The sequence below is a fragment of the Mesorhizobium newzealandense genome, from assembly GCF_042682145.1.
Taxonomy (GTDB): Bacteria; Pseudomonadota; Alphaproteobacteria; order Rhizobiales; family Rhizobiaceae; genus Mesorhizobium; species Mesorhizobium newzealandense.
Genome location: NZ_JBHUGZ010000017.1, coordinates 517929 through 628821 on the forward strand (window position 1 = coordinate 517929; position 110893 = coordinate 628821).

Consider the following 110893-nt stretch of genomic DNA (forward strand, 5'->3'; position numbering starts at 1 on the left):
GCCACCATGTCGGGCTGGTGCTGGCCTTCGAGGAGAACGAGAACTCGATCCTCGGCTATCACGACGACCCCCGCTATTTGAAAGGGCCGTTCCTCAACATCGATGCCATCCGCAACGATGCCAAGGACAAGATCGGCAAATACGATATCCGCCCCGCCGACTGCCGGCTGAAGACCGCCAATTTCTCCGGCGGCAACCAGCAGAAGATCGTGCTGGCGCGGGAAATGGAACAAGACCCGGGTGTTCTCATCGTCGGCCAGCCGACGCGCGGCGTCGATGTCGGCGCCATCGAGTTCATCCACAAGCGCCTGATCGCCATGCGCGACCAGGGCAAGGCAGTGCTGGTGGTTTCCGTCGAGCTGGACGAGATCCGTTCGCTCTCCGACCGCATCCTGGTGATGTTTGCCGGCCGCATCGTCGGCGAGCGCGGCCCGGAAGCGACCGAGGGCGAACTCGGCCTGCTGATGGCCGGCGTCGAGCATCAGGAGGCCGCACAATGAGCACGCCTTACGCCAAACTGCCGGCCTGGGCAGACTACGGCCTCATCCCGGTGATCAACCTCTTCGTTGCTTTCGTCGTCGCCGGCTTCGTCGTGCTTCTGGTCGGCGAGAACCCGTTCCGCGCCGCCGTCATCCTGGTCGAAGGCGCCTTCGGCAAGGGGACAGGCATTGCCTTCACCCTGTTCTATGCAACGACTTTCATCTTCACCGGCCTGTCCGTGGCGGTGGCAGCGCATTGCGGCCTGTTCAACATCGGCACCGAGGGGCAGGCCTACATCGCCGGCCTCGGTATCGCGGTCGTCTGTCTTTCCTTCGACAGCGTGCTGCCGTGGTGGCTGACATTTCCACTGGCCATCGTCGCTTCGGCGGTCGTTGGCGCGTTGTGGGGGCTTATCCCCGCCTATCTACAGGCCAAGCGCGGCTCGCACATCGTCATCACCACCATCATGTTCAACTTCATCGCCGCCTCGATCATGGTTTACCTGCTGGTCGGCCCCTTGAAGCCCGCAGCCTCGCAAGCGCCGCAGACGCGCAACTTCCTCGCCGGCGCGGAATTGCCGAAGCTCAACTGGATCATCGAGCTGTTCGGCGCCAAGATCCGTTCGGCACCGCTTAACATTTCCTTCCTGCTGGCGCTGATCATGGCCTTCCTGGTCTGGCTGCTGATCTGGCGCACCAAGCTCGGCTACGAGATGCGCACCTACGGACACAGCCCGAAGGCGGCGCGCTATGCCGGCATTTCGGAAACCCGCATCATCATCACCGCGATGATGATCTCGGGCGCGCTGGCCGGCATGATGGCGCTCAATCCGGTGATGGGCGACCAGCACAATGTCGCGATCGACTTCGTTTCCGGCGCCGGTTTCGTCGGCATCGCGGTGGCGCTGATGGGGCGCCTGCATCCTGTCGGCATCGTGCTGGCGGCGATCCTGTTCGGCATGCTCTACCAGGGTGGTGCCGAGCTCGCCTTCGAGATGCCGGCGATCAGCCGCGACATGATCGTCATCATCCAGGGTCTGGTGATTCTGTTCGCCGGCGCGCTCGAGCACATGTTCCGGCCCTACATCCAGGCGTTGTTCGCCTCTTTCAGTCCGCGATCGGTCGGCATGGAAGCGGTCAAGGGGAAGGGTGCCTGAAATGGATGTGTTCAACGCCATCGTCCAGACACTGGACTCGACCATCCGCCTCTCGGTGCCGCTGCTGCTCGCATGCCTCGCCGGCCTCTATTCGGAACGCGCCGGCATCTTCGACATTGGTCTCGAAGGCAAGATGCTGGTCGGCGCCTTCGCCGGTGCGGCGGCCGCTTCCGTGTTCCATTCGGCCTTTCTCGGCCTCGGCATGGCCATCCTGATCTCGGTCGCGTTTGCCCTTGTCCACGGCTTTGCCTCGATCACCCATCGCGGCAACCAGATCGTCTCCGGCGTGGCGATCAATTTCATCGCCGCCGGATCGACCATCATCCTCGGCCAGGCTTGGTTCGAGCAAGGTGGCCGCACGCCGGCACTACAGCCGGGCGAACGCTTCGAGGCCATCACTTGGCCCGGCGCCGATGCCATCCACGATGTGCCGATCATCGGACCGATCTATGCCGAGCTCCTGTCGGGCCACTCGATCCTGGTCTATCTCGCCTTCCTGATGGTGCCGTTCACCTGGTGGGTGCTGTTTCGCACCCGCTTCGGCCTGCGCCTGCGCGCCGTCGGCGAGAACCCGGCCGCCGTCGACACCGCCGGCATTTCCGTCGCCTGGCTGCGCTACCGGGCGCTGATCTGCACCGGCGTGCTGACCGGCATCGCCGGCGCCTATCTGTCGATGGTGCAGAATGGTGGCTTCGTGAAGGACATGACCGCCGGCAAGGGCTACATCGCGCTGGCTGCACTGATCTTTGCCAAGTGGAAGCCGGTCAACGCCATGTTCGCTTGCCTCTTGTTCGGCTTCCTCGACGCGCTGTCGATCCGCCTGCAAGGCTCGCCGCTGCCCATCATCGGCAAGGTGCCGGTGCAGTTCATGCAGGCGCTGCCTTACATCCTCACCGTCATCCTGCTCGCCGGCTTCATCGGCAAGGCGATCCCGCCGCGCGCCGGCGGTGTGCCTTACGTCAAGGAACGCTGAGCCCGGCTCAGGCCAAGGCATGTCGCTCAAAAGTGGTCCCGGTTTTGAGACAACGACATGCATAGAAAAAAGACTTAAAGCGCGTCGCATGAATCCATTTCGACGCGACGCGCTTTAAGCGGGAGTGCCGGGTTTTGGACACGATCATCGGAGAGAACAACTGAATGTCGCATGATCTGTTCGAGGCCGCCAAGGCTGCCATGGCCAAGGCCTACGCGCCCTATTCGAAGTTTCCGGTGGGCGCCGCCTTGCGCACCGAGGACGGGCGTGTCTTTGCCGGCGCCAACATCGAGATCGCATCCTATCCGGAAGGATGGTGCGCCGAGACCACAGCGCTTGGCCACTACATCATGGGCGGCGGCGGCAAGATCGTGGAGATTGCCGTCCTTGCCGAACGCATGGCGAAATGCTCGCCCTGTGGCGGCTGCCGGCAGCGGCTGGCCGAATTCTGCCGGCCGGAAACAAAACTCTATCTTTGCGACAATACCGGTGTTGCAGAGACCGTGACCATGGGCGAGATGCTGCCCTACGGCTTCCGCGGCGACATTTTGAAATGAAGACCTGGTTGAAATGAAGAACTGGCTGCAATGAAGAGTTGGCTGTGATGACGGAAAAGGCGCTCGACCATCTCGTCGAAAGGCTGGACGGCCTGGCGCCGTCGACCGCACTGGTGCTGGGTTCGGGCCTGGGCGGGCTGGTCGACCAGATCGAGGATCCGATCCGCATTTCCTATGCCGCCCTGCCCGGTTTTCCCAGAAGCGGCGTCACCGGCCATGCCGGCGAAGTGGTGGCGGGGTTGTTTGCCGGCGTGCCGGTGCTGATGCTGTCCGGCCGCGCCCACTATTACGAGCACGGCAACGCGGCTGCGATGCGGCCGGTGCTGGAAGTGCTTGCCGGTATCGGCATCACGAAACTGATCCTCACCAATGCTGCCGGCTCGGTCGATCCGGACATGCCGCCGGGCTCGGTGATGCTGATATCAGACCATATCAATTTTTCCGGCACCAATCCGCTGATCGGCGAGCCCAGCGACCGCCGCTTCGTCGGCCTGACCGAGGCCTATGATGCAGGCATCCGCAAGGCGCTCGAGCGGGCCGCGAAGGCGACCGGCACCGCGCTTCACAAGGGCGTCTACATGTGGTTCTCCGGCCCCTGCTTCGAAACGCCCGCCGAAATCCGCATGGCGCGCATCATAGGCGCCAACGCGGTCGGCATGTCGACCGTGCCGGAGGTCATTCTTGCCCGCTTCCTCGGACTTCGGGTCGCCGCCTGCTCGGTCATCACCAATTTGGCCGCCGGTATGACCGGGGCCGAGCTTTCGCACCAGGAGACCAAGGACATGGCGCCGGTCGGCGGCGCGCGGCTGGCAACGATCCTGCAGCGTGTGTTCCGCGACGGGCTGCTGGAGAGCTGATGCTTCCCCAGGAACTCATCCGACGCAAGCGCGATGGCCTGAAACTGTCGGCGCAGGAGATCGCCGGCTTCGTCGAGGGCGTGACTGACGGGGCCGTTTCGGACGGCCAGGTCGGCGCCTTCGCCATGGCGGTGTTCTTCAACGGCATGAGCCGCGAAGAGGCGGTTGCGCTGACACTGGCGATGCGCGATTCCGGTGACGTGCTCGACTGGTCGGACCTGCCCGGCCCGGTCACCGACAAGCATTCGACAGGCGGCGTCGGCGACAATGTCTCGCTGATGCTGGCGCCGATCGTCGCTGCTTGCGGCGCCTATGTGCCGATGATTTCCGGCCGTGGCCTGGGCCATACCGGTGGCACTCTGGACAAGATGGATGCGATCCCCGGCTATGCCAGCCAGCCCGATATCGCGCTGTTTCGCAAGGCGGTGCTCGAAACCGGTTGCGCCATCATCGGCCAGACCGCCGACCTCGCGCCCGCCGATCGCCGGCTCTACGCGATCCGCGATGTCACCGGCACGGTCGAATCGGTGCCACTGATCACCGCTTCGATCCTGTCGAAGAAGCTGGCGGCCGGGCTGCAATCGCTGGTGCTCGACGTCAAGGTCGGCAACGGCGCCTTCATGGAAAAATCCCGCGATGCGACCGCACTCGCCAACAGCCTGGTCGAGATCGCCAATGGTGCCGGGTTGAAGGCCTCGGCGTTGATCACAGGCATGAACGAGCCGCTGGCGTCGGCCGCCGGCAACGCGGTCGAGGTGCGCAACGCCGTCGATTTCCTCACCGGGCGTCTTCGTGATCGTCGGCTGGAAGACGTGACGCTGGCGCTCGCCGCCGAAATGCTGCAATCGGCGGGACTGGTGTCGTCCAACCAGGATGGCATGCGGCGCGCCACCGAGACGCTTGCCAGCGGCCGCGCCGCCGCCACTTTCGCGCGCATGGTCGCCGCACTCGGCGGCCCCGTCGATTTCATCGAAAAGCCGGAAAAATACCTGCCGAAAGCGGCGATCGAATTTGCCGTCAAGGCGACCGCAAACGGCTTCGTCACCGGCATGGCGACCCGCGATATCGGGCTCGCCATGGTTGGCCTGGGAGGCGGGCGCACGCGGCCGGATGACAAGGTCGATCCCGCGGTCGGCATCACCAGGCTGTTGCCGGTCGGTGCGGAAGTGAGGATCGGCGAGCCGCTGGCGCTGGTCCATGCCCGTTCATTGGCCGACGCCGAGGTGGCCGCTGAAGCCGTGCTTTCGGCCTATGCGATTGGGGCTTCAAAGCCGGCCGCCGACAAGTCGGTCATCCGGCGAATTCTTCCGCGCGGCTAAGGGCGGGTGATCGTTTCACGGCAACGCAGAACCGCGCTATCTCTTTGTTTTGATGCAATTCCGGACGAAGAACCGTCTCACACTTCCGGCAATTGCTCTGATTACTGGACGAGCAGCAGCGTGCCATTCTCGGCCTGGAATTTGCCAAGCCGATTGAGGAAGCTCATGCCGATCAGATTGGTGTGCAACGCCCTGTCGTCGAGCACGATGGTCTGGACGTCATTGACCGTGATGCTGCCGATCTGCAGGCGGTCGATCATTGCCACGGCAGCCTTGATCGAGCCATTGGCGGTGCTGACCTCGTGACTGAAGTCGGAAGGGTTCAGCGACAGGCCGATCCTGCGTGCCGTCGAGGTGTTGATGGCGACCAGCGTGGCGCCGGTGTCGATCATGCCGTCGACCTGACGTCCGTTGAACTTGAAGGCCGACGAGAAGTGTCCGCGCTCGTCTGCCGTAACGACGACCTTTCGGCCAAGCGGCAGCGGCGCCGCCGGCCTGTCGGGCACCGATGCCAGATTGACGTCCGGCTGGGCTTCGACCGCGGCCTTGCCCGTCATCGGCGATCTCAGCAGGTTTTCGATGATTTGCGGATTCGACTGATACACAATCGGTATCGATGCCGAAGTACCGACGAAAACGCCAAGGATGAGAAGTTTGCGCAGCATGGATCGGCCTTCGTGAAAGGCGATCCTTAGGCCCGGATGGTGTTTGCCGCTTTAACGCACGCCAAAACCACGCCTTTGCGTAAACACTTGGTAAATTATTTGGTCCCGTACATGCGGTCGCCGGCGTCGCCGAGGCCGGGCATGATGTAGCCCTTCTCATTGAGCTGGCGGTCGATCGAAGCGGTGAAGACGGGAACGTCCGGGTGCGCCTTGGTGAAGCGCTCGATGCCTTCGGGCGCCGCCAGCAGGCAGAGGAAGCGGATGTTGGTGGCGCCGCGCTCTTTCAGCTTGTCGATCGCCGCGATCGCCGAATTGGCGGTGGCCAGCATCGGATCGACGACGATCACCAGCCGGTCGGCGAGGTCGCTCGGCGCCTTGAAGAAATACTCGACCGCTTCCAGCGTTTCGTGATCGCGGTAGAGGCCGACATGGGCGACGCGGGCTGCCGGCACCAGGTCGAGCAGGCCTTCGAGCAGGCCGTTGCCGGCGCGCAGCACCGAGGCGAAGACCAGCTTCTTGCCCTCCAGCGTCGGCGCTTCCATGGTCTCCATCGGCGTCTCGATCGTTGTCGTCGTCAGTTCGAGGTTGCGGGTGACCTCGTAGCCGAGCAGCAGCGAGATCTCGCGCAGCAGCCGCCGGAAGCCGGCCGTCGAGGTCTCCTTCTTGCGCATGATGGTCAGCTTGTGCTGGACAAGCGGATGGTCGACGACGGTGACGCCCTGCATGATGTTCTCCTGATGCCTGCGCCCGAAAGTGCGCGCATGGTCCTTTCGGACGCGCCGCGCTTCAAGCTGCTTGAGCGAACCCTAGCGACAATGCGCCGGCCAAGGAACCGCTTGGCCAGCACCGACCACAGTTTTGTCGGAAGAAATCAGCGAGAGGCGCCGTTGAGGCGGGCAAGAAGCGCCGTCTTGGTCTTTCTGTCGACGAAAGCGGCCTCGATGGCCGTTCTGGTGACGGCAGTCAGCGCCTTTTCGTTCATCGAGAAATGCTCGGCGGCAATGTCGTATTCGCGCTTCAGCGAAGTCCAGAAATAGGGCGGATCGTCGGAATTGAGCGTCACCTTGCAGCCGGCCGCCTGCAAGGCCGGAAAGGGGTGGCCGGCAAAACTGTCGAACACCTTGAGCGCGATGTTGGAGCCCGGGCAGCATTCCAGCACGACGCCCTCGTCGGCGATGCGCCGGACAAGGTCCGGATTCTCGATGGCGCGCACGCCATGGCCGATGCGGGAGGGACGGATGTGATCGAGCGCCGCCTTGACGGTCTCCCAGCCTGTCAGTTCGCCGGCATGGATGGTGATGCCGAGCCCGGCCTCGCGGGCGATCTCGAAGGCCCTGACATAGTCCTCCATGTCACCTATGCGTTCGTCGCCGGCGACGCCGAAGCCGGTGACCAGCGGATGCCCGCAGCGCGCCGCGAAGCGCGCCGCCTTTTCAATCGACTCGACGCCGACATGGCGCACGCCGGTGACGATCATGCGGCCCTCGATGCCGGTCTTGGCCTTGGCCCGGGCCATGCCTTCGCCAAGCGCGTCGGTATAGGCCTTGGGCGACAGCCCGGCCTTCGTGGCATGGTCGGGCGACGTGAACACCTCCGAATAGATGGCGCCGTCGCGAGCGAGGCTGGTCAGATAATGGTCGGCCAGCCGCGCATAATCCTCTTCGGTCCGGAACAGATCGGAGGAGAAATCGTAGGCCGCGAGGAAAGAGGTGAAATCGTGCCAGACGAAGGAACCGTTCTGGATATAGGGCGAGGTATCCTTGCCGTATTTCTGCGCCTGGCGAATGACGAGTTCGGGCGCCGCTGCCCCTTCGATGTGGCAGTGCAGTTCCGCTTTCAAAAGCATTCACTCATCCCGTCGGTCAGTCCAGGTCTTGAAACCACCACCTGGAAGCGCGGCTGAACACCGCGCCTTAAACAATAGCGCCCGCACCATCGATCGGCTATGGTCCCGCCGGTTTTATGACGGATCAAAAAAATGTCAGTTGAGAGAACCACGGCCGCGGGCGGCATGGAAACCTCCTATGGTTTCAAGCGTGTAGGGGCTGGCGACAAGCAGTCCCTGGTCAACGATGTTTTCCACAAGGTCGCCAACCGCTACGACCTGATGAATGATCTGATGTCGGCCGGCCTGCACCGGCTGTGGAAGGATGCCATGATCACCTGGCTCAATCCTCCAAAAAGGATGGGCTGGCGGGTGCTCGACGTTGCCGGCGGCACCGGCGACATCGCCTTCCGCATCGTCGATGCCAGCCAAGGCAATGCCCATGCCACCGTGCTCGACATCAATGGCTCGATGCTCGCCGTCGGCCGCGATAGGGCACAGAAGAAAGGCCTGTCCGGCAACACCGACTTCGTCGAGGCCAATGCCGAGGAACTCCCCTTTGCCGACGCCACGTTCGACGCCTACACCATCGCTTTCGGCATTCGCAACGTGCCGCGCATCGATGTTGCGCTCGGTGAAGCGTTCCGCGTGCTGAAGCCGGGCGGGCGCTTCCTGTGCCTCGAATTTTCCGAAGTCGAGATGCCGCTGCTCGACAAGGCCTACGAAGCCTGGTCGTTCAACGCCATTCCAACGATCGGCAAGATGGTCACCGGCGACGGCGAACCCTATTCCTATCTGGTCGAATCGATCGCCAGGTTCCCCAACCAGCAGAATTTCGCGACGATGATTTCCCGCGCCGGCTTCGATCGCGTTTCCTTCCGCAACTATTCCGGCGGCATCGCGGCTCTTCATTCGGGCTGGAAGCTTTGAGGCTGGACCGCATTTCTCACAGTCGATATGCGCTATGCCGGTTCGACGAGCCGGCAGGACGGCCGCACCCATGAGCACGGTCAGCGCAGGATTTCGGCTCGTACGGGCCGGCTGGGTGCTGGTGCGCGAGGGCGTCGTCGCCGCCTTGCCGGGCGAGGAACTGTCCGGATTGCCGAAGTTCGGCTGGCGGCTTGCGCGGCTGTTCACCCGCCGCCGCGCGCTGGCCTATGAGCGCAGCGACCGGCTGGCCAAGGCCGTCGTCCGGCTCGGGCCTTCCTATGTCAAGCTCGGCCAGTTCCTGGCGACACGGCCCGACGTCGTCGGCAACGACATGGCGCTCGATCTCGCCATGTTGCAGGACAAGATGCACACCTTCCCCAGGGCCGAGGCGATCGCGGCTATCGAGGCTTCGCTCGGGCGCAAGGTCGACGATCTCTACGCGCAATTTGGCGATCCGGTCGCCGCTGCCTCAATAGCCCAGGTCCATGACGCCGACACCGTCCATGACGGCATAGCCACCAAGGTGGCGGTGAAGGTGATCCGGCCGGGCGTGCGCCGCCGCTTCTTCCATGATCTCGAAAGCTATTTCCTCGCCGCCCGCCTGCAGGAGAAATACATACCGTCGTCGCGCCGGCTGCGGCCGGTCGAGGTGACCGAGACGCTGGCGCAGACCACCAAGATCGAGATGGATCTTCGCCTCGAGGCTGCCGCCCTTTCGGAGCTTGGCGAGAACACCAAGGACGATCCGGGCTTTCGCGTGCCATCCGTCGACTGGGAGCGCACCGGCCGCGACGTGCTGACCATGGAATGGGTCGACGGCGTCAAGATGAACGACATTGCCGGCCTTGCCGCTGCCGGCCATGACCTGAAAACCATCGCGGCCAACCTGATCCAGTCATTCCTGCGCCACACGCTCCGCGACGGCTTCTTCCACGCCGACATGCATCCGGGCAACCTGTTCGTCGAAGCTAACGGCACCATCGTTGCCGTCGATCTCGGCATTGCCGGCAGGCTCGGCAAGAAGGAGCGCCGCTTCCTCGCCGAAATCCTCTACGGCTTCATCACCCGCGACTATCTGCGTGTCGCCGAAGTGCATTTCGAGGCCGGCTACGTGCCGCGCCAGCACAATGTCGCGGCCTTCGCGCAAGCGATCCGGGCGATCGGCGAGCCGATCCACGGCCAGCCGGCCGAGACCATTTCGATGGCCAAGCTGTTGACGCTGCTATTCGAAGTGACCGAACTCTTCGACATGGCGACGCGGCCGGAACTGATCCTGCTGCAGAAGACCATGGTGGTGGTCGAGGGCGTGGCACGCACGCTCGACCCGGCCTTCAACATGTGGAAGACGGCCGAACCGGTTGTCGGCGGCTGGATCGCCGGCAATCTTGGACCGCGTGGCATGATGATCGATGCGCGCGATGGCGCCAAGGCGCTGTTGACGCTGGCCCGCCAGGCGCCCGAGCTTTTAGCGCGTACCGATCGGCTGTCACGCGAGATCGACCTGATGGCCGAGCACGGCCTGCGCTTCGACGAGACCACCGCCCGCGCCATCGGCAAGGCCGAAGCGCGCTACAGCCGCTCCGGCCGCCTGGCGCTGTGGGTGATCGCGCTGACGCTGGTCTATATCGCCTGGAAGCTCATGTAGCGTCGAGCCACATCAGGATTCGGTTTCCGCAACTTGCAGCGGGTTGATTGCATTGCTATCATTGCAATCGGCAAACTGCGGCAGAGTGCAATCATATGGCCAGCATCACCATCCGCAACCTTGACGATGAGGTCAAGGAGTTGCTGCGCCGGTTGGCGGCGGAAAACGACCGCTCCATGGAAGAGCAGGCGCGGGTGATGATCCGGGCCGCTGTTGATGGGCAGATCGGCCCTGTGGGTCGCATCGACCAGATCGAGAAAACCCTCCGCGACCTGACCACCTCGCACACCGCAGCCGTCACCGTCGCAGCTCCGGCAGGCAAGGTCTTGCCGCGCGGCAGCCTCTCCGGCAAGCGCATCCTGCTCATCATCGGCGGCGGCATTGCCGCTTACAAGGCGCTGGATCTGATCCGCCGGCTGCGCGAGCGCGGTGCCTCGGTGCGGGTGGTCATGACATCAGCCGCACAGGAATTCGTCACCACGCTGTCGGTGGGCGCGCTCTCCGCCGACCATGTCTTCACCGAACTGTTCGACCGCCAGGACGAGCACGATGTCGGCCACATCAGGCTGTCGCGCGAGGCCGACCTTCTGGTGGTGGCGCCCGCCACCGCCGACCTGATGGCCAAGCTTGCCAACGGCCACGCCAACGATCTTGCCTCCACCGTGCTTCTCGCCACCGACAAGCCAGTTCTGATGGCGCCGGCCATGAACCCAAGAATGTGGGCGCATCCGGCCACCCGCCGCAACCGCGCGACACTGCAGAAGGATGGCACCGCCTTCGTCGGCCCGGCCAAGGGCGAGATGGCCGAAAGCAATGAGGCGGGCGAAGGCCGCATGGCCGAGCCGCTGGAGATCGCCGCGGCCATCGAAGCGTTGCTCGATGTCAGCCCAAGGCCGCTGTCGGGGCGCAAGATCATCGTCACCTCCGGCCCGACGCATGAGCCGATCGACCCGGTGCGCTACATCGCCAACCGTTCGTCCGGCAAGCAGGGACACGCCATCGCGGCAGCACTGGCCAGGCTCGGCGCCGATGTGCGCCTCGTCTCCGGCCCCGTCGGCATCGCCGATCCCGCCGGCGTGAAGACCATCCATGTCGAACGGGCTGAAGAAATGCGCGATGCGGTGGAACAGCTTCTGCCTGCCGACGCGGCGGTGTTCGTCGCAGCCGTTGCCGACTGGCGCAGCGAGAATTCGGCCGGTGAGAAGATCAAGAAGGTCGCGGGCGGAGGACCGCCGGTGCTGCGCATGGTCGAGAATCCCGACATTCTCGCCGGCGTTGGCCATCACAGACAGCGACCCGGCCTTGTCATCGGCTTCGCCGCCGAGACACAGGATCTCCTGCGCAACGCCGAGGCCAAGCTCAGGAAGAAGGGCGCCGATCTCATCGTTGCCAACGACGTGTCGCACGAAAGCGGCATCGGTCCTGCGGGCGTGATGGGCGGCGATCGCAATCGGGTGCGCATCGTGTCGAAGGCCGGCGTCGACGAATGGCCCGAGATGAGCAAGGACGAGGTGGCGGCGCGGCTCGCCGCTCTGATCGCCGAACGGTTGAAATCGATCGTCGTTTGAGCGGTGGCGCCGGAACGAAATCTGCCGCCCACATCCTGCTGCCTGCTACATGCCTGCCGCTAAAACGGCATTCAGGCGGCGCACCCCTCCGGCCCTACACGACCTGCGCGGTCAGTTGGCCAAAAGCTCCGCGGTTCGGGCAAGCGCGCCGGCGAAGCCGTTGAGCGGAATGGAAAAGCTCACCGCTTGTCCGGTGTCGGCGGCGAAGGCGTCGATCTTCAGGCTGGTGCCTGACTTCAGCAGCGGCGTGACGGTCGCATCGAACGCCACCGGCACCAGGCAGCCAACGACCTGGCAGGTGTTGAATGGCAGGCTGCCATCAAGCTTCTGGTCGTCGATGGTCAGGCTGACGCCCTTGGCCAGCGCCAGGCCGAACGGCAGAGCCAGCGTACCCGTGGCATCCTCACCGGTCTTGCTCGACAGCTCGATCGCCAGCAGGCGCTGGTTGTTCTGCTTGTTGAATTGCTGATGCGACAGGCTGCAGGCCTTGGTCGCGCCTGATATCTGGCAATTGACCGTCCAGTCGCCATGGGTTTCGGACAGCGCCGAGGCGCCGCCAGGCAGTTGCGGCGCATCGGCGGCGGGCGGCGCTGCCGCCTTGTCGGTCTTGGTTTGCGCAGCCACGGCCGGCACACCGACGGCGCAAGCAACACCCAGCATCGCCACGAAATACGCGTACTTCCTCATCAAGACCCCTCCCTCCCGGCTCCGCCTTAGGCCAGCTGGTAGCTGGCCTTGAGAGACGCGCCGATCGCGTTCTGTTTTACCGTTTTGCCGAAGGCACCGTCATCCCTGACAGACATGCCGGCACCGTAGACGCCATTCCGCTCAAGGCCGGCGCCGGCCCGATAGAGCGGCGAATCGACGGCTTCCGTCAAGTGCAATGCGGGGTTGCGAATCAGATTCTCTGCCACCGCAAAGCAACCTTCAGTGATCGATGACCCCGATTTCGCTTCGATCTGCACCGAGATATGGCACGACCGGACAGACGCCCTATATTAGGGTCAGGATTTCTTTCATGCGGGAATGAGCGGATGTCGGCGCTTCGACCATCTACGGTTTTCACATCGGCAATGCTGGCGACGGCAATGCTGGTCGGCGCTTGCTTGCCCGCTTCGGCGCAAGCGCTCAATTCCGCCGCCGGCAACAACGCACTGATCCGGCAGAACGACCTGCAAATCCTGCAGAACAGGGTGCAGCGGCAGCAATACCAGCAGCAACAGCAGCAGTATCGCGCCCAGGACCGCCAGATTGTCCAGCAGCAGCGGCCGGTGGTGCCGCAGCTCAAGCCAAGCTGCTCGACGCAGATAATCGGCGCCACCGCCGTGAGCAATTGCCGCTGACAAGCCGGCGTTTTTCGTTTATTTAGCCGACTTATGTATTCGGGGTGCTTTCGGCACACGCGAAAGTTTTGGTTTTGCAACGATGCCTTGTCGCGCTATGCGGCATTGCATCGACTGGATTCACGAATGGCAGCCACCAAGAAAAAGGCCGTACGCAAGGCAAAGAAGGGCGAGAGCATCCGTCAGGTGGCGGCGATTCCGGTTCGGCTGAACGCGCGCGGCGATATCGAGGTGATGCTGGTCACGTCGCGAACCACAAGACGCTTCATCGTCCCCAAGGGTTGGCCGATGAAGGGCAAGAGCGGACGCAAGGCGGCCACCATCGAGGCACAGGAGGAGGCCGGCGTGCTCGGCAAGACGCTGAAGGAACCGGCGGGCACCTATTCCTACTGGAAGCGGCTGGCCAACCGCTTCGTCCGCGTCGACGTCATCGTCTATCTGATGGAGGTGACCGAGGAACTGGCCGACTGGCAGGAAGCAAAACGGCGACAGCGGGCATGGCTGCCGCCGGCCGATGCGGCCTTGCTCATCGATGAGCCTGACCTCTCGACGCTGGTGAAGACCTTGACGATTGCCCGGCCCCCACCGGTCGACCCCACCTGAGATCAGGCCTCACTCGCTCGTGTCGTCCCCTTCGGGAAAGGGGCGCACAGGGGTGCCGGTATAGGCCCACAACCATTCGCGCGGCAGCGGCCCCTTGTTTCGCTCGGCTTGCTGCGACTGTTCCCAGGCGTGCGCCAGGATGCCGACCGAGCGGGACAACACGAAAAGCCCGCGCGTCAGCGGTGGCGGAAAGCCGAGTTCGCCATAGATGACGGCGGTGGCGCCGTCGATGTTGAGCGGTATCTTTTTCCCCTTGCGCCGCGCGACTTCCGCCTCGATCGCTTCGGCGATATCGGCGAAGCGTCCATTGACGACACCCCGCGCGGCAAACTCGCGGGTCAGTTCCAGCAGGCGTGGCGCGCGCGGATCGACGGGATGGAAGCGATGTCCGAGCCCCGGCACATAGCCCTTCTCCTCGGCAAAGAACCGGTCGAGCCGTGCCGAGACGGCTGCATTCAGCGTCATGCCACCATCGAGCGCCACGGCGATGTCACCGTAGAAGGACAGCGCCTGTTCGCCGGCGCCGCCATGGACGTCGCCGAGCACATTGATGGCCGAGGCCATGGCGCTGTTGATGCCGACGCCGCAGGTTGCAGCCATCCGCGCGATGGCGATCGACGGCGCCTGCGGCCCATGGTCGACGGCGGCACCCAGCGCAATGCCGAGCAGCGCCGCCTGGTGCTCGCTCGGCAATTCGCCACGCAGCATCAGCCAGATCATCGCCGGAAAGCTGACGCGGCCGATCAGATCCTGGATCTCATAGCCGCGCAGTCGGATGATACCGGGCCGCATCTCAATGATGTCGGTCTGCCACCATTCCTCGCCGCGCTCACGGCCGGTCTTCTTCTCCGTGCCGCTCATGCCCGTGCCTTCGTCTTGGCGCGCGGCGGCAGATCGGCGAAAACCTCGTCCATATGCTCGCCGAGCGCCGGCGGCGGCTTCGTCGGCAGCGGCGCCGTGCCATCGACCATGAACCCGCCGCGCAGAACCGTCAGTGGCCTGTCCATACCCGGCACGTCCGCAAAACTCGCGGTCACCTGGCGCTCGAGCACTTGCGGCTCGGCCAACACTTGCGGGATCGTCAGCACCCTGCCCGCCGGCACGCCGGCACGATTGAGCGTCTCTTCCCAGACCGCCGCCGGCGCCTCCGCCAGGGCGTCCTCGATCTCAATTTTAAGCGCTGCCCGGTTGCGCTTGCGCGTCTCCCGCTCGGCAAAGCGCGGATCCACTGCCAGCTCCGGCCGCCCGATCAGCCGGCACAGCGTTACGAACTGCTCCTGCTTGTTGGCGGCGATGTTGAGCAGTCCGTCGCCGGTGCGAAAGGCGCCGGACGGCGCCGCGGTCATGTTCTCATTGCCCATCGGCTGCGGATCGACCGCTGCCGTCAGGTAGTTGGAGACCGGCCAGCCGAGCGCCGAGAGCGTGCATTCGAGCATCGAAACGTCGAGAAAAGCGCCCTCGCCGCTCGTCTTCTGCCGCACCAGCGCCGCGGCAATGGCGAACGCCCCGACCAGTCCGCCAAGCGTGTCGGCAACGGGGTAGCCGACACGCAGCGGCGCCGTTTCCGGCGTGCCGGTGATGCTCATGATCCCGGAAAGCCCCTGGATGATCTGGTCGTAGGCCGGGTTGTCGCGCATCGGCCCGGTCTGGCCAAAACCGGATATCGCGCAATAGACAAGGCCGGGACGGACCGCCTTCAGCGCCTCGTAGCCAAGGCCGAGCCGATCCATCACGCCCGGGCGGAAATTCTCCACCAGCGCATCGGCGCTGGCGACCAGATCGAGGAAGCGCTCGCGATCGGCCGGCGTCTTGAGGTCGAGCACCACCGATCGTTTGCCGGCGTTCTGCGCCAGGAACGAGGCGCCCATGCCGTCGCTGTTGAGCTTTGGCGAGCCGCCCAGCTGGCGTGCCAGGTCGCCGCCTTGCGGGACCTCGACCTTGATCACGTCGGCCCCGAGCAGCGCCAGCTGATAGGCACAATAGGGGCCGGCCAGGACGTTGGTCAGGTCGAGGACGCGGATACCGGAAAGCAGTTCTGTCATGGCATCAGGGATCGATCAGGCATCGCCGGGCACATGCTCCGGTCCGCGCCGCCGGCGGTGCTCGACATAGGCCCAGATATGCGGCCCGACCAGGCCGATAAAGGCGAGCGTCAGCAGCGTCAGCGACAGCGGATGCTTGTAGAACACCGACCAGTCGCCATTCGAGATGGTCATCGCCCGGCGGAACTGGGTCTCGGCGAGCGGCCCCAGGATCATGCCGATGATGACCGGCGCGGTCGGGAAATCGAAACGCCGCATCAGGAAGCCGGCCCCTCCCAGGAGATAGAGGATGACGAGGTCAACAGGCGATTGCGAGATGCCATAGGTGCCAACGGTGGCGAACACCAGGATGCCGGCATAGAGCTGCGGCGCCGGGATTTTCAGCAGCCGCACCCACAGACCGATCAGCGGCAGGTTGAGGATGACGAGGATGACGTTGGCGATGAACAGGCTGGCGATCAGCCCCCAGACGAGGTCGCCCTGCGTCGTCAAAAGCAGCGGCCCGGGATTGATGCCGTAGCTTTGGAACGCCGACAGCATGATCGCCGCCGTCGCCGAGGTCGGCAGGCCGAGCGTCAGCATCGGCACCAGCACGCCGGCGGCGGACGCATTGTTGGCGGCTTCGGGGCCAGCAACGCCCTCGATGGCGCCGACCGTGCCGAACTCCTCCTTGTGCTTCGACAGCTTCTTTTCGATGGCGTAGGACAGGAAGGTCGGGATTTCGGCGCCGCCGGCCGGCATGGCGCCGATCGGAAAGCCGATCGCCGCACCGCGCAGCCAGGGTTTCCACGAGCGTCCCCACTCGGCAGCGGTCATGTAGAGCGAGCCCTTGAGCGGCACGATCTCATCCTTGCCGGCGTAGCGGCGCGAAGCCATGTAGAGCGTCTCGCCGACGGCGAACAGGCCAACGGCGGCGATGATGACGTCGACGCCGTCGAGCAGTTCGGTCATGCCGAAGGTGAAGCGCGGCTGGCCGGTCTGCAGGTCGACGCCGATCATGCCTATGACGAAGCCGGCGAACAGGCTGGTCAGGCCGCGCACCGAGGACGAGCCGAGCACCGCCGAAACCGTGATGAAGGCCAGCACCATCAGCGAGAAATATTCGGCCGGACCGAAGGCAAGCGCGAATTTGACCACCACCGGCGCCAGGAAGGCGACGCCCAGCGTGCCGATGGTGCCGGCGACGAAGGAGCCGATCGCCGAGGTGGCAAGCGCCGCACCGCCACGGCCGGACCGGGCCATCTTGTTGCCTTCCAGCGCGGTGACGATGGTGGCGCTTTCGCCGGGCGTGTTGAGCAGGATCGACGTCGTCGAGCCGCCATACATGGCGCCGTAGTAAATGCCGGCGAACAGGATGAAGGAGGCCTCCGGCGCCACCTGATAGGTGATCGGCAAAAGCAAGGCGATGGTCAGCGCCGGTCCGAGCCCGGGCAGCACGCCGATGGCGGTGCCGAGCGTGGTGCCGAGCAGGCACCACAGAAGGTTGACCGGGGTGAAGGCAACCGAGAAGCCGTGTGCGAGATGGCCGAGCGTTTCCATGGCGTCAGGCTCCAAACGTGCCGATGATCGCATCGATCACCGTGTTCAGCTGGTTCTCGATGAAGCCGGCGCCGATGTTGACGCCGAGCGCCCTGGCGAAGCCGAAATAGGCGGCCAGCGCCAGGATCAGGCCGAGCCCTGCGTCGCGCAGCGTACGCTTGCTCCCGAAGCCGTAGCAGACGAGAACGAACATGATGACGGATGCCGCCGTGAAGCCCAGCGGCTGGATGAGCAGCAGATTGGCGAGCAGGCCGATGACGACGAAACCCATCGCCTTCCAGTCGGTCGGCGTTTCCCTTTCCTCATCAGGCTGCCAGCCGCCGCGCAGCGCCGCGATGATGAGCAACAGGGACAGCACCACCAGACCAACCATGGTGAGATAGGGAAAGACGGTCGGGCCGACCTTGGAGTAGAGCGGCGACACCGGGATCGCCAGTGTCTGCCAGGCCACGGCGCCGGCGCAGGCCAGAAGCCCGACGCCGATCAACAATTCCGGCACGGCAAGGCGCGACGGCGCCGCCTGCTGGTCGCTGCTGCTCATGATTGTCCTCCCCAGGATAGCTGGCCAAGATGCCCGGCGCCGCACGGCCGGGTCCTCACCGCAGTTTCATGCCGGCTTTGCATTCCATGCGAGAAGGGGCGGCATGCGCCGCCCCTTCAGGGAAGATCAGGCAAGCCCGAGATCCTTGAGGATCGCCTCGATGCGGGCCGTATCCTCGGTGACGAATTTTGCATAATCGTCGCCGGTGAGCAGAATCGGCGTCCAGTTGCGGTTCTTGCATTCAGCCGCCCAGGCGTCGCTCTTGGCCATGCTCTCGACCATCGTGATCATCGCCGCCTTGTCGGCATCAGAAACGCCGGGAGGTGCGAAGACCCCACGCCAGTTGAACAGCTCGACATCGATCCCGGCTTCCTTCAGCGTCGGCGCGTCGATGCCGTCCTGGCGCTTGTCGGCCGAGATGGCAAGCAGCCGCAGTGCGCCCGCCTTGACCTGTTCGGAAAACTCGCCAAAGCCGGAGATGCCGGCCGCGACCTGGTTGCCGAGCAGCGCCGACAGGGCCTCGCCACCACCGGCGAACGGGACGTAGGACAGGTTTGTCGCCGGCACGCCGACGGTCTTGGCGATCAGCCCGAACAGGATGTGGTCCGAACCGCCGGCCGAGCCGCCAGCGACAGGAACCTTTGTCGGATCGGCCTTGAGTGCGGCGACGAAATCGGCGGCCGTCTTGAACGGCGACTCCGCCGGCACGACCAAGGCCTCGAACTCGCCGGTGAGGCGGGCGATCGGGGTGACTTGCGTCAAATTGTTGGCAGCCTTGTTGGCGATGATGGCGCCAACCATGACCATGCCGGCAACCATCAGCGAATTGCCCTTGCCATTCCATTGGTTGATGAACTGCGGCAGTCCGACCGTGCCGCCGGCGCCGCCGACATTGGTGATCTGCGAGCCGGAGATGAGCTTCTCACTGCGCAGCACCTGGTCCATCGTGCGCCCAGTCTGATCCCAGCCGCCGCCAGGTGCTGCCGGCACGAAAATCTGGATCTGCGGTGCGCCTTCGGCGAAAGCGGGTGAAAGGTGAAGTCCTGCAAGGCCGGCAGCGCCAGCCGCCGCCGTGCTCATCAAAAATCTGCGTCTGTTCAGCATGGGGATTCCTCCAGATCACGACACCTCCTCCGGTGCCTGCCAAAACGCGCCTGAATCCAGACCCGTAATCGAGTTCAAGCAGATGTTACCAAGTTCTGTCAACGGGAACGATATTCTACTAGACAGAACGCGTCGGCGGCGCGACACATTGGCTCCGCTAAGCAGGTTCCGCAAAAGTGTTCGACGCGTTGGCGAAGCCAGCGGAGTCTGCTTAGGGCCTTCTCCGAATTGGAAACCGCAATGGACTCACCAGGCAAACCGGCTGATCCAGACATCCGGCAAGCGGCCGCCGAAGGGGTTGCCGCGCTTGATCGGGCGATCACCATCCTCGATGCCTTCACCACGTCGGACAGGTCGCTCAGCCTGGCCGAAATCGCGGCGCGTACCGGCCTCTACAAGAGCACCATCCTGCGGCTTGCGAATTCCCTTCTGCGCGGGCAGTTGCTCGAGCGTCTGGGCGATGGCCGTTACCGCGTCGGACCCGCGACCTTCCGGCTCGGCGCGCTCTATCAGCGTTCGGTGGTGGCGGTCGACATCCTGTTGCCGATCATGCGCGACCTTTCCGAGCGAAGCTGGGAGAGCGTTGCCTTCTATGTTCGTTCGGGCGACGTCCGCACCTGTCTCTACCGCGTCGAATCCAAGCACCCGATACGCTACACGATACGCGAAGGCGACGTGCTGCCGCTGCTGGTCGGCTCGGGCGGCCGCGTGCTTGCGGCGTTTTCCGGCCAGCAGGGCGAACCCTACGAGACCATCCGCAAGACCTGCAACTGTCTCGCCGTCGGCGACCGCGACCCCGAGACGGCCGGCGTGTCGGCGCCGGTGTTCGGGCCAGGCCGCGCCCTGCTCGGCGCCTTGACGCTGGCCGGTCCCAGCACGCGCGTCGACGCGGCGTTTCTGCAGCGTATGAAACGCCCGCTGCTCGAGGCGGCTGCGCGCGCCACCCGCGCCTTCGGCGAGGACGCCTCCATGCTCGAGCAGGCGAGCCTCGCGGCGGACGCTGCGTCGTAGCGTTGATCGGCCCGTCGGCCGAAGCAAAGCGCGATGCGCGTCCACGCAACCCTGCCCCGCGTTCCAATCCCGGAAAGAGATTCCGGGAGCTTCGAATACAATCTGATTCAACTTGAAGCAGTTACATCACGCAGCGTAATATTCGGCCACCCGCGGCAAGAATCGACCATATAAATAGTTGAAGTATTTATTCGCTGTTAAGCCCCCTCGTGATAACCGGACTGATGTCGCCAGATGAGCGACACGAGGGAAGAACGTCGTCTCCACCGACGGATGAAACAGTCGGACAGACGGCCTGACAAGGATCATGGCAAGTCCATGGAAATTCGATGAAGCTGTCATCGATGGACCCGAAACCCCGTCTTCTCGGGCTCGTCTGGCCTTTCATCGCCGTCGTTCTTGTTCAGGCACTGGTTGCCAGCCTCAGCCTCCACACGCTGTCGGCGGTTCGCGCCTATGTCGGCGGCGAGAGCCAGTGGTCCAAGGGGCAGAAGCACGCCATCTATTTTCTCAGCCTCTATGCCGACACCGGTAAAGAGGAGTTCTTCCGCGAATACAGCGGGGCAATCGCCGTTCCGCTGGCTGATCGTTCGGCCCGCCTCGCACTTGAGAAGCCTGAGCCCGACACCAATGCGGCACATACCGGCTTCCTGCAGGGCAGGAATCACGCCGACGACGTAGCCGGGATGATCTGGCTGTTCCAGAATTTCCGCGGCTTCAGCTATCTCGATGCCGCCATCCGGCACTGGACGGCCGCCGACACGATGATCCTCGCCATCCAGCGGCTCGGTGACGCCATGCACGAGAGGCTGGGCAAGGGGCCGGCATCGGCGGCTGAGATCAGCGCCTGGAAAGCGGAAATCCATCAGCTCGATCATCAGATCAGCCCGCTATCCAAGGCCTTCTCGGACAGCCTCGGCGAGGGATCGCGCTTCATCAAGATATTGCTCACATCAGCCAATGTGGTCACCGCCGCCTTGCTGATCCTGCTTGCCGTATGGCGCACGCGCAAACTCCTGGCGCAGCGTCAGGCATTCCAGATGGCGCTCAATGCCGAGCGTGAGCGCGCCCAGATCACCCTGGCTTCGATCGGACAGGCCGTGATCAGCACCGGGGCCGACGGGCGGCTGGATTACATGAATGCCGTCGCCGAAAGATTGCTTGCATGTCCGCTCAGTGCCGCCAGGGGCAAGCCGATCGCGTCGCTGTTTCGCCTTGTGGACAAGGACAGCAGCGCCGAAGACACCGGCCTGGTCGAGCGCCTGCTGGCCGGTGAGCCGCACCTTTCCAGCGCGCGTCCGCAATTGCTGCAGCGGCCGGACGGCTCCGTTGTACCCGTCGCGCTGACCGGAGCCCCGCTGCTCGTTTCCGGCCACGTCGCCGGCGCGGTGCTGGCGTTCCACGACATGACGCGCGAAGAGGACTATATCGAGCGGCTGTCATGGCAGGCATCGCATGATGCGTTGACCGGACTGGCCAACCGACGCGACTTCGAGAGCCGACTGGAAAGAACGATCGCGGACCTGCAGGACCGGCCGCGCCAGCTCGCACTCATGTATCTCGACCTCGATCAGTTCAAGCTGGTCAACGATACCTGCGGCCATGCCGCGGGCGACCAGCTGCTGCGCCGGATTTCAGCGCTGCTGACCCACGAATTGCGGCCGGGCGATGTGCTGGCCCGGCTGGGCGGCGACGAGTTCGGCGTGCTGCTCGTCGATTGCGATAGCGACAGCGCGGCCGACATCGCCGAACGGCTGCGCGCGGCGGTGCAGGATCTGCATTTCGCCTGGGATGGCAGGCCTTTCAACTCCAGTGTCAGCATCGGCATGGTGCAGATCGCCAATGCCGAAGTGACGATCGAGGAAACGCTCAGGGCCGCCGACGTCGCCTGTTACTTGGCCAAGGAAAAAGGCCGCAACCGCGTCCAGATCCACAGCGATGGCGATGTGTTCATGCGGGAGCGCTTCGGCGAGATGGCCTGGGTGCAGCGCCTGCACGTCGCCCTCGAAGAAAACCGCTTCAGGCTTCATGCCCAGGAAATCTGGCCGCTCAACGACGACGTCGCCGAGGCGGGCGCACATATCGAGATCCTGTTGCGGCTGACCGACGAAGACGGCAGCTTCGTCACCCCGCAGAGCTTCATTCCCGCGGCCGAGCGCTACGGCCTGATGCCATCGATCGATCGCTGGGTAGTCCGCAACACCTTCGCCATTCTGGCGGCGCGGCAAGCCGATCCGCGCACGGCTCCGATTACCACATGCGCCATCAATCTTTCCGGAGCGAGTTTCGGCGACGAAACATTCCTCGACTTCCTTCGCGAGCAATTCCTCGTCCATGGCATTTCGCCCGCCATGATCTGCCTGGAGATTACCGAAACCAGCGCCATCGCCAATCTGACCAGTGCCATGCGCTTCATTGCCGACCTGCGCGGGCTGGGCTGCCGCTTCGCGCTCGACGATTTCGGCTCCGGCATGTCGTCCTTCGCCTATCTGAAGCACCTGCCGGTCGACTACCTCAAGATCGACGGCAGCTTCGTCAAGGACATGCTGGAAGATCGCATCGACCACGCCATGGTCGAGATGATCCATCACATCGGCAAGGTCATGGGCAAGCGCACCATCGCCGAGTTCGTCGAAAGCGACGGCATCATCGCCGCCTTGAAAAAGATCGGCGTCGACTATGCACAGGGTTATGCGATCGCCAAGCCGCAGCCTCTCGATGTTTCGACGGTGCTGCTCAGCCGGAACGTCGCACCGGCCGCCAAAAACACCGCCGATCCATGGGTCGATCTGGCGCGGAAGCTCAGCCGCAAGGCCGGCTAAAACCGTTTCAGGCGAGCCGTTCCAGCAGGATGGTCGGAGCATCGTGGTAGGTGGTCCGCACCACTTCCCGGTAACCGCACTTCTTCGCAACGTTCAGAGAAGCGACGTTTTCCGGATCGATGATGCAGACGGTCTTCGCGGGCCCGAACGTCTCTTCGCCCCATGCCAGGATGCGGCCAACCACCTCGGTGGCGAAGCCTGCGCCATGAACGGCCGGAGCGAGCGCCCACCCGGCCTCGGGAATGCCTTCGATCGACGGCTCCATATCGCGCTTCAGATCGTGAAAACCGGCCTCGCCGATGAAACGGCCCGTCGCCTTCTCCTCGATCGCCCAAAAACCGTAGCCGAGCAGCGACCACAGGCCGGCATGACGCAGGAAGCGCATCCAGCTTTCTTCGCGCGTGCGCGGCTTGCCACCGATGAAGCGGGTGACGACGGGATCGGTCCACATCGTCGCATAAGCGTCGAAGTCTCCCAGCCGGTGTGCCCGCAGGATGGTTCGCTGCGTCTCGATGACAGGGGCGCTGGTTGCCTTTGGACCGCTCATGGAATCTGCCTCGCTGATGTTGCCCGCGCTTAGCAAATCGCCGGTGCGGTGCAAGGGCCAGGGCGACATGGGCCATCATCCAGGAACCATGGCTCACTGCGGAGGCCCCGCCCGCCGGATAGCGGCAGGACTTCAGCCGCGCCAGGCCATGTTCCTGTAGACGCCGCCGCGCTGCAGCTCGTCCAGCATCTGGTCGAGCTGCTTCCGCCAGGTGTCCGGCCGTTTGGCGCGGCCGATCCAGCCGAGATAGTCGTTCTTCTGGTCGTCCGGCCGCGCCTCGTAGACCGTCATCAAACCGCGCTCTGTCAGGGCAGCGCGGACATCGTCTGGCATCGGGTTCAGGGCGCGTTTCAATCCGGTCATCCGAGGAACTTTTTAGGTTGTCAGGAACGGGCGTCAATGACGCTCATGGCCAGGTCGAAAGTGGGCTCGCGCGTGGGAATTTTGCGGAACGATGCTACCCTTCGCAAGGTGACTGGTTCAGCGTGGCCGGTCTCAGTGCCTGCCAACAAGGGAAAAAGCATGGACACCACCGATCTCGTGCTTGCCATCGTCCACCATCTGCTGGTGTTTTCCCTGGCAGGGATCATCGGCGCCGAATTCGTGCTGATCCGCGGCGATCTGGCCGCCGCCACGCTCAAGCGGCTCGCCGGCATCGACCGTCACTATGGCATCATCGCAACGCTGATCATCATCGTCGGCATCGGCCGCGTCTTCTATGGCCTCAAAGGTTGGGAATTCTACGTCTACAACTGGGTGTTCTGGGCCAAGATGGTGGCGTTCGGCGTGGTCGGCCTGCTGTCGATCATCCCGACCATCCGCTTCATTTCCTGGAACCGGCAGGCAGGCGCCAACCCGTCGTTCCTGGTGCCGGCGGCCGAGCTTGCTTCGGTGAAGACCTATATCCGCGCCGAGGCGTTCATCTTCCTGCTGATCCCGGTGTTTGCGGCGGCGATGGCACGGGGCTACGGCTACTAGAATAGAGCGGACGAACGGCAGAGAATCGCAGTTTGCCATTTGAGGCCGATTGCAATCTGCTAGTTTGCGCTAGTTGTTGCTCTATCCGCAGCCGGTGTTGGGAGAACTCCGCGCGCGGTTGGAGATTTATGTCCTGGGAGGAGATCACGATGAGAAAATTAGTCGCCGCTCTGGTTGCCGCTGCGGCCATCACGCTTTATCCGTTCGCAGCGGGCGCACAGACCTATCCTGAACGAACCATCACCGTTGTGGTACCGTTTGCCGCCGGCGGCCCGACCGACACCGTCACGCGCCTTGTCGCGGAAGCCATGTCGAAGGATCTCGGCCAGCAGGTCATCGTCGAGAATGTCGGCGGCGCCGGCGGCACGCTTGGGGCGGGCCGCGTCGCCAACGCCGAGCCGGACGGCTACACGCTGCTCCTCCACCACATCGGCATGGCGACAAGCGCAACGCTATACAGAAAGCTCGCCTACGACACGCTGAACGCCTTCGACTATGTCGGCCTCGTCACCGAGGTGCCGATGACCATCGTCGGCCGCAAGGACCTCGAGCCGACCGATTTGAAGGGGCTGGTCGACTATGCCAAGGCCAACAAGGATAGCCTCACCGTCGCCAATGCCGGGATAGGTGCGGCCTCGCATCTGTGCGGCATGCTGTTCATGAGCGCCATCGGCACACCGCTGGTCACCGTGCCCTACAAGGGCACCGGCCCGGCCATGACCGATCTTCTTGGCGGTCAGGTCGACATCATGTGCGACCAGACGACCAACACCACCAAGCAGATCCAGGGCGGCACGATCAAGGCCTATGCCGTCACTTCGCCGGAACGCCTCGATGTCCTGAAGGACGTCCCGACGGCGACGGAAGCGGGCCTTCCTCAGGTGCAGGTCGGCATCTGGCACGGCCTCTACGCACCCAAGGGCACACCGACCGAGATCACCGAACGCCTGTCGAAATCGCTTCAGGTCGCGCTGAAGGACCAGAACGTCGTGGCCCGCTTCGCCGAACTTGGCACCAAGCCGTCGCCCGAAGCCGACGCGACGCCAGCCGCGCTGAAGTCCAAGCTGGAAGGTGAGATCACGCGTTGGAAGCCGATCATCGAAGCCGCCGGTCAGTACGCCGATTGAGGGCTCCAAACGGGGCGCTGCCAGCGCTGCGTTTTTGCTTCTGCCCCCGTTTTCGCATGCAACGGCGCGCCCGCGGCGCGGGCCTGGGAGGATGTCATGAAACCTTTCGCAATCGACAGGACCAACGCCATTTGCGCCGCACTGTTCATCGGCTTCGGCGCGTGTTTCGCGCTGCAGTCGCTCGGCCTCGAAATCGGCACCGCCTTCCGCATGGGACCAGGCTATTTTCCACTGGTCCTGGCGGTCGTGCTGATCCTGCTGGGCGCCATCATCCTCATCCAGGCAGTTCGCTTCGATAGCAGCGAGCCAATTGGGCACATTGCGTGGCGCGGCATGCTGCTCATCCTCCCTGCTCCGATCTTCTTCGGCCTGACGGTGCGCGGCCTCGGCTTTATCCCGTCGATCTTCCTGACGGCGCTGATCGCGTCGTTTGCCAGCGGTCGCATGAAGCCGCTGACCGCGCTCGCACTGTCGGCCGGCCTGACGTTGTTTGCGTTCCTGGTCTTCAGCTACGCGCTCGGCCTGCCGTTCCGGCGCTTCGGCCCATGGTTGCCATTATGAGGCGATGAACATGGAACTCCTCGACAACCTCGCGCTCGGCTTTTCGACGGCCACATCGTTGGCAAACCTCGGTTTCTGCCTGATCGGCGTCCTTCTCGGCACGCTGATCGGCGTCTTGCCCGGCATCGGCGCCACCGCAACCATCGCCATGCTGTTGCCGATCACCTTCCAGATCGGCGACCCGGTTTCCTCCCTCATCATGCTCGCGGGCATCTATTACGGCGCGCAATATGGCGGCTCGACCACCGCCATTCTCATCAACATGCCCGGCGAATCCTCGTCGGCCGTCACCGCAATCGATGGCTACCAGATGGCTAAGAACGGCCGCGCCGGGGCGGCACTCGCGATCGCGGCCATCGGCTCGTTCTTTGCCGGCACGGTGGCTACCTTCCTCGTCGCCATCTTTGCCCCGCCACTGACGGCGATAGCGCTGAAATTCGGTGCGGCCGAATATTTTTCGCTGATGATCGTCGGCCTCGTCTCGTCCGTCGCGCTCGCCCACGGCTCGATTGTCAAGGCGCTGGCGATGGTCGTGCTCGGCCTGCTGCTCGGCATTGTCGGCACCGACATCTACACCGGCACGCCGCGCTTCACGCTCGGCATCCGCGAGTATGCCGACGGGCTGAATTTCGTTGCGGTGGCGGTCGGCGTCTTTGGCGTGGCCGAGATACTGCGCAATCTCGAAAACGAGGACGAGCGCTCGGTGCTGATCCGAAAGGTCACCGGCCTTATGCCGACCCGCGAGGACTTTCGGCGCATGGCAGCGCCCATCGTGCGCGGAACGATCATCGGTTCGGCGCTCGGCATCCTGCCGGGAGGCGGTGCGATCCTTGCAGCCTTTGCCTCCTACACAGTCGAAAAGCGCATCTCGAAAAATCCGGGGGAGTTCGGCAAGGGCGCCATCGAAGGCGTCGCCGGACCGGAATCGGCCAACAATGCTGGCGCGCAGACCTCCTTCATCCCGATGCTGACGCTCGGCATTCCGGCCAACCCGGTGATGGCGCTGATGATCGGCGCGATGATCATCCAGGGCATCGTGCCCGGCCCCAATGTCGCGACCGAACAGCCGGCGCTGTTTTGGGGCATTATCGCCTCGATGTGGATCGGCAACCTGATGCTGATCATCCTGAACCTGCCGCTGATCGGGCTTTGGGTGAAGCTGCTGACGATCCCCTATTACGTGCTCTTCCCGATCATCATGGCGTTCTGCTCGATCGGCGTCTACAGCGTCAACAGCAACGTCTACGACCTCTACGCCGTCGCCTTCTTCGGCTTCCTCGGCTATCTCCTGACCAAGTTGCGCTGCGAACCGGCCCCGCTGCTGCTCGGCTTCGTGCTCGGCCCGCTGCTCGAGGAAAACCTGCGCCGCGCCATGATACTCGCGCGCGGCGACCCGAGCACCTTCGTGACGAGACCGATCAGCGCCAGCCTGCTGCTCATCGCGCTCGCCGTGCTCGTCATCGTCTTCCTGCCCGCGGTCAAGAAGAAGCGCGAGGAGGTGTTTGTGGAGGAGAGTTAAGGTGTTGAATCGAGCGGCGCGAGCTCGACCAGCGGTGCCGGCACATCGGTCGTCTTCTCCCCGGCCTTGCAGATATCGGCGATGACGCAGGCCGGGCAATCCGGCTTGCGCGCCTTGCAGACATAGCGGCCGTGCAGGATCAACCAATGATGCGCGTGGCGCATGTATTCGTCCGGGATGATCTTCAACAACCCTTGCTCGACCTGCTCCGGCGTCTTGCCGGGCGCCAGCCCGAGCCGGTTGCCGATGCGGAAAATGTGGGTATCGACCGCCATCGTGTGCTGGCCGAAGGCCATGTTGAGCACGACATTGGCGGTCTTGCGCCCGACCCCCGGCAGCTTGACCAGCTGGTCGCGGTCGTCAGGCACGTCGCCGCCGTGGTCGCGGATCAGCGCCTCCGACAGCGCAATGACGTTCTTGGCCTTGTTGCGCCAGAGCCCGATGGTTCTGATATAGTCGCCGACCTTGGCTTCACCCAGCGCCAGCATCTTTTGCGGCGTGTCGGCCACCTCGAACAGCGCCCGCGTCGCCTTGTTGACGCCGGCATCGGTCGCCTGCGCCGACAGCACCACCGCCACCAGCAGGGTGAAGGCGTTGACATGTTCGAGCTCGCCCTTCGGTTCGGGCCGCTGGACGGAAAAGCGCCGGAATATCTCGTGCACTTCTGCCGCACTGTAGCGCGAACCGGACCTCACCGGCCGCGGGCGCGGCTTGGCGTTCGAGCCGTCGCGCCGGCCGGGCAAAAGTTCATTTTTGGGTGCGCTGGATTTTTTTGACTTGGGGCTCGCCATTCCCTTCCTATAGTATCCCGCCATGAGCGACACAAACGCCTCATTTCAGGCCGACGAGCCATTTTTTCACGCACTGCTGACCCCGCACCGGTCGCTGGGCAGGACAGGCTTCTTCATCCTGATGGGCGCGCTGCTGTTCGGCTGGTTGGTGACGGGCGCGTTTTTCCTGTCGCGCGGCGCCTGGCCGGTGTTCGGCTTCTTCGGCCTCGACGTGATCGCCGTCTACATAGCCTTCCTCGCCAACTACCGTGCCGCCCGCGCCCGCGAGGAAGTGTCGGTTTCGCGCACCAGCCTCGACATTCGCAAGACAGCACCCTCGGGAAAATCGGAAGCGCATCGCTTCAACCCGTTCTGGGCACGGTTTTCGGTCGCCCGTCATGCCGAGATCGGCATCACCAGGATGACGGTGGAAGGACAAGGCCAGAACGTGCCGATCGGCGGCTTCCTCAATCCCGACGACCGCGAGAGTTTTGCTACAGCCTTTTCGCGCGCTTTGGCGACCGCCAAGGCGCGCTGAACCAGCGCTTCAGAAGCGGTAGCGCAACAGCCTGCCGACCTTGCGCAGCGCCGGAATGTGTATCCACAGGCGGATGAAAAGTTTTGCGAACCAGCCCATGCGGGCGGCGTGTTCAGGCTTGTAGGCCGAGATGTCCTCGATGAACCGCAACTTCGGAACAGCCAGTTCCAGGTCGTGCGGATCCTCGATGTTCCAGTAGACCTTGGCGCCCGTCGCCTTGAAGGACGGGTTGAAGCGCAACAGCTTCAGGCCGAAACGGCTGTAGGCGTCAAACATCAGCTCGCCGCTGGCAAGATGCGCGACAAGCCGCGCAAACAGGCGTGGCCCCTCGTTGGCGGGGAGATAGGGCGTCAGTCCTTCCGCCACCACCATGGCCGGGCGATTGCGGGGCACTTCAGCCAGCCAATCCGGTTGGATCACCGACGAAGCGACCAGATGGTAATAGTCGCGGGACGGGTAAAGCTTGCGCCTGAGTTCGATGACTTCCGGGTAGTCGACATCGAACCAGTCAACGCCTTGTGGCGGGTCGACACGGAAGATACGCGTATCGAGCCCGCAACCCAGATGCAGCACGATGGCGTCGGGATTTCTGGCGAGAAAGTCCTGAACGCGGACGTCCAGCGTCTTTGCCCGGATCGCCAGGCCGACGCCGAGATTGTCGTCGACCTTGAGCCTGGAGAAATCATAGTCGATGTTGCGAACCGCCTCGGCGGCGAAGTGATCCCTGAGCAGCGAATCCGGCAACCGGCTCTCCAGCGCCTTGCCGTAGAGCGTCAACAGCAAGGTCTCCTTCTCGCCGGTCAGATGCACTTTCTCGCCAGCCATGCGCGACACCTTGCTCAAACACCGAGATCGAGCCCCATCCCGATCACGTCGGGAGGGGACACGCCCTCGAGAACCGAGTCTATCTGGGTATGCGCCGCAAGAAGGCAAGTTTCGGGTGGCGATCGACGCCCCAAGGGGCGATATTCCAGCTCAAGGAGACAGTTCCATGAGCACACAGACAGCAGTCCTCAAAAAGGACATCACGCCCGAAGGCAGTGACTACGAGATCGTGCGCCGCGCCATCGAGAAGATCAGCCTCGACTATCGCGACCAGCCGTCGCTGGAAGAACTGGCCGAGGAGGTCGGCGAGACGCCGACCGGTCTGCAGAAGCTTTTCACCCGCTGGGCCGGCCTGTCGCCAAAAGCCTTCCTGCAGGCCGTGACACTGGACCATGCCCGCAGACTGCTCGATTCCGGCATGCCGTTGCTCGAAACGTCGTTCGAGCTGGGCATGTCCGGCCCCGGCCGGCTGCATGATCTCTTCGTCACCCATGAGGCGATGTCGCCGGGCGACTATAAGACGCGCGGAGCAGGGCTGACCATCCGCTACGGCTACCACCCCTCGCCGTTCGGCACCGCGCTGATCATGGTCACCGACCGCGGGCTTGCCGGCCTCGCCTTCAATGACCCGGGCGAGGAACGCGCCGCCTTCGCCGACATGTCCAGCCGCTGGCCGAACGCCATCTATGTCGAGGACATGGCCGCGACCGGGCCCTATGCCGCGCGCATCTTCGACCCGACGCTGTGGCGCCCCGACCAGCCGCTGCATGTCGTCATGATCGGCACCGACTTCCAGGTTCGCGTCTGGGAAGCACTGCTCAAGATTCCGATGGGCAAGGCCAGCACCTATTCCTCGATCGCCGCCAGCATCGGCGCGCCGAGCGCCAGCCGCGCCGTTGGTGCCGCCAACGGCGCCAACCCGCTCTCTTTCGTGGTTCCCTGCCACCGCGCCATCGGCAAGTCGGGCGACCTCACCGGCTACCACTGGGGCCTGACCCGCAAGCGGGCCATCCTGGGCTGGGAGGCGGGGCAAGTGTCGTCGTGAATGTCGATTTTTCTAATTGTCGCTGGAAGAATATACAAATATCAGACTTACTAAGTATAAGTACGATTATTGTATCGGATTTTCTTGATTGCAACCAAAGGCAACCTCCGGTTTATCCGATTGTTATTTTCACAGGTTATTTAACTTAACTCTAAATTAACCACGATAAAGTGATGATGACCCATATTAATTCGGGCGATCCGACTTGATAGGAGGTCTCGATGACGTTGTTCCGCGCCGGCTTTGGCGCAGCTCTGCTGGTCACCTGTGTTGACCAGACCGCATTGGCCACAACGCAAAATGTCATTTTCAATGGCACGATCACCGCAACCTGCACACTCTTGATCGCCACCAACGGCACGATGACGGTGAGCCCCGATCTCCAGTCGCTAAGCTCACACAACAGTGGTGGCTTGGCCGGAACGGTCACGCTGACGACGACCGGAGGTGTATCGCTCAGCGTAGACCCGGTCACCACGACCACGGCGCCGGCTGCCGATGTGACGGCTACCACCTGGACGCCGACCTATTCCGCCAGCGGCGCCCACACTGTCGCCGAAACGGGCTCAGCCACCAGCCTGACCGCTCCCGGCGCCTCGCTTGTCTCGGTCAACCTCGCCGGCACCAAGGGGGGCAGCAACCGCTTCGCCTCCGGAAACTATCAGGCAACGGTGACGGTGCGCTGCGAATAAGCTCTCGGAAGGAGGGGTCCTTGACACATGCTCGAACCTTGGCGACGGCGCTGGCCGTCGGCCTGATGCCTATTGCCGCCGTGGCCCAGTCGATGTCGCCGATGCGAGGCGAGGTCAACAGCTTTACCGACGTCTTCGCGGTCCGCGTTTTTTCCGGCCAATCCCTACGACCAGAAGATCAGGGTCGAAATCCACGTCTACGATCAGGATTTTCAGCCGGTGGAAGCCAGGATTTCTCCGAGTGTCTTCCAACTGGCTTCCCAGGCCTCCCGTCCTGTCCTTGTGGTCGTGCCCTTTGCCGGCGCCGCCGAGCGTAAAGTGCGTATCTGTACCGAAAGCATCCCCTTTCCCAATCAGCAGACCCAGATAAAGGCACAGATATGCGGAAAGTTTTTTGGGCACCGCAAGTCCTGACAGTCGCGCTTGCGGCGATGTCGACGGGGATCTCGCCGGTTCTGGCCGAGGATGTCTACAATCTCAATCAGAATGAGAGCGGCTTCAACCTGCCCGGTGTGACCTTGCCGCAGGGGCAGGATGAGGTCCACGCTTCCGACGGCACCACCTGCCGTTCCGCGGTATCGGGCACCGGCGCCTATGTCGACCTCGGCGTCATCAGAGGCAACAACCAGTCGAACAATGACGTCGCCACCTACGGCCGCGTGGTGATTCCGATCGGGCGTTCGCCGAAGCGCGTCGACTGCAGCCGCCTCTACGAGCTTGAGGTCGAGCGCCTGCAACTGGAGCTGAAACTCCTCAAAATGGGGCTCGGCGCCGACGGCCAGACGGCGAGCGTGGCCACCAGCACTCCCGCTCCTGCCGCCGCATCACCTGGATGGGCCAACGAAGGCTGGAGCATCAGGACCGGAAATGGCAATGGCAAGAAAAAGAAGAAGAACTAGCCGCGCGCTGCTTGCGGCGGCAGCACTTGCCGGCTTCTGCCTTCCGGCGCAAGCGGCGATCATCGGCACCTGCACCATCATGGTCGGAGCGTCGGGGACGATGAAGGCAAATCCCGCCATCAGCATACTGGGCTCCAAACAGGCAGGCGGATCGAGCGCCAGCGCCACCATCGTGGCAAACTCCCTACTGTGCTCCGTGCTCAACTTGCTGGACTGCTATTCCGTTTCGGCGCCAGCGCCTGCCGCGTTCTCGTCCGCGCCGAGCGGCGGCGGCACCAACGTGACCTTCACCTCGGTCTTCCGTCTCGATGGCTCGGGAGTCGACATCAACGGAAGTGTGCCGCAGAGGGTCATCAATGGTACCCATCCCATGCAGGTCGACCTGACCGCCACCAAGTCGAGCGGTCTCTTTCCCGCCGGCAACTATCAGGGCACGGTCACCGTGCGCTGTGAATAAGCACAAATCAAGCTGGACCATTCGCGTGGTCTGGCAAGCCGCGGCCTTACGGGTTAGCTTCCCGCGCGATTGGAACGACCTGCGTTCGCCCGAACGCATAGAGGACGCTCCAACATTTGGATCTGTCCTGGCAGGAGGCCTTGCTTGATTATTGTTGTCGGCTCGATCAACCTCGATCTGATCGCCAATGTCGATCGCTTGCCGAGCCCCGGCGAAACGGTAGGCGGCTCGAGCTTTGTCACGGCGCCCGGCGGCAAGGGCGCCAACCAGGCGCTGGCGGCGGCACGCGCCGGCGCTCCGGTGCGCATGGTCGGCGCCGTTGGCAAGGACAGCTTCGCCGCCGAGGCGCTGGCATTGTTGCGCGACGGCAAGGTCGACCTGTCCGGCGTCGCCGAAACTTTTGCGTCGACGGGTACGGCGCTGATCATGGTCGGCAAAGACGGCGAGAACATCATCGCCGTGGTGCCGGGCGCCAACGCTTCCGTGTTGCCCGGCGATCTCTCGAAAACCTTCCTGAAAAAGGGCGATGTCGTACTCCTGCAGCATGAGATTCCGCTGGCGACCGTCGATGCCGCGCTCGACCAGGCAAGAGCGGCAGGCGCCATCACGGTGCTCAACACCGCGCCTTTCCAGGGCGACGCAGCGGCCTTTCTCGGCAAGGCCGACTATGCCGTCGCCAACGAAACCGAGTTCGACCTCTATGGCGAGGCGCTGTCGCTGAACGGCCGCGACCGGGCGGCGCGCATGCGCGACTATGCCGGGAAAACCGGCCGAACCATCGTCGTCACGCTCGGCGGCGACGGCGTTATGGCGGCGACCCCAAGTGATTTCCTGACCGTTCCGGCAATGAAGATCACCCCTGTCGACACTGTCGGCGCCGGCGACACGTTCTGCGGCTATTTCGCCGCCGGCCTGTCGTCCGGCCTCGCGCTCGACAAGGCGCTGGCACGCGCGGGCGCGGCCGGCTCGCTTGCCTGCCTGAAGCCGGGCGCCCAGCCGGCGATTCCGCTGGCCAAGGATGTCGACCAGGCGTTGCAGGAAACCCGTTGAGATGCCGCGCCCCCGGACGAAACATGCCGTGGCGCCGGCCGGCGACATCTGCCGCCTGTCCGCGGTCGCACTCGCCGACGCGATCCGCCAAAAGAAACTTTCCGTCGGCGAGGTGGTGACGGCATTCCTCGACCGCATCGAGGCGGTCAACCCGCTGGTCAACGCCATCGTCTCCTTGCGCGACCGTGGCGACATCCTGCGTGAGGCCGACGCTGCCGATGCCCGGCGGCAGGCAGGTGTCGAAACCGGTCCGCTCTTCGGCCTGCCGATCGCCATCAAGGACCTAGCCTCGACGAAGGGGCTCAGGACCTCGCTAGGCTCGCCGATCTTCGCCGATTTCGTGCCGCAGCACGACGATTTCTTCGTCGAGCGTATCCGCGATGCCGGCGCCATCATCATCGGCAAGACCAATGTCCCCGAATTCGGACTTGGCTCCAACACCTACAACACCGTGTTCGGACCGACGCTGAACGCCTTCGATCCGGCCCTCACCGCCGGCGGCTCGAGCGGCGGCGCGGCGGTGGCGCTGGCGCTCGACATGCTGCCTGTCGCCGATGGCAGCGACTTCGGCGGCTCGCTGCGCAATCCGGCGGCCTGGAACAATGTTTTTGGCTTCCGCCCGTCGCAAGGGCTTGTCCCCGGCGGACCGGACTTTGAAGTCTTTCATGCACAGATGGGCGTCGACGGGCCGATGGGCCGCAACGTCCGCGACATGGCATTGCTGCTCGATGTGCAGGCGGGCTATCACACGCACGCGCCATTGTCCTATGAGAAACCGGGCTCGTTCCGCGAAGGGCTTGCAACAGCGACGACCGGCGGCCGCATCGCCTGGTTCGACGACCTCGGTGGTCATCTGCCGGTCGAAGCCGGCATCCTTGACCTCTGCGAGGTCGCGCTCGGCCGGTTCGCGGATGCATCCTTCCCCTGCGAACCGCTGTTGCCAGATTTCGATTTCGAAGCGCTGTGGCAGGCTTTCGTGACGCTGCGCCAGGCCAGCAGCGGCTGTGCGCTCAAGATCCACTACGACGATCCCTCGAAGCGCGGCCTGATGAAGCCGGAAGCCGTCTGGGAAGTGGAGAATGCGGCGCGGCTGACGGCACCGCAGATCCGCGCGGCTTCGGTCATCCGCACGTCCTGGCATCGCACGCTGCTGTCGATCTTCGACCGCTTCGACCTCATCGCGCTGCCGACCGCGCAGGTCTTCCCCTTCGATGTCGGCACGCACTGGCCGCGCGAGATCGCGGGACGAGCGATGGACAGCTATCACCGCTGGATGCAGGTTTCCGCATTTGCCACTCTGGGCGGCTGTCCGGCGGTCAACGTCCCGGTTGGCTTCGACGACAGAGGCCGGCCGATGGGCATGCAACTGATCGGACGGCCGCGCGGTGACCTCGCCGTTTTGAAGGCGGCGGCGGCCTATGAGGCGACGCTGCCCTGGCAGGCCGGCGCCTGAACCGGATGCATTGGCGTATTGAGGCGCTTCGCGTACCGGCTTGCACCGGCCGCGCTGCTATGCATTGATTATCGCCAGTTGCGCCGCATCGACGGCATTCCAAGGGAAAAATCATGTCGCTGGAACTCTACGCCGCCTATGTCCTCGCTTGCATCGTCATCATCCTGGTGCCGGGCCCAACGGTCACGCTGATCATCGCCAACAGCATCCGCCATGGCTCCCGCGCCGGTCTTGCCAATGTCGCCGGTACGCAGGCCGGACTCGCCGTCATGATCGCCATCGTCGGCATCGGCCTCAACACGCTGATCTCGGGCATGGGCCACTGGTTCGAGTGGGTGCGGCTGATCGGCGCCGCCTATCTGATCTGGATGGGCGTGCAGATGTTCCGTTCCAAGGGAACGCTGAACGCCGACGGAACGGCCAGGAAACCGCGCGGCGGCTTCTTCCTCCAGGGCCTGCTGGTGGCGCTCAGCAATCCCAAGACGCTGGTCTTCTTCGGCGCCTTCTTCCCGCAGTTCATCGCGCCTCAAGGCAACTACTCGCTGCAGATCGTGGTCATGGGCCTCACCGCCATGATCTTCGCCGCCATCTCGGACTCGACCTACGCACTCGCCGCCGGCCGCGCCGGGCGTCTGTTGTCGGCCAGCCGTATCAAGCTCATGTCCAGGATCAGCGGCAGCTTCCTGGTTGGCGGCGGCCTGTGGCTGGCATTTTCGCGGTCGAAGTAACGGCAATAGCCGGCATTTTTAAGAGGAAACCATTGAACAAGGATCGCGCCCTACTCAAATATAGGGCATGGGCCAAACGCGGCTTTCTCTTAGAAATCGACTAATTCTGTTTCAAGAAGAATATCGTGAAGCAGTGATTGGTGTCGCTTTATTTTGTGCGATTGCTCTGGCGAAGTCCTTGCCGATCTTGACAAGACAGAATAGCCCGATTGTCGACACGCAACTTGTGAGCGGCATCGTCGAATACGCTACGATGCCGCAAAATCCGAACGCTTCCATCGGCCGTGGATTCTATTTCACCTATGAAGTCCGGCTTCAGGACATCAACGCCGTGGTGGTTGTCGAAGGCGAAGTCGACACGCCACATAGGATCGGTTCGGAAGTTTCTCTCGAACGACAGCACCACCAGAATGGCACCGACACATACCGATTGCTCAATGGGTAAACCCGACCCGTGACGCACCCGGTAGCCTACGCCCGGGCTTACCCCGAGCGTAGGCTACTGGTGCAGGGTACATGTTCTGAGAAGGCGGTCCTAAAGCCGCCCCAACCTCTCGACCAGCAATGCGAAGAAGCCATCATGGTCGATGTCGCGCATCACCATGGCGTTCTTCGGCCGCTTGGTGACGCCCCACCAGTCGATCACGGTCATGCCCATGGTCAATTCCGAGGTGGTTTCCACGCTGACATTGCAGTTGCGGCCCTTGAACAGGTCCGGCTTCAACAGATAGGCGATGACGCAGGGGTCATGCAGCGGTCCGCCATCGGTGCCGTATTTCTCCTCGTCGAAGCGCTCGAAGAATTCCAGCATGTCAGCAGTCGCGGTGCCAACCTTGGTGCCAAGTTCGCGGAAGGCCTGCGTGCGCTTGGCGGTGGTCAGCGCCTTGTGGGTGACATCGAGCGGCATCATCACGATCGGAATGCCGGATTTGAGCACGACGTCGGCCGCTTGCGGATCGACATAGATGTTGAATTCGGCGGACGGCGTGACATTGCCGCCTTCGAAGAAGCCGCCGCCCATCAGCACGATTTCCTTGATGCGCGGGGCGATGCGCGGTTCGCGGATCAGCGCCAGCGCAATGTTGGTGAGGGGCCCGAGCGGGCAAAGCGTGATCGTGCCGCTCTCTTCCGTCATCAGCGTCTCGACGATGAAATCGACCGCGTACTGGTCCTGCAGCTTCATCGTCGGCTCGGGCAGTTGCGGTCCGTTGAGACCGGTCTTGCCATGCACTTCCTCGGCGGTGACCAGTTCGCGCATCAACGGTCGGATGGCGCCGGCATAGACCTTGATGTCCGGCCGGCCGGCCAGCTCGCAGATCTTGCGGGCGTTCTTTTCGGTAAGCTTCAGCGGCACGTTGCCGGCAACGGCGGTGATGCCGACGATCTCCAGCTCTGAGCTGCCGAGCGCCAGCAAAATGGCGACCGCGTCATCCTGGCCGGGATCCGTGTCGATGATGATCTTGCGTGATTGAGGCATTTCAATTCCTTGTTTGGCGAGGCCATGGACTTGGAGGAATCATCCGAGGCGCCGAAACGGCTACGAGCTGCCATGTCGAACCGCTCGACCGGGGAAGACAATCCCGACCTGCGCGCTTCTCCTTGCATCCGCTCGCCGTTTCAAGCGCCATGTCGATCATTCCTGTGAGTCCACGACCTGGTCTTTTTGGGCGGGTCTTTTGACGGCTTGAACTTGGTCGCGGGGCGGACCATATCAAGACCACCGGGAAAAATGCCATCTGGGTTTTTCCACTTTATGTCGCTCTTGAGAGGACAGTGTAACATGAGCCGAATGACGCCCTTTTCCAGCCCGCTTCTCCTTGGTTTCGACGCCATGGAAAAGACGCTGGAACGCCTGGCGAAGTCCGGTGACAGCTACCCTCCCTACAACATCGAACGCCTCAGCGGCGCCGACGGCAGGACCGAAAGGTTGCGCATCACATTGGCGGTCGCCGGTTTCGCCGAAAGCGATCTCGATGTCACCACGGAGGAAAACCAGCTGGTCGTGCGCGGCCGTCAGACCGACGATACCGAGCGCGAATTTCTACATCGCGGCATCGCCGCGCGCCAGTTCCAGCGCTGTTTCGTGCTGGCCGACGGCATGCGGGTGATCGCGGCGGAACTGAAGAATGGCCTTTTGTCGATCGATCTCGATCGGCCGGAGTCCGAACGGCTGGTACGGAAAATAAACATATCGGTGAAAGACTGATCTTTACCGATGGCTCTCATGCGGGATGGCCTTGAGCGGCGTCCTCGCGCCAAGGAGGCTTTGAAATGACCAGAACTGATGAAAATCTCACCATGACCAGCGGCGAATTCGCCCATCTCGGCGAGGGCTCGGTCGCCTATCTGCGCAAGGTCTCGAGCGACGAATTGCTCGGCCGTTTCCCGAACCTCGGTGAAATCGCTCCCGGCATGGAACTGTGGGCGCTGTTTGCCGCCAATGGCCAGCCGATCCTGCTTTCCGACGCGCGCGACCGCGCGCTGGCCGGCGCCATGGAAAACGACCTGACCACGGTCGCCATTCACTGAGCGCGGCGCGCCCGGCGAATGGCCGGGCTCAAACGCACAGGGCCGCCCGCGGCGGCCCTCGAGTGTCGTCCAATCCAGAAAATGTCAGGCCGCGTGCGAGGCTTGCGTATCCGACAAAAGCGCGTGGATCGCCGCGGCGTCGCGCGTACCCCTGATCTTGGCCACCGTGTCGGCGTCGCGCAGCACCCGCGCGATGCGCGACAAGGCCTTGAGATGGTCGGCGCCCGCCCCTTCCGGCGCCAGCAGCAGAAACACCAGATCGACCGGCTGATCGTCCAGCGACTCGAAATCGACCGGCGTCTCCAGCCGCGCGAAAACCCCGGCGATGCGCTTCACGCCGGCCAGCTTGCCATGCGGAATGGCGATGCCGTTGCCGACGCCGGTCGAGCCCAGCCGTTCACGCTGCAGGATGGTGTCGAACACTTCCCGTTCCGGAATGCCGGAAATCGCCGCTGCCCGTTCGGACAGCAATTGCAACAGCTGCTTCTTGGAGTTCGCCTTCAACGCCGGCAGTATCGCCGGAACGTTGATAAGATCGCTCAGATCCATGCTTGAAAATCCCTTGTTCGCCTGCCGTCACCAGCCCTCACCCCTCGTGCGGCCGGCTTTTATCCCTGTGCGACCTTGGTCGTGGACGGGTCGATCCAGCCGATGTTTCCATCGGGCCGGCGATAGACGATGTTGAGATGGTCGTTTCCAGCGTTGCGGAAGACAAAGACCGGGCTGTCCTTGGTGTCGAGCTCGATGACCGCCGACGCCACAGACATGGTCTTCAGCGTCATGGTTGATTCGGCGACGATGGCCGGGGCGAAATTCTCCGGGATGTCCTCGTCGTCATCGGCCAGCGGCGCCATCACCGTGTAGGCGATGTCGGTCAGATCGCCGTTGGCGCTGCCCGAATTGTGCGATTTCAGCCGGCGCTTGTAGCGCCTCAGCCGGGTTTCCAGACGATCCGCCGCGGCCTCGAAGGCCAATGTCGGATCCTGGGCATCGCCGGTGGCCTGCAGCGAAGCGCCGGAATCGAGCCGGATCATGCAATCCGCCGAATAGCGCGAACCTGATTTGATGACCGTGACGTGTCCGGCAAAGCCGCGATCGAAATATTTGCCGATCGCTTCGCCGACGCGATCGTTGATGCGTGTACGGAACGCATCGCCGATATCCATGTGTTTTCCCGATATGCGCAGATTCATCTGAAAACTGACCTTCCTTGCTCAGGCTTCAAACTGGCCCGAGTTTATACTCGTGGTCCGTGCGCACAAGCTTTGCGGCGTCACTCGCGCCGATTTTAAATCCGAACTTTCCGGTTGATCACAAGCCGCCCTTTGACCGTCCCGAGGCCAACGTCGTGACGGACCATCCGCATGCAGGCATCTAGCCCGTCTCATGCGGGCGGGCTTCTAGCCACTTCACCGCGGCTTGTCAATGAAGTGCTGGCCTGTGGAAAATCCAACCGTGTCAGCGCCCGGCACTGGCCAGCGCCCGTTTCTCGCGCCGGCGCTGTACCGAGGAGGGAATATTCATGCCTTCCCGGTACTTGGCGACGGTGCGCCTGGCAATGTCGACGCCACTCTCCCGCAGCATGTCGACGATCGCATCGTCGGAAAGCACGTCGGCTGGCTTTTCCTCGTCGATCAGCTGCTTGATGCGGTCACGCACCGATTCCGAGGAATGCGCATCGCCGCCACCCGACGCGGCGATCGAGGCGGTGAAAAAGTAACGCAGCTCGAACACGCCGCGCGGCGTCAGCATGTATTTGTTCGCGGTGACCCGGCTGACCGTCGATTCGTGCATGCCGATAGCGTCGGCGACCGTGCGCAGGTTGAGCGGCTTCAGCTGGCGCACGCCATGGACGAGGAAGGCATCCTGCTGGCGAACGATTTCCGAGGCGACCTTGAGGATGGTCTTTGCCCGCTGGTCGAGGCTGCGCGTCAGCCAGTTGGCGTTTTGCAGGCATTCGGCCAGGAAATCCTTCTCCGCCTGGTTCTTCGCCTGCGGCGAGACCTGGGCGAAATAGATATGGTCGACCAGCACGCGCGGCAGCGTTTCGGCATTGAGCTCGACTGTCCAGCTGCCGTCATTGGCTGCACGCACCTCGACATCGGCAACGATCGCGTCGCTGGCGCCGCCTGAAAACGCCATGCCGGGCCGAGGATCGAGTGCCCGGATCTCGGCCAGCATGTCGAGCAAATCCTCCTCGTCGACACCGCAGATCCGTTTCAGCGCATGGAAATCACGCCGTGCCAGCAGTTCGAGATTGGCGACCAGCGCCTTCATCGCCGGATCGAGCCGATCCCGCACGGCGAGCTGCAGCGACAGGCTTTCGGCAAGGTCGCGGGCAAACAGGCCGGCCGGCTCGAAAGTCTGGCACACCGCCAGCACCTTGCGTACCGCGGCGACGTCCGTGCCGAGACGGGCGGCGATCTCGGCCAGGTCGGCGCGCAAATAGCCGGCCTCGTCGAGGCCGTCGGCCAGGTCGGCGGCGATCAGCCGTGCCGCCGGATCGGCGAAGGCGAGCGCGACCTGTTCACCGACATGGTCGCGCAGCGTGATCGCCGCGGCCGCCATGTCGCCGGCGTCAAAACCCTCGGATGAGGAACTCGCGCCATTGCCGGACGCCGATTTCCATTGCGCCGTCAGGTCGGGACCGAGCCGCTCGCTGGTCCCCGGATCGTCGGGAAACAGGTTTTCCAGCGACGTATCGAGCTTGTCGGAGATCGCTTCGGCGCTCCACTGCGTCTCGTTTTCGAACCAGTCGCCGTCGGCGGCGGCTTGCGGCTCCGCCTCGATCTTCTGCGCCTGGTCGCTGGCGGCATCCTCCTGCGGTTCGGCGCGCTCCAGCAGCGGGTTGCGTTCGATCTCCTCGTCGATGAAATGCTCGAGCTCGCCATGGGTGAACTGCAGCAGCCGAATCGACTGCATCAGCTGCGGCGTCATCACCAGCGACTGCGATTGTCGTAGCTGTAGTTTCGCCGCCAACGCCATTGTCTGGTTTCAAACGCCTCGTCTACGCATCCGGGCTTCCGGACAGGAATTTTTGCAGCCGGTCATAGAAACTGGCCCAGCTTTTGCTTGTCAAGGCAAAAGCTAGCAAAACTCGCTTACCAGAGCGTTATCGGGCAACAAAATCGAAGAAAATGGGGCGTCCGGGCACCAAAAATCGTGTCAGGAAACAAATTTCACGCTCAGAGCGTAAAACCCTCGCCGAGGTAGAGCCGCCGGACATCCGGATTTGCCACCACTTCGTCGGCCCGGCCATGGGTCAGCACCTGACCGGCATGGATGATGTAGGCGCGGTCGATCAGGCCGAGCGTTTCGCGCACATTGTGATCGGTGATGAGGACGCCGATGCCGCGCGCCGTCAGATGGCGCACCAATTGCTGGATATCGGCGACGGCGATCGGATCGATGCCGGCAAAAGGCTCGTCGAGCAGCATGTAGGCCGGACGCGTCGCCAGCGCACGCGCGATTTCCAGGCGCCGCCGCTCGCCACCGGAAAGCGACATGGACGGCGCCTTGCGCAGATGGCTGATGTGGAATTCCTCGAGCAGTTCGTCGAGATTGCGCTCGCGCTCCTTGCGGCTCTTTTCGACCACTTCGAGCACGGCGCGGATGTTCTGCTCGACGCTCAGGCCGCGAAAGATCGAGGCCTCCTGCGGCAGGTAGCCGATGCCGAGACGCGCGCGGCGGTACATCGGCATCGAGGTGACGTCGAAGCCGTCGATCTCGATCGTGCCCTCATCCACCGGCACCAGGCCGGTGACCATGTAGAAGCAGGTCGTCTTGCCGGCGCCGTTGGGGCCGAGCAGTCCGACAGCCTCGCCGGCGCGCACGCCGATGGTGACGCCGCTGACGACCTTGCGGCCCTTGTAGCTCTTGGTCAGACCCTTGGCGATCAGGGTCCCCTTGAACTTTCTCTTATCGGCGGTCACCGTGGCCGGCGCCGAAAGCTTGCCGGCGGCCCGTCCCGTAAGACGCGCCGTCAGCGACGACAGGCTGGCCATCAGGGGTTCGCCGCTCCCGATTTCGGCGGCGGTGTGATCGACATCTGGACACGTTGCCCAGCGCATGGATCAACCTGGGCCAACCCGGTTTTCATCTGCACGACGAGCTTGCAGCCGACCAGGACGTTGTCGTTCTGCGACAGAACGACCTTTTTGCCCGACAGCACCAGAACCTGGCTCTTCATATCGAAGCTGCCTTGATCGCCGGTCGCGACCTGCGCATCCGACTTGATGTAAACCTTGTCGGAGATTTCCAGATGATCGATGTTGGCCGAGCCGGTCATCGCAGCACCCGCGGCTTCCGTGCCTTTGGCCGCGGCGTTGGGATCCTTGACATAATAGACCGTCATCTTGCCGGCCTTCATCAAAGTCGGCCCCTGGACGACGCTGACATTGCCGGTGAAGATGGCGACATTGTCGGCCTGGCGGACTTCCAGCTTGTCGCTTTCGATCTGGATCGGCTTGTCGCCCGACAGTTTGAGACCTGACTGGCTGGTCGACTGCGCCAAGGACGGCACCAGTCCGAGCAGCAGCAACGCCGAAGTTGCAGCCGCGAGCCGCGTCGAACTACTGAGCCGCATTGGTTTCTCCGCTGTTTCCCTCTGCCGTTTTCAAGGCGGCGGAATCGATGTTGACGCGCACTTTGTTCTCGAAAACCAGGACCCTGCCATTGTCCTGGACCGACATCGAATCCGCCGTGATCCGTGACCCCTCACGGCTGACATCGACGGGATCTCCCGTCTTCATAGTGCCTTTGCCCATGTCGAGGAAGACCGATTTGAACTTGGCCTGCATGCCGTCGGTTGTGGTGATGGTAACGTCGCTGGTCAGGTTCATCGTATTGCCGTTGCGATCGTAGGTGCCGCGCGAGGCCTTGATCGCCGCCACATTGTCAGGCCCAACCGGCACCTTGGCGTCGATACCTTCCAGTTCGATGATCCCTTGCGTGCTGACATCCTGGATGGCGCGCAGCGCCGTCATCGAATAGGGCTGCTTCTGCTTGGTGAACCCGTTGAGCTTGGGATTGGCCATCACCAGCTTGCCGTTGGAAAAGGCGGTGCCTTCCGCCTGAACCGTCACGGAGACGGGTGCGGCGAGATAGGAATAGACCGGGAAAGCAATGGCGATCAGTGCCGCAGCCAGCGGCACTGCAAACTTGAGAACGCGCACGCGGCGCGAATGACGTTGCGCGCGGTCGAAAGCATCGCCGCGCATCCGGCCGTCCGCCGGTGGGACCAACTCCGTCTCGTCGTTGGTCGGTTCAATCGGTCGCGCTAACATTCACTGCTTTCTTCTAAACCCCTGCCCACCTGGAAACACCGCCTATAGGTGGGACGCCCGCGCCTTCAAGCAAGCACAAGCCCATGAAAACTGCAAAAATGTGACGGCCGCTTTTGTACAGATGAAAACGAGATCTGCACAACTGCACGTTCTTCATTAGCAGAAACAGCCATGCGGCGTAAGATTGTCATCTGTCGATCCCGTCGCCGAACCTCGCGGCGATTGCACAAATGCGTGAAGAGACCTGTGCCTGGAGAGGGGCGGATGCCCGCCTGGCCACCCCAATCGATCGTGCATCCGGCACGGCCATTTCGACAATCCGCGCGGATTGTCTCGTCGCACCGGAAAGAGAATTGCTTCCAGATGGGCGGATCATGGTCTAGAAGCGTGTCTTCCCGCCGACTGAAAGGCTGACCATGGCACTGAGAGCCGACGACCTGATCGACCGCCGCCGCCTGCGGCGCAAGCTGACGTTCTGGCGCGTTGCCGCCATCGGTATCGTGGCACTCGGGGTGATTGCGCTTTCAGCCTGGTTCTACGGCGACGACTTCACCGGCTCGGCCGTCGACCACATAGCCAAGGTCAGGATCGAAGGCACCATCACCGAGGACGAGGAACTGATCAAGCGGCTGGAAACCATCCGCCAGTCGTCGAAGGTGAAAGGCGTGATCCTGTCGATCGATTCGCCTGGCGGCACCACGGTCGGCGGTGAATCGATCTATGAAGAGGTGCGCAAGCTGGCCGCCGACAAGCCGGTGGTCGCCGAAGTCGGCACGCTCGCCGCGTCGGCGGGCTACATGATCGCCAGTGCCGCCGATCACATCGTTGCCCGCAAGACCTCGATCGTCGGTTCGATCGGCGTGCTGATCCAGTATCCGGATGTCAGCGGCCTGATGGACAAGCTCGGCGTCAAGCTGGAGGAAGTGAAATCCTCGCCGCTGAAAGCCTCGCCGTCTCCTTTCAAGCCGACCAATGACGACGAGCGCGCCATGGTCCGCAAGCTCATCCTCGACAGCTACGACTGGTTCGTCGGCATCGTTGCCGAACGCCGCAAGATGACCCGCGAGCAAGCGCTGGCGCTCGCCGACGGCTCGATCTTCACCGGCCGCCAGGGCGTCGCCAACGGGCTGATCGACGCCGTCGGCGGCGAGACCGAAGCTGTCGGCTGGCTGGCGACCAAGGGCGTCGACGCCAAGCTCAAGGTGATCGAATGGAAAGACACGGAAAGCCGCGGCGGCTTCTTGTTCTCGAAAGCGATGGCGCAAACGATCGGCAGCGCACTCGGTTTGCCGGCCTACAGCGGCGATGTTATTCATGAACTGGGCGCCGACCGCTTGTTTCTTGACGGTCTCGTTTCCGTCTGGCACCCTTGAGATGCCGTTTGGGGCAAGTGAAAAAAGCAAATAAAATCATCCTCATAATTTTGACCGCACTGCTTTCACGGGGACCCGTCTCATGATCAAGTCCGAACTTGTGCAGATTATTGCCACGCGTAATCCGCATCTTTTCCTGCGCGACGTCGAAAACATCGTCGGCGCGATCTTCGATGAGATCACCGACGCTCTTGCCGAAGGCAACCGGGTCGAACTGCGTGGCTTCGGCGCTTTTTCGGTGAAAAACCGTCCCGCCCGCACCGGCCGCAATCCGCGCACCGGCGAATCCGTCGAGGTCGAGGAAAAATGGGTGCCGTTCTTCAAGACCGGCAAGGAGCTGCGTGAAAGGCTGAACGGCGGCAAGTAGGCGCGGCGTCAGCGCCAGACGGCCTTTCGGCCAGCTTCCGACGGAAAACATCATGTTCAATCGCTTCATGCTCATCGTGGTCTTCGTGCCCCTGGCGGTCATCCTGATCGCGCTCGCCGTCGCCAACCGCGAACTGGTCGCCTTCACGCTGGACCCGTTCAATCCCGGCAATCCAAAGCTGACGCTGACCTTGCCGCTGTTCATCTTCCTGTTCCTGGCTCTCGCCGTCGGCATGGTCGTCGGCAGCCTGGCAACCTGGGTCAAGCAGGGCCGCTACCGCAAGCTGGCGCGCCAGCGCGGCGTCGAGGCCGAGAACCTGCGCCAGGCAGTCAGCCGCGCGCCAGCGGCGCCGCAAGGCCCGGTCCCAGGGTCGGCCCAAGGATCGGCCCAAGCATCAGCCTTGCCGAAACCGACCACTTGAACCGCCGGTCGGCGGTTTTCGCTCCACGGAGTTTTCCATGCTGACCATTTTGGCCGCCGAGGTCGATCATGCGCTGACCTTTCCCGGCCTGGTCGAGACGCTGCGCACGGCGTTTCGTGATGGTGCCGTACAGCCGGTAAGGCATCACCATACGGTCGAACGGCCCGACGGCGCCGCCTCGACGCTGCTTTTGATGCCTGCCTGGACCGACTTCAACGCCGCCGGCACGTCGGCCAGCGGTCACATCGGCGTCAAGATCGTCACCGTCTCGCCCGACAACAACACGATCGGCAAGCCCGCGGTGATGGGGCTCTATCTCCTGCTCAATGGCGCCACCGGCGAACCCGAAGCCCTGATCGACGGCCAGCGGCTGACGCAATGGCGCACCGCCTGCGCTTCGGCGTTGGCCGCCTCCTACCTCGCCCGCGACGATGCCTCGCGGCTGCTTGTGGTCGGCGCCGGCGCGCTGTCACCCTTCCTCGCCAAGGCGCATTGCGCCGTGAGGCCGATCAAGACCATCCGCATCTGGAACCGCACGCCGGCCAATGCCGAGAAGGTCGCCGCCGATCTGCGCGCCGAAGGCTTCGCGGCCAGCGCCGTAAGTGATCTCGATGCCGAACTTGGGCAGGCCGACATCATCTCCTCGGCGACGATCACCACAACGCCTCTGATCAAGGGCACATTGCTGCGGCCGGGCACCCATGTCGACCTGGTCGGCGGCTTCACCCCGACGATGCGCGAAAGCGACGATGACGCGATCGCGATCGCCCGCGTCTATGTCGACACCCGCGCCGGCGCCTCCAAGGAGGCTGGCGACATCGTCCAGCCGCTGGCCTCCGGCGTGCTGAAGCCCGACGCCATAGTCGCCGATCTGCACGAACTGGCGCGCGGTGAGAAAAAGGGCCGCGAGAGCGCCGGTGAGATCACACTGTTCAAGTCGGTCGGCGCAGCGCTCGAGGATCTTGCCGCCGGCATTGCCGTCTACAAGGCGCTCGTGGCTTAGTTTTCTACCGCAGCCATTTTTGCGCCCATCGCCTCGGCGATCAGCGAAAAATCATGCGCGCTGAGTTCGAAAAGGCCAAGGCGAAGCTGATAACCCCAGTTCGACTTGCCGGCTGTGAACTCCAGCCTGTCGAGCAGCGGTTTGATCGCTGTTTCCTCGGCCATTGCCCACGCGACATCGCGCCGGAACGGCGTGAAGCCGCCGCCCATCTCGCCCTGATAGGGTTCGCCTTGCCGCACCGCGCCGATCGCCGTGAACGCCTGCAGGCCATCTTTTTCGCCGAAAATGGTGGTCGGCGAATAATAGACGATGCCATCACCGGGCTTTATGCGGCGCAGCGGTGCCGCCTTGCCGTGATTGACCTGCATGAAGCCGCCATGCCGCCCGCGCCGGACATGTTCGGCCGACGCCACCGCGATCCAATGCGCGCTCATTTGCGTTCCCCGTTGGCCTGTTCCCCGTCGGACAGCCAGTAAACGCGCAGGCGATGGTTGTCGGGATCGAGCGCAACGAAGGTACGGCCGAAATCCATGTCGGTCGGCGTCTGCAGGATTTTCAGCCCGCGCCCAGCCCAGTCGGCATGGGTAGCGTCGACCGCGTCCGGCGCATCCAGCGCAAAGACGATTTCGGTGCCGCCGCCTGACGCGGCTGCGGCCGGCACCACCGTATGGCGCGACCAGAGGCCGAGCTTGAAGCCCGCATCGAGCACGAACAGCACGAAGGTCGGCGAACTTTCGACCGGCTCGCGACCGAGCAGCGCACTGTAGAAGGCGCCGCTCTGCTGCGGCTGGTCGACATAGAGGATGATGAAGTTCGGGGCGGCCATGTCAGCTCTCCAAGGTTCAGCGTTTCGACTTGCCGACCATAGGATGAGCTGCTGTCAGAATCTGGCAGTGGGTCAGTTACCCACTGCCAAGCATCGACAGGCCGACCTTGCGCGCCGACAGGCCGGTCTCGTCCAGCGTGACATCGTCGCCGACGACGCCGAACGGCACGGCCAGCGAGCCGTCCGGCTCCTGCGCCCCGTGCCCGGAAATCAAGGCCCGGTCGCCGCGCACATTCACCCAGGAAAAGGGCAGCACCATGCCAGGCGGCAGCTTCAGCGGCCCGGGCAGGACGATACCAAGCTCTGCGAGCCGACGACCGGCGCCGCGTTGGCCCCCGCCAGCCTCCCGCCGAGCTTTCCTGCTTGCCGCCGCCTCATCAAGCGGGCAATCGCTCCAAGGTCGGCGCCGACCCCCCGTGGCGCGGAGGTCGTCGATCCCCGCGCCGGCAAGCAACGACCTACTGGAAATTGAAATACAGTGCCGGCGGGTACTGCGACCCGTCGGCGGCCGGCACATTTGCCTGCGCCGCGGGCTTGACCCCGCCTGTGGCCATGTTGTCCAGCGGCGGCTTGGCCTGCTCGGCCTTGGCGGCAACGTCCTGCGTCACCGGGACTTTCTTCTGGGCCTCCGCCGTCTGCGACAGGGCAAGCACGACGAACAGCCCTGACATAACGAATTTCCTGACGGTTTTGCTCTCCTGGCTCTGTGGCCTCATGGCTTGAAACCAGACTCGTCGAGCACGGCGACCTGATTGCCGTCGATGTAGAAGCGGATCGCGTGCGCCTCGTTGTCGATGTCTATGCGCGTCGGTTGCGCGGCCAGCCCCGCCGGGGCGGTCCTGGCATATTTCGAGGGAAAATCCCCAGCCGGTGCGTAATGGAAGAGTAACGCCAATGCGAGGCATCCGGCGGTAAATACAAGGAAGGTAAGTCTGGAAGAGATGGTCGACGTCATCTAGTCGTTCCTTCAGGTTGAAGTTGCATCTACGGTTCGGTTGCTCCATGATTTCCGATCTTGGCACAATCGAGCCGGCGCTGGCGTGGTCTAGCAGGCAATTGTTTGATCAGTATTTGAAGATCGCAAAAAAGCTCTTGTCGGAGCTGGTTGCTAGCCAAGTCACCGGAGATGGGAGCGCTGCGAATTAATTATCTCGATGACGTGCTGCTGTCTTGTGCTATGTTTTGTTCAGCCTGCTGCAAAAATTGCAGCGGTGATGCCAGAGGCCGCCGATGCGTTACCTGAACTCCGCTCACTATATCAATGTGGTGGCCAAGACCGGTTCGATCCGCGCCGCCGCGGAATTGCTCGCCATAACCTCGACGGCGCTCAACCGGCGTATATTGGCGATGGAGGCCGAACTCGGCGTTGCGATTTTCGAGCGACTGCCTCACGGCGTGCGATTGTCCAGCGCCGGCGAGCTTCTAGTGCAGCACATGCGCAACCAGTTATCCGATATGGAGCACGTGAAATCGCAGATTGCAGACCTTGCTGGCGCCCGGCGCGGCCATGTGGCGATCGCCTGCAGCCAGGCGCTATTGCCCTACCACCTGCCGATGCAGATCTCACTCTACCGCAAGGAACATCCGAATGTGACCTTCGGAGTGCACCTGCGCGACCGGGAGGAGGCCGAGCGTGCCTTGGTCGATCACACGGCCGACATCGCCATCGTCTACGAGCCAACCCGGCTCGCTGCTTTCATGACGCTGATGCGGGTGCACCAGCCAGTGCATGCGGTTATGCGGCCCGATCATCCGCTGGCTTCTCACGAGACGGTGCGCTTGCGCGCTTGCCTCGACTATCCAATCGCGCTTCCCACATCAAGTTACGGCGTGCGCTACCTGCTCGACATCGGGGCGCAATCGTCATCGCTGCAGCTGGAGCCGGTGATTCAATCGGACAGCTTCGAATTCCTGCGCAACCACGCTATCTCGGAGGATATCATCACCTTCCATTTCCCAATTGGCCTGTCCCACCAGACGATGACTGGTGACATGATCTCCCGGCCGCTCGACCCGCGCGACGTGCCCGCTGGCATGCTCTATGTCGGCCAACTCAAGGGCCGCACCCTACCGGTGGCCGCTGCCCGTTTCGCCGACCAGCTTTCCGCCTCGCTGGCGCAGCAGTATGACGTGTCGTGATGGCACCAGCCACTCAGCTTGATGCACCTGGATAAGGCTGTCGGGGTTGCTGTCAAGCGTTGCTGGTGTATGCGCACCCGTCAGGTGCGCAGCGACACTGTCCGGGCCTTTGTTGGCCCACGACCTACCTAGGCCCGCGAAGCGCCGGCTGTGCACGATGAAGCTGGTCGGCAAGTCCTTGGCGCTCATTCTTTCCGCCATGTTGCAAATTCCGGTAGTGGGTCAGTTTGGATTTCAAACTGACCCACTACCCAGATTCTGGCAGTAGCCGTCACGAACCGCGCGGCTTGTCGAGCGTCGCCCGCCATTCCTTCAGCAGCGCCTGGCGACGGCGCGGATAGCGCGTATCGGTGGTGTTGAGGCCAGTTATGCGATCGGCGCGAAAATGCCGGAAGTCCTGGCGCATCTCGCACCACGCCACCACCACACGCACCTTGTCGAAGAACCCCAGAGCAAACGGCCAGACCACGCGTTCGGAGGCGGCGCCACCGGCATCGCGGTACAAGAAGCCGAGCTTGCGCTCGTTGCGGATGGCCTGCCGCACAAGGCCGAGGTCGATGCCCTCGATGGCCGCGGCGGGAGGCCCGACGAGTAACGTGCTCGCATCGAGATCCTCGCGCAGATCGTCTGGCAACACGGCGGCGATCTTGGCCAACGCGTTGGCGGCAGCGGCCGAGAGACGCTGGTCCGGCTGCTTGGCGACCCAGCGCGAGCCGAGCACGATGGCTTCGATCTCCTCGTCGCTGAACATCAGCGGCGGCAGCATGAAGCCGGGCTTGAGCACGTAGCCCAGTCCTGCCTCACCCTCGATCGGTGCGCCCTGGCCCTGCAGCGTGGCGATGTCGCGGTAGAGCGTGCGGATCGAAATCCCGAGCTCATCGGCCAGCGCCTGCCCGCTCACCGGCCGGCGGTGCCGGCGCAGCGTCTGGATCAGGTCGAGCAGGCGTTCTGAGCGGGACATGATTCTCCGGCTTTGTTGTCTCCACGATAATGCATCTCGCTCGGAACTGTGCAGTGGTCCAATCCGCGACGTCAGAGATGGAATACCTTGACTTCGTTGCCGCGTTCCAAGGCCTTGTTGGCAACGAACATCTGCGTCTTCGACATGTCGATTTCACGGTCGGCAAGGACGCGCAGCATCGCTTCCAGCCGCCGCAGAGCGATCGCCTTGTTGCGGTGTTGCGAGCGCTCGTTGCGGGCCGTGACAACAATGCCTGTCGGCAGATGAACGGCCCGCACCGCACTGTCGGTGGTGTTCTGATGCTGTCCGCCGGGACCGCCGGCCCGCAAGGTTTCAAAACGGACATCGGACGATGCGACCGACACGGCAGCGGCCTCCGTCAAATCGACGGTCTGCACGCCGACGAACCAGTTCTGCCGCTTGTGTCCCAGCCGCACCGGGCTCTTGAAGACGAACTTGACGGTGCCGCAATACTCCTCAGCAAGTGCCTCGGCGTTGCGCCCCTCAACGCTAAGTATGGCGGATTTGGCGCCATGCCGGTCCGGTTTGTGGCCAAGCGTAACTTCGATCGTACAGCCAAGCCGACCGGCTTCGCTCTCGATGATATCGACCAGTGCCATCAGGGCAATGCGGCATTCCACCGGTCCGCTGCCCGATGTGACAAGCATGTCAATTGCGGCCATGGTCTGCCCTCCTTGGAACGCGTTCACGCGATGGCTTCTTGCGTGTCCGGTCGGGCGGACCGTCTATCGCCTTCTTGTAGGTCACCAGCGGTTTCATCGCCGCAAGCGTCACGACCAGGCCGGCATCGGCGAGATCTTGCACCACCTGCCCGGCATCCTTGTAGGCGGAAGCCGCTTCCTCGACGACCAGGTTGCGGTCATCGCAGATCAGCTGCCCTCCCCACACGTTTCTCAGCAAGGCGTCGCGCTCCGACCTGTTGCGCCCGGCACGGCCATGCATGGTGGCGCGGTCGTATTTGCGGCCGGCGCCGTGCGAGATGCCGCCCAGCGATGGACCCGTCCCGTCGAGTGCCCGCACGACATAGCTCAGGCTGGCGCGCGAACCCGCGATCGGTGCGATATCCCCCATTCGCACCGCGGCCGATCCCTTGTGGTGGACGAAACCATCGGCCCGGTCGCGGACAAGATTATGCGGTACGTCGGCCACCAGCCGGACATCGCTGCGCAGGGCGCTTGCCGCACGCTCGGCGATCAGCCTGCGGTTGAGCGATGCCCAGGTGACGCAGAGATCATGCTGGCGACGCCAACTCCGTCCCGCGGCCGACTTTGGGTCGAGCCCGGCCGTGACCGCTGACTGAAGGTCGAGCATCTGCCCGAACACAAAGGCACCCAGCCCACGCGAGCCGGAATGCACCAGGAGATAGAGCTTCTGGCGGTCGAAGCGGCCTTCATCAGCCGTTTCGATCACCTGATCGACCGCCTGCAACTCGCAGAAATGATTGCCGCCGCCGATCGTGCCCAGCGCGTTCGGATAGAGATCCAGCGGCAGGTCCGCAGCCGCGAGCGCGGCGTGCGGGTCGATATCCTCCGCTTCGATCTGGCGAAGGCATTCGACGGCCTTGTCGATCCTGAGTTTGCGCAGCGGCAAATCGAGTTCGAACAACGACATGCCGCAGCCAATGTCATTGCCGATCAGCTGCGGATGCAGCCGTTCCGACAACACGGCAATTCCGGTCGGACCATATTTGCCGGGATGCAGGTCCGGGAAAGCCGCAACCGAGGTAACGCCGGGCAGAGCCGCGACCGTTTGCAACTGCTGAAGCGCCGCACCTTCGATCCAGGTGCGCGGTGAAAAACAATGCTGGATATGCGCCGTCGCGACAACGCGCGGCGAAGAGGAGGCTAAGCCCCCGGTCAAATTGCCCATGATGGAACACTTCTGGATACAGGTCAGAATGCGGACGCCATCAGGCATCCGTTCGACCGGCGGCAGTCAGCAAAGATGCTGGCTTAGGCCGGAACCCTCGAGGGGTGCGCGGTGAAGATGTTCGTCATCTTTCGCTCCCATTCCAGAAAACAATGCGGGCCTCGTAAACGAAGCGCACGAAAAAACAAGTGTAATGCTGCAACACCCGCCGCACTGTTTCGAACGCCACGGCTTCCAGCCTGCTCCAATCACTCTGCAGGCCATCGCTTGTTGCACCGCCGCTGTCCTCATGCCAAAAGCGGCCACGCCGCTCGGAGATGCTCCCGCTTGAAGTCTTTTCGCGACAAACGCCGCGACAACCGCTCGCCCGCGAAGGGCGGAACCGCAGAGGCGCGCCCGCATGAGGGGCGTGGCGCGGCAAGGCCGGACGCCAGGCCGCACGCGCCGCATGAGGCCAGAACCGATGAGCGCTCCGAGCCGAAATCGGCGCCGCGCGTCCTTGCCCGCCGCGACGGCGCCCTGCCCACCGAACATCTTCCTGTGATCCTCGAAGTGGCGCCGAATGCCGATTATGCGCTGCTCGACAGCGGTGCCGGGCAGAAGCTCGAACAATACGGGCCCTACCGCATCGTGCGGCCCGAGGGCCAGGCGATCTGGCAAAAGGCCTTGCCGGCAAAAGACTGGGAGCGCGCCGACGCCATCTTCACCGGCGACACCGACGAGGAGGGCATCGGCCGCTGGCGCTTCCCGAAGACGCCGCTCGGCGAGACCTGGCCGATGAAGCATGACGGCATCGACTATCTCGGCCGTTTCACCTCGTTTCGCCATGTCGGCGTCTTTCCCGAACAAGCCTCGCACTGGGACCACATGGCCGGGTTGATTGCGGCCGCGAAACGGCCGGTCAAGGTACTAAATCTGTTCGGCTATACCGGCCTCGCCTCGCTGGTGGCGGCCCGCGCCGGTGCTGAGGTCACCCATGTCGATGCCTCGAAGAAGGCGGTCGGCTGGGCCCGCGAGAACCAGGAAATGGCCGGGCTCGGCAGCAAGCCGATCCGCTGGATCGTCGACGACGCGGTGAAATTCGCAGAGCGTGAGGAACGCCGCGGCAGCCGCTACGACATCGTCCTTTTCGACCCACCGGCCTATGGCCGCGGCCCCAAGGGCGAGGTCTGGCAATTGTTCGAGGACCTGCCGGCATTGACCGACCTTTGTCGCGCGATCCTGACACCGAAGCCGCTTGCCGTGGTGCTGACCGCCTATTCGATCCGCGCCTCGTTCTTCGCCATTCATGCCTTGACGCGCGACACCTTTGCCGGCATGGGCGGCACGGTCGAATCGGGTGAGCTGATCATCCGTGAGAAGTCCGCCGGCCGGGCGCTATCGACCTCATTGTTTTCGCGTTGGGTGGCCTGAATGAACGAGCGGCATGCAGGCGCACCCGGGCTGGTGAAGGAAGTCACCAGCCTCGCCAACCCGCTGGTCAAGGACATCAAGGCGCTCGCCCAGAAGAAATTCCGCGATCAGCAGAACGCCTTCATGGCCGAGGGATTGAAGCTGGTCATCGACGCGCTCGATCTCGGCTGGCAGATCAGGACACTGGTTTTCGCCAAGGCCGGGCGTGGCAACGCCGCGGTGGAGAAAGTAGCCGCACGCACGGTTGCCGCCGGCGGCACGGTGCTCGAAGTGTCGGAAAAGGTGCTTGTCGCCATCACCCGCCGTGACAATCCGCAAATGGTGGTCGGCGTCTTTTCGCAGAGATTCCTGCCCTTGAAGGATGTCCGCGCCGACAATGGCGACGTCTGGGTGGCGCTCGACCGGGTGCGCGATCCCGGCAATCTCGGCACCGTCATCCGCACCATCGATGCCGTCGGCGCCAAGGGCGTCATCCTGGTCGGCGACACCACCGATCCCTTTTCCGTCGAGACGGTGCGTGCCACCATGGGTTCGATCTTTGCCGTGCCGGTAGCCAGGGCGACGACCGAAGCTTTCCTCGCCTGGCGAGGCGGATTTTCAGGTCTTGTCGCCGGCACCCACCTGAAAGGCGCCGTCGACTACCGCTCGGTCGATTTTTCCCGCGGCCCGGTGCTGCTGATGATGGGCAACGAACAGCAGGGGCTGCCCGAAAGCCTGGCCGCGAGTTGCGACAGGCTGCTTAGAATTCCGCAGGCGGGCCGGGCCGATTCGCTCAATCTTGCCGTTGCCACCGGCGTCATGCTGTTCGAGATCCGGCGCGGCGCGCTGAAGCTCGAACCAGTCGTGGACCAGCAATGAAGGTTGCCCGCCCTTGAAATCATGGTCCCCCTACGCGCTGCTCGTCGTCGCGGCCATAGCGCTCGACCAGTGGATAAAATATCTGGTCGAGACTGGCCTGCCGTTTCAGGAAAAGCTCGATCTGGTGCCTTTCCTGGCGCTGTTTCGCACCTACAACACCGGCATCGCCTTCTCGATGTTCTCGTCCTTCGGCGACACCGGGCTGATCGTCATCTCGCTGGCGGTCGTTGCCTTCGTGCTGTTCCTGGGGACGCGGATCGCGCCATCCCAGATCCTTGCCCGCACCGGCTTTGCGCTGATCGTCGGCGGCGCTCTCGGCAATCTGATCGACCGCGCCGTCTACGGCCACGTCATCGACTACATCCTGTTCCACACACAGGTCTGGTCCTTCGCCGTCTTCAACCTTGCCGACGCCTTCATCTCGGTGGGCGCGGCGCTGGTCGTCTTCGACGAACTGTTCGGCTGGCGGCGCGAGCCCAGACCTTCGAACGATTGACCCCGTGCGGCCATCGCCGCACAGTCCACGTCGCCAAACAAGATCGCGGAGAAAGAGATGTCCGAAACCTTCAAAGCCATCCTCGTTTCGCGTGACGCCGAGAAAAAGCAATCGGTAGCCGTGACCGATCTCACCGAAGCCGACCTGATGGAAGGCGACGTCACCATCGCAGTCGAGGCGACGACGGTGAACTACAAGGACGGCCTGGCGATATCAGGCAAGGCGCCGGTGATCCGCCGCTGGCCGCTGGTGCCGGGCATCGATTTCGCCGGCACCGTCACCTCGTCTTCCCATGCCGACTGGCGTGCCGGCGACAAGGTCATCCTGAACGGCTGGGGCGTCGGTGAAACCCATTTCGGTGCCTATGCCGGCCGCGCCCGCGTCAAGGGCGACTGGCTGGTGCCGCTGCCGCAAGGCATGAGCCCGCATGACGCGATGGCGGTCGGTACCGCCGGCTATACCGCCATGCTCTGCGTGATGGCGCTGGAGCGGCACGGCATCCTGCCCGATCGCGGCCCGGTGGTGGTCACGGGAGCAGCCGGCGGCGTCGGCTCGGTCGCGGTCTCGATCCTGTCCAGCCTCGGCTACCACGTCATCGCGTCGACCGGCCGCAACGCCGAAAGCCCCTATTTGATCAACCTTGGCGCCGCCGAAGTGATATCGCGCGACGAGCTTGCCCAGCCGGCCAAACCGCTGGCCAAGGAGCGCTGGGCCGGCGGCATCGACGCGGTCGGCAGCCACACGCTGGCCAACGTCCTGTCGATGACCTCCTATGGCGGTGCGGTTGCTGCTTGCGGTCTGGCCGGCGGCATGGACCTGCCGACGAGCGTCGCCCCCTTCATCCTGCGTGGCGTCTCGCTGCTCGGCATCGATTCGGTGATGGCGCCGAAGGCAGTCCGCCTCGAAGCATGGCGGCGCATCGGCACCGACCTCGATCTGCAGAAGCTCGCCGGCCTGTCGACAACCATAGGTTTCGACGGCATCATCGATGCCGCGCACGACATCGTCGACGGCAAGATCCGCGGCCGCGTCGTCGTGGATATGTAAGCCAGTACGGCCTCATAACAGGCGGATGGAAAGGCCTCGCCTGCCAGCGAATCCGCGGCTGCCGGCGCAGAAAACGCCGATCCGCTAAAATTCGAACGATCCGCCGCAATCTTCCATAATCTCTGTCTGGCAAGGGTTTCGCATGATCGCGGAATCCGGCAGCCAACAGGCGGACACAGGCGAAGACATCGATGCGGCGACTCCGCCGGCGTCGACGCGGCGCTTTGTCGTCGCGCCGCCGCTGGTGCCCGAGCCGCAGTTCTCCACGCGCGAAAGCCTGCCCCTGCTGACGTTTGTCGCCATCGTCGTGCTGGCCGGCCTGGCGCATCTGACCGGGGCGCCGATCTTCATCAGCGTCGGATTGCTGGCAACAGGCCTCGCCGGCCTTGCCACGCACCTGCACGCCAGGCGGAGCGTACACCGTACCGCGTTCCTGCTTGACGAGACCACTGCCCGCAGCCGCGCCGAGATCGAGACGCTGGCCGACCGCATGTGGGAAATGCAGGAGAGCGAGGAACGCTTTCGTGGCCTGATCGACGCACTTGGCGACCTCGTCATTCATCGCGACCGCGATGGCTACATCGTCTATGCAAACAAGGTCTTCGCGGATCTCGTCGAAACCGATCAACGCGACCTTGCCGGCAAGACCCTGGCGGACCTTGGCATCGATGTCGGCATCGTTCCGGATGCCGCCTTTTCCGACCATGAGTGCCTGAGTTCCACCGACGTCTCCATCCGTACGCCGAGCGGTCCGCGCTGGTTCTCATGGATCGAACTGTCGGTGCGCGACAAGGACAGCGGCGCCGCTTCGCATCGCGCCATCGCCCGCGACATCACCGCCCGGAAACGAGCCGAATCCTCACTGATCACCGCTCGCGAGCGGGCCGAATACGCCAGCCAGGCCAAATCGCGCTTCCTTGCCACCGTCAGCCATGAAATTCGCACGCCGATGAACGGCATCATGGGCATGGCCAGGTTGCTGGCCGACACCAGCCTGTCGCCGGAACAGCAGACCTATGTCGGCGCCGTCTCGACCTCGGCCAGCGCATTGCTCGCCCTGATCGAGGATCTGCTGGATTACTCCAAGATCGAGGCTGGACGCTTCGACCCGGAGCCGCAGCCGATGTCGGTGCGCGAGATCGCCGACAACATCGTCGAATTGCTCGCCGCCCGCGCCTTCGCCAAGGATATCGGGCTGGGCTGTCACGTCGAGCCCGACGTGCCGCAATTGATCACCGCCGATCCGGGCAAGGTCAGGCAGGTGCTGCTCAACCTCATCGGCAATGCCATCAAGTTCACCGACAGCGGCGGCGTATTGGTGAGCATCGCACGCGCACGCACCGAAACCACCGACCGTATCTGCTTCACCATCGCCGATACCGGTCCGGGTCTGCATGAGGAGGACCTGGAGCGCATTTTCGAAGAGTTCGAACAGGCCGACGGCACGTCGACGCGCACGCATGGCGGGGCCGGCCTCGGCCTTGCCATCTCAAGACGCCTGGTGGCGGCCATGGGCGGCGCGATTTCAGTATCCAGCCGGCTCGGCCAGGGATCCGAATTCGTCTTCGAAATCCCGGCAATATCGGCCACCGAAGCACCGCAGAGCCGGCAGAACGCGCTCTCGGGCAAGCGCGCGGTGATCCTGTCGAAAAAACGCCGTCGAGGCCGATGCCATCGCCCGCACCATCCGCGCCAATGGCGGCGCGGTCGACGTCGCCACCACCGCCGCGCAGGCGGCGCCCTTCGCCGACGGCTGCGATGTGCTCCTGGTCGACGCGGCCATGGAAGAGAGCGACGGAAGGTTGCTCAAGCGCCTGCGCCAGAGCGGTTTCGCCGAATGCGAGGCCATCACGCTGATCGCTCCGACCGATCGCGGCATGCTCGGCGAGTTCCGCGCCAGCGGCTACGCAACGTTCCTTGCCAGGCCGGTGCGGGGCGGAACGCTTCTGCGTGTGCTGTTGAGCAGCCATGCTCCCACCCTCACCCAGCCGCAGCCGGAAAAGGGTGGCGCCCCCGCACCTCGTGCCATCGGCAGCCGCCAGCGGGGACTGTCGGTGCTGATCGCCGAGGACAATGACATCAACGCCATGCTTGCCCGCGCCACGCTGCTGAAGGCCGGGCACCGCGTCAAGGTGGTCGGCAATGGCAAGGCCGCCGTCGAGGCTGTCACCGGCGCCGGACACAAGAACCGCTTCGACGTGGTTCTGATGGATCTGCACATGCCGGTCATGGACGGACTGGACGCGATCGCCGCCATCCGCCGCCACGAGGAGGAAACCGCCGTGCCGCCGGTGCCGATCATGGTGCTGTCAGCCGACAGCCAGGAAAAGACCCGCCATGCGGTGCTGGCCCATGGCGCCAGCGGCTTCGTCACCAAGCCACTCGACCCTGACGCGCTGGTCAATGCCGTCGAGGGACAGGTCGCGGCCTGAGCCGCTTTTCTTCCTCTGCGCCGGTCCGTTTCCTCCCGTAACGTAGCCGGTTGCCCGTATTCGCCAGCCGACGAAGTATTGCCCACGACGTCGTATCACGGTACTGTCACAATCCTGTTGCACCTACACCGTATCCCCGTGCCAAGAGGGATGGCTCGAAGGAGAATCACTCGTGCATACAGTTATGCCGGAATGTGACACTCGGCCGAACGCCAGCAGCGCCTTGCTTGCCGGGCGTAACGTCGATTCCGTCATAAAGGGCGCAGCACTCGCCCGAATCGGTAATCTCGAAGTGCGGCTCGCCCGCAACGAGGCCGAGATCGCGGCCGCACAGGAAGTCCGCTACCGGGTGTTTTACGATGAACTTGGCGCCAGGAAAGATTTGTTCCAGGCACAGGATCGCCGCGACGCCGACCGGTTCGATCCGCTCTGCGACCATCTGCTTGTCTTCGATACCTCGCTCTCCGGCCCCGAACATCGCCGCATCGTCGGCACCTATCGCCTGCTGCGGCAAGAAATCGCGGCCGCCGCTGGCGGGTTCTACTCAGAAGGCGAATTCGAGCTGACCAAGCTCATCGCCCGTCACCCCGGCCAGCGTTTTCTGGAACTCGGCCGCTCTTGCGTTTTGCCGGAATACCGCTCGAAGCGCACCATCGAGGCGCTGTGGCAAGGTATCTGGGCCTATATCAACCATTACGAAATCGGTGTGATGACCGGCTGCGCTTCCTTCCACGGCACCGTGCCGGCGGCGCATGCCGAGGCGCTCACCTATCTCGCCCACCACTGCCGGACGAATTCCGCCTGGGACGTGCGCGCGGTGTCCGGACGCTACTGTTCGATGGATCTGATGCCGATCGAGGCGGTCAACGCCAAGGCGGCGATCGCGGCGATGCCGCCACTGGTCAAGGGCTACCTGCGCGTCGGCGCCCGCATCGGCGATGGCTGCGTCATCGACCGCGAATTCTCGACGGTCGACGTGTTCGTCGTGATGCCGGTCAAGGAAATCGGCGCCCGCTACGTCAATTATTATGGCGGGGAAGCCCAGCGTTTCGCGGCGTGAATAGCGAATAGGACGTAGTGCCGGGAGTTGCGCGGCAACAGCCACTATCCGCTACTCCCTATTCGCTATCCCCTTCTTTTCACGGGATGTCTTCCGGCCGCCGGCCGGGCCGGCTCTTGTAGGGGGGAAACGCCCAGCCGAAACGAAGCGCGCCGCCGCGCACGGCGAACGCCGTGGCGAAGCCGGCCCATCCTGAAACAATCTGTGGCAAGCCGGCGACATCGCCGGCTGTGAAGATGGCGGCACCCACGAGCGCGGCCGTGACATAGATTTCCGGCTTCAGCAGCACCGAAGGCTCCCCGGCCAGAAGATCACGCAGGATACCGCCGAATGTGGCGGTCAGCATGCCGGTGATCACCGACACCGCCGGCGAGCCGGTGATGGCAAGTCCCTTGGCCGCGCCCATCACGGAAAACGCGGCAAGCCCGATGGCGTCGAGCCAGAGCAGCAGCTTGTAGCGGGATTCGACGCGGTGCGCGGTGAAGAACACCACAACCGCCACCACCGCGCAGATCAGCACATAGTCGCGGTTTCCCACCCAGAACACCGGCACGTTGAGGATCAGGTCGCGAAACGTGCCGCCACCGATGCCGGTGACGCTGGCCAGGAACAGGAAACCGATAATGTCGAGCTGCTTGCGTGAAGCGGCAAGCGCCCCGGTCGCGGCAAAGACGGCGACACCGGCATAGTCGAGAAGCGCGATCGGGTTCATTGTAGGACCAGGAGAGTAAGGGAATGGGGCAGTAAGGCAGTATGTTTAGCACGAAGGCGTACGATTGGAGCGCCCCCTACTGCCCTACTGCCCTACTGCCCTACTGCCCTACTGCCCACTCCCCTAACTAGGCATCCTTCTCGGCCTGCTCATTGACAGGCCCCGGCTCGACCGGCGTTTCGCCGGCGGCAAGCTTGGGGCCGCCCTTGGCAACGCCGACCATGGCCGGGCGCAGCACCCGCTCGCCGATCGAATAGCCCGGTTGCACGACCTGGACCACGGTGTTGGCCGGGACATCCGGATTGGGCACCTCAAACATCGCCTGGTGGAAATTGGGATCGAACTTCTCGCCTTCCGGCGTGAGCTTCTTGACCCCGTGCCGCTCCAGCGCCGACAGCATGGCGCGCTCGGTAAGGTCGACACCTTCGATCAGCGCCTTGAAGCCGGCATCGCCCGATGCCTTGGCCTCGGCCGGGATGGCGTCAAGCGCGCGGCGCAGATTGTCCGACACCGACAGCATGTCGCGTGCGAAATTCGCCACAGCGTAAGTGCGCGCGTCGTGCACGTCGCGTGCGGTGCGGCGGCGCAGGTTTTCCATCTCGGCCGCAACGCGCAGCGCGCGGTCCTTCAGTTCTTCATTTTCCTTCAGCAGCCGCACAAGGGCTTCATAGTCGCCATCGATGCTGCCTTCCGTGCGCTCGGCATTGGCCTCGGTCGCCTCGACTTCATCGGGCGCGCGTTCGTCTTTTGCCTGGTCGCTCATCGCCGTTTCCCGTCAATCTCGAATGATGTGGATTTTGAGCCCGATATCGAGGTTTGGCGGTCAAAAATCAAGGGGTAAGCGATAGTGGGGGCTCGCGGCCGGGGCAGGACAACGAATGGCAAGATCCCTCGATTTTAATTCAAATTTTACCCTAACCGCCGGCTTTGCTTGCCACAAACGCGTGATGCGGGAACCATTCCCTTGCTGCAGGAGTTTCGAAGCCGACACAGGATTTGAGATGATGACCCGCAAAAAAGGCGAAAAGGGAGAAAAGCTGGCCGCCGAGGTCAGGCGACAGTTCGGCGCCGAGACGGTGACGCGCTTTCTGCGTACCTTGCCGGCCTTCCGCACCGACGCCGACATTCCCGACCGGTTCAGGGAGCTGCTCGACCGCCTCGACGGGGCGGAGGACGGTGACGCCGGCTGGCGCCGGCAGTAATCCAACGACCAATCTTGTCAGCAAACCTCTATCGGCAATAGCCTGAGAGAGCCGAACCATCTAATGACAGATGCAGTGTGGTTCACATGGAGGACGTAATGCGCAAGGTTTCGATCACCTCATTGCTGTCGGCGCTTGTCGGCCTCGGTGCCGTTACGTTGGTGGCCTTTCCATCACAGGCAGACAGTCTGCAGCTGCAACTGGGCAAACACGGCCCGCAGCTGAAGCTCCTGGAAGATTGCGATCCCAATTACAACGATTGCGAAGGCAACCGACGCGACTACCGGCGCGACCGCCGTCAGTCACGAGGCTGCACGGAGGACCGGGCTCTCGACAAGGCGGACCGAATGGGCATCCGTCGGGCAAGGATAGAGTCCGTCGGCCGCCGGGAGATCACGGTCCGCGGCAGACAGGATGGCGACCGCGTGCGCGTGACTTTTGGAACCGAGCGCGGCTGTCCCATCCTCGACCGCGAGTAGAGATCGACCCCAAAGCGGAAACCCGATGCTCAAGCGACAGAGAGCAACGGGCTCCTAGCGACCGGGCTTCAAAGCTCCGCTCCAGGGTGGACCATCACGCTGATCAAGCTCCGATTGGCTGGCTCGACCGGGGCCACGCGACAATTACGCACAGTAATTTTGCGTGAGCTTGCCTTGCGGCGGCGGGGCGCCCCGCCTATGCTTCCTGATGAACATGATTTCCCCTGAGGCGGCCGCCAACAGCAAGCGCGCCTGGCTTAAGATTCTGGCGCGCTACAAGAAGCCTGACAGGCGCCGCAGCACCGTCGAACTCGCCATCACCCTCATTCCGTTCGCCGTGCTCTGGGGACTGTCCTCGGCCGCCTATGCCTATGGCCATTGGTGGGGTCTGGTTCTGATCCTCCCCGCGGCCGGGTTTCTGGTGCGCATTTTCATGATCCAGCACGATTGCGGCCATGGCTCCTTCTTCGCCAACCGCTATGCCGACGACTGGATCGGCCGCGCGCTCGGCATCCTGACGCTGACGCCCTACGACTGCTGGCGGCGCGCGCACGCGACGCATCATGCCAGCGCCGGCAATCTTGACGAGCGCGGCATGGGCGACATCAGGACGCTGACCGTTGCCGAATACCGGCAAATGTCGTGGCGAGGCCGCCTTGCCTATCGTCTCTATCGCCACCCGCTGGTGATGTTCGGGTTGGGGCCGATCTGGCTGTTCATCTTCGAGCAAAGGCTGCCCATCGGCATGATGCGGGGCGGCCTGACGCCCTGGGTGTCGTCAATGACCACCAATCTGGGCATCGCGGTTGCGGCAGCTATCCTCATCTGGTTCGTCGGCCCCGGCGCGTTCCTGGTTGTCCATCTGCCGATCGTCATCCTCGCCGGGTCGGCCGGTATCTGGCTGTTCTACGTCCAGCACCAGTTCGAGGAGACGGAATGGGCAAAGGATGCCGACTGGGAGTTCCAGCACGCCGCCCTGCACGGATCGTCCTACTACGACCTGCCGCCGGTGCTGAACTGGTTCACCGGCAACATCGGCGTTCATCATGTCCACCACCTCTCCGCCAAGGTGCCGGGCTATCGGCTGCAGGAAGTGCTGCGGGATTATCCCGAACTGCGCGGCATCGGTCGCGTCACGCTGCTCGACAGCCTGCGTTGCGTCAAACTAGCGTTGTGGGACGAAAACCGCCGCAAGCTGGTGTCGTTCCGCGAGGCGCGGGCAGCAGCATAAAGAGCCGCCGCACCATAAGGCGCGGCGGCATTGGCAACTCCTGGATATGTCTTTCGACGTGATTCCGGGCGGAAAACCGGACACGCTTTTCCTGGACTTGGATCAGGCCGCCTGGCGCTCGTCGCGCATCAGGATCTCGCCATGGCGGATCTCCGTGCCCAGCACCTTCAGGCATTCGCGAATGAAATTGGACAGGCCTGGCCAGCCCTTGGCTGAAACGAGATTGCCGTCGACATGGGCGCCGGTCGGCGCGACGTCGATATAGATGCCGCCGGCGAGCGTCACCTCCGGCTCGCAATAGTGTAGCGCCGCCACTTCCCGACCCCGCACCACGCCGTCGACGGCGATCAGGATCTGCACACCATGGCAGATGGTGAAGATCGGCTTGCCGGCCTCGTGGAAATGCCGCACCAGCGCCTGCACCCGCTTGTCGATGCGGATATATTCCGGCCCGCGCCCGCCCGCCGCATAGACGGCATCGTAGTCGTCCGGCTTCACCTCGGCGAAGGTCTTGTTGAGGATGTAGTCGTGGCCAGGCTTTTCCGTATAGGTCTGGTGGCCTTCGAAGTCGTGCAGCGACGTCTTCAGAATGTCGCCGGCCTTCTTGTCGGGGCAGACGACATGCACCGTATGGCCAACCGCATGCATGGCCTGTTCAAAGACGAAAATCTCGTACTCCTCGCTGAACTCGCCAACGAGCATCAATATCTTCTTGCCAGCCATTCCCGGTTCCTCCCTTGTGGTCACATTTATTTCGGATCGCGAAATAATGGACCTATCCTAAGGGCAGGACGACAAAAGAGAAAGACCAAATCGCACCATTGGTACGACCAGTTCATGCACATTACGACTTGCATCGGCGCCGGACGTTTCACGGCAGACGAAAACGGCAATACTGGTTCGACCAGAATTCCGGTCAGATAGCCGCCCTGATCATGTCCGCCGCCTTTTCTGCGATCATGATCGTCGGCGCATTGGTGTTGCCGCCGATCAGCGTCGGCATCACCGAGGCGTCGACGACCCGCAAGGCCTGTATGCCCCGCACCTTGAGTTGCGGATCGACCACCGCCAGATCATCGATGCCCATCTTGCAGGTGCCCGCCGGGTGATAGATCGTATCGGCGCGGGCTCGGATATGGGTCATCAGCTCTGCATCGCTCGAAACGCCGGCGGTGTAGATTTCCTTGGCGCGGTATTTGGCCAGCGCCGGCGCCTCCAGTATGCCGCGCATCATTCTGACACCCTTGAGCAACAGCTCGGCGTCGCGTTCGTCGGACAGAAAACGCGGATCGATGCGCGGTGGCGCCAGCGGATCCGGCGTCGACAGCCCGACCTCGCCGCGCGAATGTGGCCGCAGCACGCAAACGTGGCAGGAAAAGCCATAGCCCATATGCAGCTTGCGGCCATGATCATCAACGATGGCGATGCAGAAGTGCAGTTGCAGGTCGGGCCGGTCGATCGCCGGGTCGGATTTGAGGAAGGCGCCGCCCTCCGCGTAGGGCGTGGCGATCATACCGCCGCCATCCTTGCGCCAGCGCCGCAGATGCCGCAACAGGCTAGGCAGACCGCGCAGGCCGATGCCCATCATGTCGGCATCCCTCGATGTCCAGCCCATGATGAAATCGAGATGATCCTGCAGGTTCTTGCCGACGCCTGGCAGTTCATGAACGACCGGAATTCCGTGCGCTGCAAGCTCGACGGCTGGGCCGATCCCGGACAGCAACAAGAGTTGTGGCGAGCCGAAGGCACCACCGCAGACGATGACCTCGCGCCTGGCTTTCGCAACGGCTTCACCCTTGCCCGCGCGGTATCGCACGCCGGTGGCCCGCTTGCCGTCAAGGACGATGCCCGTGGCATGCGCTCCGGTGACAACGGTAAGGTTTGGCCGGTTCATCGCCGGATGCAGATAGGCGGCGGCCGCCGAGCAGCGCTCGCCATTGCGGCATTCGCCCCAGAATTGCGTGACCTGATACAGTCCGGCCCCTTCCTGTTCGACCCCATTGAAATCATCGTTGCGCCGGATCTGGCTTTCGCCACAGGCCTCGATGAAGGCGCGGGAGAGCGCACGCGGCTCCTGCTGCTCGGCGACCCGCAACGGTCCGTCACCGCCATGCAGGGCATCGCTGCCACGCTGATTGCCTTCCGCACGCCGGAAATAGGGCAGCACCTCGTCCCATGACCAGCCGTCGCAGCCGAGATCGGCCCATTCGTCATAGTCGCCGCGGTGCCCGCGTGTGTAGAGCATGGCATTGATGGCGCTCGAGCCACCCAGCGCCTTGCCGCGTGGCTGGTACCCCTTGCGGCCGCCAAGTTCCGGCTGCGGCACCGTCTCGAAAGCCCAGTTGTTGATCTTCGGCCGGCCCGGCAACAGCGCTATGACGCCGGCCGGTGCGCGGATGAGCAGATTTCTGCCATCGCCGCCGGCTTCGATCAGGCAAACCGTTTTCGATGGATCTTCGGAGAGCCGCGCGGCAAGCGTGCAGCCGGCGGATCCGCCACCGGCAATGACATAGTCGAAAACCATGGTCTCCTCCCGGTTGGAGCGCCGCACGTCCAAAGGACGCGCAAAGGACGCTCCAAGACTCATGCACACCCGGCGGATGTTTCCGTCCGGATGGCCGAGAGAAGGCCCGATCAGGGGCGTTGTAAAGGCGCGCGGAATTACCGCTGCGTCAACGCGGCACTAATTGGCCCGCACCCGCCGCCATGAATAGCCGGGCCCGTTTGGCTCCGGCACGGCGGTTGGCTGGTAGTAGAGCCCCAACCCGCCGGTGCGGCCCTCTTCGAGGCGCTTCAACAGCACCGGATTCGAGATCTCGAACTCGTCGAAGCCGAGCCGCAGCATATGCGGCAGCTGGTCGACCAGCACCTGGCCGGTGGCACGCACCGCACCCTCGAAATGATAGCGGCTGCGCAGCAGTTCGCCCTTGGAGAAGGATCGGCCGTCGCTGAAGGCCGGAACGGCCAGCGCCACCAGCGACAGTTGCTCGAGCAGATCAGCTATCTTCTCGAGCTGATCGCCGGGTTGCAGCACGACACCGAGCCGTTCGCTGGCGGACCGGCGCACCTCCGGATCGAGATCGAGGAACGCCTGCAGCGGCAGGATGAAGCGGCCATTGCCGGACAGTGCGTCCGCGCTTTCGGCATGAGCCCATTCATCCTCGCGAAAACCCGTCGGGGTCCAGAGGCGGGTCTCCGGTGTCGTCGGTTCGGTCATCAAAAATTCCTAAAGCCCAAAAGAATCCCAAGATGTTGAAACTTGGCTCAGGCCAAGCCGGAAATGATGGCTTCCGGGAACCGGAGCGGCGCGTACTTTTGGGTACGCCAGCACCGGAAGCCCAGGTATCAGCCGTTTGCAGGCCGGCATCACCTGATCAACATAGCTTAAAGCGATGCGTCGGTCAGCGACTTCTCCAACCCCGACAGGTGAATGCCGCACTCGGTCTTGGCATGACCGGCCCAGCGGCCGCTGCGCGCGTCCTCACCCGGTTGCACCGGCTGCGTGCACGGGAAGCAGCCAATCGACAGATAGCCGTAGGCGACCAGTGGATTTTCGCGCAGCGCATGCGCGCGCATGTAGTCCGCCTGGTCCGACGTCGTCCAGTGCGCCAGCGGATTGATGCGGATGCGCGGGCCGACCGCTTCGAACACCGGTAGCGCTGCCCGGGTCGAGGCCTGGAAGCGCTTGCGGCCGGTGAACCAGGCGCGGAACGGCGCGACGCCGCGCGCCAGCGGCTCGACCTTGCGTACGTCGCAGCAAGCATCGGTATTGCTCTGGTGCAGATTGCCCGTCGGATCGATCCGTTCGAGCGCCGCTGCTTCCGGCTTGATCACCCGGATATTGGTCAGCCCGAAATCGGCGACGAGCGCATCGCGATAGCCGAGCGTCTCCTCGAAATGCTTGCCGGTGTCGAGGAAGATGACCGGCAGCGTCCGGTCGATCTTGGAGATCATGTGCAGCAGCACAGCCGAATCCGCGCCGAACGACGACACGGCGGCAATCTCGTCGTGGAACAGTTCGCGGGCCGAGCGTTCGATGATCTCGAGCGGGTTCAGATGACCATAAAGCGCATCGAGCCCCGCCGATTCGGCGGCGATGCCGTCATCGACGTCGACGATACGGTCAAGCGGCCTTGGCTTCGCCAGCATAGAGCGCCTCCTTGAACGGCGCGGGACCGACACGGCGGTAGGCGTCGATGAATTTCTCTTGTGGGTTGAGCCGAAGGCCGAGATAGGTCTCGACGATCTGCTCGATGGCGTCGGTGATCTCTTCCGAGCTGAAGCCGCGGCCGATGATCTCGCCGACAGAGGTGTTCTCGTCGGCCGAGCCGCCCAGCGTCACCTGATAGAGCTCGGAGCCCTTCTTCTCGACGCCGAGGATGCCGATATGGCCGACATGGTGATGGCCGCAGGCATTGATGCAGCCGGAGATCTTCAGCTTCAGTTCGCCGATCTCGCGCTGCCGCTCCAGCGAGGCGAAGCGAAGCGAGATTTCCTGCGCGATCGGGATCGAGCGCGCCGTCGCCAGCGCGCAATAGTCGAGGCCGGGGCAAGCGATGATGTCCGATATCAAATTGGAATTGGCCGTCGCCAGCCCGATGTCGACCAACGCGTCATAGACCGCCTTGAGGTCGGCGCGCGCCACATGCGGCAGGATCAGGTTCTGCTCATGGCTGACACGCAGCTCGTCGAAGGCGTATTTCTCGGCGATGTCGGCGACCGCTTCCATCTGGCTGTCGGAGGCGTCACCTGGCACCTCGCCAATGCCCTTCAGCGAAATGGTCACCGCCGCATAGTCGGGATGGCGGTGGGTCACCACGTTCTGGTCGAGCCAATCGGAAAAGCTCTTCGAGTCGAGACGCGCTAACTTCACCGCCGCATCACCTTCCGGCCGCTCGGTCAGCGCCGGCGGCGCGAAATAGGCCTCGATGGCGCGGATATCGGCATCCGGCAGCTTCAGCTCGGCATCCTTCAATTCCTGCCATTCGGCCTCGACCTGGCGGGTGATTTCCTCGACGCCGGTCTCGTGGACGAGGATCTTGATGCGCGCCTTGTACTTGTTGTCGCGGCGGCCATAGAGGTTGTAAACGCGCAGGATCGCCGTGCAGTACGAGAGAAGATCGGCTTCCGGCAGGAAGTCGCGGATCTTCCGGGCGACCATCGGCGTGCGGCCCTGGCCGCCGCCGATATAGACGGCGAAGCCGAGCTCGCCGGCGGCGTTCTTCTTCAGGTGCAGGCCGATGTCATGGGTCTGGATGGCGGCGCGGTCGCGCTCGGCACCCGTCACCGCGATCTTGAACTTGCGCGGCAGGAACGAGAATTCCGGATGCACCGACGACCACTGGCGCAGGATTTCCGCATAGGGGCGCGGATCGGCGACCTCGTCGGCGGCGGCACCGGCAAAATGGTCGGCGGTGACATTGCGGATGCAGTTGCCGCTGGTCTGGATGGCGTGCATCTCGACGCTTGCCAGATCGGCCAGGATCGCAGGGATGTCCGACAGCGCCGGCCAGTTGAACTGGATGTTCTGGCGCGTGGTGAAATGGCCGTAGCCCTTGTCGTATTTGCGGGCGATGTGGCCGAGCATGCGCAACTGCTTGCCGTTCAGCGTGCCATAGGGCACCGCGATGCGCAGCATATAGGCATGCAGCTGAAGATAGACGCCGTTCATCAGCCTGAGCGGCCGGAACTGGTCCTCGGTGATCTCGCCGGCAAGACGGCGCTGGACCTGGTCGCTGAACTCGGCGACGCGGGCCTGGACAAAATCGTGGTCGAACTCATCGTAACGGTACATGCTTCGTCTTTCAGGGCGCGTCCGCCCATGCCTGGTGTCCTGTTAAGCTGCCCGGGCAGCCTGCTTGCCGAGGTCGTTGCGGATGGTCGGGCCGGCGGCGCGGATTTTCTCGCGCAACCGCACCGGCACGACGATGCCGTTGACGACATCCGCGTCGATCAAATTGACGTCAACCACTTCATTCGCGGCATAGGCCCTGGTGCCGATCGCTTCCAGGCGATCCTCGGCCGCCTTGTCATGGGCGAGATCGGCATGGTCCACCGTCTCGGCCCAGCCGCCATCGGCATACCAGACGGCGATGCCGTCGGTCAGGCGGTTGGCGGTCAGTATCTTCATTGCTGGACTCCTTCGGCGGCAGCTGCGGACACGCCTTCATGCCTGTGTGCCGCGAGCGGCTCGGACCGTTCAAAGTTGGCGCCGGCAACCGCGTCACCGATGATGGTCATTACCGGGCCGGAAAGATCGGCGCGCGCTTCCAGTGACGGCAGGTCGGCAAGCGTGCCATGGAAGCGCCGGCGGTTGGCAAGGCTGGCATTCTCGACCACGGCCACCGCCGTGTCCGGCGACAGACCGGCCTCGATCAGCCGGCCGGCAACCTCGGCCGCCACCGAGCGGCCCATATAGACAGCGACCGTGGCGCCCGAAATGGCAAGCTTGGCCCAGTCGGGCAGCGAATTGCCCTTGAGGTCGTGGCCTGTGGTGAACACCATCGACGACGAAACGCCGCGCAAGGTCAGCGGCAATTCGAAATCGGCGGCGGCGGCGAAGGCCGCGGTGACGCCCGGAACCACCTCATAGGCGATGCCGGCGTCGCGCAATGCCGCCATCTCCTCGCCGGCCCGGCCGAACACCAACGGATCGCCCGACTTCAGCCGCACGACACGCTTGCCTTGGCGGCCGAGCTCGACCAGCAGCGCATTGATCTCGGCCTGGCTCTTGGTGTGGCAGCCCTTGCGCTTGCCGACCGGCAGGCGCTCGGCATCACGGCGGCCCATGGCAACCACCGCCTCCGGCACCAACGCGTCATGGACGATGACATCGGCCTCCATCAGCAGGCGGTGCGCGCGCAAGGTCAAAAGATCCTCGGCGCCAGGACCTGCGCCGACGAGCGCGATATGGCCCGAGGCCGGCGTGTTCGAAAGCAGAAGATCGACGGCGGCGTCATGCGCCTGCGAAAGCTGGCCAGCTTCCACGGCATGGGCAGGCGCACCGCCGAAAAAGTCGCTCCAGAAGCGGCGGCGGGCATTGCCCTTCGGCAGCAGCTTCTCGGCAGCACCCCGAAACGACGCGGCAAGCGTTGCCAGCGGCCCGAGCGACGGCGACAGCATGCGGTCGATGCGGCCGCGCAGCATCTGGGCAAGCACCGGGCCTGCGCCTTCGGTCCCGATGGCGATGGCGACCGGCGCGCGGTTGACCAGCGCCGGGGTAAAGAAATCGCAGAGTTCCGGCCGGTCGACGGCATTGACCGGGATACCCAGCCGGCGCGCATCGGCGGCCACGCGGCGGTCGAGTTCCTCGTCGCCGCTGGCGGCAAACACCATGACCGCGCCTTCGAGCTGCGACGCGTCGTAAGCCGCGGCAAAATGGTTCGCGCCGGTCTGAGCGATGAAGGTCAAGAGGTCCGGCTCGGCGTGTTCCGCAACGATGCGCAAGACCGCGCTCGACTGTCCGATCAGCCGCGCCTTGGCCAGCGCCTCTTCGCCGCCGCCGACGATGGCCACGGCTTCGCCCTTGACCCGCATGAAGACGGGAAAGGCGTTGAGCTTGGGAGCAGTGTGCGACATGGGCGCGAGCGGAATCCTGAACAGGCTTGCAGTTTTACGCGCGGGCGCGGAAAACCTGAAGGAACGCACTCGCGCATCGTTTGTCGGGATGCAATCGCTTTTCTGAAAGCTTCCTGGCCAAGAGAAAAATATTCCTCGTTGGCGCATGGCGCGGATTCAAGCTGCTGCCGCAGGCCTTGATTTGCGCCTCTTTTAGCGCCCAGCGCGAAATGTCGCAAAACAGTTTTTTCTAAATTCTACCAATTTAGTAGATTAAAGTCATATGCATCGGATGACGCCGTTCCGCGTGTGATGACGAACGCCGGCTCGGCCCTTTGGTGGAACATTACCGGTTCGGGGCGCGTTGCCCACAAGTCCATCACGTCACCTCGAAACCCGGCTGCGCGGGCTCACGAAATGCCGCGGCAGTCGAATAAGGAATAGTCATCGTGAACACGATCAACATGAAGCACGGCATCTGGGTCATGGTGGCCGATGGCGAGAAGGCGCTTTTCCTCAGAAATGCGGGCGACAACAAATTTCCGAACCTAGAGGTGGTGCATGAGATGAAACAGGACAACCCGCCCACACGTGAGCAAGGCACCGACAGCCCCGGTCGATACAATGATGGTCCATCAGTGCATCGCAGCGCGGTCGAGGACACGGACTGGCACAGGATCGGCAAGGAGCGCTTCGCCGATGAGATCGCCGCCCGGCTCTACAAGCTCGCGCATAGCGGTGAGTTCAACGAGATCGTGCTTGTCGCACCGCCGATGGTGCTCGGAACCATGCGCAAGAAACTGCACAAGGAAGTTGAGGACAAAGTGACCGCCGAAATTCCCAAGACACTGACCAACCACGCCATATTCGAGATCGAGGCCCTGCTGCAGGCAGCCTGATCGTTGGCCATTGCGGGAATTCAAACCGACTGGTGGCTTCCTCGGCCGCCGGTCGGGTATTTGCGGCTTCACCGTCGATTTCGCGCCCTTGCGGGTTGCACCGCCGACACCCCATCCACCATATTGCAAACAGGCGGCGGCTTCGGGCGGCGCACATCCGACATCCCTGGTTTGAAAGGTGCTCCATAGACAATGCCGCATGACACGCCCCTTATCGCCACCATCGTCGCCGGTCTGGGGCTGGCTTTCGTCTTCGGGGCTCTCGCCAATCGCTTCCGCATTCCGCCGCTGGTCGGCTATCTCGTAGCCGGCGTGCTGGTCGGGCCGAACACGCCGGGCTTTGTCGCCGACGCCGGCCTTGCCAATGAACTGGCCGAAATCGGCGTCATTCTCCTGATGTTCGGCGTCGGCCTGCACTTCTCGCTGAAGGATCTTCTGTCGGTCCGGGCCATCGCCGTGCCCGGCGCCATCGTCCAGATCGGCTTTGCCACCGCGCTCGGTGCCGGGCTGTCCTGGATGCTCGGCTGGTCGATGGGCGCGGGCCTAGTCTTCGGCCTGGCGCTCTCGGTCGCCTCGACCGTCGTGCTGCTGCGCGCCTTGCAGGAGCGGCGGATGATCGAGACGGAACGCGGCCGCATCGCCGTCGGCTGGCTGATCGTCGAGGATCTGGCCATGGTGCTGGCGCTGGTGCTGCTGCCGGCCCTTGCCGGCGTGCTCGGCGGCCAGGAGCAGGCGGACGCCCACGCGAGCGGCTTGCTGTCTCTGCCGGCCAGTTACGGCATCTGGGGCGTCGTCGGCATGACGCTGGCCAAGGTCGCCGCGTTCGTCGTCGTCATGCTTGTAGTCGGCCGCCGGGTCATTCCCTGGATCCTGCACTACGTCGCCCACACCGGCTCGCGCGAACTGTTCCGCCTGGCCGTGCTGGCCATCGCGCTCGGCGTCGCCTTCGGCGCGGCGAAACTGTTCGGTGTCTCGCTGGCGCTGGGCGCCTTCTTCGCCGGCATGATCATGAGCGAGTCCGAGCTCAGCCATCGCGCCGCCGAGGAATCGCTGCCGCTGCGCGATGCCTTCTCCGTCTTGTTCTTCGTCTCGGTCGGCATGCTGTTCGACCCGTTCAGCCTGATCAGCAATGGCTGGCCGATCCTGGCGACGCTGGCCATCATCGTCATCGGCAAATCGTTGGCGGCATTCGTTATCGTCATTGCCTTCGGCTATCCGCTGGCCACGGCGCTGATGATTTCGGCAAGCCTGGCCCAGATTGGCGAATTCTCCTTCATCCTGGCCGAGCTCGGTGTCGGGCTGAAGCTGTTGCCCGAACAGGGCCGCGACCTGATCCTGGCCGGCGCCATCTTGTCGATCGTCCTCAACCCGCTGATGTTCCTGGCCATCGACTGGATGAAGCCGTGGCTGGAGAAGCGGGCCGCCAGGACGGCGCCGCCGGTCGAGGCAAAGCCGGTCGGCCCGGCGACGGAACCGGGCCAGGTGGCCTCGGTTGCGGCGACGACCAACAAGGAGGATGGGCCGCCGCCAAGGACAACCCTCGCCAACCACGCCATCCTGATCGGCTATGGCCGTGTCGGCAGCCTCGTCGGCGCGGCGCTGAAAGAGGCCGCCCTGCCCTTCCTCGTCATCGAGGACGCCGACAAGACACTGGCCAGGCTGAAGGCCGACGGCATAGAGGCCGTATCCGGCAATGCAGCGAATGCCGAAGTGTTCGCCGCCGCCAATCCTGAAGGCGCCAAGCGGCTGATCCTGGCCATCCCCAACGCCTTCGAGGCCGGCCAGATCGTGCTGCGGGCGCGGGCCGCCAATCCCGGCATCAACGTCATCGCCCGCGCCCATTCCGACGCCGAGGTCGAGCATCTCAAGGGGCTCGGCGCCGACACGGTGATCATGGGCGAGCGCGAGATCGCCCGCGGCATTGTCGAAGAGGTCCTCGGTCACAAGCCGCAGGCCGCGGCCTGAGCTTCCGCATGCCCAGGGATGGCCCGGTGACCGGCGACATTTGGCCTGTCGAACTCGACAACCTGCCCTCAATCGAATTGATCACGCAACGAACGCGGAGCCGCCATTCTGCGCGACGCTGCTGAGATACTGCGCGGGCGGCTTGCCCAGCGCCTTCTTGAACATGGTGATGAAGGCTGTGACGGACTCATAGCCGAGATCTGCCGAAACCTGCTGCACGCTCGCGCCCGAGGCCAGTTCGCGTATCGCGACGATCAAATGCAATTGCTGGCGCCAGCGTCCGAAGCTCAGGCCTGTCTCTCTCACCACCAGGCGTGCCAGGCTGCTCTCGCTGAGAGCGACACGCCGGGCCCATTCTGCCAGATTGCTGCGGTCGGCAGGATTTTCAGCCAAGGCATCGACGATCCGCCTCAAGCGCGGCTCTGACGATATCGGCATATGCAGCCGCTGGACAGGCATGCACGGCAGCTCGCTGAGCAGAACCGTGGTCAGCACAGCCATGCGTGAATCGTCGTCCTGGCCATGATCGGCCAGCTCGACGATCAGTTCGCGCAGCAGAGGCGAGATCGACAGCGTGCAGCACCGGTCCGGCAGATCGGCGGCTCCAGGCTCGATGTACACGAAGAAAATCCGGGCATTGGCGGTGGCGATATTGCTGTGCTCCATGCCGCCCGGAATCCACACCCCGCAATGCGGCGGCACCATCCATAGACCGCTGGGGACGCGGCAGGTGACACCACCACCGAGGGCGAAGACAAGTTGGCCTTTGCGGTGCCGATGGGAGGGGACCTCAGCCCTGGTCTCGGTAACGTCGACGCGCACGACAATCACCGGCTCGGAAAGCTCATCCACATCGAAATTGAGCCAGGGGTAGCGGAGAGGCTGTCTCATGATTGACGATTTTTAGCGATCGATTGCTTTGATATCTAAATTATTCAGGAGGGAAAGTCGATAGGTTCCGGCTCTTCGATCAGCGGCCGCCTGCGAACCGGCAAGAGCAGCCGCCCGAAGGTATGCGTCCACCACGCGGCAATGAGGTATGAACCATGCTCGCCCTAGTCATCTCTCCCGATAGCCCCACCGGGCTGAAGCTCGCGGAGCTCGACGAGCCTCAGCCCACCTCGAACGAAGCGCTGATCTCGGTCCACGCGACCTCTTTGAACCGTGGCGAATTGCGCCTGCTCGCCATACGTCCGAACGGCTGGATACCCGGCCAGGACATTGTTGGGATTGTCGAACGCGCAGCAGTGGATGGCTCTGGACCAGCTGTAGGCGCCCGGGTCGTGGCTTTGGTCGACCAGGCCGGCTGGGCCGAACGTGTGGCCGTTCCAACCGACCGTCTCGCCGTCCTGCCGGATGACGTCAGCTTCGTCTCCGCCGCCACGCTGCCGGTCGCGGGCACGACCGCGCTGCGCACCCTGCGCCTCGGCGGTGACCTTGCCGGCCAGCAGGTCCTGATCACCGGTGCAAGTGGCGCGGTCGGTCGTTTCCAGATCCAGATCGCCCGCGAGCAGGGCGCGTCGGTGACCGCGATCGCCGCAGCCCGGCATGCCGAGGATCTTCGCGGCCTTGGCGCTGAACTGGTTGTCGAAGCGATAGAAATTGCTGAGGGGCGGTTTTCGCTGATCACCGAGTCGGTCGGCGGCGAAAGCCTCGCACGCGCGATCGAACGGGTCGCGCCGGGCGGCACCATTGTCATGTTCGGCTCGAGCAGCGGCGAGCTCACGCCCATTGGATTTCGCCAGTTCGTTCCGGGTCACGAGGGGGCGAGGCTTCAGACTTTCGCCTACTACACTTCCGGCTCAGGCATTGGCGCGGACATCGCCTCGCTGCTCGCCCTGGTCGCGGTCGGCAGGCTTGAAACACGCGTGGCCTTGACCGTGCCGTGGACAGACATCGCCAAAGGCCTGGAAGCCCTCCGGCAGCGCAGCTTCAGCGGCAAGGCCGTTCTCACCATGGTCGCACCTACGCAGATCAGGAGCGCGCGATGACGGCGAGAGAGATCGTTCGGACTTCCAGCGGCCATGGCCTTCTCGTGGTCGGCATCATGCTGATCGCCGCGACGCTCCGCGCGCCCTTCACTGGCGTGGCACCCATGCTGGGCATGATCCGCGACACCAATGGGATCAGTGCGGCCGAGGCCGGGCTCCTGACGACCCTGCCATTGCTCGCATTCGCCGCGATTTCACCGTTCGCACCCATCCTGGCGCGCCGACACGGCATGGAACGATCGCTGTTCGGCGCTTTGCTTGTCATCACGACTGGGATCGTCGTGCGTTCGACCGGTCCGTTATTCCTCGGCACGGCCATCCTCGGAGGCGGAATTGCCGTCGCCAACGTTCTGCTCCCAAGCCTGCTCAAACGAGATTTTCCGGACCGGATCACCAGCTTGACGGGGGCTTATGCCATCACCTCCGGACTGGCCCAGGCGCTCGCATCGACAGCAGCGATCCCCCTTGCCGCACTGCCGGGGTCGAACTGGCATCTTGCCCTCGCCGGCACGTTGATCTTTCCCGCAATGGCGCTGATGGCCTGGCTTCCTCAACTGCGGCTCAGCTCGGTTCCAACCGCGGAGAATACTTCTGCGTCCAGTGCCGGCCACATCTGGCAGTCATTGCTCGCTTGGCAGGTGACTGCCTATCTCGGCCTGACCTCGCTGGTGTTCTATGTCGTCGTTGGATGGCTGCCGGCCATTCTTATGGAGGCGGGCTATTCCGCGGCTGGCGCTGGCTCCATGCACGGGCTGCTGCAACTGGCGACCGCGGTTCCCGGTTTGGTCCTCGGTCCGGCCGTCCGCCGCATGAAGAACCAGCAGGCCCTCGCCATCGGCGTATCGGTTCTCACATGCCTTTCGCTGCTCGGTCTATGGCAACTTCCAGAGCTGGCACCGCTATGGGTCGCACTGTTCGGCTTCGGCGCGGCTGCCGCCTTCGTCCTCGGCCTGGCATTTGTGAGCCTGCGAGCCTCGAACAGCCATCAAGCGGCGGCGCTTTCTGGAATGGCACAAAGTCTGGGCTACTCGCTGGCGGCAGCGGGTCCGCCGCTTGTCGGCCTTGCGCGTGATGCGACCGGGGGCTGGAGCGCGGCCCTGGCAATTTGCGCCGTCGCATCCTTGCTGATGGCGGCTTTCGGTGCTCTTGCCGGACGGGCAAGGACGATCTGACTGCCAACCGGTTCAGACGTGCTGGCCGCCATTGATGTGGATTTCCGAGCCGGTCACGTAGGATGCCTGCTGCGAGCACAGGAAGAAGATGATGTCGGCGACTTCCGCCGTGGTGCCGAGGCGCCGCAGCGGTATCGTCTCGACGATCTTGTCCGTGCCCGGCGACAGGATCGCGGTGTCGATCTCGCCCGGCGCAATGGCGTTGACGCGAATGCCGTGCGGGCCGAAATCATGCGCCATCTCGCGCGTTAGCGAGCCGAGTGCCGCCTTCGATGTCGCATAGGCGGTGCCGGCGAAGGGATGCACGCGGGTGCCGGCGATCGAGGTGACGTTGACGATCGAGCCCTTGGCCGCCGCCAGTTCCTTGAACAGCCCGCGCGCCAGCATGATCGGTGCGAAGAAATTGACCTGGAACACGTCGCGCCAGACATGCATCGGCGTTTCGATCGAGTCCATCCGGCTGTTGCCGTCCTTGAGCTTCGGCGAGATGCCGGCATTGTTGACCAGCGCATGCAGCTGGCCGCCATGCGCTTCCAGCCGATGGCGGATTTCCGACACGGCGATGCCGACATCTTCCTGGTCGGCGAGATCGACCTTGATGTGGTCTTCCGGCCCGGCCGGCCATGGGCAATCCTCGGCAAAGGCCTGGCGCGAACAGGTGATGACGCGCCAACCTTCGCGCGAAAACCGCTTGACCGTGGCGTGGCCGATGCCGCGGCTGGCGCCGGTCAGCACGATGGTTTTTCTGGTGTCGAGTTCAGGCATGTTGGATCTCCGGGCCGGAGATGTAGCTGAACGACGTCGAGGTGGCGAGAGGCGAGTTGCCGCTCAGCCGCCGCCGAGTATGTCGAGGATCGAGGTCTGCTTCTTCTTCAGCGGGCCGCCGACATTGCCGGGCGGCACCGGGTGCTTGATCGACGCGGTGGCGCCGTCGTCCTCCGGCATGGCAAGGCCATCGGCATCGACAGTCTGGGCGGGACGGACCGCGCGGACCGGTGCTGGCGCCTGGGCAACCGGCGCCGCTGCCTGCGCATCAGGCGCCTGCCGTCCAACGGACACAGACGGAACCGGCGCCGGCTGGCTGTTGTTTGCCGAGGGTATTTCGTCAGGCACGATGGTGTCGGCCGGTGTCGATTTCCAGGTGCCGGGCAGCGGCCGCACCGGCACGCCCTCATGCGCGGCAACCATGAACTCGTGCCAGGCTTGCGCCGGCAGCGCGCCGCCGGTGACCTTCTTCATCGGGCTGCCATCATCATTGCCGAACCAGACGCCCGTGGTGAGATTGGCGGTGTAGCCGACGAACCAGGCGTCGCGCGAATTCTGGCTGGTGCCGGTCTTGCCAGCGGATGGCCAGGCGAAAGCCGCTTTCCTGGCAGTGCCGATCTCGACCGTGCCCGTCATCATCGAGTTCATCATGCCGACGATCTCAGGCTTGACGACACGCGGCGCATTGCCGCCACCGCTGTCGTAAAGCACCTTGCCGTCGGTGGTCGTCACGCGGCGGATGAAATGGATGTCCGGCTTGTAGCCGCCATTGGCAAACGGCACATAGGCCGATGTCAGCTCCAGCGGCGTCACCTCCGAGGTGCCGAGCGCGATCGAGGTGTTGGACTGCAGGTCGGACTGGATGCCCATGCGGTGCGCCGCCTCGACAACCGCGTTTGGCCCAACCTCCATGGTCAACTGGGCGGCGACCGAATTCAGCGATTTCGCCAGCGCGGTGGCCAGCGTCACCTTGCCGAAATACTTGCCGCCGTAATTGTCGGGCGTCCAGTTGCCGATCTTGATCGGCGCATCGTTGCGCACGCTGTCGGGTGTGCGGCCGGCCTCAAGCGCTGCCATGTAGACGAACGGCTTGAACGCCGAACCCGGCTGGCGGCGTGCCTCCGAGGCGCGATCGAACTGGCTGGTCGAATAGTCGTAGCCGCCGACCATGGCGCGCACCGCGCCGGAATCGTCGATCGACACCAGGGCACCCTGGGTGACGTTGAGCTTCTTGCCACTGTCATCGATCAACTTGCGGATCGACTGTTCGGCGAGCTTCTGCAGCGTCAGGTCGACGGTGCTGTCGACGATGATGTCGCCGCGCACGTCGCCGATCAGGTCAGGCAGTTCTTCCATGATGGTGTCGGCGACGTAGTTCTCCGAGCCGGTCCAGTAGGATGGTGCGCGCGTTGCCGGCGCGCTCATCGCCGAAGCCAGCTCCTTGACGCTGATCTTGCCTTCGTCGCGCATGGCGGCAAGCACCAGCTGCGAGCGTTCCTCGGCGGCCTTCGGATCGCGCGCCGGCGACAGCCGCGACGGTGCCTTCAACAGGCCGGCGAGAAGTGCCGCTTCCGACAAGGTGACGTCGCGCGCGCTCTTGCCGAAATAGCGGCGCGAGGCCGCCTCGACACCATAGGCGCCGGAGCCGAAATAGACCCTGTTGAGGTACATTTCGAGGATCTGGTCCTTGGTGTGCTTGTGCTCCAGCCACAAAGCCAGCAGCACTTCCTGCACCTTGCGTTCCAGCGTGCGGTCGGGCGTCAGGAACAGGTTCTTGGCCAATTGCTGGGTCAGCGTCGAGCCGCCCTGCGAGAAATGCCCGCCAAGCAAATTGGTCACCATCGCACGCGACAGGCCGATCGGATCGATGCCGAAATGCGAGTAGAAGCGGCGGTCCTCGATGGCGATGACGGCTTCGGGGATATAGGGCGACATTTCGTGCAGGCCGACGGCCTCGCCGCCGCTCATGCCGCGATTGGCGAGCAGCTGGTCATCGGCAGAGACGATCTTGATGTTGGGGGCGCGGTCGGGGATCGACCAGGTCGTCGCCGCCGGCATCTTGGCGCCGTAGTAGACGACGATGCCAGCCACCGCGATGCCGCCCCAGATGGCGAGCACGAAGCACCAGTAGAACAGCCGGCCGAACACCCCGAACAGGCCGCGCCGGCTTCTGCCACGCCCACCGCGCGACGATTTCGCCTTCGATGATTTGCGTTTTGCGGAGGCTTTGCGGTTGCTCGGCACGACGCGATCCTCTTCGTTCGCCGAAAGACCCGCCGAGGATCTCGCCTGCGGCGGTCCCTCGAAACTGGGTTCGATGCGGCTGTCTCTGCGGTTCGCCATGCGCTGTGCTGTCTGTCCCCGATGCCTATGGCGTTCGAGTTGAAGAGTAGATGCGGCGATTTAAGGGCGGGTTAAGTCGGGAAAAATCGAAGCAATGTGGATTCAATTGCTCGCGGATCGGCCGGAACGGCCTGTCAGCGCCGCCCGTTTGCGCAACGAGGCGACGGCGGTCAGCGCCGGTCCGATGCTATCAATTCTGCTGGATCGAGATGCCCTTGTCGTCGATCTTGAGCTCGACGCCCTTCGGCTTGGTCTGCTCGCGATAGACATAGATACCGAGTGCGATGACCACGACGACGAGCGCGCCAATAACGAGATAGAGCGTATTCTGTTTCATGGCGCGCTCTTTCGGTTATCGAGCTAGGCTCGCTTCAGGACCTTGACCAGCACCAGCAGGATGATGGCGCCGATCGTGGCATGGATGATCGAGGCGAGAACGCCGCCGCCTATGGAGAAGCCGATCCGCGGGAACAGCCAGCCGGCGATGAACGCGCCGACGATGCCGACGATGATGTTGCCGATCAGGCCGAACCCAAAACCCGAGACGATGAGGCCGGCGAGCCAGCCGGCGATGGCACCAATGATGATGAAGACGATCAGGCTTTCGACACCCATAGCGATTTCCTCCGAGCAAGAGGGCGACGGCGGAACGGAAAGCTCCGAATCGGCCTCGATATCAACGACTTCAGGCTATTCGAAAGCCGCCAGCCTCGCCAGCGGCGCGCTCACTGATCGTCATCGCCGCTTGCGGCAGGCCGCCAGCTGGTCGGTTCGACCTTCTTTTGCGTGTGGCTGTCGGTGTAGACCCACCAGCCGTCGTCGCGATATTGCGCGATGGATTCGTTGATGACGCCGTCGCTGTCCTTCCAGGTGACGGAGACCTTTGAGCCGTCCCTCGGCGCAGTCGATATCGGCTTTCTGTCCGCCACGTCATCCCCCCTTGAACCGACAAACCGAGCCGACAGAACGCGTCGGCCTGCTTCTGGTTCCAACTGGCCGCCGGAGCCGATCCTCCCAGGGCCTCAGCTGTGGGCGAAGATATCCTCTTCGCCCCAGCCCATCAGATCGAGTTTGGCACGCGTCGGCAGGAAGCGGAAGCAGGCATCGGCCTCCTTGGTCCGCCCCTCTCGCGCCAGCCGTCCGGCCAAGACATCGCGCAAACGATGCAGATAGAGCACATCGGAAGCGGCATATTCGAGCTGTTCGGGCGACAGCGTTTCGGCCGCCCAGTCCGACGATTGCTGCGCCTTGGACAGGCCGACGCCGAGAAGCTCGAAGCAGATGTCCTTCAGCCCGTGCCGGTCGGTGTAGGTGCGGGTCAGCCGCGAGGCGATCTTGGTGCAGAACACCGGCTCGGGCATCACCCCGAACGCATTGTAGAGCACGGCAAGATCGAAGCGCCCGTAGTGGAACAGCTTGGTCACGCCGCGATTTCTCAGCAGGCTGACGAGGTTCGGCGCCTTCTTCTGGCCGGGCGCGATCTGGATCACGTCGGCGGTGCCGTCGCCCGGCGAAATCTGCACCACGCACAGCCGGTCGCGATGCGGGTTCAGCCCCAGCGTCTCGGTGTCGATGGCCACCGCCTCGACATCGTAGTGTGAAAGGTCGGGCAGGTCATTCTTGTGGAAACGGATGTCGGCCATTGTCTTCTCCGGTCGAACCTTGGGCATCCCTTGACCGGCAAGGGACGCCGCGGCGCTTTATCTCGTGGCCCGTCCTCGCCGCGATCCGCTGAAAAATCAACAGGAAAACTTGGGTCACCCAGCTCAGCGGGTCAACGCGTCGAGAATCCGCGCCCAGGAGCGCTGGCCCTTGTGGAAGGAGCTCAGCTCGTATTTCTCGTTGGGCGAGTGGATGCGGTCGTCGTCGAGGCCGAAGCCGACCAGCAGAGATTCCATGCCGAGATAGGTCTGGAAATCGCCGACCACCGGGATCGAGCCGCCGCTGCCCGTCGTCACCGCCGGCTTCGGCCATTCGTCGGACAGCGCGTTCTTGGCCTTGGCCAGGAACGGAGAGTCGTAGGAAAGCTGGATTGCCGGCGAGCCGCCATGCCGGTGGAATTCGACCGAACAGTCGGCCGGAATGCGCTCCTTGACGAATTTCTGGAACGCGGCGCGGATCTTGGCCGGGTCCTGCTTGTGGACGAGGCGGAAAGAGACCTTCGCCGAGGCTTCCGCCGCGATCACCGTCTTGAAACCCTTGCCGGTATAGCCGCCGATGATGCCGTTGAACTCGGCTGTGGGGCGCGCCCAGGTCAATTCCAGCACCGAGCGGCCCTTCTCACCCGACGGGATCGACAGGCCGACAGGCCCGAGGAACGTCTCGGCCGTTTCGCCAAGCGTCTCCCATGATTTCAGGATCTGCGACGGCGTTTCCTCGACGCCGTCATAGAAACCGGGGATGGTGATATGGCCGTCCTTGTCGTGGATATCGGCCAAAACCTTGGCCAGGATGCGGATCGGGTTGGCGGCGGCACCGCCATAGAGGCCGGAATGCAGGTCGCGATCGGCGGCCTTCACCGTGATCTCCTCACCGACCAGCCCGCGCAATCCAACGCAGATCGACGGCGTATCGCGGTCCCACATGCCGGTATCGCAGACCAGCGCGAAATCGGCCTTGAGTTCGTCGGCATTGGCCTCGAGGAACGGCTTCAGCGACGGTGAGCCGGATTCCTCCTCGCCCTCGAACAGTATGGTGATGCGGCACGGCAAATTGCCATGCACCTGCTTCCAGGCGCGGCAAGCCTCGACGAAGGTCATCAACTGGCCCTTGTCGTCGGCCGAACCACGCCCGGTGATCACCTTGTGGCCAGGTTCGACCTCCTTGACCGCGGGCGCGAACGGATCGCTTTCCCACAATTCGATCGGATCGACCGGCTGCACGTCGTAGTGGCCGTAGAACAGCACATGCGGCGAACCGGCTGGTCCGTCATGATGCGCAACGACCATCGGATGTCCGGGCGTGTCGCGAACGCTGGCGTCGAAGCCGATCAGCTTGAGCTCCGCCACCAGCCATTCCGCCGCCTTGCGGCAGTCGGCGGCATAGGCCGGATCGGTGGAGATCGACTTGATCCTGAGCAGGCCGAACAGCCGCTCGAGGCTCTGGTCGAGATTCTTGTCGAGACGATCGAGAACGGGGGAAACTGCGGACATTTGTAAAGCCTTTCGATTCAGTGCCGGAACCGTAAAGGCAGACCGGTCAAACGAAAAGCCCGGGACGATTGGACCAAGACGCGCAACGCCTGTCGAACGACAAAAAAAGACCGCCGTGGTGGAGGGGGAACCACGGCGGCCTTCTACTCGAAACGATGCGGCAGCCCGGAGAGGGGGGATAGGCTGCCGCAGGTGTCCGGGATAGGCGGGGGACGGGCCTTGCTCCGGACTCGGCGAAAACTGCCGATGACCTTTATTTGTGTCTTTGAACGTGGCGATTCAAGGGCATGAAAATTACACTTTTGTAACATGGGCGTGAGCAGGCCGGCCCGCAGCCATTCTGTCAGGGTGTTGCCGGAACCGATATTTGAGGCTGCCTTTGGCATGGACCGCAGCATCGTGCCGCGCTATCCCTGCCGACATGAAAAAAGGCGATCATCTCTTCCTTATCGACGGCTCCGGCTACATCTTCCGTGCCTATCACGCACTGCCTCCGCTGACCCGCAAATCCGACGGTCTGCCGGTTGGGGCCGTTTCCGGCTTCTGCAACATGCTGTGGAAGCTGATGCTGGATGCCCGCAACACCGATGTAGGCATTGTGCCGACGCATTTCGCCGTCATCTTCGACTATTCGTCAAAAACCTTCCGCAACGATCTCTACCCCGAATACAAGGCCAACCGCTCGGCGCCGCCGGAAGACCTGATCCCGCAATTCGGCCTGATCCGCCAGGCGACCAGGGCGTTCAACCTGCCTTGCGTCGAGATCGAAGGCTATGAGGCCGACGATCTCATCGCCACCTATGCCAGGCTGGCCTGCGAAGCGGGCGGTGACACCACCATCATCTCCTCCGACAAGGACCTGATGCAACTGGTTGGCGCCACGGTCGGCATGTACGACCCGATGAAGGACCGCCAGATCGGCATTCCGGAAGTGATCGAGAAATGGGGAGTGCCGCCGGAGAAGATGGTCGACCTGCAGGCGCTGACCGGTGACTCCGTCGACAATGTACCTGGTGTGCCCGGCATCGGGCCGAAGACGGCGGCGCAGCTGCTCGAGCAGTTCGGCGACCTCGACGGGCTGCTGGCCCGCGCTGGCGAGATCAAGCAGGACAAAAGGCGCGAATCGATCATCGCCAACACCGACAAGGCGCGCATTTCACGCCAGCTGGTGACGCTGAAGAACGATGTGCCGGTGACCGAGGGGCTGGACGACTTCGTCCTGCACGCGCCGGACGGACCGAAGCTGATCGGCTTCCTCAAGACCATGGAATTCACCTCGCTGACCCGCCGCGTGGCGGAGGCGACCGGCACCGAGGCCGGTGACGTCCAGGCCGTTGCCGTGACCGTCGAGCGTGCCGACGCCGCGCATGGCCCGGACGTCGGATCTGGAGCGCCCGCCGTTGCCCGAAGCGCGGCCGGCACCGAACTGGGCCAGGTCGGCGGAGCGGCAACCACACCGGCGACGGAAACGCCAAGGCAAGGCGACACCCCTTCCCTGCTCGCCGCGCTCCGGTTGGAGAGCGCGGTCACTCGCAAGATCGATACGTCAGCCTATTACTGCATCCGCGATGTCGCGACCTTGAAAGCCTGGGTCGCCGAGGCAACCGAGACCGGCCTTGCCGCTTTCGACGTCAGGGCGACGTCGGCCGATCCGATGCAGGCCGAGTTGATCGGCATGTCCATCGCCACGGCGCCCGGCCGCGCCGCCTACATTCCTTTTGCCCACAAGAGCGGCAACGGTGACCTGCTCGGCGGCGGCACGGTCGAAAACCAGATCCAGCTTCGCGAAGCGCTGGCCGTGCTGAAACCACTGCTGGAAGACAAGTCGGTTCTCAAGATCGCGCAGAACCTGAAATACGATCTTGTCGTCATGAGCCGCTATGGCATCGATGTCGCGCCTTTTGACGACACCATGCTGATCTCCTATGTCCTCGATGCCGGCACCCCTCATGGTCACGGCATGGACTCGCTTGCCGAGAAATGGCTTGGCCACACCCCTCTCCCGCTCAAGGATGTTACCGGCTCCGGCAAAAGCTCCGTTGGTTTCGATCAAGTCGACATCGACAGGGCGACCGCCCACGCCGCCGAAGACGCCGATGTGACGCTGCGGCTCTGGCTGGTGCTGAAGCCACGGCTCGCCGCCAAGGGCCTGGTGTCGGTTTATGAGCGGCTGGAGCGGCCGCTGGTGCCTGTCCTGGCGCGCATGGAACAGCGCGGCATCTCGGTCGACCGGCAGATCCTGTCGCGGCTCTCGGGTGAGCTGGCGCAAGGCGCCGCCCGGCTGGAAGAGGAAATCTACCAACTCATCGGCGAGCGCATCAACATCGGCTCGCCCAAGCAGCTCGGCGACATCCTGTTCGGGCGCATGGGCCTGCCTGGCGGTTCGAAAACCAAGACCGGGCAATGGTCGACCTCGGCGCAGCTTCTCGAAGACCTCGCCGCCGAAGGCCATGAACTGCCGCGCAAGATCGTCGACTGGCGCCAGCTGACCAAGCTGAAATCGACCTACACCGATGCGCTGCCGGGCTTCATCCATCCGGACACCAGGCGCGTCCACACCTCCTATGCGCTGGCAGCGACGACGACGGGCCGGCTGTCATCCTCCGATCCGAACCTGCAGAACATTCCGGTGCGCACCGCCGAAGGCCGCAAGATCAGGACCGCTTTCATCGCCGACAAGGGCAACCGGCTGGTCTCGGCCGACTACAGCCAGATCGAACTGCGGGTGCTCGCCCATGTCGCCGACATCCCGCAATTGCGGCAAGCCTTCGCCGATGGCGCCGACATCCACGCCATCACCGCGTCGGAAATGTTCAACGTGCCCGTGGAGGGCATGCCTTCGGAAATCCGCCGCCGCGCCAAGGCGATCAATTTTGGCATCATCTACGGCATTTCCGCCTTCGGCCTCGCCAACCAGCTGTCGATCCCACGCGAGGAAGCGGGCAACTACATCAAGAAGTATTTCGAGCGCTTCCCCGGCATCCGCGACTACATCGAGGAGACCAAGGCCTATGCCCGCGAGCACGGCTTCGTCGAAACGATCTTCGGCCGCCGCATCCACTATCCTGATATCCGCTCGTCGAACCCGTCGCTGCGTGCCTTCAACGAGCGCGCCTCGATCAACGCCCGCCTGCAAGGCACCGCCGCCGACATCATCCGCCGCGCCATGGTGCGCATGGACGAGGCGCTGGAAAAAGCGAAACTCTCCGCCCGCATGCTGCTGCAGGTGCATGACGAGCTGATCTTCGAGACGGTCGAGGCGGAGGTCGAGGCGACGATCCCGGTCGTGCGCCATGTCATGGAAAACGCGGCGATGCCGGCGGTATCGATGTCGGTGCCGCTGCATGTCGACGCCCGCGCCGCCAACAACTGGGACGAAGCGCATTAGCAATTCTTAAGGACTGGACGCGCCGCGATCCTTCACACCCCTCTGTCCTTTCGGACTTTTCCCCGCAAGGGGGGAAGATTCGCCCGGTGCACCACGTAGCGCCGCGAGGTAACGACCGCACCGAAGGGACACACCCTTCAGGAAAGCCAATGGAGAGGCTCTTATCCGCCACGATCGCCACCGTGACCGTGACCAGTGGCGCGGGACCGAGGATATCGTCATTGCTGAGCGCAGCGTGCGTTAGCTAACGCATCAATCCGGCTGCGCGAAGAGCGTCTTCGATCACCTTGCCAATGCCATTTGCGGAACTGCGTGAATCATCCGGACGCGGATCTTCGGCGCGATCAACACGGGCTGGCCTTGACTTTTCCGGAGCAACATATGTCCGCAAAGCCGTGCTTGCAGCGAGAGGGCTTGGGGCAGTCTGGAAGCTCGCTTCAATTCGTGCATCCTGGCTTGTGAGACCCCAGAAGGCCGCCATGCGGCGTGTCGACGATATTCCGACGTCCAGCATGAATGGCGCGGCATTGCCCAAGCCGTCATCACCGACCGTCTTTAGAGGGGTGCCATGAGCCATGCCGGCAATGGTGTATTTCTCGATCAAAACCTTGCCATCGGCGCCGCACCAGATCTGCCGAGTCTGTCCATCAACCGTTTCTTTTCGACCAGGGCTGGCCCCCCACGCCATGAACCCCCTGCCATTGGGCGACGATGGCCTCCGCATTGGACGACACCACGGTATTGTCGGCCGTGCCCTGCCAGATAGAAATCGTCGGCCATGACCCTTTGTGGGGCGAAGCCTCCGCCAGGCGCCGCTGGAGTTCCGCCCTGGACGGACCGCCATGACCACGCATGCGATCGAACGCTTCCGGGATCGTCGCCGCGGTGCCGTAAGCGAGGCCCGCAACGATTGCGCCGCCGGCGAACACCTCCGGGTATGTGGCCAACATCGCTGCCGTCATGGCGCCGCCGGCGGAAAGGCCGGTGATGAAAATGCGCCGTCGGTCGAGGCCATGTTTTGTCACCATGGCTTCGATCATCTGGCGGATGGACAACACTTCGCCTCGATCGCGGCTGACATCTTGGGGTACGAACCAGTTGAAGCAGAGATTGGGATTGTTGGCGCGCTGCTGTTCCGGGAACAGCACCGCAAACCCTTCCTTGGCCGCCAACCGCGACCACCCAGACCCATAATCGTAGCCGGCCGCAGTCTGCGTGCAGCCGTGCAAGACGACGACCAGTGCGGCTCCGCGCGGCAAATTCTCGGGGACGGGGACGTAGAAGCGCGCCCGCAAGGCACCAGGATTGGACCCGAATGCGGCTATGTCGGATAAATTGTCGTGGTGGGGTTGTGGCGAAAGACTTGCCCGTCCCCGCATCGCGGTCAGGCGAGTGATCGTATCTGAGATGTTCCGCAAAACGAGATCCTTGACCGCCGGGGTGGCGAAGTCCGAGCACAATGCACATTCAACAACATCGTTGCTGCACTGCACAATAGCAAACTTACGCTGGGGTAGAATAGGAGCAGTATGAGCCGCTCATTTGCCCTCAATCGACCTTTCCGCTGTCGATAAGAATCCTGGCAAGGTGCCGAAGGCATGTCTGTGACGTTAGATGAGAGCCAGACCAACCAACACGGATCGCGACGGGAACAGGGCGTGGCACGGCACAGTCAGGGGTTCCTTGATGGCAACCTTAAGCCGCCTGCGCCAGACACTTGGCACACGTCCCGCGAAATTCGATCACCGCCTTCTTGGCGGCGAAGCCCGTGGAGCGCACCCATTCGTCCAGCCGATGGTCGACATCGTGGTCGGACATTTCGGTCACTTGCCCGCAGGTGTCGCAGATGGCGAAGGCCGTCATCGAATGGCTGTGGTCGTGCGGCTCGGCGCAAGCGACGAAGGAATTGATGCTTTCGAGCCGATGCACGAAGCCGGACTTCACCAGCGTGTCGAGCGCCCGGTAAACCTGCAGCGGCGCGCGAAAACCACGCTCGCGCAGCTGGTCGAGCAAGGTATAGGCGCTGAGTGGCCCGCTGGCCGCCTCGAGTTTCTCGAGCACGCACAGCTGGTTCTTCGTCAGCACATCCCTTGCCGCCATGATCCTGTTCCGACCTGTCTTGCGTCGCTTGCGCATCATTTCCGCGCGCAAACGATCCCTGTCCCAACCAGATAGCGACGAACAGGCATTTTTGCTACTGTTTCCAACATCTCTGCCCGGAAGACTGTCGACAACCAACTATCGTCGACCGGAGCGGAGCAACAGGCGGGTTGCTCTCCGATGCAACATTCAAAATACTGACAAAATCCTCGGCAAGAGTTGCCGCGCTTGGAAATTCGATCGGGCTTGGGGAAGCAATCATGATCAAATTGACGCGGCGGACGCTGCTGGTCGGCACGTCCGCGCTGACGATGGCCGGCATGGTGTCGTTCAGGACCATGGCCGCATCGCGCACCTATCATGCGCTGCTGATCGCTTGCACCGAATATCCGAACCTGCCGCAGAGGAACTGGCTGATCGGGCCGAAGAACGATGCCGGCCTCGTCCACGAATACCTGTTGAAGAACGTGCCCGATCCGGTGCGGTTCGCACCGGAGAATGTCACGCTGCTGGCCAAGGACGTCCCGGGCGCCAACGGCTTGCCGACCCATGCGGCGATCAAGGCCGCACTGGCCGATCTCGCCGCCAAGGTGCAGCACGACGATTTCGTCTATCTGCATTTGTCCGGCCATGGCGCCCAGCAGCCGGAGATGGTCAAGGGCGACGAGACCGACGGGCTCGACGAGATTTTTCTACCCGTCGACATCGACAAGTGGATCAACCGCGATGCCGGCGTGCCGAATGCGCTGGTCGACAACGAGATTGGTGCCGCGCTCGACGCCATTCGCAACAAGGGCGCCTTCGTCTGGGTCGTGTTCGACTGCTGCCATTCCGGCACCGCGACACGTGCCGTCGAAGTCGACGACGAAATGGAGCGCAAGGTCGAGTTCGCCGACCTGGTCGGCGGCAGCGAGGCCGAGCGGGCCGCCGCGATCAAGGCCTACGACGAGGTGACATCCGCCGCCGGCTCGCGCGGCGTCGACGAGAACGGCACGCGCAAACCCGCCTTCAACCTGACCCCAACCGGCGGCGAACCGATCACCAAGGGCAAACTGGTCGCCTTCTATGCCGCGCAGACGGTCGAGACGACGCCGGAGATGCCGCTGCCCAAGGGCGCGACGGATGCACCACGCTTCGGTCTGTTCACCTTCACCATACTGTCGAAGCTGGCCGAGAACCCCAACGTCACCTATCGCCAGTTGGGCCAGGCCGTGCTGCAGCAATATTCGGCCGACAGCCGCACGCGCCCGACACCACTGTTCGAGGGCGAACTCGACGCACGCGTGTTCGGTACCGACAAGACGGACGCGGTCATGCAGTGGCCTGTTGTCATCAAGGACGGTGACGCGACGATCGGCGCCGGCCTGTTGCATCGCCTCACCCCCGGCAGCAAGCTCGCCATCCTGCCTTCGGCGCTGTCGCCGCTTTCCGACGCGGTCGGCTATCTCGAAGTGCAGTCTGCCAAGAACCTGGAAAGCCGCGTCAAGCCGGTCGAATTCGACAACAAGCCGGCGCTCAAGCTCGCCGACATTCCCGCCAATGCCTATGCGCGGGTGGCCGAGATCGCCGTCGACTACAAGCTTGTCGTGGCGCGGCCGGCCGCGACCAAGGGACTTGAGAAGGAAACCGCTCTCGTCAATTCGGTTCTCGACGAACTGGCCGCTGCCAAGGAGACCGGCTTCAACATCGAACTGGTCGACCCCGGCAAGAGCGCCGAGCTTCGCTTCGCGGTGATGCGCGAGAATGCCATTGCGGGTGCGGCCAAGGACGCGACCGACAAGCCGGCGTTGTGGTTCCTGCCGGCCTCGGGCGACGTGACCTTGAAGGACGGCAGCAAGCCGCCGCTGATCATCATTCACATGGATGACCGGAAAAAGCTTGTCGATGCCACCACCACGAACTTGCGCACCATCTTCCGCGCCACCGGGCTGTCGCGGCTGGCGGCGGCCTCCGACTACAAGCCCGAGGATGTCGACGTCCAGTTCCAGGTCAAACGCCGCGACAAGGATGGCCTCGAACCGTTGCAGGCTTCGGTGGTCCCCCGCGTCTCGCCCGGCGACGAAGTGCACGTGTTGGCCAGGAACGGCTCTGACCTGCTCGTCGACATCAACGTGCTCTATGTCGGCAGCGACTATTCGATCACCCACATCGTCGCCGAACGCCTCGCGCCGCAAGCCACGCTCGAGGAAGGGCTGCTGGCCTTCACCGACACCAGCTTCGGCATGGAAAGGATGATCGCGGTTTTGACCGAGGCGCCGCCGGAGAGCGAGAAGGAGGATTTGGGCTTCCTGGCGCAGGACGGCGTCGCGTCGATGACGCGCGGCATGGGGCCCGCCAGCTTCTCGGACATGCTGACCGATCTCGGCATGGCGCCGGCAACCCGCTCGGTGATGCGGCTTGCCGACAAGAGCGGCCCGAAGGGCGCGGTGATGATCTTCCCGATGGAGACGGTGCCACGCGCCTGAATGAATGCCGGAACAAGAGCCGGCCCTTGCGCGATCGGCGCGATATGAGAACATTCCCGGACGCAGCCATGGCGCAGCCGGCCGGATGAAGCGGATAGGATCGATTGTGAAGAACTCTGTGCTTTCCTGGCGTGGAACGATTGCCGGCCTTGCCGGCAGCCTGATGCTGATCGCAAATGCTTCGGCGGACGAGGCCTGTGGCCTGTGTGTCAAGCAGATCGTCACCAACTCGGAACTGGCGACCTGTTTTCTCGATCAGTACGACCAGATCGCCAAAAGCAGCAGCGGCGCCGTTGTCGTCGATCTCAGCAACTGCGCCTCGCGCGGCGTGGTCGAAGCGTTGCCGTCACCGAACAAGGGGACAGCGGAACCTGATGTGCAGTTCATGATTTCGCGCCTGCAGCTGGAATGCCTGAAAAAGAAGCTGGAGGCGCCCGGCATCGTGCTCGATCCCTCCGCCACCATCGAACTGGACAGCTGCGGATGAAGAAGCCGACGGGCAACACCAGGCAAACAGCAGCTGCCGCGTCCGCAAAGACGCCAGCCGCGAAACCGGCGCTGCCGGAAACCACCGAAGGTTTTCCGTGGCCGAGCAGCCACGAGATCAAGAAGGAATCGAACCCCTTCACCGACCGCGACTGGCGCATGCTGGTCTATGCCTGGTCGGGTATGGCAGTGCGTCTCGCCATCATCTTCACCTTGATGTTCTCGGTCTACCAGTTCCTCGCCAACCAGGAGCAGAAGCGCGTCGAGCAGACCATGTCGCTGGTTGAGCTCTGGGAAACCAAGGACTACCAGCAGGCGCAGCGCGCCCTGAAAGATCGTCTTGCTGCCCTCAACGCCAAATACGACAATCTGCTCAGCGCCAACCCGTCGCCGACCGAGGAACAGGTGTTCCGGCAGCGGATCGGCATCGAGGCGATGACTGCCACAGGTGGCGACATGCCACTTGCCGATTTCAGTGAAAATTTTGACCGCATTGTCTATTTCCTCAACCGCCTGTCCTTCTGCGTCGACGGCGATCTGTGTTCGCGAAAAGTGACGGATGCTTATTTCCGCGACTATGCCGTTTCGTTCTGGAGTTATTTTGCCGGCTATGTCGACAAGCAGCGCAAGGCGGGTTCGCCCACTTTCGCCTCGGCGATCGAGGCCTATGTGCGCAATGGGCCACCTGCTGCCGAAGCCAAATAGCGATGGGAAAGTTCGCCATGAGCGTCCGCCTCATGCGCGCCTGCCGCTGGCTGGCAATGGCCTGTGCGCTTGCTGTCTCATCGGCTGCTCGCGCCGAAGAGGCGCCTGACTTCCACCTCGATCTCGACACTGGCGGCCACAGTGCGCAGGTTACCGACCTCGCCTTCACGCCCGACGGCGAGGACATCGTCTCGGCATCCAACGACAAGACCATCCGCATCTGGGACTGGCAGAGCGGTGTGACGCTGCGCACCATTCGCGGCTATCTCGGCAACGGCAGCGACGGCAAGATCTTCGCGGTCGCGGTCTCGCCGGATGGCAAGACGATCGCCGCCGGCGGCTATTTCGGCGCCAGCCTCGGCGACAAGCCGCCTTATGGCGACATCAGGCTGTTCGACTTCGCCACCGGCAAGATGAAGGCGGTGCTCACCGCCGCCGACTACGCGACCTACGACCTCACCTTCTCTCCCGATGGAAAAACCCTGGCCGCCGGTGGCGCCAATGGCGTCGTCTATCTCTGGCGGCTGGACGACAAGTCCGCGACCGGCTGGGCGCTGGACAAGAAGCTCGATGCCGATACCTGGCACATCGACAAGCTCGCCTTCGCAGCGGCGGGAACCCGGCTGGCGGCGACCACCACCGACAATGGCATCCGGCTCTGGGACGTCGCAAAGGGCGAGGAGATCGTCTTGCCGACCGAGGCCGAGCCGCTGCGGGACATCAGTGTCATGGCGCTGGCCGTGTCGCAGGATGGCAGCCTGTTTGCCACCGGCAGCAAGGATGGGCAGGTGCAGCTCTGGCACGCCGCCGACGGCACGCTGGTGCGCGCCATGCCGAAGCAGGATTTCCTCATCGGCTCGCTGGCCTTTGCCAAGCGAGCGCGGCTGGTCGCCTCCTGCGGCTATCGCTGCGCCGACAGGCATCGCTCCATCGTCTGGAACACCGACACTGGCGAGAAGGTGCTCGACTACACCGGTCATGACGGCACGGTCTATGCCAGCACTGCCAATGTCGATGGCTCGCTGGTGGCGACCGCCGGCGGCACCCGCAACGCTATCCAGGTCTGGGATCCCGCGACCGGCGAGCGCAAGGCGCTCCTGCAGGGAATGGGCGAACCGGTGACCGCCGTCGGCATCGACGTGGCAAACGACGTCATCGCCTGGAGCAGCACCAACCCATGCCCCGAGCGAGTGGCCTGTCCTGAACGGCAAGGCGCGCTCGACAACAGGCTGGTGCTGCCGACCACCGAGCGGTTCTTCGAGGACCCGCTGCCGCTGACGGGGTCGGGCTCATTTGACCGCGCCGCCCTGGCCGACGGCCAGTGGTCGCTGCGCACCGCGCCAGGCGGCAAGGACGCGCTGGAAAACGCCGTGCTGGAGATCGCCAATGACGGCAAGATGGTGCGCGGCATCGAGAACGATGCCACCAACGGCTTTGTCCATTCGGCCTATACGCTGATCGACAATGGCCTTGGGGTGATCACCGGCGGCAATGATGGCACGCTGATCGAATACCGGACCGCGACCGCGAAAGTGTCTGGCGAGTTCACCGGCCATACCGGCGAGGTCAACGCCATGGTTGCTTCCGAGAAAGCCGGTCTTCTGATCACCGGCAGCGCCGACCAGACGCTCCGGCTGTGGAACCTGAAGACGCATGAGTTGATCGTCTCGATGTTCTTTGCCGGCTCGCAATGGATCGCCTGGATGCCGCAGGGCTATTACTACTCCTCCGACGAGGGCGACAAGCTGATCGGCTGGCAGGTCAACCAGGGCCGCGACCATGAAGGCCGCCTCATCCGCGCCGGCCAGTTGAAGAAATACCTCTGGAGCCCGGAAATGGTACGCCGGGCGATCATCCTGCGCAGCGCCAAGCAGGCGGTCAGGGAGATGCGGCCAGGCGTCGACAATGAGTTGCAGAAGCTGCTGCAGCGCAAGCCGCCGGAATTCGACATCCGCCTCTCCGACGACCAGAGCAAGGTGCGTGACGGTTATGTCGCCGTCGAGATCACCGGCGCCCGTCAAGCCGGGACCGATGTCGCCGGCTTCTCGATCCTGTCGAACAGCCGCAATGTCGGCGATGTCACCACCCGGTCGGTGGACGGCAACAGCACCATTGTCGAGATACCGGTCGAGAATGGCGAAAACACCATCCGCATCACCGGCACCAACGAATTCGGTTATCTGACCGAGCGCAGTGTAACGGCGCTGGCAAGAAAGACCGAGAAGGCCGAGGCCAAGGGCAAGCTCTATGTCGCGGTCATCGGCGTCGACAAATATCCGTTCCTGACCGACGCCTGTTCGGGCCACGCCTGCGACCTGCGCTACCCCGTCGATGATGCCACCGAGTTTCTCAAGGTGATTTCGCAGAAATCGGCGCCGCTGTTCTCATCGATGGAGACGCTGGTTCTGGTCAACCGTGAAGCGCTCGACGAGGCCCCCGACAAGGCCAAGCAGACCTACACGATCGCCAGTGCCGACACCGTCATGGAGCCCGACTCCGATACGATCGACGACCAGCTCGCCGATTTCCTCGACAGACCGGGCGAGCACGACACCACCATCATTTTCGTCGCCGGCCACGGCATCAACATCGACGAGGATTACTATTTCATCCCGACCGACGGCCGCAAACAGGATGCCGAGCGCTGGAAGCGCTCCTCGCTTGTCGACTGGTCGGACATCCAGAAATCGGTCGAGCGGGCCAAGGGCATGCGCTTCATGCTGCTCGACACCTGCCATGCCGCCAACGCCTTCAACCCGCGCCTGGAGAAGGACGCGCAGGACGCGCGCATCGTCGTGTTTTCGGCCACCGCCGCCAACAACACCGCCGCCGAACTGCCGGAGCTCGGCCACGGCGTCTTCACCTATTCGATCCTCGAAGGCCTGCGCGGAAAGGCGAGGACGTCCGACGGCGGCGTCACGCTGTTCGGCCTTGCCGACTACATTTCGCGCGAAGTGGTGCGGCTGACATCGTCGAAGCAAAAGCCGTTCTATTATGTCGGCGGCGTGGAGAACATCGTCCTGGCCGAGCCATGATGGCCCGCCTGCTGACGATCATCGTCTTTTCCTTGATTGTCAGCGGCGCGACGCGGGCCGCCCCTGTCGTCTGCCCGTCAGGCACCAACCACTTCCCGCCCTTCTATGACGACGCCACGCTGTTCAAGGATGCCATCGCCAGCGTCGCCAATGTCCAGCCATCAAACCAGCGGCTGACCGGCATCACCGTTCCACATCACCTTCTGGCTGCCGAGCTGGTGGCGTTGGGTTTCCGGTCGGCGTCCGGCTTCCGCTACAAGCGCATCGTCATCCTGTCGCCGGACCATTTCCACAAGACGCACAAACTGTACGCCACCACGCTGCGTGGCTTCGATACCGTGCTTGGCCCGGTCGCCGCCGACGTACAAGCGGTACGCCAGCTCGAAACGAATAGCGACATGGTCGAGGAGTCCTGCCTGTTCGACAAGGAGCATGGCGTGCGCGGCATGCTGCCTTTCCTGCACCATTATTTTCCCGAGGCAAAGATCGTCCCCGTGGCGATGTCGGTCAAGGCGCGGCGCGGCGACTGGGACAGGTTGGCCGAGGCTCTGAAGCCTATCGTCGACCAGGACACGCTGATTGTCGAATCCACCGACTTCTCGCACTATCTGCCCCAGCACGACGCGCGGCGCTTCGACCAGCAGTCCCTAACCATGCTGGCGGCCGCGACGCTCGACGGTATTGCATCCCTTCGCCAACCCGATCATGCCGATTCCGTCGGTGCGCTCTACATCCAGACCAGGCTGCAGCGCGAACTGTTCGGTGCCCAGCCGCTGGTCGTCGCCAATGAGAACTCGCAGGAACACACCTCGGACTATGTCGAGCGGACCACCAGCTATGTGGTGGCGCTGTTCGGCGCCTTCGGTCCCGGCTTCAACAACCCGGCACGGCCAAAGGACAGGATATACTATCTGGCCGGCGACGTGAATTTCGGCCGTGCCATGAAAAAGATTCTGCTTCGCGAAGGCGTCGCCGACCGGATCGTCGAAAGCATCCTTTCATTGACCGGTTCACGGCCGCTGATCGTCAACCTCGAAGGCGTCATCCTGCCCAACGTGCCGGAAGCGATCGACGACATGACGCTGGCGATGCCGGAAGGCCTGGCTGTCGACATGCTGAAACGGCTGCATGTCGCCGGTGTCGGGCTCGCCAACAATCACGCCTATGATCTCGGCCCGTCAGGCTATGCCGAGACGCTGCGCGCCCTGGACGAGGCCGGCATCCCGCATTTCGGTCAGGGTGAGACGCTGGCGCTTGCCGATCTCGACCTTGTCGGCCTGACCGACATCGACACCAACGGCTCGAAGAACACCGACCTGCTGACGCCTGCCCTGCTCGACCGGCTGCTGCACGAGAATGCCGAGCGGCCGGTGGTCGCCTTGGTCCACTGGGGCCGCGAATACAGGACCGAAGCGTCGGCGCGCGAGGACATGCTTGCCGACCAGATGCGGCTTCGTGGCGTCTCGGCCATCGTCGGCGGCCATCCGCATGTCTCGAGCGAGGCGATCGTTCCACTTGCTGGCGGCGACGTGGCCGAGGTCTATTCGCTCGGCAATTTCCTCTTCGACCAGAGCGCCGAGCGGTCATCGGGATCGATGCTGGAATTGCGCGTCTTCGCCCAGGGCACGATCTTCACCCGGCTTTTGCCACTGCCCAACTATTTCGAGATGGGCCGCAAATAGGCTCTCCCAAACTAGGGTGTGTTGAGATTCAGGTCGGGCCGAGGCGAAAAAGGTGGGTTCCGAGAACCGGAGCGGAGCGTACTTTTGGGTACGTGAGCACCGGAAGCGCAGGAGGCCGCCGTTTGCAGGCCGGCATCACCTGAATATCAACATACCCCTAGCCGCAGCCGACCATGTCGCGCGGCAGATAGCAGGCCGCCGGCTCGGTCTTGGTCTCGAACAGCGATTGCTTCGGCCGGAAATAGAAGAAGGTCACCGGCTTGCTCTCGCGCACGCTGCCATCGGCGAAGTGCGCGGCGATGCTGAAGCTATGGATCGACGACATCGACGACCACATCTTCAGCCGCGCCGTGTAGGCGCTGATCTTTTTGTTGCCACGCACCGGCATGGCGATGGTGTAGTCATGCTTGCCGATCGGGAACTCGATGTTTTGGTAGCGCATCGCTTCCGGTGTGCCACCGCCGCCATCGCCGCATTCGGCCATCGATTCCGGCGTCTCGAAAACCGCCATGGTGATGGACGTGCGGAACGGCTCGCTCTGCTGGTAGACATGACCTTCATCATCCGCCCAGGAATAATCGAACTTGCCGATCGCATTCAGCGTCATCGCCTGTTGCATATTGCCGAGATAGTCGGCGACCTCGCCGAACTTGATCTTGTTGGTCAGCTGGCTGCGGCAGACATTGAGACTGTCCACGGAAGGACAGGGAAAGCGACCGGTCTCCAGGCTCGCCGTGTCGACGCCGGCTTCCGTGAGCACGCTCTTGATCGACACATCGACGCCGTCGCCGAAACTGCCGACGTCCTTGCTGAACATGCGGCTGGGATCACCGGTCGGGTTGCCTTCGTCATCGACCGTGGTGAACTGGATCGACATCTTCATGTCCTTGGCGTCACCCCAGCCATTGTTGACGATCGAGAAATCCGGCCGGAAGCCGACGCAGCCGAAATGCTCAGAGATCGACAGCATCGGCTTGCGATAGGCGTCGCTGGCGGCGACCTTCATTTCCAGACTGTCGAGCTTGACCCTGGACTGGTCTGACGTCTTCAGGTCGACCTCGGCAAAGGCCGGCGCATCCTCCCAGTCCATGCCTTCATAGACATTGCTGGTGGTAACCTGGCCGGTGCCGTTCCAGCTGTCATTGTACTGGTCTGCCTGCGGATAGATCGCGATGTCTTCGTCGCGCACCAGATGCTGGTACTGCATGTCGGATTGCTGGGTCATGCGTTGGTCGACCGCCACGCCGATCTCGACCTTGTCGGCATCGCCGCCGCCGGTCTGCGCCTTGAGCAGTCCGCCGATCCTGGCATCGGCCAGCACGTCGGGGCGCGAGCCGCCGACCTCCTTGCCCATCGCCCATTGCGACTCGTAGACAGTGCCTCCGGCCAGCCGGGTACGGCCCTTGCCGTTCTTCAACCCGTCGACAAATGAGCCGGCAAATATCTCGCCGGTCTTCGACAGCAATCGGCCTTCACCATTCGGCTCGCCGGCGACGAACTGCCCCTCATAGCGGTTGCCGTCGGCATCGAGATGGGTGCCCTTTCCGTTGAGTTCCCCGGCAAGCCAATGCCCGTCGAAAACCTCGCCCGAGCGCAGCTCGAGCCGGCCTTGTCCGTCGGGCCGGCCATTCCGGATGTCGCCGAAATAGCTGGAATAGATGGTTTTGGGGTCATAGCTCGCCGAGCCGCGCACCCGCCACACCAGCCTGCCCTTGCCGTTGATGGTGCCGTCTTCGGCGATAGTCCGGTCGGGCGACTGAGAAGCCGCCGGTTCCCAGACGAAGTCGAGATTCTTCTCGGGATGGAAGTCCCACACACGGACCATCCTGCGCAGCACCGAGCGCGTGTCTGCCTGGTACAGGATCTGCACCCGTTCCGCCCAGGCACCGCTGGCAGGCGCGGCGGCCGGATCGGCGAAAGCCGGTGAAACCATCAACGCCGCCAGCAGCGATGCGGCCGCAATCCCCAACACTGCCCTTGCCCGCGCCATCCCTTGAACCCCTTCGGATGCCAACCCCTTGGCCGGTCGAGCGTAGTCGGCGAGCCGGCCGCGTGCAAGAGAAGCCGCATTTGAGCCCTGGCACGAAAAAGGCGGCGGGGTTGCCCCCGCCGCCTTTTGTTTCAACCGCGAACTCCGCGGCGATTATTTATACAGGCTGTTGATCCACTGGACGTTGGCGGCGTTCAAGCGCACGGCGGTGTTCGCGTCGGGGCTTTCCGCCACGTTGACGCCGGTGATGATGCGCTGCTTGGAGTTGGTGTCGTAGGCATAGACCGAACTGCCGCTCGACCCCGGGAACGTGTCGCAGTCATACTGGAAATATTCCGGGGCGATGTTTTCGGCATGCACTTCGCAGCTCGCCTTCCACATCGTGCCCATAGGCTTGTCGCCGGGATAGCCGACGAGGTTGGCGGTGAAGTCGCCCAGATCGTCATAGTTGGCATAGCCCAGCCAGCCGAGGTTGGTGCCGACGTCCTGCTTCAGGGTTACGATGCCGAGATCCCACAGAAGGACCGAGCCATAATAGCCCTGGTAGTTGTCGATGAAGCCCTGCAGCACATAGGCGCTTTCAAAGGTGAAGGCGCCGAATGGTGCGTCGTCGGCAGTGCTGCCGTTGAGGCCTGGCACGAACAGATAGTCGGAGAGCCAGTCCTTGTCTTCATGGCTGTAGAGGCAGTGCGCCGCGGTGAGCACCGTGCGCGGGCCGATCAGCGTTGCCGAGCAGCTGCCAAAGCTGCCCGTCTTCGGCGATTTGGCTTCCAGATAGCCGATTGCCGAGAACGGATAGGTCTTGGTGTTCTTGACCTGCTCGCGATCGTCGGGCCCGAAAACCTGACGGCCGGCTTCGCCTTCGCCAAGGTCAGGATCTTCGGTCTTCCGCGGACCCGCGTCCTTTCCATTGGCCGGCGCATTCAGTTCCTTGATGATGAGGTTCCTCAGCGCTTCGCTCGGCTCGATCTTGATCTCCTTGCCATCGGCGGAAAGTCCGACGATGCCATAGGATTTGACAGCCGTTGCCTCGTCAGCAAGCGGCGCGGCGCGGCTGTCTTCGTCAGTCAGCTGCGGCGGCGCGATTGGTTTTGCCCGCCCGGGCTTATAGTCGCCTGAAGTCACGTCCCGCATGCTTTCGCCATTACCGGTGCTGGCGGAGCCAGGATCGGCGGCGAAAACCGGGGCCGTCCACATTGCGGTGGAAAGCAATGCGGACGCAATGATAGCGTTTGTCAGTTTTGTCATGGTGAGACTCTCCCAAAAGTCAGCAAGGACTGGATCAAAATACAGAAATATTGTCGAGATCGTGGTGAAGCCGAAAAATGAGTTTGGTTACCGTTACCCGAACCTGATCATCACCCCAAGCGGTCTGTCTAAGGCCCCCGCCAAAGACACCCGCGCCGATATACTGCCTAAATTAATACAACATTGGAATGACAATTCGCTTCCACGTAGTCCGTGGGGGGCTATAGGGTTTTGAACGGGTTCCGCACGGGAACGCACTCCGCGAAGCAACGCCTGACTTGCCGGGACTGTTTCGTTGATCATGCGCCGGGGGCTGGCTCGTTCGGGAACGTGTCTCAGGAGGATTTCAGGTGCACATCATCCATCGGTTCAGGCCGATCGCCGCCGCGTCGCTGCTCGGCATCGCTGCCGCCCTTGCGGCCGCCAATTCCACCCAGGCGGACGAAGGTGCCGCCCGACCGGAGGCGGTTTCGCCGATCAACCGTGTCGCGGATGCCAGGGCGAAGGCCGCGGCGGAAAATCCCGACGGCGCCGATCGCGTCTATGGCGGCAACCAGGCCGAAAAGGGCGCCTATCCGTTCCAGGTTGCGCTGCTTACCACCGACAGGCTGGACGAGAATCCGGCCTCGCAGGCCAATGCGCAATTCTGCGGCGGCAGCCTGATCGCGCCGCAATGGGTGCTGACGGCGGCGCACTGCCTCAACGACAAGGGCCGGCCGATCTCGCCGGGTGCCGTCACCGTGCTGACGGGCGCCACCGATCTCAGCGAGGGCAAGCGCCACAAGGTGGTGGAGGTCATCGTCAACGAAGGCTACAGCGAGCAGACGCTCGACAACGACCTCGGCCTGCTCCGGCTTGCCGAGCCGGCCGATGCGCCGACCATCAAGCTTACCCATGACGCGACCCCCGACACCGGTAAGACGACCGTCACCGGCTGGGGCAAGATGCAGGATGGCACCTTTCCAACCACGCTGATGGTTGCCGATCTCGACCTGCAGCCGAACCAGGCCTGCAACAGCGGCATCAAGGCCATCTACGCACATGATCTGAAGGCAGCGTTGGGCGATCTGTCCCACCGCATGCGCTATTCGGAAAAGGGCATCGATGCGGCCGCCAATGCGATCGCCGCCGACATGACCGACCCGCTGACCAGCAACATGATCTGCGCCGGCACCACCAGCGGCGTGCGCGATGCCTGCAATGGCGACAGCGGCGGCCCGCTGTTCATGACCGGCGCCGACGGCCCGGTCCAGATCGGCGTCGTCAGCTGGGGCGAAGGCCCGGCGGACGGGAGTGCTGCCTGCGGCCACAAGGACGCCTACGGCATCTACACACGGCTGGCCAACTACACCGGCTGGATCGATGCGAAGATGAAGACCCCGGCTCCGGCACCGGAAAAGCCCAAGGCCGGGCTTGGCACTGCACAGAAGCCGAAGACGCCCTGAAGCACGGCCATTTGGCTTGTCCATGAAAAACGGCGGGAGAGGTTCCCGCCGTTTTTGTTTGCCGGCTTGTCAGGAGCAATTCCAGGAAAAGCGTGTAACGGTTTTCCCGGGAAAAGCGCATAGCGCTTTCCCTTGGGAATTGCGCAAAAACAATTAGCTAGAGCGTGGCTTATTTCCTCGGCGGGCCTTTGCGTTCGGCCGAAGCCGCCCACAGATTGATGTCGGACTCGCGCGCGTAGGTATCGATCTCGGCGAGTTCGGCATCACTGAAGTCGGGCACCTTGAGCGCGCCAACGCAGTCCTCGACCTGCTCCGGCCGGCTGGCGCCGATCAGCGCCGAAGTCACCTTGCCCTTGCGCAGCACCCAGGCCAGCGCCATCTGCGCCAGTGTCTGCCCGCGCTTGCCGGCAATGGCGTCGAGCGCCTTGATGTTGGCGATGGTCTTGTCGTTGATGAAGGCTGTTCTCAGCGACTTGCCTTGCGAGGCCCGGCTGCCGTCGGGAATGCCGCCGAGATATTTGTCGGTCAGCATGCCTTGCGCCAATGGCGAGAACACGATCGAGCCGACGCCGAGCCCTTCGAGCGTGTCGAGCAGGCCGTCTTCCTCCACCCAGCGGTTGAGCATCGAATAGCTCGGCTGGTGAATGACACAAGGCGTGCCGAGCTGCTTCAATATATCGGCGGCCTCGCGCGTGCGCTGAGAATTGTAGGACGAGATGCCGGCATAGAGCGCCTTGCCCGAGCGCACGGCATGGTCGAGCGCGCCCATCGTTTCTTCCAGCGGCGTATCGGGGTCGAAGCGGTGCGAATAGAAGATATCGACATAGTCGAGCCCCATCCGCTTCAGGCTCTGGTCGAGGCTGGCCAGCATGTATTTGCGCCCGCCCCATTCGCCGTAAGGTCCGGCCCACATCTCGTAGCCGGCCTTGGTCGAGATGATCAGCTCGTCGCGGTAGCCGGCGAAATCGGTGCGCAGGATTTCGCCGAAAGCGGTCTCGGCCGAGCCGGGCGGCGGACCGTAATTGTTGGCGAGGTCGAAATGCGTGATGCCGAGGTCGAAGGCCTTGCGCGCGATCGCCTGCTTGGTCTTGTGCGGCGTGTCATTGCCGAAATTGTGCCACAGCCCCAGCGAGATCGCCGGCAGCTTCAGGCCGGAGCGGCCACAGCGGTTGTAGACCATTTTTTCGTAGCGGTTTTCGGCGGGTATGTAGGGCATCGGAAAATCCTCAAATGGAAGCGAGCCGGTCGGCTGCCATCGCGACAACGCGGCGAGTCGGCTCTGCCCCCCACCCTTATCCTCTCCCCGTCGGAACGGGGAGAGGCTTGAGGCACGTGGCCTACTTCTTCTTCGCCAGCAGCTCCTTGGCTTCCTTGACGCCAAGTGCGGCCGGCCGTTCGCAACTGGTCTGCATGGCGACGAACTTGCCGGTTTCGCCGGAGCGCAGCAGGCCGGTCATGACGTCGACGGCATGCAGCGCCAGTTCCATCGAGCAGCGGTGCGGCCGGCCTTCCGCGATCGCCACCGCCATGTCGGCGAGACCGGCGGTGCGGTAGTTGGCCATCATGCCTTGCGAATGCATCTCGTTGGGAACGCCGAACGGGTGCTGCCATTTCGGCAGCTTCTTGACCGGCTTGCTGTCTTCGGTGAAGCGCACGTCGCCACCGAAGAAATTCGGATCCGGCACAAACACCGTACCCGTCTCGCCATAGAGTTCCATCGGCGCGTGACCATGGGCCCAAACGTCCCAGCTGGTGTTGAGCGTGATCACGGCGCCGTTCTCGAACTCCAGCAGGCCATGGATGGTCGTCGGCGTGTTGACCGGGATCTTTTCGCCCGCGCGCGGCTTTGAACTGATGGTGCGTTCCTTGGCCGGCGTCGACGCGAAGGCGGCGACCTGTTTCACCGGTCCGATCAGCTGGATCAGATTGGTGATGTAGTACGGGCCGATGTCGAGCACCGGTCCCGCGCCCGGCTGGAAGAAGAAGTCGGGATTAGGGTGCCAGTGCTCCATGCCGTGGCCCATGACGTGGCACGTGCCGCTGGTGATCTTGCCGAGCTTTCCGGTGTCGATGAGCTCTCGCACCAGCTGATGCGCACCGCCGAGGAAGGTATCGGGCGCCGAGCCGATGCGCAGCCCTTTCGCCTCGGCGCGTTTCTTCAGGTCGAGCCCTTCCTTGACCGACAGCACGAACGGCTTTTCCGAATAGACATGCTTGCCGGCGTCGAGCACCTGCTTCGACACATCAAAATGCACCGCCGGGATGGTCAGGTTGACGATGATGTCGATGTCGTCGGCCTTCAGCAGATCGTCGACGGTTTCGGCGCGCAACTTGAACTCCTTCGCGCGCGCCTTCGCCGCATCCATGTTGATGTCGGCGCAGGCGCGCATCTCGATGCCGCGAAACAGCGGTGACAGCGAAAAATACGCCTTCGAGATGTTACCGCAGCCGATGACGCCGATGCCAAGTTTCTTTGCCATGCTGATTGCTCCTAGTAGGTCTTGACGGCTGCGATCGAGCGGCGGGCGAAGCGCTCGATGTCGTTCGGGTTGTCCTGTTCCATGACGTAGTATTGGGCCGCACTCTTGGCGCGCAACACCTTGATCAGGCCGGCCCAGTCGATGGTGCCATGGCCGACATCCGACCAGCCATCCTCGTCCAGCCCCTCACCGGGCTTGGCCATGTCCTTGACGTGAACGGCGCTGATGCGCTGGCCGTGTTTGTCGATCCACTTCAGCGGATCGTCGCCGCCACGCACCACCCAGGCGACGTCCATCTCCCAGCCGATGTCGGGGGCCGCCGTGAGGATCAGATCCTGCGGCACCGAGCCGTCGGCGAGCTTCTTGAACTCGAAATCATGGTTGTGCCAGGCAAAGCCGTAGCCGGCCTTCTTTGCGGTATCGCCGACCTTGGCCAGGCGCTCCCCGAAGCCACGCCAGCCGGCCGCATCGGACGGCCGCTGGTCGGGCATCAGAAAAGGACAGATGAGCAGCGTGATGCCGAGTGCGTCGGCGGTTTTGCACACGCCGTCGAAATCGTTCTCGAGCGCGTCGATCGAGAAATGCCCGGTCGGCATGGCGAGCCCGTTCTTGTCGAGTTCGGCCCGGAAGGCCTTGGGATCGTCGTAGACACCACCGAAGCCTTCGACCTGGGTGTAGCCGAGCTTGCCGAGCGTCGCGAGGACGCCTTCCCAGGGCTGGAAATTGCGGGCGCTGTAAAGTTGGAATGACCAGTTCATCGTCTCTGTCCGTTCTGCTTGGGGATGGAGTAGTAGGGCTTGGGAGCTACATGCGGTTGCCGGATTGGCTGTCGAACAGCGAGGCGCGTGCAGGATCAAAGCCGATCCGGATCGGCTCGCCATTGCGCAGCGTCTTTTCCGCCTCGACGCGGAAGGAGAAATTCTGGCCGCCGAGCTTCGTCCACACCAGCGTGTCGGAGCCCATCGGCTCAACGATCTCGACGGCGGCATCGATGGCAAAGGGCATCGCATTTGCCGCCTCGCCAAAGGCGACATGCTCGGGCCGGATACCGAACACGCAAGGCCCGCTGCTGTTGCCCGCCGTATCGAAAGCGTAGCGGTCGAGCGGTATGGATACATTTCCGGTCTTGAAGGCCGCAGACGCGCCGGCCTCCGTTTGCCCATCGATGAAGTTCATCGCGGGTGAGCCGAGGAAGCCGGCAACGAAGCGGTTGACCGGACGGTTGTAGATGGTCTGCGGCGCATCGAGCTGTTGGATGACGCCACCTTTCATCACCGCGATACGATCGGCCAGCGTCATCGCTTCGATCTGGTCGTGCGTGACATAGATCATGGTGTTCTGCAGCCTGCGATGCAGCAGCTTGATCTCGACGCGCAACTCGGCGCGCAGCTTGGCGTCGAGATTGGAGAGCGGCTCGTCGAACAGGAACACGTCGACATCGCGCACCAGCGCCCGCCCGATCGCCACGCGCTGGCGCTGGCCGCCGGAAAGCGCCGCCGGTTTACGCTGCAGCAGCGGCTCGATCTGCAGGATTTCGGCCGCCCGCGCGATGCGCTTGGCAATCTCGTCCTTCGGAGTACCGGCGACACGCAGGCCGAAGGACAGGTTCTTCTCCACCGTCATTTGCGGGTAGAGGGCATAGGACTGGAAGACCATGCCGATGCCGCGGTCCTTGGGCTCTTCCCAGGTGACGTTCTTGCCCTTGATGAAGATGCTGCCTTCAGAGACGTCGAGCAGGCCGGCAATGCAGTTGAGCAAGGTCGACTTGCCGCAGCCGGAGGGACCGAGCAGCACGATGAACTCGCCCTCGGCGACATCGAGATTGAGCGTCTGCAGGACGGTCACCACGCCGAAACTTAGCGACAGGTCCTGGATCGAAACGCTGGTACCGTTCTGAGCCATATCCACTAGCCTTTCACCGCGCCAGCGGCGATGCCGCGCACGAACCATCTTCCGGAGATGAAGTAGATGAGCAGAGGCACCGCGGCTGTCAGAATGGTCGCCGCCATGTTGACATTGTACTCCCTCACGCCGGTGGTGGTGTTGACGATATTGTTGAGCTGCACCGTCATTGGCCAGTTGGACCGCCCGGCAAACACGATGCCAAACAGGAAGTCGTTCCAGATGCCGGTAACTTGCAGAATGACGGCGACGACAGTGATCGGCACCGACATCGGCAGCATGATGTAGAAAAAGATGCGCCAGAAGCCCGCGCCGTCGACACGCGCTGCCTTGAACAGCTCGACCGGTATTGCCGCGTAGAAATTGCGGAACAGCAGCGTCAGGATGGGCATTCCGAAGATCGTGTGCACGATGATGATGCCAGGCAGCGACGCGAACAGCCCGACCGAGCTCAGTCCGATGATCAATGGATAGATCACGACCTGATAGGGCACGAAGGCGCCGAACACGAGCAACCCGAACAGCAAGTTCGCGCCCTTGTATGGCCAGAAGGTCAGCGCGTAGCCGTTGATCGACGCGCAGATGATCGAGATGGCCACGCTGGGCAAGGTGATCTTCACCGAATTGTAAAAGCCTGGGCTGAGGCCGAAGCAGTCGCGACCGGTACAGGCATGGAGCCAGGCGTCGGCCCAGGGCTGAAAGGTCGGTTCGCCCGGAAGGTTGAAGAGGTGCCCCAACCTGATTTCCGGCATCCCCTTCAGCGAGGTGACGATCATGATGTAGACCGGGATGAGGAAGAAGAGCGCCGCGACGATCAGGAAAGCATAGATGCCGATGCGGCCGGCCGATATCCGGCGCGGCTTCGGCCCGAAGGGCGCCACGCCAGCCTGATTAGGCGCTTGCTGGGCCGGCTGAATTTCTGTGATCTGGCCGGCGGTCATGCGCCCGCCTCTCGCTGACGATTTCGCCGCCATGTCAGAATTCCGCCGAAAGCCAGCACGACCAGGACCGGCAGCAGCATCATCGTTGCCGCAGCCATGCCTTGGCCGACGTTCTGGCGAACCGTGATGAGCTGGATGACGTAGACTGCCGGCATCGACGTGGCGATGCCAGGCCCACCGCCGGTCATGGCAATGACAAGGTCGTAGACTCGCACCACGCTTACGCACTGAAGAACGAAGGCGGTGGCGAAGGCACCCTTCATCATCGGCGCCACGATGGACAAGTGCGTGCGCCAGGTTGGGATGCCGTCGACCCTCGCTGCTTTCCAGATCTCCTCGTCAACGCCGCGCAAGCCGGCAAGCAGGATCGCCATCGCCACGCCCGAGCCCTGCCAGATGCCCGCAAAGACCAGCGCGTACAGCGCGGTATCGGCATCGACCAGCGGGGCGAAACTGAAGCTCGACCAGCCCCAGTTGCGGAGCGCCGCCTGCAGGCCGAGGTTGGGGTCGAGCACCCATTGCCACACCAGTCCGGTGACGATCAGCGACATGGCGAAAGGATACAGGAAGATCGAGCGGAACAGGTCCTCCTGACGGATGCGCTGGTCCATGAAAACGGCGAGCAGGTAGCCGAACACCATGTTGCAGGTGATGGACATCAGTCCGAAGAACCAGATGTTGTTGACCGAGACGAGCCAGCGGTTATCGGCCCAAAGGCGCCTGTACTGCGCCAGACCGACGAAATCGTAGGTCGGGAAGAGCTTCGAACTGGTGAAGGACCATAGCACCGAGAAGCCGATGCCGATCACGAACACGCCGACGGCAACGAGAATCATCGGTATCGTCCCGATGACGGCGGGCAGGTGAAATCTGTGCCTCCAGCTCTTCTGCATCGTTCTTTTTCTCCGCTTCCACCGACACCCTGGGGTCGTTTGCCGACATAAAAGCCAGCCTTTTCCGAACCATCGGGCTCGGGACCGCAGCAGCTTCCCATCCTGCTACTGTCGAGAAAGAATCCTGTCGGATCGGGATGCGACCGAGGCGCCGCGGCAAGGGCAGCGCCTCGGGCAATTGATCGGTTCCTAGTCGGAATTACCGATGATCGTAGCGAACTTCGCAGTGGCGTCGTCAGCTGTCACGGAGTCGTCCGCGAAGAATTGCCCGACGAGCTCATTGATCTGCTGAGTCGTGTTCTCGGTGATGAACCAGTTCGTCGCGGTGACAACGTTGGACGGGTCTTCCACCGCTTTCAGCGACTTCTGCATGCACGGGTCGGCCGTCGACATGTCGACATCGCCACGCACGGGCATCGAACCCTTGGCGTTGTTGAAGGCGACCTGAACCTCCGGGCTGATGAGCAGAGCCGCAAGACGCTTCTGAGCTGCTTCGACATCCGCATTGCCCTGCTTGAAGAACACGATGATGTCGCCGTCAGTGCTGACCACCGGCTTGGCTTCGTTCAGACCGATCATGCAGCCGAAATCCTTGACCCCAGTCATGCCGGCCGCCGCGAACTCGCCACGCGCCCAGTCGCCCATCACCTGAAGCCCGGCCTTGCCGGTGATCACCAGGTTGGTGGTGTCGTTCCAGTTACGGTTGGCGTAGCCGTTGTCGGTGAATTGCTTCAGGGCCCGCAATTGCGTGAAGACGCCTTTCATCTCCGGGCCGCCGGCAATTTCGGCGCTCTTCTTAGTATACATCTCATCGCGTTTGGCGACACCGAGAGCTTCGGTCACCATATCCTGGAAGAGCAACTGGATCTGCCAGCCGTTTCCGTCGCCGCCAATGGCGAAGGGTATGAGGCCTGCCTCCTTGATCTTCGGCGCGGCTGCAATGAAATCAGCCAGGCTCTTCGGCTCCGGCACGCCCGCTTTCTCGAACACTGGCTTGGAGTACCAGGCCCAGTAGTTGGAATGAATGTTGACCGGAACGCACCACCAGTGGCCATCAACGAGGCAGGCGCTGCCGATCGCCTTCGGGCGAATGACCTCATCCCACTTGCCGGCGGTGGCAATGTCCGTGAGGTCGAGCAGCTTCCCGCCCGAAATCAGTTCCTCGTACTGCCGGCCGGGATTGAACTGAGCGGCACCGGGCGGATCGCCGCCGAGCACGCGCTGCATGACGGTCGAGCGGGCGGTTTCGCCGAGAGCGATGGCGCTGTCCACCCATTTGTCGCCGTGGCCGTCATTGTCGAAGGCCTTTGCGAACTGCGAGACCGCCGCCGATTCGCCCTTCGACGTCCACCAGTGAATCACTTCGAGATCGGTCGCCGCGGCCGAACCGGCAAATTGCAGGGCAGCCGTCGCTGCCAGCGCAGCGGTCAAAAGTTTGTATCGCATTTCGGTTCCTCCCAGAATCTGAAACGTTACAGATTTTGGATACGGGAATTGCGCGGACTGCGCAACCCCATGAACGAGGCGACTTCGACATTTTTTCGAGTCGCGAACAAATTCGCATGAACAGCCGCTCTCATGTGCACTGCAACATGGATCACTGCACTGCAAAACAACGGAATTGCACGTGAAAGCCGGCAAAAGGCGATGGCAAGGGCGATTTCTGCTGGAATCCCAATGGGTTTCGAAAAGAGCTCTGCATTTCGCCACGAGCGGTCGGGCATCTCGATACTGGCAATCTGTAACGTTTCAGTATATTGACGCTTCGACGGGGCTGGAACGCATATCGTATCGCTATGGCGGCGATTGCCGACCCGGCCTGCTGCTGCTATGCGCCTGACGGGCGGGACGAATGGACAGACGGCGTACGGAAAAGAACGAGGAGGCGTTGGCGCAGGGCCGGCCGACGTTGAAGACGCTTGCCTTCATGACCGGGCTCGGCGTCACCACCGTATCGCGCGCCTTGAAGGACGCTCCGGAAATCGGCGCCGAAACCAGGCGCCGTGTCCAACTCGTCGCCAAGCAGATCGGCTACCGGCCGAACCGTGCCGGGGTGCGCCTGCGCACCGGCAGGACCAATGTCATCAGCCTCGTGCTTAACACCGATCGCGAGATCATGAGCTTCGTCTCGGACATTATCTACGGCGTTTCGGAAGTGCTCGCCGAAACGCCCTATCACCTGATCGTCACGCCCTATTCACGCTCGCAGGATCCGCTCGACCCCATACGCTATCTGGTCGAGACCGGCTCCGCCGACGGCGTTATCATCTCGCGCACCCAACCGAACGACCCGCGCGCCCGCTACATGCTGGAGCATGGCATGCCGTTTGCCACGCATGGCCGCACCGACATGGGCCTCGTCCATCCCTACCATGACTTCGACAACCATGCTTTCG

Annotated in this window: 109 protein-coding genes and 3 pseudogenes (2 of these 112 only partly in view); 55 read left to right on the forward strand and 57 right to left on the reverse strand. The window is 63.4% G+C overall.

The window, feature by feature from the left end; translation table 11 throughout:
* From ACFSOZ_RS26775 to deoA, 6 genes are all read left to right on the forward strand, one after another.
* Nucleotides 1-500, forward strand: partial view of an ABC transporter ATP-binding protein gene (locus ACFSOZ_RS26775; protein WP_379102883.1) — the final stretch only. The gene continues 1033 nt to the left of window position 1, outside the view; only the last 500 of its 1533 coding nucleotides appear in the window; its start codon lies off the left edge, out of view; the stop codon is at nucleotides 498-500.
* Nucleotides 497-1636: an ABC transporter permease gene (locus ACFSOZ_RS26780; RefSeq protein ID WP_379102885.1), complete on the forward strand. Its 1140-nt coding sequence runs from the start codon at nucleotides 497-499 to the stop codon at nucleotides 1634-1636. Before ACFSOZ_RS26775 ends, ACFSOZ_RS26780 begins: the two co-directional genes overlap by 4 nt.
* A 1-nt stretch (nucleotide 1637) precedes the next feature.
* Entirely contained in the window at nucleotides 1638-2609 is a 972-nt protein-coding gene (locus tag ACFSOZ_RS26785; RefSeq protein ID WP_379102887.1) for an ABC transporter permease, read from the forward strand.
* A 164-nt stretch (nucleotides 2610-2773) separates the two neighbouring features.
* Nucleotides 2774-3166 carry a cytidine deaminase gene (cdd, locus tag ACFSOZ_RS26790; RefSeq protein ID WP_379102889.1) on the forward strand — a complete coding sequence of 131 codons (393 nt, stop codon included), beginning with the start codon at nucleotides 2774-2776 and terminating at the stop codon, nucleotides 3164-3166.
* Between the two features lie 47 nt (nucleotides 3167-3213).
* Complete coding sequence (locus ACFSOZ_RS26795) at nucleotides 3214-4023, forward strand: purine-nucleoside phosphorylase (protein WP_379102891.1); 810 nt, start codon at nucleotides 3214-3216, stop codon at nucleotides 4021-4023.
* A complete protein-coding gene (gene deoA, locus ACFSOZ_RS26800) occupies nucleotides 4023-5342 on the forward strand; it encodes a thymidine phosphorylase (protein WP_379102893.1) in 1320 nt (439 codons plus the stop codon). The genes ACFSOZ_RS26795 and deoA overlap by 1 nt, the downstream gene beginning before the upstream one ends.
* Before the next feature lie 101 nt (nucleotides 5343-5443).
* Here the strand turns inward: deoA and ACFSOZ_RS26805 are convergent, their stop codons facing one another.
* The 3 genes from ACFSOZ_RS26805 to ACFSOZ_RS26815 form a co-directional block, all read right to left on the reverse strand.
* Entirely contained in the window at nucleotides 5444-6007 is a 564-nt protein-coding gene (locus ACFSOZ_RS26805; RefSeq protein WP_379102895.1) for a TIGR02281 family clan AA aspartic protease, read from the reverse strand.
* Between the two features lie 95 nt (nucleotides 6008-6102).
* Nucleotides 6103-6732: a uracil phosphoribosyltransferase gene (upp, locus tag ACFSOZ_RS26810; protein WP_023671129.1), complete on the reverse strand. Its 630-nt coding sequence runs from the start codon at nucleotides 6730-6732 to the stop codon at nucleotides 6103-6105.
* A gap of 146 nt (nucleotides 6733-6878) precedes the next feature.
* On the reverse strand, nucleotides 6879-7853 hold the full coding sequence (locus tag ACFSOZ_RS26815; RefSeq protein WP_379102898.1) for an adenosine deaminase: 975 nt from the start codon (nucleotides 7851-7853) through the stop codon (nucleotides 6879-6881).
* Between the two features lie 132 nt (nucleotides 7854-7985).
* Here ACFSOZ_RS26815 and ubiE point away from each other — a divergent pair, with 132 nt between their 5' ends.
* From ubiE to coaBC, 3 genes are all read left to right on the forward strand, one after another.
* Nucleotides 7986-8762, forward strand: coding sequence for a bifunctional demethylmenaquinone methyltransferase/2-methoxy-6-polyprenyl-1,4-benzoquinol methylase UbiE (gene ubiE, locus ACFSOZ_RS26820; RefSeq protein ID WP_379102900.1), 777 nt, complete (start codon nucleotides 7986-7988; stop codon nucleotides 8760-8762).
* Between the two features lie 70 nt (nucleotides 8763-8832).
* On the forward strand, nucleotides 8833-10407 hold the full coding sequence (ubiB, locus tag ACFSOZ_RS26825) for a 2-polyprenylphenol 6-hydroxylase (RefSeq protein ID WP_379102902.1): 1575 nt from the start codon (nucleotides 8833-8835) through the stop codon (nucleotides 10405-10407).
* 95 nt (nucleotides 10408-10502) lie between these two features.
* A complete protein-coding gene (coaBC, locus tag ACFSOZ_RS26830) occupies nucleotides 10503-11975 on the forward strand; it encodes a bifunctional phosphopantothenoylcysteine decarboxylase/phosphopantothenate--cysteine ligase CoaBC (protein ID WP_379102904.1) in 1473 nt (490 codons plus the stop codon).
* 111 nt (nucleotides 11976-12086) lie between these two features.
* Here coaBC and ACFSOZ_RS26835 read toward each other — a convergent pair whose 3' ends face one another.
* Together ACFSOZ_RS26835 and ACFSOZ_RS26840 are read right to left on the reverse strand one after the other, a co-directional pair.
* The gene (locus tag ACFSOZ_RS26835; RefSeq protein ID WP_379102906.1) at nucleotides 12087-12662 is read right to left on the reverse strand and encodes an invasion associated locus B family protein; all 576 of its coding nucleotides are present in this window, start codon (nucleotides 12660-12662) and stop codon (nucleotides 12087-12089) included.
* A gap of 26 nt (nucleotides 12663-12688) precedes the next feature.
* On the reverse strand, nucleotides 12689-12940 hold the full coding sequence (locus tag ACFSOZ_RS26840) for a hypothetical protein (RefSeq protein WP_379102907.1): 252 nt from the start codon (nucleotides 12938-12940) through the stop codon (nucleotides 12689-12691).
* 69 nt (nucleotides 12941-13009) lie between these two features.
* On the opposite strand from ACFSOZ_RS26840, the gene ACFSOZ_RS26845 reads away from it, so the two are divergent.
* Nucleotides 13010-13318: a hypothetical protein gene (locus tag ACFSOZ_RS26845; RefSeq protein ID WP_379102909.1), complete on the forward strand. Its 309-nt coding sequence runs from the start codon at nucleotides 13010-13012 to the stop codon at nucleotides 13316-13318.
* Nucleotides 13319-13444: 126 nt separating this feature from the next.
* Nucleotides 13445-13921, forward strand: a complete 477-nt coding sequence (locus ACFSOZ_RS26850; protein WP_379102911.1) for an NUDIX hydrolase — start codon at nucleotides 13445-13447, stop codon at nucleotides 13919-13921.
* Between the two features lie 9 nt (nucleotides 13922-13930).
* Here the strand turns inward: ACFSOZ_RS26850 and ACFSOZ_RS26855 are convergent, their stop codons facing one another.
* From ACFSOZ_RS26855 to ACFSOZ_RS26875, 5 genes are all read right to left on the reverse strand, one after another.
* Nucleotides 13931-14782: a citryl-CoA lyase gene (locus tag ACFSOZ_RS26855; protein ID WP_379102913.1), complete on the reverse strand. Its 852-nt coding sequence runs from the start codon at nucleotides 14780-14782 to the stop codon at nucleotides 13931-13933.
* Entirely contained in the window at nucleotides 14779-15963 is a 1185-nt protein-coding gene (locus ACFSOZ_RS26860; protein ID WP_379102915.1) for a CaiB/BaiF CoA transferase family protein, read from the reverse strand. Before ACFSOZ_RS26860 ends, ACFSOZ_RS26855 begins: the two co-directional genes overlap by 4 nt.
* 15 nt (nucleotides 15964-15978) lie before the next feature.
* The gene (locus ACFSOZ_RS26865) at nucleotides 15979-17502 is read right to left on the reverse strand and encodes a tripartite tricarboxylate transporter permease (RefSeq protein WP_379102917.1); all 1524 of its coding nucleotides are present in this window, start codon (nucleotides 17500-17502) and stop codon (nucleotides 15979-15981) included.
* Nucleotides 17503-17506: 4 nt separating this feature from the next.
* Nucleotides 17507-18043 (reverse strand): tripartite tricarboxylate transporter TctB family protein, encoded by a 537-nt coding sequence (locus ACFSOZ_RS26870; protein ID WP_379102919.1) that lies wholly within the window; start codon nucleotides 18041-18043, stop codon nucleotides 17507-17509.
* 126 nt (nucleotides 18044-18169) lie between these two features.
* Complete coding sequence (locus ACFSOZ_RS26875) at nucleotides 18170-19147, reverse strand: Bug family tripartite tricarboxylate transporter substrate binding protein (RefSeq protein WP_379102921.1); 978 nt, start codon at nucleotides 19145-19147, stop codon at nucleotides 18170-18172.
* A 240-nt stretch (nucleotides 19148-19387) separates the two neighbouring features.
* Between ACFSOZ_RS26875 and ACFSOZ_RS26880 the strand changes: the two genes are divergently transcribed.
* Together ACFSOZ_RS26880 and ACFSOZ_RS26885 are read left to right on the forward strand one after the other, a co-directional pair.
* On the forward strand, nucleotides 19388-20158 hold the full coding sequence (locus ACFSOZ_RS26880) for an IclR family transcriptional regulator (RefSeq protein WP_379102923.1): 771 nt from the start codon (nucleotides 19388-19390) through the stop codon (nucleotides 20156-20158).
* Nucleotides 20159-20487: 329 nt separating this feature from the next.
* Nucleotides 20488-22980, forward strand: a complete 2493-nt coding sequence (locus ACFSOZ_RS26885) for an EAL domain-containing protein (protein ID WP_379102925.1) — start codon at nucleotides 20488-20490, stop codon at nucleotides 22978-22980.
* Nucleotides 22981-22987: 7 nt separating this feature from the next.
* Here the strand turns inward: ACFSOZ_RS26885 and ACFSOZ_RS26890 are convergent, their stop codons facing one another.
* Entirely contained in the window at nucleotides 22988-23527 is a 540-nt protein-coding gene (locus ACFSOZ_RS26890) for a GNAT family N-acetyltransferase (protein ID WP_379102927.1), read from the reverse strand.
* A gap of 132 nt (nucleotides 23528-23659) precedes the next feature.
* Nucleotides 23660-23890, reverse strand: a complete 231-nt coding sequence (locus tag ACFSOZ_RS26895; RefSeq protein WP_379102929.1) for a YdeI/OmpD-associated family protein — start codon at nucleotides 23888-23890, stop codon at nucleotides 23660-23662.
* A 159-nt stretch (nucleotides 23891-24049) separates the two neighbouring features.
* On the opposite strand from ACFSOZ_RS26895, the gene ACFSOZ_RS26900 reads away from it, so the two are divergent.
* From ACFSOZ_RS26900 to ACFSOZ_RS26915, 4 genes are all read left to right on the forward strand, one after another.
* Nucleotides 24050-24505, forward strand: coding sequence for a DUF2214 family protein (locus ACFSOZ_RS26900; protein WP_379102931.1), 456 nt, complete (start codon nucleotides 24050-24052; stop codon nucleotides 24503-24505).
* 149 nt (nucleotides 24506-24654) lie between these two features.
* Nucleotides 24655-25632 (forward strand): tripartite tricarboxylate transporter substrate-binding protein, encoded by a 978-nt coding sequence (locus ACFSOZ_RS26905; protein WP_379102933.1) that lies wholly within the window; start codon nucleotides 24655-24657, stop codon nucleotides 25630-25632.
* Nucleotides 25633-25728: 96 nt separating this feature from the next.
* Nucleotides 25729-26193 carry a tripartite tricarboxylate transporter TctB family protein gene (locus tag ACFSOZ_RS26910; protein ID WP_379102935.1) on the forward strand — a complete coding sequence of 155 codons (465 nt, stop codon included), beginning with the start codon at nucleotides 25729-25731 and terminating at the stop codon, nucleotides 26191-26193.
* Nucleotides 26194-26203: 10 nt separating this feature from the next.
* A complete protein-coding gene (locus ACFSOZ_RS26915; RefSeq protein ID WP_379102937.1) occupies nucleotides 26204-27712 on the forward strand; it encodes a tripartite tricarboxylate transporter permease in 1509 nt (502 codons plus the stop codon).
* Here ACFSOZ_RS26915 and nth read toward each other — a convergent pair.
* Nucleotides 27709-28503 carry an endonuclease III gene (gene nth, locus ACFSOZ_RS26920; protein ID WP_379102940.1) on the reverse strand — a complete coding sequence of 265 codons (795 nt, stop codon included), beginning with the start codon at nucleotides 28501-28503 and terminating at the stop codon, nucleotides 27709-27711. The two genes, ACFSOZ_RS26915 and nth, sit on opposite strands and share 4 nt — an antisense overlap.
* 22 nt (nucleotides 28504-28525) lie before the next feature.
* Here nth and ACFSOZ_RS26925 point away from each other — a divergent pair, with 22 nt between their 5' ends.
* Nucleotides 28526-29020 carry a DUF2244 domain-containing protein gene (locus tag ACFSOZ_RS26925; protein WP_379102942.1) on the forward strand — a complete coding sequence of 165 codons (495 nt, stop codon included), beginning with the start codon at nucleotides 28526-28528 and terminating at the stop codon, nucleotides 29018-29020.
* Nucleotides 29021-29029: 9 nt separating this feature from the next.
* Here ACFSOZ_RS26925 and ACFSOZ_RS26930 read toward each other — a convergent pair whose 3' ends face one another.
* On the reverse strand, nucleotides 29030-29845 hold the full coding sequence (locus ACFSOZ_RS26930; protein WP_379102944.1) for a class I SAM-dependent methyltransferase: 816 nt from the start codon (nucleotides 29843-29845) through the stop codon (nucleotides 29030-29032).
* 166 nt (nucleotides 29846-30011) lie between these two features.
* Here ACFSOZ_RS26930 and ACFSOZ_RS26935 point away from each other — a divergent pair, with 166 nt between their 5' ends.
* The 9 genes and pseudogenes from ACFSOZ_RS26935 to ACFSOZ_RS26975 all read left to right on the forward strand — a co-directional run bounded on the left by ACFSOZ_RS26935 (nucleotide 30012) and on the right by ACFSOZ_RS26975 (nucleotide 36614).
* Nucleotides 30012-30890, forward strand: a complete 879-nt coding sequence (locus ACFSOZ_RS26935) for a methylated-DNA--[protein]-cysteine S-methyltransferase (protein ID WP_379102946.1) — start codon at nucleotides 30012-30014, stop codon at nucleotides 30888-30890.
* A 221-nt stretch (nucleotides 30891-31111) separates the two neighbouring features.
* Nucleotides 31112-31582 (forward strand): hypothetical protein, encoded by a 471-nt coding sequence (locus ACFSOZ_RS26940; protein ID WP_379102948.1) that lies wholly within the window; start codon nucleotides 31112-31114, stop codon nucleotides 31580-31582.
* A 20-nt stretch (nucleotides 31583-31602) separates the two neighbouring features.
* Nucleotides 31603-31996, forward strand: a pseudogene (locus ACFSOZ_RS26945) (hypothetical protein).
* On the forward strand, nucleotides 31963-32481 hold the full coding sequence (locus tag ACFSOZ_RS26950; protein WP_379102950.1) for a hypothetical protein: 519 nt from the start codon (nucleotides 31963-31965) through the stop codon (nucleotides 32479-32481). The pseudogene ACFSOZ_RS26945 and the gene ACFSOZ_RS26950 overlap by 34 nt, the downstream one beginning before the upstream one ends.
* Nucleotides 32456-32938: a hypothetical protein gene (locus ACFSOZ_RS26955; protein ID WP_379102952.1), complete on the forward strand. Its 483-nt coding sequence runs from the start codon at nucleotides 32456-32458 to the stop codon at nucleotides 32936-32938. The genes ACFSOZ_RS26950 and ACFSOZ_RS26955 overlap by 26 nt, the downstream gene beginning before the upstream one ends.
* Before the next feature lie 144 nt (nucleotides 32939-33082).
* The gene (locus ACFSOZ_RS26960) at nucleotides 33083-33988 is read left to right on the forward strand and encodes a ribokinase (RefSeq protein ID WP_379102954.1); all 906 of its coding nucleotides are present in this window, start codon (nucleotides 33083-33085) and stop codon (nucleotides 33986-33988) included.
* Between the two features lies 1 nt (nucleotide 33989).
* Nucleotides 33990-35441, forward strand: a complete 1452-nt coding sequence (locus tag ACFSOZ_RS26965) for an amidase (RefSeq protein WP_379102956.1) — start codon at nucleotides 33990-33992, stop codon at nucleotides 35439-35441.
* 113 nt (nucleotides 35442-35554) lie between these two features.
* A complete protein-coding gene (locus tag ACFSOZ_RS26970; RefSeq protein ID WP_095084705.1) occupies nucleotides 35555-36169 on the forward strand; it encodes a LysE family translocator in 615 nt (204 codons plus the stop codon).
* A gap of 67 nt (nucleotides 36170-36236) precedes the next feature.
* On the forward strand, nucleotides 36237-36614 hold the full coding sequence (locus tag ACFSOZ_RS26975) for a hypothetical protein (protein ID WP_379102958.1): 378 nt from the start codon (nucleotides 36237-36239) through the stop codon (nucleotides 36612-36614).
* Between the two features lie 90 nt (nucleotides 36615-36704).
* Here ACFSOZ_RS26975 and ACFSOZ_RS26980 read toward each other — a convergent pair whose 3' ends face one another.
* On the reverse strand, nucleotides 36705-37646 hold the full coding sequence (locus tag ACFSOZ_RS26980) for a nucleoside hydrolase (protein ID WP_379102960.1): 942 nt from the start codon (nucleotides 37644-37646) through the stop codon (nucleotides 36705-36707).
* A gap of 303 nt (nucleotides 37647-37949) precedes the next feature.
* On the opposite strand from ACFSOZ_RS26980, the gene ACFSOZ_RS26985 reads away from it, so the two are divergent.
* Nucleotides 37950-38375, forward strand: a complete 426-nt coding sequence (locus tag ACFSOZ_RS26985) for an Hsp20 family protein (protein ID WP_379102962.1) — start codon at nucleotides 37950-37952, stop codon at nucleotides 38373-38375.
* Nucleotides 38376-38440: 65 nt separating this feature from the next.
* The gene (locus ACFSOZ_RS26990; protein WP_095084707.1) at nucleotides 38441-38698 is read left to right on the forward strand and encodes a BQ00720 family protein; all 258 of its coding nucleotides are present in this window, start codon (nucleotides 38441-38443) and stop codon (nucleotides 38696-38698) included.
* An 84-nt stretch (nucleotides 38699-38782) separates the two neighbouring features.
* On the opposite strand, the gene ptsN is transcribed toward ACFSOZ_RS26990, so the two are convergent.
* The 6 genes from ptsN to lptC all read right to left on the reverse strand — a co-directional run bounded on the left by ptsN (nucleotide 38783) and on the right by lptC (nucleotide 43983).
* A complete protein-coding gene (gene ptsN / locus ACFSOZ_RS26995) occupies nucleotides 38783-39247 on the reverse strand; it encodes a PTS IIA-like nitrogen regulatory protein PtsN (RefSeq protein WP_013529589.1) in 465 nt (154 codons plus the stop codon).
* Between the two features lie 59 nt (nucleotides 39248-39306).
* On the reverse strand, nucleotides 39307-39891 hold the full coding sequence (hpf, locus tag ACFSOZ_RS27000) for a ribosome hibernation-promoting factor, HPF/YfiA family (RefSeq protein WP_379102963.1): 585 nt from the start codon (nucleotides 39889-39891) through the stop codon (nucleotides 39307-39309).
* Nucleotides 39892-40156: 265 nt separating this feature from the next.
* Nucleotides 40157-41683 carry an RNA polymerase factor sigma-54 gene (gene rpoN, locus ACFSOZ_RS27005; protein WP_379102965.1) on the reverse strand — a complete coding sequence of 509 codons (1527 nt, stop codon included), beginning with the start codon at nucleotides 41681-41683 and terminating at the stop codon, nucleotides 40157-40159.
* Nucleotides 41684-41883: 200 nt separating this feature from the next.
* Nucleotides 41884-42702 carry an LPS export ABC transporter ATP-binding protein gene (gene lptB, locus ACFSOZ_RS27010; protein ID WP_379102967.1) on the reverse strand — a complete coding sequence of 273 codons (819 nt, stop codon included), beginning with the start codon at nucleotides 42700-42702 and terminating at the stop codon, nucleotides 41884-41886.
* Nucleotides 42702-43283, reverse strand: a complete 582-nt coding sequence (locus ACFSOZ_RS27015; RefSeq protein ID WP_379102969.1) for an LptA/OstA family protein — start codon at nucleotides 43281-43283, stop codon at nucleotides 42702-42704. The genes lptB and ACFSOZ_RS27015 overlap by 1 nt, the downstream gene beginning before the upstream one ends.
* Nucleotides 43270-43983, reverse strand: a complete 714-nt coding sequence (lptC, locus tag ACFSOZ_RS27020) for an LPS export ABC transporter periplasmic protein LptC (protein WP_379102971.1) — start codon at nucleotides 43981-43983, stop codon at nucleotides 43270-43272. The genes ACFSOZ_RS27015 and lptC overlap by 14 nt, the downstream gene beginning before the upstream one ends.
* A gap of 416 nt (nucleotides 43984-44399) precedes the next feature.
* Between lptC and sppA the strand changes: the two genes are divergently transcribed.
* The 4 genes from sppA (at nucleotide 44400) to lhpI (ending at nucleotide 47147) form a co-directional block, all read left to right on the forward strand.
* Entirely contained in the window at nucleotides 44400-45356 is a 957-nt protein-coding gene (gene sppA / locus ACFSOZ_RS27025; RefSeq protein WP_379102973.1) for a signal peptide peptidase SppA, read from the forward strand.
* Nucleotides 45357-45438: 82 nt separating this feature from the next.
* Nucleotides 45439-45723 carry an integration host factor subunit beta gene (locus ACFSOZ_RS27030; RefSeq protein WP_006200394.1) on the forward strand — a complete coding sequence of 95 codons (285 nt, stop codon included), beginning with the start codon at nucleotides 45439-45441 and terminating at the stop codon, nucleotides 45721-45723.
* Nucleotides 45724-45775: 52 nt separating this feature from the next.
* A complete protein-coding gene (locus ACFSOZ_RS27035) occupies nucleotides 45776-46144 on the forward strand; it encodes a DUF1049 domain-containing protein (RefSeq protein ID WP_379102976.1) in 369 nt (122 codons plus the stop codon).
* A 37-nt stretch (nucleotides 46145-46181) separates the two neighbouring features.
* Nucleotides 46182-47147 carry a bifunctional Delta(1)-pyrroline-2-carboxylate/Delta(1)-piperideine-2-carboxylate reductase gene (gene lhpI / locus ACFSOZ_RS27040; RefSeq protein ID WP_379102978.1) on the forward strand — a complete coding sequence of 322 codons (966 nt, stop codon included), beginning with the start codon at nucleotides 46182-46184 and terminating at the stop codon, nucleotides 47145-47147.
* Here the strand turns inward: lhpI and ACFSOZ_RS27045 are convergent.
* The 5 genes from ACFSOZ_RS27045 to ACFSOZ_RS27065 all read right to left on the reverse strand — a co-directional run bounded on the left by ACFSOZ_RS27045 (nucleotide 47144) and on the right by ACFSOZ_RS27065 (nucleotide 48928).
* Nucleotides 47144-47581, reverse strand: a complete 438-nt coding sequence (locus tag ACFSOZ_RS27045; RefSeq protein ID WP_379102981.1) for an EVE domain-containing protein — start codon at nucleotides 47579-47581, stop codon at nucleotides 47144-47146. The two genes, lhpI and ACFSOZ_RS27045, sit on opposite strands and share 4 nt — an antisense overlap.
* Nucleotides 47578-47973, reverse strand: coding sequence for a VOC family protein (locus tag ACFSOZ_RS27050; RefSeq protein WP_379102982.1), 396 nt, complete (start codon nucleotides 47971-47973; stop codon nucleotides 47578-47580). The genes ACFSOZ_RS27045 and ACFSOZ_RS27050 overlap by 4 nt, the downstream gene beginning before the upstream one ends.
* A 76-nt stretch (nucleotides 47974-48049) precedes the next feature.
* A complete protein-coding gene (locus ACFSOZ_RS27055) occupies nucleotides 48050-48232 on the reverse strand; it encodes a hypothetical protein (protein ID WP_379102984.1) in 183 nt (60 codons plus the stop codon).
* Between the two features lie 199 nt (nucleotides 48233-48431).
* On the reverse strand, nucleotides 48432-48644 hold the full coding sequence (locus ACFSOZ_RS27060) for a hypothetical protein (protein WP_379102985.1): 213 nt from the start codon (nucleotides 48642-48644) through the stop codon (nucleotides 48432-48434).
* Between the two features lie 41 nt (nucleotides 48645-48685).
* Nucleotides 48686-48928 carry a hypothetical protein gene (locus tag ACFSOZ_RS27065; RefSeq protein ID WP_379102988.1) on the reverse strand — a complete coding sequence of 81 codons (243 nt, stop codon included), beginning with the start codon at nucleotides 48926-48928 and terminating at the stop codon, nucleotides 48686-48688.
* 275 nt (nucleotides 48929-49203) lie between these two features.
* On the opposite strand from ACFSOZ_RS27065, the gene ACFSOZ_RS27070 reads away from it, so the two are divergent.
* Complete coding sequence (locus ACFSOZ_RS27070; protein ID WP_379102991.1) at nucleotides 49204-50112, forward strand: LysR family transcriptional regulator; 909 nt, start codon at nucleotides 49204-49206, stop codon at nucleotides 50110-50112.
* Nucleotides 50113-50383: 271 nt separating this feature from the next.
* Here ACFSOZ_RS27070 and ACFSOZ_RS27075 read toward each other — a convergent pair whose 3' ends face one another.
* From ACFSOZ_RS27075 to ACFSOZ_RS27085, 3 genes are all read right to left on the reverse strand, one after another.
* Nucleotides 50384-51073, reverse strand: coding sequence for a helix-turn-helix transcriptional regulator (locus ACFSOZ_RS27075; protein WP_379102994.1), 690 nt, complete (start codon nucleotides 51071-51073; stop codon nucleotides 50384-50386).
* A 71-nt stretch (nucleotides 51074-51144) separates the two neighbouring features.
* Complete coding sequence (gene prfH, locus ACFSOZ_RS27080) at nucleotides 51145-51756, reverse strand: peptide chain release factor H (RefSeq protein WP_379102997.1); 612 nt, start codon at nucleotides 51754-51756, stop codon at nucleotides 51145-51147.
* Nucleotides 51743-52963 (reverse strand): RNA ligase RtcB family protein, encoded by a 1221-nt coding sequence (locus tag ACFSOZ_RS27085; RefSeq protein ID WP_379102999.1) that lies wholly within the window; start codon nucleotides 52961-52963, stop codon nucleotides 51743-51745. Before ACFSOZ_RS27085 ends, prfH begins: the two co-directional genes overlap by 14 nt.
* A gap of 327 nt (nucleotides 52964-53290) precedes the next feature.
* Between ACFSOZ_RS27085 and ACFSOZ_RS27090 the strand changes: the two genes are divergently transcribed.
* The 6 genes and pseudogenes from ACFSOZ_RS27090 (at nucleotide 53291) to olsB (ending at nucleotide 60269) form a co-directional block, all read left to right on the forward strand.
* A complete protein-coding gene (locus tag ACFSOZ_RS27090; protein WP_379103001.1) occupies nucleotides 53291-54376 on the forward strand; it encodes an RsmD family RNA methyltransferase in 1086 nt (361 codons plus the stop codon).
* Entirely contained in the window at nucleotides 54377-55234 is an 858-nt protein-coding gene (locus ACFSOZ_RS27095; protein ID WP_379103004.1) for a TrmH family RNA methyltransferase, read from the forward strand. It abuts the gene before it with no gap.
* Between the two features lie 13 nt (nucleotides 55235-55247).
* Complete coding sequence (gene lspA, locus ACFSOZ_RS27100) at nucleotides 55248-55730, forward strand: signal peptidase II (protein ID WP_379103007.1); 483 nt, start codon at nucleotides 55248-55250, stop codon at nucleotides 55728-55730.
* Nucleotides 55731-55787: 57 nt separating this feature from the next.
* Nucleotides 55788-56777, forward strand: coding sequence for an acrylyl-CoA reductase (NADPH) (gene acuI / locus ACFSOZ_RS27105; protein ID WP_379103008.1), 990 nt, complete (start codon nucleotides 55788-55790; stop codon nucleotides 56775-56777).
* Between the two features lie 142 nt (nucleotides 56778-56919).
* Nucleotides 56920-59209: pseudogene (locus tag ACFSOZ_RS27110) on the forward strand (hybrid sensor histidine kinase/response regulator).
* A gap of 184 nt (nucleotides 59210-59393) precedes the next feature.
* Nucleotides 59394-60269, forward strand: coding sequence for a l-ornithine N(alpha)-acyltransferase (gene olsB, locus ACFSOZ_RS27115; protein ID WP_379103255.1), 876 nt, complete (start codon nucleotides 59394-59396; stop codon nucleotides 60267-60269).
* Between the two features lie 79 nt (nucleotides 60270-60348).
* Here the strand turns inward: olsB and ACFSOZ_RS27120 are convergent, their stop codons facing one another.
* Nucleotides 60349-60981: a trimeric intracellular cation channel family protein gene (locus ACFSOZ_RS27120; RefSeq protein WP_379103010.1), complete on the reverse strand. Its 633-nt coding sequence runs from the start codon at nucleotides 60979-60981 to the stop codon at nucleotides 60349-60351.
* A gap of 127 nt (nucleotides 60982-61108) precedes the next feature.
* Complete coding sequence (gene grpE / locus ACFSOZ_RS27125) at nucleotides 61109-61744, reverse strand: nucleotide exchange factor GrpE (protein ID WP_379103012.1); 636 nt, start codon at nucleotides 61742-61744, stop codon at nucleotides 61109-61111.
* A 238-nt stretch (nucleotides 61745-61982) separates the two neighbouring features.
* Here grpE and ACFSOZ_RS27130 point away from each other — a divergent pair, with 238 nt between their 5' ends.
* The 3 genes from ACFSOZ_RS27130 (at nucleotide 61983) to ACFSOZ_RS27140 (ending at nucleotide 63893) form a co-directional block, all read left to right on the forward strand.
* Entirely contained in the window at nucleotides 61983-62183 is a 201-nt protein-coding gene (locus ACFSOZ_RS27130) for a hypothetical protein (protein ID WP_379103014.1), read from the forward strand.
* A gap of 98 nt (nucleotides 62184-62281) precedes the next feature.
* Nucleotides 62282-62662, forward strand: a complete 381-nt coding sequence (locus tag ACFSOZ_RS27135; protein WP_379103015.1) for a hypothetical protein — start codon at nucleotides 62282-62284, stop codon at nucleotides 62660-62662.
* 208 nt (nucleotides 62663-62870) lie between these two features.
* Nucleotides 62871-63893 (forward strand): fatty acid desaturase, encoded by a 1023-nt coding sequence (locus ACFSOZ_RS27140; RefSeq protein WP_379103018.1) that lies wholly within the window; start codon nucleotides 62871-62873, stop codon nucleotides 63891-63893.
* A gap of 102 nt (nucleotides 63894-63995) precedes the next feature.
* On the opposite strand, the gene ACFSOZ_RS27145 is transcribed toward ACFSOZ_RS27140, so the two are convergent.
* From ACFSOZ_RS27145 to cysG, 7 genes are all read right to left on the reverse strand, one after another.
* Nucleotides 63996-64616, reverse strand: coding sequence for a DJ-1/PfpI family protein (locus tag ACFSOZ_RS27145; protein ID WP_258596473.1), 621 nt, complete (start codon nucleotides 64614-64616; stop codon nucleotides 63996-63998).
* Nucleotides 64617-64809: 193 nt separating this feature from the next.
* The gene (locus ACFSOZ_RS27150) at nucleotides 64810-66417 is read right to left on the reverse strand and encodes a GMC family oxidoreductase (protein ID WP_379103020.1); all 1608 of its coding nucleotides are present in this window, start codon (nucleotides 66415-66417) and stop codon (nucleotides 64810-64812) included.
* A 159-nt stretch (nucleotides 66418-66576) separates the two neighbouring features.
* Nucleotides 66577-67110, reverse strand: coding sequence for a DUF934 domain-containing protein (locus tag ACFSOZ_RS27155; protein WP_379103023.1), 534 nt, complete (start codon nucleotides 67108-67110; stop codon nucleotides 66577-66579).
* 167 nt (nucleotides 67111-67277) lie between these two features.
* Entirely contained in the window at nucleotides 67278-68042 is a 765-nt protein-coding gene (locus tag ACFSOZ_RS27160; protein ID WP_379103024.1) for a phosphoadenylyl-sulfate reductase, read from the reverse strand.
* Entirely contained in the window at nucleotides 68017-69687 is a 1671-nt protein-coding gene (locus tag ACFSOZ_RS27165) for a nitrite/sulfite reductase (RefSeq protein ID WP_379103026.1), read from the reverse strand. Before ACFSOZ_RS27165 ends, ACFSOZ_RS27160 begins: the two co-directional genes overlap by 26 nt.
* 42 nt (nucleotides 69688-69729) lie before the next feature.
* Nucleotides 69730-70023: a DUF2849 domain-containing protein gene (locus ACFSOZ_RS27170; RefSeq protein ID WP_379103028.1), complete on the reverse strand. Its 294-nt coding sequence runs from the start codon at nucleotides 70021-70023 to the stop codon at nucleotides 69730-69732.
* Entirely contained in the window at nucleotides 70020-71471 is a 1452-nt protein-coding gene (gene cysG, locus ACFSOZ_RS27175) for a siroheme synthase CysG (RefSeq protein WP_379103030.1), read from the reverse strand. Before cysG ends, ACFSOZ_RS27170 begins: the two co-directional genes overlap by 4 nt.
* A gap of 443 nt (nucleotides 71472-71914) precedes the next feature.
* On the opposite strand from cysG, the gene ACFSOZ_RS27180 reads away from it, so the two are divergent.
* Together ACFSOZ_RS27180 and ybaL are read left to right on the forward strand one after the other, a co-directional pair.
* Complete coding sequence (locus ACFSOZ_RS27180) at nucleotides 71915-72349, forward strand: baeRF12 domain-containing protein (protein WP_379103257.1); 435 nt, start codon at nucleotides 71915-71917, stop codon at nucleotides 72347-72349.
* 192 nt (nucleotides 72350-72541) lie between these two features.
* Nucleotides 72542-74314, forward strand: coding sequence for a YbaL family putative K(+) efflux transporter (gene ybaL, locus ACFSOZ_RS27185; protein WP_379103032.1), 1773 nt, complete (start codon nucleotides 72542-72544; stop codon nucleotides 74312-74314).
* A gap of 81 nt (nucleotides 74315-74395) precedes the next feature.
* On the opposite strand, the gene ACFSOZ_RS27190 is transcribed toward ybaL, so the two are convergent.
* On the reverse strand, nucleotides 74396-75205 hold the full coding sequence (locus ACFSOZ_RS27190) for an AraC family transcriptional regulator (protein ID WP_379103034.1): 810 nt from the start codon (nucleotides 75203-75205) through the stop codon (nucleotides 74396-74398).
* 155 nt (nucleotides 75206-75360) lie between these two features.
* Here ACFSOZ_RS27190 and ACFSOZ_RS27195 point away from each other — a divergent pair, with 155 nt between their 5' ends.
* Together ACFSOZ_RS27195 and ACFSOZ_RS27200 are read left to right on the forward strand one after the other, a co-directional pair.
* Nucleotides 75361-76305 (forward strand): zinc-binding dehydrogenase, encoded by a 945-nt coding sequence (locus ACFSOZ_RS27195; protein WP_379103035.1) that lies wholly within the window; start codon nucleotides 75361-75363, stop codon nucleotides 76303-76305.
* A 56-nt stretch (nucleotides 76306-76361) separates the two neighbouring features.
* A complete protein-coding gene (locus ACFSOZ_RS27200) occupies nucleotides 76362-77477 on the forward strand; it encodes an MFS transporter (RefSeq protein ID WP_379103037.1) in 1116 nt (371 codons plus the stop codon).
* A 12-nt stretch (nucleotides 77478-77489) separates the two neighbouring features.
* On the opposite strand, the gene ACFSOZ_RS27205 is transcribed toward ACFSOZ_RS27200, so the two are convergent.
* The 7 genes from ACFSOZ_RS27205 to ACFSOZ_RS27235 all read right to left on the reverse strand — a co-directional run bounded on the left by ACFSOZ_RS27205 (nucleotide 77490) and on the right by ACFSOZ_RS27235 (nucleotide 83737).
* Nucleotides 77490-78242: an SDR family NAD(P)-dependent oxidoreductase gene (locus ACFSOZ_RS27205; protein WP_379103039.1), complete on the reverse strand. Its 753-nt coding sequence runs from the start codon at nucleotides 78240-78242 to the stop codon at nucleotides 77490-77492.
* Between the two features lie 63 nt (nucleotides 78243-78305).
* Nucleotides 78306-80585: a transglycosylase domain-containing protein gene (locus tag ACFSOZ_RS27210; RefSeq protein WP_379103040.1), complete on the reverse strand. Its 2280-nt coding sequence runs from the start codon at nucleotides 80583-80585 to the stop codon at nucleotides 78306-78308.
* Between the two features lie 190 nt (nucleotides 80586-80775).
* On the reverse strand, nucleotides 80776-80922 hold the full coding sequence (locus ACFSOZ_RS27215; RefSeq protein WP_013529552.1) for a hypothetical protein: 147 nt from the start codon (nucleotides 80920-80922) through the stop codon (nucleotides 80776-80778).
* A gap of 23 nt (nucleotides 80923-80945) precedes the next feature.
* Nucleotides 80946-81200 carry a GlsB/YeaQ/YmgE family stress response membrane protein gene (locus ACFSOZ_RS27220; protein ID WP_379103042.1) on the reverse strand — a complete coding sequence of 85 codons (255 nt, stop codon included), beginning with the start codon at nucleotides 81198-81200 and terminating at the stop codon, nucleotides 80946-80948.
* A 110-nt stretch (nucleotides 81201-81310) separates the two neighbouring features.
* A complete protein-coding gene (locus ACFSOZ_RS27225; RefSeq protein WP_379103044.1) occupies nucleotides 81311-81514 on the reverse strand; it encodes a hypothetical protein in 204 nt (67 codons plus the stop codon).
* Between the two features lie 93 nt (nucleotides 81515-81607).
* Nucleotides 81608-82228: a ribonuclease D gene (locus ACFSOZ_RS27230; RefSeq protein ID WP_379103046.1), complete on the reverse strand. Its 621-nt coding sequence runs from the start codon at nucleotides 82226-82228 to the stop codon at nucleotides 81608-81610.
* A 123-nt stretch (nucleotides 82229-82351) separates the two neighbouring features.
* On the reverse strand, nucleotides 82352-83737 hold the full coding sequence (locus ACFSOZ_RS27235) for a M20/M25/M40 family metallo-hydrolase (RefSeq protein ID WP_379103047.1): 1386 nt from the start codon (nucleotides 83735-83737) through the stop codon (nucleotides 82352-82354).
* Nucleotides 83738-84158: 421 nt separating this feature from the next.
* On the opposite strand from ACFSOZ_RS27235, the gene polA reads away from it, so the two are divergent.
* A complete protein-coding gene (gene polA / locus ACFSOZ_RS27240; RefSeq protein WP_379103049.1) occupies nucleotides 84159-87125 on the forward strand; it encodes a DNA polymerase I in 2967 nt (988 codons plus the stop codon).
* A 244-nt stretch (nucleotides 87126-87369) separates the two neighbouring features.
* Here the strand turns inward: polA and ACFSOZ_RS27245 are convergent.
* Together ACFSOZ_RS27245 and ACFSOZ_RS27250 are read right to left on the reverse strand one after the other, a co-directional pair.
* A pseudogene (locus ACFSOZ_RS27245) lies at nucleotides 87370-88543 on the reverse strand (extracellular catalytic domain type 1 short-chain-length polyhydroxyalkanoate depolymerase).
* Nucleotides 88544-88820: 277 nt separating this feature from the next.
* The gene (locus ACFSOZ_RS27250) at nucleotides 88821-89225 is read right to left on the reverse strand and encodes a transcriptional repressor (RefSeq protein WP_378922472.1); all 405 of its coding nucleotides are present in this window, start codon (nucleotides 89223-89225) and stop codon (nucleotides 88821-88823) included.
* A gap of 260 nt (nucleotides 89226-89485) precedes the next feature.
* Between ACFSOZ_RS27250 and ACFSOZ_RS27255 the strand changes: the two genes are divergently transcribed.
* The 5 genes from ACFSOZ_RS27255 (at nucleotide 89486) to amrB (ending at nucleotide 97598) form a co-directional block, all read left to right on the forward strand.
* Nucleotides 89486-91690, forward strand: a complete 2205-nt coding sequence (locus ACFSOZ_RS27255) for a caspase family protein (RefSeq protein ID WP_379103051.1) — start codon at nucleotides 89486-89488, stop codon at nucleotides 91688-91690.
* A gap of 106 nt (nucleotides 91691-91796) precedes the next feature.
* Nucleotides 91797-92177 carry a hypothetical protein gene (locus ACFSOZ_RS27260; RefSeq protein ID WP_379103053.1) on the forward strand — a complete coding sequence of 127 codons (381 nt, stop codon included), beginning with the start codon at nucleotides 91797-91799 and terminating at the stop codon, nucleotides 92175-92177.
* Nucleotides 92174-92881 (forward strand): DUF4760 domain-containing protein, encoded by a 708-nt coding sequence (locus ACFSOZ_RS27265; protein ID WP_379103055.1) that lies wholly within the window; start codon nucleotides 92174-92176, stop codon nucleotides 92879-92881. The genes ACFSOZ_RS27260 and ACFSOZ_RS27265 overlap by 4 nt, the downstream gene beginning before the upstream one ends.
* A 17-nt stretch (nucleotides 92882-92898) precedes the next feature.
* Complete coding sequence (locus ACFSOZ_RS27270; RefSeq protein WP_379103057.1) at nucleotides 92899-95916, forward strand: hypothetical protein; 3018 nt, start codon at nucleotides 92899-92901, stop codon at nucleotides 95914-95916.
* Nucleotides 95913-97598 carry an AmmeMemoRadiSam system protein B gene (amrB, locus tag ACFSOZ_RS27275; RefSeq protein WP_379103059.1) on the forward strand — a complete coding sequence of 562 codons (1686 nt, stop codon included), beginning with the start codon at nucleotides 95913-95915 and terminating at the stop codon, nucleotides 97596-97598. The genes ACFSOZ_RS27270 and amrB overlap by 4 nt, the downstream gene beginning before the upstream one ends.
* A 157-nt stretch (nucleotides 97599-97755) precedes the next feature.
* Here amrB and ACFSOZ_RS27280 read toward each other — a convergent pair whose 3' ends face one another.
* Nucleotides 97756-99570 (reverse strand): MORN repeat-containing protein, encoded by a 1815-nt coding sequence (locus tag ACFSOZ_RS27280; protein WP_379103061.1) that lies wholly within the window; start codon nucleotides 99568-99570, stop codon nucleotides 97756-97758.
* Nucleotides 99571-99741: 171 nt separating this feature from the next.
* Nucleotides 99742-100836: a trypsin-like serine peptidase gene (locus tag ACFSOZ_RS27285; protein ID WP_379103063.1), complete on the reverse strand. Its 1095-nt coding sequence runs from the start codon at nucleotides 100834-100836 to the stop codon at nucleotides 99742-99744.
* Between the two features lie 350 nt (nucleotides 100837-101186).
* Here ACFSOZ_RS27285 and ACFSOZ_RS27290 point away from each other — a divergent pair, with 350 nt between their 5' ends.
* Nucleotides 101187-102281: a S1 family serine peptidase gene (locus ACFSOZ_RS27290; RefSeq protein ID WP_379103064.1), complete on the forward strand. Its 1095-nt coding sequence runs from the start codon at nucleotides 101187-101189 to the stop codon at nucleotides 102279-102281.
* Nucleotides 102282-102450: 169 nt separating this feature from the next.
* Here ACFSOZ_RS27290 and mgrA read toward each other — a convergent pair whose 3' ends face one another.
* From mgrA to ACFSOZ_RS27325, 7 genes are all read right to left on the reverse strand, one after another.
* The gene (gene mgrA / locus ACFSOZ_RS27295) at nucleotides 102451-103497 is read right to left on the reverse strand and encodes an L-glyceraldehyde 3-phosphate reductase (protein ID WP_379103066.1); all 1047 of its coding nucleotides are present in this window, start codon (nucleotides 103495-103497) and stop codon (nucleotides 102451-102453) included.
* Between the two features lie 121 nt (nucleotides 103498-103618).
* Nucleotides 103619-104761: a Gfo/Idh/MocA family protein gene (locus ACFSOZ_RS27300; protein ID WP_379103068.1), complete on the reverse strand. Its 1143-nt coding sequence runs from the start codon at nucleotides 104759-104761 to the stop codon at nucleotides 103619-103621.
* A gap of 11 nt (nucleotides 104762-104772) precedes the next feature.
* Nucleotides 104773-105519, reverse strand: coding sequence for a sugar phosphate isomerase/epimerase family protein (locus ACFSOZ_RS27305; RefSeq protein ID WP_379103070.1), 747 nt, complete (start codon nucleotides 105517-105519; stop codon nucleotides 104773-104775).
* Nucleotides 105520-105565: 46 nt separating this feature from the next.
* On the reverse strand, nucleotides 105566-106663 hold the full coding sequence (locus tag ACFSOZ_RS27310; protein WP_379103071.1) for an ABC transporter ATP-binding protein: 1098 nt from the start codon (nucleotides 106661-106663) through the stop codon (nucleotides 105566-105568).
* A 5-nt stretch (nucleotides 106664-106668) separates the two neighbouring features.
* Entirely contained in the window at nucleotides 106669-107604 is a 936-nt protein-coding gene (locus ACFSOZ_RS27315) for a carbohydrate ABC transporter permease (RefSeq protein WP_379103073.1), read from the reverse strand.
* Entirely contained in the window at nucleotides 107601-108497 is an 897-nt protein-coding gene (locus ACFSOZ_RS27320; RefSeq protein WP_379103075.1) for a carbohydrate ABC transporter permease, read from the reverse strand. Before ACFSOZ_RS27320 ends, ACFSOZ_RS27315 begins: the two co-directional genes overlap by 4 nt.
* 189 nt (nucleotides 108498-108686) lie before the next feature.
* Nucleotides 108687-109943: an ABC transporter substrate-binding protein gene (locus ACFSOZ_RS27325; RefSeq protein ID WP_379103077.1), complete on the reverse strand. Its 1257-nt coding sequence runs from the start codon at nucleotides 109941-109943 to the stop codon at nucleotides 108687-108689.
* A 406-nt stretch (nucleotides 109944-110349) separates the two neighbouring features.
* On the opposite strand from ACFSOZ_RS27325, the gene ACFSOZ_RS27330 reads away from it, so the two are divergent.
* Nucleotides 110350-110893, forward strand: the 5' portion of a protein-coding gene (locus ACFSOZ_RS27330; RefSeq protein WP_379103079.1) for a LacI family transcriptional regulator. 509 nt of this gene lie beyond the right edge of the window; only the first 544 of its 1053 coding nucleotides appear in the window; it begins with the start codon at nucleotides 110350-110352; its stop codon lies beyond the right edge, outside the window.

Bases quoted from the DNA above. Each gene is read 5' to 3' on its own strand.
- ACFSOZ_RS26780 (WP_379102885.1), top strand. From the start codon at position 497: ATGAGCACGCCTTACGCCAAACTGCCGGCCTGGGCAGACTACGGCCTC.
- ACFSOZ_RS26785 (WP_379102887.1), top strand. From the start codon at position 1,638: ATGGATGTGTTCAACGCCATCGTCCAGACACTGGACTCGACCATCCGC.
- cdd (WP_379102889.1), top strand. From the start codon at position 2,774: ATGTCGCATGATCTGTTCGAGGCCGCCAAGGCTGCCATGGCCAAGGCC.
- ACFSOZ_RS26795 (WP_379102891.1), top strand. From the start codon at position 3,214: ATGACGGAAAAGGCGCTCGACCATCTCGTCGAAAGGCTGGACGGCCTG.
- deoA (WP_379102893.1), top strand. From the start codon at position 4,023: ATGCTTCCCCAGGAACTCATCCGACGCAAGCGCGATGGCCTGAAACTG.
- ACFSOZ_RS26805 (WP_379102895.1), bottom strand. From the start codon at position 6,007: ATGCTGCGCAAACTTCTCATCCTTGGCGTTTTCGTCGGTACTTCGGCA.
- upp (WP_023671129.1), bottom strand. From the start codon at position 6,732: ATGCAGGGCGTCACCGTCGTCGACCATCCGCTTGTCCAGCACAAGCTG.
- ACFSOZ_RS26815 (WP_379102898.1), bottom strand. From the start codon at position 7,853: ATGCTTTTGAAAGCGGAACTGCACTGCCACATCGAAGGGGCAGCGGCG.
- ubiE (WP_379102900.1), top strand. From the start codon at position 7,986: ATGTCAGTTGAGAGAACCACGGCCGCGGGCGGCATGGAAACCTCCTAT.
- ubiB (WP_379102902.1), top strand. From the start codon at position 8,833: ATGAGCACGGTCAGCGCAGGATTTCGGCTCGTACGGGCCGGCTGGGTG.
- coaBC (WP_379102904.1), top strand. From the start codon at position 10,503: ATGGCCAGCATCACCATCCGCAACCTTGACGATGAGGTCAAGGAGTTG.
- ACFSOZ_RS26835 (WP_379102906.1), bottom strand. From the start codon at position 12,662: ATGAGGAAGTACGCGTATTTCGTGGCGATGCTGGGTGTTGCTTGCGCC.
- ACFSOZ_RS26845 (WP_379102909.1), top strand. From the start codon at position 13,010: ATGTCGGCGCTTCGACCATCTACGGTTTTCACATCGGCAATGCTGGCG.
- ACFSOZ_RS26850 (WP_379102911.1), top strand. From the start codon at position 13,445: ATGGCAGCCACCAAGAAAAAGGCCGTACGCAAGGCAAAGAAGGGCGAG.
- ACFSOZ_RS26855 (WP_379102913.1), bottom strand. From the start codon at position 14,782: ATGAGCGGCACGGAGAAGAAGACCGGCCGTGAGCGCGGCGAGGAATGG.
- ACFSOZ_RS26860 (WP_379102915.1), bottom strand. From the start codon at position 15,963: ATGACAGAACTGCTTTCCGGTATCCGCGTCCTCGACCTGACCAACGTC.
- ACFSOZ_RS26865 (WP_379102917.1), bottom strand. From the start codon at position 17,502: ATGGAAACGCTCGGCCATCTCGCACACGGCTTCTCGGTTGCCTTCACC.
- ACFSOZ_RS26870 (WP_379102919.1), bottom strand. From the start codon at position 18,043: ATGAGCAGCAGCGACCAGCAGGCGGCGCCGTCGCGCCTTGCCGTGCCG.
- ACFSOZ_RS26875 (WP_379102921.1), bottom strand. From the start codon at position 19,147: ATGCTGAACAGACGCAGATTTTTGATGAGCACGGCGGCGGCTGGCGCT.
- ACFSOZ_RS26880 (WP_379102923.1), top strand. From the start codon at position 19,388: ATGGACTCACCAGGCAAACCGGCTGATCCAGACATCCGGCAAGCGGCC.
- ACFSOZ_RS26885 (WP_379102925.1), top strand. From the start codon at position 20,488: ATGAAGCTGTCATCGATGGACCCGAAACCCCGTCTTCTCGGGCTCGTC.
- ACFSOZ_RS26890 (WP_379102927.1), bottom strand. From the start codon at position 23,527: ATGAGCGGTCCAAAGGCAACCAGCGCCCCTGTCATCGAGACGCAGCGA.
- ACFSOZ_RS26895 (WP_379102929.1), bottom strand. From the start codon at position 23,890: ATGACCGGATTGAAACGCGCCCTGAACCCGATGCCAGACGATGTCCGC.
- ACFSOZ_RS26900 (WP_379102931.1), top strand. From the start codon at position 24,050: ATGGACACCACCGATCTCGTGCTTGCCATCGTCCACCATCTGCTGGTG.
- ACFSOZ_RS26905 (WP_379102933.1), top strand. From the start codon at position 24,655: ATGAGAAAATTAGTCGCCGCTCTGGTTGCCGCTGCGGCCATCACGCTT.
- ACFSOZ_RS26910 (WP_379102935.1), top strand. From the start codon at position 25,729: ATGAAACCTTTCGCAATCGACAGGACCAACGCCATTTGCGCCGCACTG.
- ACFSOZ_RS26915 (WP_379102937.1), top strand. From the start codon at position 26,204: ATGGAACTCCTCGACAACCTCGCGCTCGGCTTTTCGACGGCCACATCG.
- nth (WP_379102940.1), bottom strand. From the start codon at position 28,503: ATGGCGAGCCCCAAGTCAAAAAAATCCAGCGCACCCAAAAATGAACTT.
- ACFSOZ_RS26925 (WP_379102942.1), top strand. From the start codon at position 28,526: ATGAGCGACACAAACGCCTCATTTCAGGCCGACGAGCCATTTTTTCAC.
- ACFSOZ_RS26930 (WP_379102944.1), bottom strand. From the start codon at position 29,845: ATGGCTGGCGAGAAAGTGCATCTGACCGGCGAGAAGGAGACCTTGCTG.
- ACFSOZ_RS26935 (WP_379102946.1), top strand. From the start codon at position 30,012: ATGAGCACACAGACAGCAGTCCTCAAAAAGGACATCACGCCCGAAGGC.
- ACFSOZ_RS26940 (WP_379102948.1), top strand. From the start codon at position 31,112: ATGACGTTGTTCCGCGCCGGCTTTGGCGCAGCTCTGCTGGTCACCTGT.
- ACFSOZ_RS26950 (WP_379102950.1), top strand. From the start codon at position 31,963: ATGCGGAAAGTTTTTTGGGCACCGCAAGTCCTGACAGTCGCGCTTGCG.
- ACFSOZ_RS26955 (WP_379102952.1), top strand. From the start codon at position 32,456: ATGGCAAGAAAAAGAAGAAGAACTAGCCGCGCGCTGCTTGCGGCGGCA.
- ACFSOZ_RS26965 (WP_379102956.1), top strand. From the start codon at position 33,990: ATGCCGCGCCCCCGGACGAAACATGCCGTGGCGCCGGCCGGCGACATC.
- ACFSOZ_RS26970 (WP_095084705.1), top strand. From the start codon at position 35,555: ATGTCGCTGGAACTCTACGCCGCCTATGTCCTCGCTTGCATCGTCATC.
- ACFSOZ_RS26975 (WP_379102958.1), top strand. From the start codon at position 36,237: ATGGGCCAAACGCGGCTTTCTCTTAGAAATCGACTAATTCTGTTTCAA.
- ACFSOZ_RS26980 (WP_379102960.1), bottom strand. From the start codon at position 37,646: ATGCCTCAATCACGCAAGATCATCATCGACACGGATCCCGGCCAGGAT.
- ACFSOZ_RS26985 (WP_379102962.1), top strand. From the start codon at position 37,950: ATGAGCCGAATGACGCCCTTTTCCAGCCCGCTTCTCCTTGGTTTCGAC.
- ACFSOZ_RS26990 (WP_095084707.1), top strand. From the start codon at position 38,441: ATGACCAGAACTGATGAAAATCTCACCATGACCAGCGGCGAATTCGCC.
- ptsN (WP_013529589.1), bottom strand. From the start codon at position 39,247: ATGGATCTGAGCGATCTTATCAACGTTCCGGCGATACTGCCGGCGTTG.
- hpf (WP_379102963.1), bottom strand. From the start codon at position 39,891: ATGAATCTGCGCATATCGGGAAAACACATGGATATCGGCGATGCGTTC.
- rpoN (WP_379102965.1), bottom strand. From the start codon at position 41,683: ATGGCGTTGGCGGCGAAACTACAGCTACGACAATCGCAGTCGCTGGTG.
- lptB (WP_379102967.1), bottom strand. From the start codon at position 42,702: ATGGCCAGCCTGTCGTCGCTGACGGCGCGTCTTACGGGACGGGCCGCC.
- ACFSOZ_RS27015 (WP_379102969.1), bottom strand. From the start codon at position 43,283: ATGCGGCTCAGTAGTTCGACGCGGCTCGCGGCTGCAACTTCGGCGTTG.
- lptC (WP_379102971.1), bottom strand. From the start codon at position 43,983: ATGTTAGCGCGACCGATTGAACCGACCAACGACGAGACGGAGTTGGTC.
- sppA (WP_379102973.1), top strand. From the start codon at position 44,400: ATGGCACTGAGAGCCGACGACCTGATCGACCGCCGCCGCCTGCGGCGC.
- ACFSOZ_RS27030 (WP_006200394.1), top strand. From the start codon at position 45,439: ATGATCAAGTCCGAACTTGTGCAGATTATTGCCACGCGTAATCCGCAT.
- ACFSOZ_RS27035 (WP_379102976.1), top strand. From the start codon at position 45,776: ATGTTCAATCGCTTCATGCTCATCGTGGTCTTCGTGCCCCTGGCGGTC.
- lhpI (WP_379102978.1), top strand. From the start codon at position 46,182: ATGCTGACCATTTTGGCCGCCGAGGTCGATCATGCGCTGACCTTTCCC.
- ACFSOZ_RS27045 (WP_379102981.1), bottom strand. From the start codon at position 47,581: ATGAGCGCGCATTGGATCGCGGTGGCGTCGGCCGAACATGTCCGGCGC.
- ACFSOZ_RS27050 (WP_379102982.1), bottom strand. From the start codon at position 47,973: ATGGCCGCCCCGAACTTCATCATCCTCTATGTCGACCAGCCGCAGCAG.
- ACFSOZ_RS27055 (WP_379102984.1), bottom strand. From the start codon at position 48,232: ATGGTGCTGCCCTTTTCCTGGGTGAATGTGCGCGGCGACCGGGCCTTG.
- ACFSOZ_RS27060 (WP_379102985.1), bottom strand. From the start codon at position 48,644: ATGTCAGGGCTGTTCGTCGTGCTTGCCCTGTCGCAGACGGCGGAGGCC.
- ACFSOZ_RS27065 (WP_379102988.1), bottom strand. From the start codon at position 48,928: ATGACGTCGACCATCTCTTCCAGACTTACCTTCCTTGTATTTACCGCC.
- ACFSOZ_RS27070 (WP_379102991.1), top strand. From the start codon at position 49,204: ATGCGTTACCTGAACTCCGCTCACTATATCAATGTGGTGGCCAAGACC.
- ACFSOZ_RS27075 (WP_379102994.1), bottom strand. From the start codon at position 51,073: ATGTCCCGCTCAGAACGCCTGCTCGACCTGATCCAGACGCTGCGCCGG.
- prfH (WP_379102997.1), bottom strand. From the start codon at position 51,756: ATGGCCGCAATTGACATGCTTGTCACATCGGGCAGCGGACCGGTGGAA.
- ACFSOZ_RS27085 (WP_379102999.1), bottom strand. From the start codon at position 52,963: ATGGGCAATTTGACCGGGGGCTTAGCCTCCTCTTCGCCGCGCGTTGTC.
- ACFSOZ_RS27095 (WP_379103004.1), top strand. From the start codon at position 54,377: ATGAACGAGCGGCATGCAGGCGCACCCGGGCTGGTGAAGGAAGTCACC.
- acuI (WP_379103008.1), top strand. From the start codon at position 55,788: ATGTCCGAAACCTTCAAAGCCATCCTCGTTTCGCGTGACGCCGAGAAA.
- olsB (WP_379103255.1), top strand. From the start codon at position 59,394: ATGCCGGAATGTGACACTCGGCCGAACGCCAGCAGCGCCTTGCTTGCC.
- ACFSOZ_RS27120 (WP_379103010.1), bottom strand. From the start codon at position 60,981: ATGAACCCGATCGCGCTTCTCGACTATGCCGGTGTCGCCGTCTTTGCC.
- grpE (WP_379103012.1), bottom strand. From the start codon at position 61,744: ATGAGCGACCAGGCAAAAGACGAACGCGCGCCCGATGAAGTCGAGGCG.
- ACFSOZ_RS27130 (WP_379103014.1), top strand. From the start codon at position 61,983: ATGATGACCCGCAAAAAAGGCGAAAAGGGAGAAAAGCTGGCCGCCGAG.
- ACFSOZ_RS27135 (WP_379103015.1), top strand. From the start codon at position 62,282: ATGCGCAAGGTTTCGATCACCTCATTGCTGTCGGCGCTTGTCGGCCTC.
- ACFSOZ_RS27140 (WP_379103018.1), top strand. From the start codon at position 62,871: ATGAACATGATTTCCCCTGAGGCGGCCGCCAACAGCAAGCGCGCCTGG.
- ACFSOZ_RS27145 (WP_258596473.1), bottom strand. From the start codon at position 64,616: ATGGCTGGCAAGAAGATATTGATGCTCGTTGGCGAGTTCAGCGAGGAG.
- ACFSOZ_RS27150 (WP_379103020.1), bottom strand. From the start codon at position 66,417: ATGGTTTTCGACTATGTCATTGCCGGTGGCGGATCCGCCGGCTGCACG.
- ACFSOZ_RS27155 (WP_379103023.1), bottom strand. From the start codon at position 67,110: ATGACCGAACCGACGACACCGGAGACCCGCCTCTGGACCCCGACGGGT.
- ACFSOZ_RS27160 (WP_379103024.1), bottom strand. From the start codon at position 68,042: ATGCTGGCGAAGCCAAGGCCGCTTGACCGTATCGTCGACGTCGATGAC.
- ACFSOZ_RS27165 (WP_379103026.1), bottom strand. From the start codon at position 69,687: ATGTACCGTTACGATGAGTTCGACCACGATTTTGTCCAGGCCCGCGTC.
- ACFSOZ_RS27170 (WP_379103028.1), bottom strand. From the start codon at position 70,023: ATGAAGATACTGACCGCCAACCGCCTGACCGACGGCATCGCCGTCTGG.
- cysG (WP_379103030.1), bottom strand. From the start codon at position 71,471: ATGTCGCACACTGCTCCCAAGCTCAACGCCTTTCCCGTCTTCATGCGG.
- ACFSOZ_RS27180 (WP_379103257.1), top strand. From the start codon at position 71,915: ATGAAGCACGGCATCTGGGTCATGGTGGCCGATGGCGAGAAGGCGCTT.
- ybaL (WP_379103032.1), top strand. From the start codon at position 72,542: ATGCCGCATGACACGCCCCTTATCGCCACCATCGTCGCCGGTCTGGGG.
- ACFSOZ_RS27190 (WP_379103034.1), bottom strand. From the start codon at position 75,205: ATGAGACAGCCTCTCCGCTACCCCTGGCTCAATTTCGATGTGGATGAG.
- ACFSOZ_RS27195 (WP_379103035.1), top strand. From the start codon at position 75,361: ATGCTCGCCCTAGTCATCTCTCCCGATAGCCCCACCGGGCTGAAGCTC.
- ACFSOZ_RS27200 (WP_379103037.1), top strand. From the start codon at position 76,362: ATGCTGATCGCCGCGACGCTCCGCGCGCCCTTCACTGGCGTGGCACCC.
- ACFSOZ_RS27205 (WP_379103039.1), bottom strand. From the start codon at position 78,242: ATGCCTGAACTCGACACCAGAAAAACCATCGTGCTGACCGGCGCCAGC.
- ACFSOZ_RS27210 (WP_379103040.1), bottom strand. From the start codon at position 80,585: ATGGCGAACCGCAGAGACAGCCGCATCGAACCCAGTTTCGAGGGACCG.
- ACFSOZ_RS27215 (WP_013529552.1), bottom strand. From the start codon at position 80,922: ATGAAACAGAATACGCTCTATCTCGTTATTGGCGCGCTCGTCGTCGTG.
- ACFSOZ_RS27220 (WP_379103042.1), bottom strand. From the start codon at position 81,200: ATGGGTGTCGAAAGCCTGATCGTCTTCATCATCATTGGTGCCATCGCC.
- ACFSOZ_RS27230 (WP_379103046.1), bottom strand. From the start codon at position 82,228: ATGGCCGACATCCGTTTCCACAAGAATGACCTGCCCGACCTTTCACAC.
- ACFSOZ_RS27235 (WP_379103047.1), bottom strand. From the start codon at position 83,737: ATGTCCGCAGTTTCCCCCGTTCTCGATCGTCTCGACAAGAATCTCGAC.
- polA (WP_379103049.1), top strand. From the start codon at position 84,159: ATGAAAAAAGGCGATCATCTCTTCCTTATCGACGGCTCCGGCTACATC.
- ACFSOZ_RS27250 (WP_378922472.1), bottom strand. From the start codon at position 89,225: ATGGCGGCAAGGGATGTGCTGACGAAGAACCAGCTGTGCGTGCTCGAG.
- ACFSOZ_RS27255 (WP_379103051.1), top strand. From the start codon at position 89,486: ATGATCAAATTGACGCGGCGGACGCTGCTGGTCGGCACGTCCGCGCTG.
- ACFSOZ_RS27265 (WP_379103055.1), top strand. From the start codon at position 92,174: ATGAAGAAGCCGACGGGCAACACCAGGCAAACAGCAGCTGCCGCGTCC.
- ACFSOZ_RS27270 (WP_379103057.1), top strand. From the start codon at position 92,899: ATGAGCGTCCGCCTCATGCGCGCCTGCCGCTGGCTGGCAATGGCCTGT.
- amrB (WP_379103059.1), top strand. From the start codon at position 95,913: ATGATGGCCCGCCTGCTGACGATCATCGTCTTTTCCTTGATTGTCAGC.
- ACFSOZ_RS27285 (WP_379103063.1), bottom strand. From the start codon at position 100,836: ATGACAAAACTGACAAACGCTATCATTGCGTCCGCATTGCTTTCCACC.
- mgrA (WP_379103066.1), bottom strand. From the start codon at position 103,497: ATGCCCTACATACCCGCCGAAAACCGCTACGAAAAAATGGTCTACAAC.
- ACFSOZ_RS27300 (WP_379103068.1), bottom strand. From the start codon at position 104,761: ATGGCAAAGAAACTTGGCATCGGCGTCATCGGCTGCGGTAACATCTCG.
- ACFSOZ_RS27305 (WP_379103070.1), bottom strand. From the start codon at position 105,519: ATGAACTGGTCATTCCAACTTTACAGCGCCCGCAATTTCCAGCCCTGG.
- ACFSOZ_RS27310 (WP_379103071.1), bottom strand. From the start codon at position 106,663: ATGGCTCAGAACGGTACCAGCGTTTCGATCCAGGACCTGTCGCTAAGT.
- ACFSOZ_RS27315 (WP_379103073.1), bottom strand. From the start codon at position 107,604: ATGACCGCCGGCCAGATCACAGAAATTCAGCCGGCCCAGCAAGCGCCT.
- ACFSOZ_RS27320 (WP_379103075.1), bottom strand. From the start codon at position 108,497: ATGCAGAAGAGCTGGAGGCACAGATTTCACCTGCCCGCCGTCATCGGG.
- ACFSOZ_RS27325 (WP_379103077.1), bottom strand. From the start codon at position 109,943: ATGCGATACAAACTTTTGACCGCTGCGCTGGCAGCGACGGCTGCCCTG.